Below are 113,756 nucleotides of genomic sequence, written 5' to 3'. Positions count from 1 at the left end.
CCCGACCACGCGGCGCCGCTTCGTACGGACCGCCTACGAGACGCTGCTGCTGCGGGACGGCTGCTCGGGAGCGTCCGGCGCCGTGCTCGGAGCGTCCGACGCTTGTGCGGTGCGCCCGGCCCTGTTGTGCAACGCCGCGGCCGTCCGGCCGCCCCTGGATTTCGGGGCGGCCGGACGGCCGTTGTCTGCCTGCCCTGCGGGCGGGGTTCCTGCCGGTGGTCAGTCCTCGCTGGAGGCGGTGGGCAGCTGGGCCTGGATGAGGCTCATCACCGAGGAGTCGGCGAGGGTGGTGACGTCACCGATCTCGCGGTTCTCGGCGACGTCGCGGAGCAGGCGGCGCATGATCTTGCCGGAACGGGTCTTCGGGAGCTCGTTGACGACCAGGACGCGCTTGGGCTTGGCGATCGGGCCCAGGGTGCGGCCCACGTGCCCGCGCAGGTCCTCGACCAGGGCGTCCGTGACCTCGGCGGTGCCGCGCAGGATGACGAACGCGACGATGGCCTGCCCGGTGGTGGCGTCGGCGGCGCCGACGACCGCGGACTCGGCCACCGCCGGGTGCGAGACCAGCGCGGACTCGACCTCGGTGGTGGAGATGTTGTGCCCGGAGACGAGCATGACGTCGTCGACCCGGCCGAGCAGCCAGATGTCGCCGTCCTCGTCCTTCTTCGCGCCGTCGCCGGCGAAGTAGCGGCCCTCGAAGCGGGACCAGTAGGTGTCGATGTAGCGCTGGTCGTCGCCCCACACGGTGCGGAGCATGGACGGCCACGGCTCGGTGAGCACCAGGTAGCCGCCGGAGCCGTCCGGGACCTCGTTGGCCTCGTCGTCGACGACGGTCGCCGCGATGCCGGGCAGCGCGCGCTGCGCGGAGCCGGGCTTGGTCTCGGTGACGCCCGGCAGCGGGCTGATCATGATGGCGCCGGTCTCGGTCTGCCACCAGGTGTCCACGATCGGGCAGCGGCCGCCGCCGATGTGATCGCGGTACCAGACCCATGCCTCGGGGTTGATCGGCTCGCCGACGCTGCCCAGCACCCGGAGGCTGGACAGGTCGAACTTGGCGGGGATGTCGTCGCCCCACTTCATGAAGGTGCGGATCGCGGTCGGCGCGGTGTACAGGATGGTGACGCCGTACTTCTGCACGATCTCCCAGAAGCGGCCCTGGTGCGGGGTGTCCGGGGTGCCCTCGTAGATGACCTGGGTGGCGCCGTTGGCGAGCGGCCCGTACACGATGTACGAGTGGCCGGTGACCCAGCCGATGTCGGCGGTGCACCAGTACACGTCCGACTCCGGCTTGAGGTCGAAGACGGCGTGGTGGGTGTAGCTGGCCTGGGTGAGGTAGCCGCCGGTGGTGTGCAGGATGCCCTTGGGCTTACCGGTGGTGCCGGAGGTGTAGAGGATGAACAGAGGGTGCTCGGCGTCGTGCGCCTCGGCGGTGTGCTCGGCGGACTGGCGGTCGACGACGTCGTGCCACCACACGTCGCGGCCCTCGGTGAAGGCGGTGTCCTGGCCGGTGCGGCGGACCACCAGGACGTGCTCGACGCCCGGGCAGCGGGTCAGGGCCTCGTCGATGGCGGGCTTGAGGGCGGACGGCTTGCCGCGGCGGTGGCCGCCGTCGGCGGTGATGACGAGCTTGGCGTCGGCGTCCTGGATACGGGAGGCGACGGCGTCGGCTGAGAAACCGCCGAAGACGACGGAGTGGGTGGCGCCGATCCGGGCGCACGCCAGCATCGAGACCACGGCCTCGGGGATCATCGGCAGGTAGATCGCGACGCGGTCGCCCTTGGCCACGCCGAGCTCGAGGAGGGCGTTCGCCGCCCGGCTGACCTCGTCCTTGAGCTGGGCGTAGGTGATGGTGCGGGTGTCGCCGCCCTCGCCCTCGAAGTGGATGGCGACGCGCTCGCCGCGGCCGGCCTCCACGTGCCGGTCGACGCAGTTGTGGGCGACGTTCAGCCGGCCGTCGGCGAACCACTTCGCGAACGGGGCGTTGCTCCAGTCCAGGGTCTCGGTCGGCTCGACGGCCCAGTCGAGGCGGCGGGCCTGCTCGGCCCAGAACGCGAGCCGGTCCTGCGAGGCCTGCCGGTAGGCGTCCGCGGTCACGTTGGCCGCCGCCGCGAGCCCTGCGGGCGGCGCGAAACGGCGCTCCTCCTTGAGCAGATTGGCCAGGCTCTCGTTGCTCAACGCGCACTCCTCATCGAGTCTCATCTGCCGGGTGATCCCATGCGGTGGGATTGTCCCGTGTGTCCCATGACACAGCTCACCAGGCGAACGGGTGTGTTGACAAGAGCCTCCCGAGAATTGGTGTAGACCTTTGCTCGGCTTCCTGTGCCTGACCGCCGGAGCCCGGCCACCGGAACCCGACCGCCGGAGCCCGTTGCCGGCGCCCGCTCCCGGTCGGCACTTCCGGTCGGCACTCCCGTGGTCGTGCCGTCGCCTGTCCGCCCTGAGGTGTCTGCGAGGGTGGCTGCAGGGGGCGCGCGCAGACATCCGCACACCTGTCCGAGGTGAGAGAAGTGTGCGGAGATGGGTGGAATTGCGCCACGTGGGGCACACCCACTTGGCAGGGCCGTCGTAGTGCGTCGGGCAAGGTCCTGCGGGGTTCCGCGCGATGCCGGCAGCCGTGTGCGAACCGGAGGACTCCTGGTGCAGGAGTACTTGACGACCCGACGCATCGGTACTCCACTGACCAGGCGGGCCTGCGGCGCAGCCGCAGGCCCGACCAACGGCGCATCTCGTGCGGCGGAGGTTCGAGTCATGCAGACACCTCCCTCTTCCTCTTCGTCCCACCCCTCGGCTCCGCGCCTTCCCGGGGATTTCGCAGTCGTCCGGATGGACGGCCACGTCGGCCGGCTCATCCGGGTCGGCCAGTGGCTCAACGGCGACGGATTCGCCGACTACGAGCACGCCTTCGTCTATGTCGGCGGCGGTGAGCTGGTCGAGGCGCAGCCCGGCGGAGCCGAACTGCGCCCCCTCTCCGTGTACGACAGGAGGTCCGCGCTCTGGTCCTCCGGCAGGTACGACCTGACGGACGCCCAGCGGGCGGCCATCGTCGCGGCCGCCCGCGGATACGTGGGCGTCGGGTACAGCGTGGCCGACTACTTCGCGCTGGCGGCGCACCGCTTCCGTCTGCCGGTCGGCCCGCTCATCAAGAACTATGTGGCCAGCAGCCGCCACATGATCTGCTCCCAGCTCGTCGACCAGTGCTATCTGGATGCCGGCGTCCACCTGTTCTCGGACGGCCGGTGGCCCGGGTACGTGACACCGGCGGACCTCGCAGGTCTGCTGCTGTCCTGACGGCGGGTCGGCCGGCTCCCCCGGGCTCCTGGTGCTTCTGGGCCCTCCGGCGGGTCGGCCTTGCCCGGGCGGCCCGAGGAAGCTGGTCGGCCCGGGGCCGCCTTCCGTCGTCGGCGCGGGTGGCCCCGGGCCGGGATGTCAGGCCGTCACCGGTGTCCGTTCCGGGAGCGGTTCGCGGTGCACCTCGGCACCCACCGGGGTGAAGCGGCCGCTCGGGCCGTCCAGGACGTAGGCCTGTGCGGTGGCGAAGTCGAAGTACATGCCGACCAGTCGCAGGGTCCCGGCGGCGACGCGGCGTTCGACGGCGGGATTGGCGAGCAGTTGGTCCAGTTGCTGCACCACGTTGGTGATGCAGAGCTCCTCCACCGGGTCGGCGGCCGGGCGGTCGCCGAAGCGGGCCGGTGCGCGCATGGACCGGGCCAGTGAGCCGCGGCCGTTGCGCAGCCAGCGGGCGAGCGGCGTCGGTGTCCCGGGTTGCTCGTGGATGCCGTCCAGCAGGGCCTTCATCGCCCCGCACCCGGAGTGACCGCAGACCGTGATGGAGCGGACCTCCAGGACCTCGACGGCGTACTGCACCGCCGCGGCCACCGAGTCGTCGGCAGCCCCCGGCTCGTGGGGGGCCGGCACCAGGTTGCCGACGTTCCGCACGGTGAACAGGTCGCCGGGGCCACTGCTGGTGATCATGCTGGTGACCATCCGGGAGTCGGCGCAGGTCAGGAAGAGCTGTGACGGTGCCTGGCCCTCCCTCGCGAGTCGTGCCAGCTCCTGCCGGACCAGTGGTGCGGTGTGCTCCTGGAAGCCGCGAACCCCGTCGAGCAGGCGCCCGTGCACGTCGTCGCCGTCCGGTTCGATGCTGTGGTGGCCCATCCACGGTGTCCAGGCACGGAACTGCTGGGACCCGGCGCCCGGGTCGGGGTGGAGGGTGCCGTCCGGGTCGAGGACCGCCTCCTGGCTGCGCGCTTCGGTGACCATGGCGACCCGTCCGCCGGCGGCCTGGTACATGGCCCGCCAGGTATGCAGCGCCTCGTAGGCGGCGTGGTCGAGGAACGAGCCGTCGTGGTGGACGGTGACCGCGGCACCCGGCGGGATCTGCGCGAGGGTGCGGCTGAGCCGGGGCACTGTGGCGAAGGTGAGCGGCCCGTGCGTGCGCACGTGGTGGGTGCCGTCGGGGTCGGCGGTCACGTCGACACGGGCGCGGGTCAGCCGGTACAGGGCGAGGAGCGCGGCGACCGTGCCGCCGAGTGCCACTCCGAGCGGGACGCCCAGGGCGACCACGCCGAGGACGGTGCCCAGGTAGACCGGGAACTCCCGGTGCCGGTGGACGCGCCGGATGTGGGCGAAACTGACCATCTGGATGCCCACCACGAGGACCAGTGCGGCCAGTGCGGCGAGGGGGATGCGGCTCAGCCCGCCGGCCAGGGCCAGTGCGGCCAGCACCACCCAGCAGCCGTGCAGGACGGCGGACCAGCGGGAGACGGCGCCGGCCTGCACGTTGGCCGTGCTGCGGACCGCGCCGCCGGCCACCGGCAGCCCGCCGAGCACCCCGGAGAAGAGGTTGGCGAGACCCTGCCCGCGCAGTTCGCGGTCCAGGTCGCTGGTGGTGTGGGTCATCCGGTCGACGGCGACCGAGGACAGCAGGGACTCCACACTCGCCACGGCGGTGACCGTCAGGGCCACGGCGAGCAGGGCCGGCCAGTGGTCGGCGAGCAGACGGCCCGTCGGTGCGGCCGCCAGCGCGTGGTGCTGCCAGCCGGGCAGTTCGACCCGGGCCAGCTGCAGGCCCAGCCCGAGGGAGAGGAGCGTGCCGGCGGCGACGGCGACCAGTGCCGACGGCAGCCGGGAGAGCCGTGCGCCGACCCGGCCGGCGGTGCCGGGCAGCCGGCCGAGGCGCGGCCAGCAGAAGAGCACCGAGACCGCGAGTGCCCCGACGGCCAGCGCCGGGAGGTGCGGGCCCGCGAGCTGGCCGGGCAGCGCGAGCAGATTGGCCAGCGCCGAACTCTGCGGGGAGCCGCCCAGGACCACGTGGAGCTGGGCGAGGGCGATGGTGAGGCCGACACCGGCGAGCATGCCGTGCACGATCGCGGGCGAGACGGCGAGCGCCGCCCGTGCGACCCGCAGCGAGCCGAGCAGCAGTTGCAGCAGGCCCGCGGCGACGGTGACGGCGCAGGCGATCCGCCAGCCGTACTGCGCCACGACGCCCGCGGTGATGACGGTGAGGGCGGCGGACGGGCCGCTCACCTGGAGCGGGGTGCCGCCGAGTAGGCCGGCGACCAGGCCGCCGGCGGCGGCTGCCACGAGGCCCGCGGTCAGCGGCGCGCCGGTGGCGAGGGCGATGCCGAGCGAGAACGGCACCGCGATGAGGAACACGGCCAGCGAGGCCGGCAGGTCGTGGAGGAGAACGGTGCGGCCTCGGCCGCGCGGCTTCCTCGGCGGGAGCGTCCGACCGGACGCCGGCGGCGCGTGGTCGGTGGTGTCGGAGGCGATGGGTGCGGAGGAGATGTCGAGGGTCATGGTGTCCCGTCTTTCCGGGGGAACGTACGCAGTCAGGTCCGGCGGTCGTGCATGTCAGCGGATCGGCTGTCGTTGATCGCGACGGTTTGGCGGGATGGTGTGGGCGCGGCGGCTGTCCCGCGGGGCCCAAGGACCATCAGTCCGGTCTACCAAGACTCGGTAAACCGAGAGTAATGGAATCTTTGCACAGCGTGAATACGAACGACAGGCCGGAGCGTTGGATTCACCTTTACGGGTGGAGGCTGCCCCGGCCGGGAACCCGATCGCCGGAAGGGCCGGCGAACACCCAGGTCAAGGGGGTGTCCGCCGGCCCTTCCGGCGATGTGGCGGCCGCGGTACGCGGCCGGGGCGGCAGGGCTCAGGCGCGGGCGGCGCCCAGGCCCGCACCGGCGCCCCGGAGGCCGAGGACGAAGTCGTGGTCGACCTGGGTCGCGAGGTCGTGGCCGACCTTGGCATTGCCCCAGCTCTCCGCGTTGCGGAGATGGAAGTGGACGGCCTGTGCGGTGTACTTCTCGGCGTCGCGCAGCGCGAAGGAGGCGTCGGCCTCGGCCTCGAGGTCGTCCAGGACGGCACGGTTGGCCGGCTCCAGGGCGCTGAGCGCGGGCTCGGCCCCCTGCTCCAGCTTCCGCACCCAGTCGGAGTGCCCGAAGGAGGTCAGCAGGTCGTCCCCGACCTCCCGGCGGAGGAAGGCGAGGTCGTCCGCGCCCTGCACCTTGTTGCCGACGACCCGGAGGGTGACGCCGAAGTCCCGCGCGTACTCCTTGTACTGGCGGTAGACCGAGATGCCCTTGCGGGTCGGCTCGGCCACCAGGAAGGTCAGGTCGAAGCGGGTGAACAGGCCGGAGGCGAAGGAGTCCGAGCCCGCGGTCATGTCGGTGACGACGTACTCGTCGCGGCCGTCGACCAGGTGGTTGAGCAGCAGTTCGACCGCGCCGACCTTGGAGTGGTAGCACGCGACCCCGAGATCCTCCTCGGTGAAGGCTCCGGTCGCCAGCAGCCGGACGGAGCCCTCGTCGAGCGCGATCGGCCGGGCGCACGCGGCGTACACCGGGTTTTCCTCGACGATCCTCAGCAGTCGCGAACCCCGGCCGGGGGGAGTGGTTTTGATCATCTCGTCGGCAGAGCGGATCAGCGGGTTGTCGCCCCGCAGGTACTCCTTGATCTCGGGCAGGTGGGCGCCGAGGGCAGGCAGGGCGGACGCCTGTTCGTCCGTCAGCCCCAGCGCCGGGCCGAGGTGTTGGTTGATGTCGGCGTCGACGGCGATGACGGGCCGGCCTGCGGCGGCCAGGTGGCGGATGAACAGCGCGGACAGCGTGGTCTTGCCGCTGCCGCCCTTGCCGACGAAGGCGATCTTCATCTGGGACTCCGGCTCTCACTGCGGCGGTCGGTGCCGCCGAAGGATGTTGGAAATCGTTATCGTCACCGATAGCCGTCATGCTAGCGGGGGTTTGGCGTGCGGCACATAAGGGAACTGCGGATTGCCTCGATCGGGTGATGCCGGGGTTGCTGTGAGGGGGGTGAAGGGTGGGTCACTACCCTCGGGTAGGTGAGCACTGGAACTGATTCCCTCGCCTCGCTGGCCGATCTGCCCGGGGTGCCCGAGGCCGTCGCCGAGGTGCGCAAGTCCGTCGACCGCCTCTACGGCCACCGCGTGATGCGCCGGCGTGCCGCCGAGGTGACCTCCGAGGCGGCGCTCCGCGGCGCCCGGGCCTCCGCAGCCCTGGACGGCGCCGACTGGTCCCTCGAGGAGATCCGGCGCCGCACCGACTTCGGCGGTGACGAGCAGGCGCGCACCGTCGGCGGCGCGCTCCGGATCTCGGCCGACGCAGGTCAGCTGCTCGGCATCTGGCGGCATTCGCCGCTGCAGGTCCTGGCCAGGCTGCACCTTCTGGCGGTCGGTGACGCCGATCCTTCGGCCGGGCGGCCGCGCCGCACCGGCGAGGACGCCTCCCCGCTCTTCCCGATCGACCTGGCCGCCTCGGAGGGGCACGAGAAGCCGACCGAGGGCGTACAGCTGCCGCCTGCGCCGGGCGCGGACGAGGCGGCCGCGAGCCTCGACCAGCTGGCGCAGCTGCTGGTGGCCCGGGCCGAGGGTGCCAAGAGCGCCACGCCCGCGCTGGTGGTGGCGGCGGTGGTGCACGGCGAGCTGCTCGCCCTGCGCCCCTTCGCGTCCCACAACGGGGTGATCGCGCGTGCCGCGCAGCGCATCGTCCTGATCTCCGAGGGCCTGGACCCGAAGGCGATCTGCCCCGCCGAGGTCGGGCTCGCCGAACTCGGCACCGCTGCCTACCGGGATGCCCTGGGCGGATACCTGAGCGGCACCGGTGAGGGCATGGCCCGCTGGATCGGCCATTGCGGTGAGGCGCTGCGGCTCGGCGTGCGGGAGAGCACCGCCGTCTGCGAGGCGATGCAGCGCGGCATGGTCTGACCGGCCTGCCGGTCGTGGACGCGGGCGTGCCGCGGACGCGGACACACAGATGCGGCGGCACCTGATCCTGCTCGGTGCCGCCGCTGGCACAGGTGCCGGGTTACCAAGCATGCACCGGAAGTGCCCATCAGGTGGGGATCTGGCCCGTTCACCTGGTGCGGCGGCCCGTCAGCGGGTCGGCTGCATGTGGGTGCCCAGCTATCTGTACGCGGTCCGTGGGCCTGAACTGCGTTGTCGGAACGACCCCTTCAGGGTCCTGACCGGGTCTCGCGGGCCGTAAGTCCTTTCTATCGCGGATCGCTGCAAAGCGGAACCCGAAACAAGAACTTTTTCCCGATTGTCCGATATGGCGCCAGGTGTCCGGGAGGCGGTCAGGCCGCGGGTCGTCGCCGCTTCGCCGAGTACCAGAACAGGCCCGCGGTGATCGCGGCCGTGCCGAGTGCCACGGCGAGCAGGACGGGCCGGCTGGGGGCGGAGAACTCCGGTAGCCGGCTGTGGAGTTCGACCGGCCGGTTGAACACCAGCACCGGCCACTCGCGGGCCGCGGCCTCCTTGCGCAGCGCCCGGTCCGGGTTCACCGCGGAGGGGTGCCCGACCGCCTCCAGGAGCGGGAGGTCGGTGGAGGAGTCGCTGTACGCGTAGCTGGCCGCGAGGTCGTAGCCCTGCTCCGCGGCGAGTTCGCGGATCGCCGCAGCCTTGTTCTCGGCGTAGGCGTAGTAGTCGATCTCGCCCGTGTAGCAGCCGTTCTCGACCTTGAGGCGCGTCGCGATCACATGGTCGGCCCCGAGCAGCCGGCCGATCGGCTCGACCACCTCCGAGCCGGAGCTGCTGACGATCACCACGTCGCGTCCGGCCGCGTGGTGCTGCTCGATCAGCGATGCGGCCTCGTCGTAGATGATCGGGTCGATCAGCTCGTGCAGGGTCTCCGAGACGATCTCGCGGACCTGCTGGACGTTCCAGCCGCGCGTCAGCGCCGAGAGGTACTGGCGCATTTTCTCCATCTGGTCGTGGTCCGCGCCGCCGACCAGGAAGACGAACTGGGCGTAAGCGCTCTTCAGCACGGCCCGACGGTTGATCAGGCCGCCCTGGTAGAAGGGCCGGCTGAACGCCAGCGCGCTCGACTTGGCGATGATCGTCTTGTCCAGGTCGAAGAACGCGGCAGTGCGCGGCGCGCCGTACGCTCGAAGTGGAGCGGGTCGGTCGGCGTCCTCGGCCTCGGCGTCGTCCTCGGCCTCGGCGGCCGTCGGGTCCGCCTCGTCGGCCGGGTCGTTCGGCCGCTCGGCGGGTTCGGTCGGGGCTGCGCCCGGGGTGGCGGCGCGCGCGGAGTCGGGACCGCGGTCGACGGCGTCGGCGTTCTCGGTGGTGTCCACGGGACCGAGGATAGAGGGCGCGGCAAAACCCCCCGCCATTCGGCGTACTAGGTGGCGCGCGGGTTTGTGTTTCTGGCCGCTCGGGTACACCATGGAAGTCACGGATCGTTCGCGACCGTGCTAACCCGGTCCGGCTCCTCCCCCCCGAGTCGGGCCGTGGATAGACGACCCCCGCTCTCCCCCCCGGCGGGGGTCGTCGCACGTCCGGGCCCGTTTCCAGGGCCAGTTGACACGCCCGGTGGCCGTCCGGAACGGCTCGGTGACCACAGCTCCCGGCCGGCTTCCCCGCGTGCACCGCGAGCGCCATTCTGTCACTCAGGGTGACCGATTGATCGGAAATCACGATCCCCTTCCGGCGTGCTCGTGCTTCTCACGCGTCAATTCCGTGATGCATTGCCCCCCGGGCGAGTGAAGAAAGTTATCCACAGCCCCGAGTTCTCCACAGGGAATCGGCCGAGCAGCGGCGGAGCACCTCCGGACGGCCACTGTGGTCCCCGGGCCACCGACCGTCCGGCCGACCGGGCAGGGCGGCGGGCCCGTGAATCGACGCGTGCCGCGCGCCGTGTGCCGCACCGATTCGGACCACTCGGACACCGCCCCGGACCACCGGGCACCGCCCATGGGGGAGACCGCCATGTCGACACCCACCACCGATTCCCACCCGACGGACCACCCGGCGCCGGCCGGCCCGTTGATCGTCACCGCGGACGACGCCCTCGCCGACCACCTGACCCGGATCTGCGCCGCCGCCGGGGCGGAGCCGCACGTCGTCCGGACGGAACCGACACGCGCACGCTGGGAGAGCGCACCGCTCGTCCTCGTCGGCGACGACCTCGCCGAACGGTGCAGCGGCTTCCCCCGGCGCTCCGGAGTCCTCCTGCTCGGGCTGGACCTCGACGACGGCAGCGTCTGGGTACGGGCCGTCCGGCTCGGCGCCGAGCACGTCCTGTTCCTGCCGGACGCCCAGGCCTGGCTGCTCGACCGGATCGCCGACGCGGCCGAGGGCGTCGGGCCGCCCGCACTCACCGTCGGGGTGCTCGGCGGCAGGGGAGGCGCGGGCGCCTCGACACTCGCCTGCGCCCTCGCCGTGACCGCGGCACGGAACGGGCACCGCACCATGCTGGTCGATGCGGACCCGCTCGGCGGCGGGCTCGACGTCCTGCTCGGCGGTGAGACCGCCGAGGGGCTCCGCTGGCCCGACCTGGCCGGTTCCCGAGGGAGGGTCAGCGGAGCCGAACTGGCAAAGGCGCTGCCGGAGCTCCAGGGCCTCAGCGCGCTCTCCTGGGACCGCAGCGACTGCCTGACCATCCCGCCCGAGGCCATGCGCAGCGTTCTTGCCGCGGCCAGGCGCCGCGGCGGGCTGGTCGTCGTCGACCTGCCCCGGCACCTCGACCCCGCAGCGGCCCAGGCCCTCGAACAGATCGACACCGGATTGCTCGTGGTGCCCGCCGAGCTGCGGGCCCTGGCGGCCGCCGACCGGGTGGCCGCAGCAGCCCGGATGCGGCTGACCGACCTGCGGGCGGTGATCCGTGTCCCCGGTCCGGTGGGCCTCCCCGCCGCCGAGATCGCCAGGAATCTCCGGCTCGCCTTCGCCGGCGAGCTTCCGCCGGAGCCCGGCATCGGCCTCGACGTCGAACGGGGCATGCCGCCCGGCCTGCGCGAGCGGGGGCCGCTGGCCCGCTTCTGCAGCGGCTTCCTGCACGAGGTCATGCCGCCGGTGGCGGCCGCAGGCGGAGGTGCACTGTGACGGACCGTCTGCCGCGGCGGCGGCCCTCCGACGCCCTCCGGAACGAACCCGGGGAGATCCGCCGCTCGATCGGTGCCGGGTTCCGATTCGGCGCCCGGGGCGCCGTCCGACCGGCACCCGAGGCCGGGCACGGCGGCCACGGCAGGCGCCGCGCCCTCGTCGGAGGCATCGGTACCGCCGCACACGGCGCGGCCGACGGCGGGGGTACCGGGCCCGGCGCACTGGTCGACGCCGTGCGCCTCCACCTCGCCGAGTCCGGCGCGCTGCCGACCACCGGATCGGTGGCAGCCGCGCTGCGCGCCAACCGCCCCACCCTGGGCGGCGGCGACGTGCTCGACACGGTGCGCGCCATCCAGGCGGAACTCGTCGGGGCGGGCCCGCTCCACGAACTCCTCGACCGCCCCGATGTCACCGACGTCCTCGTCAACGGGCCTGACGAGGTGTGGATCGACTGCGGAAGCGGGCTCCGGCGGGTTCCCGAGGTCCGCTTCCCGGACGTGGAAGCCGTCCGGCGACTGGCCCACCGGCTGGCGACGGCAGCCGGACGCCGCCTCGACGACGCCATGCCCTGGGTCGACGCCCGCCTCCCGGACGGCACCCGACTGCACGCCGTGCTGCCGCCCATCGCCGCCGGCGGCTGCACCCACATCTCGCTGCGGATCTGCCGCGCCCGCCCGTTCACCCTGGACGAGCTCGCCGCCGGCGGAACGCTCAGCGGGGCCGGCGCCGACCTGCTCCGCGGTGTGCTGCGGGCCCGCCTCTCACTGCTGATCAGCGGCGGCACGGGCTCCGGAAAGACCACCCTGCTGGCAGCCCTGCTCGGCCTCGTCGGGCCGGAGGAACGCATCGTCATCGCCGAGGACTCGGCAGAGCTGCGGCCCGACCACGCCCACGTGGTACGCCTGCAGAGCCGACCCCCGAACCAGGAAGGGCTCGGCGAGCTGACCCTGCGGGACCTCGTCCGACAGGCGCTGCGCATGCGGCCCGACCGGCTCGTCGTCGGGGAGGTCCGCGGAGCCGAGGTCGTCGACCTGCTGGCGGCCCTGAACACCGGCCACGACGGCGGCTTCGGCACCGTCCACGCCAACGCGGCCGCCGACGTCCCGGCCCGCCTCGAAGCACTCGGATCGCTTGCCGGGCTGGACCGGCTCTCGCTCCACAGCCAACTGCGTGCCGCCGTCGACCTGGTCGTCCACCTCGCCCGCGACCCCGCGACCGGGCAGCGGAGGGTCACCGAACTGCACACCGTCGAGGGCGACCCGCGTGGCCTGGCCACCACCCGCCCCGCCGTTCTGTTCAGGCCCGGCGACCGCTGCGACACAGGCCCGGGCTGGGCCGGCCTGCAGCGCGCCTGCGCCGAGCGCGGCGTGACCCTCCCCGGGAGGCCGGAATGACGCTCCGCCAGTTGGAAGGGCTTTGGATGCTGGCGCTCTGCGGTGTCGCAGGGCTGGCCTGGTGGCTGCTGGAATCGGCCGTGACCAGAGCCGGGCACCGCCCCGAGCGCGATGCGGAACGTCCTGCGGACCGCACGCCGGAGCGCACCTCGCGGAGGCCGCGATGAACTGGCCGCAGGTGCAGGCTGCAGCAGCGTGCGGCGGCCTGCTGGCCGGCCTGGCGCTCGGCCGCTGCCACCGAGTGCGCGGCACCACCCGCGTCCGCAGGGTGCTCTGCCACCCGCCGAGGGGAGATGCGGCCGCAGCCCTCAGGAATGCGCTTGCCGCGGTACGCCGTGCTGCAGGGCCGGACACCGTATTGCGGCGCCTGCTGGTGCCCGAGCTGGCACTGCTGCCCGTCGGGCTCGCGGCAGGCCGGTCGGTCCATTCGGTGGTGCCCGTCCTTGCCGCTGCGGCCGGAGTCGTCCCGCTGCGCCGGTGGCGTCGCTGGCGCCGTACGGCCGGCGAGGCCGGTCGCCGAGCCGCCGCCGTGATCGAACTGTGTGCCGGCCTGGTCGGAGAGTTGCGCAGCGGAGCCACGCCGGAGCAGGCCCTGCAGGCCGTCGTCGCCCGGAGCAGCGCGCTCCGCCGCGACCTCGGCGCCGAAGCGGCCGCACGGCTCGCGGCGGCCCGCTACGGGGCCGACGTGCCGGCGGCCCTCCACCTGGTTGCCGAGCAACCCGGCGGTGGGGGTGCAGCAGCCGTCGCCGCCTGCTGGCAGGTGAGCTGCGACAGCGGCACCGGACTGGTGGTCGGGCTGGACCAGCTGGCCGACGCCCTGCGGGCCGAGCGGGCCCTGTCCGAGGAGGTCGCCGGCGAGCTGGCCGGATCGCGGACGACCATTGCGCTGCTGGCCGTTCTCCCGGCTTTCGGGCTGCTGCTCGGTGGCGCGCTCGGCGCGCATCCCCTGGCGATGCTGCTGCACACACCCGCCGGGCTTGCCTGCTTCACCGTCGGCGGGCTGCTGGAGGCAGCCGGCCTGATGTGGACGGCGAGGATCGTCCGGACGGCCGAGGACAGGCCCGAGCATCGTCCGCCGATGCCGGTGCACTCCTGCGGGCTGCGCCGCCGCCGGGGCGACCGCGAGGAGCCGATCGCCGAGGCGCGGCATCCGGCCCGCACCCCGCGGTCGGAGGTGGCGACATGATCGCCGTGTTGGCGGCAGTGCCGGTTGCTGCTTTTCTGCTCGTGGCACTGCCTGCCGCAACCGCCCGGCGGGAGGTACGGCGGCGCACGCAGCGGTGCCTGCCGCACCGACGGCCGCCCGGCCGGTCCCGGTCGCCGTACACCCGGCCGTCGCCCGACCCGCAGGCTCGTGGGCCGCACCGCCGGCCAGTACCCCGGGCGACCAGGCGCCGCCCACGGCGGTGCCTGCCCGCCCGGGCCTGGCTCGGCCCGGTGGCAGTCGCCCTTGCGACTGCGGCGGTGATGGGCGGCTCAGCAGGGCTGGTGGCCGGGGCGCTTGCCGGTGCCGCGGCCTACCGGTGGCTGCCGCGACCGGCCGGCGCTGTCGAACGGCGGGCCGCACTCGAGGAGGAGCGCCTGCTGCGGCAACTGCCGCTCGCCGCCGAACTGCTGGCGGCCTGTCTGGGATCGTCGTCCGCCCCCGGCCGGGCGGCCGCCGCGGTGGCTGCCGGGATCGACCCGCCGATGCGGGACCGGCTCGGCGCGGCCGCCGCGCAGCTCTCCCTCGGCGCTCCGCCGGAGCTCTGCTGGGAACGCCTCGGGGCGGACAGCCCCGCGCTGGCCCCGCTGGCGCGCTGCCTCGTCCGAACCAGCCTGAGCGGGGCGCCGCCGGCCGCCGCACTGAGCGGGCTGGCCCAGGCACAGCGGGCGGCGGCCGCGCGTGCCGCGCACGCCAGGGTGCGCCGGGTCCTGGCGACGGCCCCGCTCGGCGTGCTTCCTCCCGGCAGGGTGCGCCTGGCGACGGCCCCGCTCGGCCTGTGCTTCCTCCCGGCATTCGTCCTGATCGGCGTGGTGCCCGTGGTCATGGGCCTCGCCTCCCTGTACGCCCACCGGATCTGATCACTCGCCACATCGGGAGGGGGCCGTCCCCCGCCCGAGCTGTGTCCGAACCCGAAACCCCATGGAGTCCGACATGTGCCTGCCTGTTCTCCGCACTGCCCGCATCTCGTCCGCTTCCGCCGCTTCCGACCGGCCGGCCTCGGCCGGGGCATCCGGCACTGGTGATACCGGCATCCGTCCGGTGTTGCTCCCGGCCCGTCTTCCGGGCGCCGTTGTGTCGACCCGCTGCACGCTCGGGTTGCGTCGTCTTGCCGCCGCGCGCCGACGCCTCGCCCGAGAGCTCGCCGACCGGGTGCGCAGGGCCGCTGTCGGGCCGCCGGACGCGGGCATGACGACGGCCGAGTATGCGATCGGCACGGTCGCCGCCTGTGCGTTTGCGGCGATCCTCTACCGCGTGGTCACCAGCGGGGCGGTCTCCGGGGCGCTCGGCGAAATCCTCGATCGGGCTCTCCATGCGGTCTGAGCGCCGCCGCCGCACTGCCCGCCCGCCGGACGCGGGCATGGCCACCGCGGAAACGGCGGTGGCGCTGCCGGCCATGGTGGTGCTCGCGGCGATGCTTGTCTGGGCCGTCCTTGCCGCGGCCGGAGAGGTCCGCTGTGTGGACGCCGCACGGGTGGGCGCCCGTGCGGCGGCCCGCGGCGACACCGATGCCGAAGCCCTGGCCCGTGCGGCTGCACCGCCGGGAGCCCGCGTCGAGGTGGCGCAGGGCACCGAGACCGTCCGGGTCACGGTCGAGGCGCCACTCCCTGCCCCCGGCAAGCTGGGAGCAGCGGTGGCTGTTCGCCTGAGAGCCTCTGCGGTGGCCGCCCGCGAGGACGTGGCTGGTCCTGGGGATAGTGGGGCGCCGTGGCCCTCATGAGCCGGTGGATGCGCCACCACCACCGCCACCGCCGCGCGGCGGCGGCGCGGAGACCGACAACGGCAGCCACGGGAACGGTTGTCGGGAGGGACAGCGGATCGGCCACCGTGTGGTTGCTCTCGCTCGGCATGCTGGGCTGTGCGGTCTTCGCGGCCGCCGTCGCGGTGGGCTCCGCCGTGGCTGTACGGCACCGCGCCGAGTCCGCCGCCGACCTTGCGGCCCTTGCCGCGGCGGAACGCCTGCTGATCGATGCCGACGGCGGCTGCGGCCGGGCGGGGCTGATTGCGGGGGAGAACCACGCGGCACTGGTCGCCTGTACACCCCGACCGGACGAGGACGCCGTCGAGGTGGTCGTCGAAGTGGCGACAGGTCACCTTCCGCTGCCGGTCGGCCCGGCGCGCGCCAGGGCCCGCGCCGGCCCGGTCTGGGCAGAGGGCGACGACTCGGGCGAGGACTCGGGCCCGGACTTGGGCCGGGCGGACGACCTGGCCGCACGGACAGGCGGCGACGCGGCGGACCGCCCGGCAGGGCCGCCCCTACTCCGGCGACGCCCGGTGCCGCCCGTCCTCGGCCGGGGCCTCGGCAGCCGCCTCGGGCGGAGCGCCGCCGACCGGACCACTGCCAGCCGGAGCGCCGCCGACCGGACCACCCCCGGCCGGAACGCCGTCCACCGGAGCCCCGGCCAGCAGCACGTCCAACAGCCGGACGGCGGCCGCCTTGTCCAACGGGTCGTTGCCGTTTCCGCACTTGGGGGACTGCACGCACGAGGGGCAGCCGCGCTCGCACTCGCAGGCGGCGATGGCATCCCGGGTGGCGGTGAGCCACTGCACGGCCCGGCGGAAGCCCCGTTCCGCGAAGCCCGCACCGCCCGGATGGCCGTCGTACACGAAGACGGTGGGCAGGCCGGTGTCGGGGTGCAACGGCACCGACACGCCGCCGATGTCCCACCGGTCGCAGGTCGCGAACAGCGGCAGCAGGCCGATCGAGGCATGCTCCGCAGCGTGCGCGGCACCGGGCAACTGGTCGAACGGGATCTCCGCGTCGAACAGCTGGTCCTCCGTCACCGACCACCACACGGCACGGGTGCGCAGCGTCCGCGGCGGCAGGTCGAGCTTGGTCTCACCGAGCACCTCGCCCGTGGAGATGCGCTTGCGCAGGAAGCCGACCACCTGGTTGACCACCTCGACCGAGCCGAAGCTCAGCCGGGCCTCGCCCCACCCCTGCGAGGTGTCCGTCGAGAGCACGGAGATGGAGGTGATGTCGCGGGCAGCCGTGGTGTAGGACGGGTCGGCAGCCTCGACCAGGGCGACCGAGGTCTCCAGGTCGAGGTCCTGCACCAGATAGGTGCGGCCCTGGTGCAGGTGGACGGCGCCCGTGTGCACGGTGGTGTGGGCGGCGGCCGCGTCCACCGTCCCCAGCAGCCGCCCCGTGGAGGCCTCCACGATCTGGACGGGGTTGCCCCCGCTGCCGCGGAGGTCGACCCGGTCGGCGGCCCGCTCCCGGCGCGTCCAGTACCAGGAGCCGTCGCCGCGCCGGCGCAGCAGGCCGCGGCGTTCGAGGATCGGCAGCAGCTGCGCCGTGGACGGCCCGAAGAGCTCCGTGTCGGACTCGGTGATCGGGAGTTCCGCCGCCGCGGCGCACAGGTGCGGCGCCAGCACGTGCGGGTTGTCGGGGTCGAGCACGGTCGCCTCGACCGGGTTGGCGAAGAGCGCCTCGGGGTGGTGCACCAGATAGGTGTCCAGCGGGTCGTCCCGGGCGATCAGGACGGCGAGCGCGCCCTGTGCCTCCCGCCCGGCCCGGCCCGCCTGCTGCCAGAGCGAGGCGCGCGTGCCCGGGTAGCCGGCCATGAGGACGGCGTCCAGCCCGGAGACGTCGACGCCGAGCTCCAGTGCCGAGGTGGAGGCGAGGCCGAGCAGCCGGCCGGAGTGCAGGTCGCGTTCCAGCTCCCGGCGCTCCTCGGCCAGGTACCCGCCGCGGTAGGCCGCGACCCGCCCGGCCAGCGGCTTGCCCAGCAGGTCCTGTGCCTGCAGGGCGACCAGCTCGGCCGCCCGTCGGGACCGGACGAAGGCGACCGTGCGCGTCCCGGACTCGACCAGGTCGGTGAGCAGGTAGCCGGTCTCGGCGGTCGCCGTCCGGCGGACGGGCGCCCCCTGCTCGCCGACGTGCTCGGTGAGCGGCGGCTCCCAGAGCGCGAAGACCAGCGGCCCGCGCGGCGAGGCGTCCTCGGTGACGGCGACCGCCGGCAGGCCGGTCAGCCGTTCCGCGGTCACGCCGGGCTCCGCGGTGGTGGCCGAGGCGAGCAGGAAGGTCGGCTGCGCCCCGTACCGCGCGCAGAGCCGCCGCAGCCGCCGCAGTACCTGGGCGACGTGCGAGCCGAACACCCCGCGGTAGCTGTGGCACTCGTCGACGACCACGTACCGCAGTGCCTTGAGGAAGGAGGACCAGCGCGCGTGCCCCGGCAGGATGCCGCGGTGGAGCATGTCCGGGTTGGTGAGCACGTAGGACGCGTACTGGCGGACCCACTCGCGTTCCTCGGGCGGGGTGTCGCCGTCGTACATGGCCACGCGGACCCGTGGCGGGACGAGCTCGGCGGCCCGCCGGCGTTGGTCGGCCGCCAGCGCCTTGGTCGGGGCGAGGTACAGGGCGGTGGCGCCGCGGCCGTTGCGGGCCTCGGTGCCGTCGAGCAGGTCGCTCAGCACCGGGGCCAGGTACCCGAGGGACTTGCCCGAGGCGGTGCCGGTGGCGATCACCACGGTCCGCCCCGCCTTCGCCAACTCCATCGCCTCGGCCTGGTGGGCCCAGGGTTCGGCCACGCCGAGCTCGCGCGCGGCCTCCCGGATTTCCGGACGGATTCCTTCCGGCCAGGAGGAGTGGCGCGCGGGACGGGAGGGAAGATGCTCCGTATGGGTGAGGCGGTCCGACCGGCCCCGGTTGGTGGACAGGGTCTTGAGCAGAGCCTCGGGCGAGGTGTGACGGGGCGGCATGAAGACCCAGTGTGTCACCGGCGTGACGGAGAATCGCCGCAAGCCATCGTGCGGGCATGGTCACAGGTGGTTCAATGAGGCCGTGACGGCCGCACGGCCGAGGGACGCACGCCGAACTGGTCAGGAGCGGCATGCCTCGCCCGGCCTGCGACCACGCGGTGGCGGCCGCCCGGCCGAGGATCGCAATGACGTAGCAAGGCAAGGTGCTGGAGGTTCCGTGGACCTGTCCCTGTCGACCCGTACGGTCGGCGATCGCACGGTCGTCGAAGTCGGCGGCGAGATCGATGTGTACACCGCCCCCAAGCTGCGTGAGCAGCTTGTCGAGCTCGTCAACGACGGCAACTACCACCTCGTCGTCGACATGGAGGGCGTGGACTTCCTCGACTCCACCGGACTCGGCGTGCTGGTGGGCGGGCTCAAGCGGGTCCGTGCACACGAGGGCTCGCTCCGCCTGGTCTGCAACCAGGAGCGCATTCTGAAGATCTTCCGGATCACCGGTCTGACCAAGGTCTTCCCGATCCACAACTCGGTGGACGACGCAGTCGCCTCCACCGACTGACCGTCTTTCCCGCACCGGCGGGGCCGTGCCGCGGCCCCGCCGGTCCGGCGGCGTCTGTCACGGGCGCCGCGCCGGGGCGCGTAAAGCGGCCCCGGCCGACCAGGGAGCAACCCCGGAGGGGCGAGGAATGGCAACCGTCGAACTTCGATTCAGCGCGCTTCCCGAGCACGTTCGCACGGCCCGGCTGGTCGCCGCCGCCGTGGCCAGACGGGCCGGGGTCGACGAGTCGGTGCTCGACGAGGTCCGCCTCGCCGTCGGCGAGGCCTGCTCCCGCGCCGTCGGCCTGCACCAGCGCGGGGACGCCCACGGGGCGATCCGGGTCGCGCTGATCGAGCAGGAGAAGCGTTTCCTCATCGAGGTCGCGGACGAGGCCGGCGACAACGGCACTTCTTCCTCGGCGGCCGACGACAGCTCCGACCCGGGCGAGGACGCCCTCGGCCTGGCCGTGATCACCGGTCTCGTGGAGGACGTCGAGGTGAGCAACGGCGGCGAGGGCGGTCTGATCCGCATGAGCTGGCCGGTTTCCACCGCACCCGTCGCGGTCTGATCGTTCCGCTCGTTCCACTCGTCCCGCCCGTCCTGCGGCGCTGCTGCCGCAGGCGTTCCCGGCGCACTCTTTCAGCCTGTTGCCTTCGGCCCGTCGCCGACGTGCCCTGCCCCGGGGCCGGCACGGCCGCTTCGGCGTGCCCCGACGCCTGCCCGCTACCCGCCCCGGCGTTGACAAACTGTTGAAGGTGGCGGTTTCCTGCTCCCGGCGCGACCGGTTCGGTTCGAGAACGACGGGACGAGTGACACCCATGCGGATACGCATCCTCTGGCCGGCCGGGCAGGCGACGGCCGAACTCCGGTCGACGCCCACCACCGAGAAGCTCTGGGCCGCGCTGCCGATCAGCTCCACCGCCCGGACCTGGGGCGACGAGGTCTACTTCGATGCCGGCCTGAGCGTGCCGTGCGAGCTCGATGCGGCCCAAATCGTCGAGCCCGGCACGGTGGCCTTCTGGACGGACGGGGACAGCCTGGCGCTGCCGTTCGGCCCGACACCGATCTCCCGTGACGGCGAGTGCCGGCTGGCGAGTCCGTGCAATCTGCTGGGTGCGCTGGACGGCGACCCGGCAGTGCTGAGGTCCGTCCGCGACGGGGACGCGATCCGGGTCGAGCGGGCGTAGCACCGTCGGCCGCAGGGCGGGGAGCAGGGCTCCGCTCCGGTCCGTGTCTGCGGCCGGAGCGGGCGGCCGTGTAGGTTCGCAGATCGACGTCCGCGACCGAAAGGCACCTGGTGAACAAGCGACTGCTGACCGTCCCCGCGCTCGGCGCGCTGCTCGCGTTCGGCGCCGTCGCGTGCAGCGACGACAACACGAAGCAGCTCGACGGCTGGGCGAAGGGCGTCTGCGATGCCGCCCAGAGCCCGATCGCGCAGTCGCGCAGCGCGCTCGCCGACATAGCGAAGGTGACCCCGGGGGAGGCGCCGCTGGACCTCCAGAAGCGGCTCTCGGCCGACCTGGCGGCCCTCGCCAAGGCCAACCAGGGGCTGGCGGACGCCGTCGACAAGGCCGGTGCACCCAAGTCCGACAACGGCGAGGCGGCCCGCACGGATGCGGTGAACGAGCTCCGCAAGGCGTCCCAGGGCTACGTCGACGCGCAGAAGAAGCTGGACGGCCTGGCCACCACCGATCAGGCGAGGTTCGCGGACGGGCTGCGCAGCGTCGGCGACCAGGTCCAGCAGCTCGCCCAGCTCTCCACCCAGGGGCTCAACCGCCTGCAGACCGGCGAGGCCGGTGACGCGATCAAGCGCCAGTCGGGGTGCAAGGCGAACGCCGCCCCGGCTCCCGAGTCGACCGACGCCCCGTCGGCGGGCGCGGGCCAGACCGGCTCCGGCCAGCCGGGTGTGGGCCAGTCCGGCACGAAGTCGTCGGCGCCGTCCGGGGCCGCCTCCGGGTCGCCCGCGGCGGGTGCGTCGGGTGCGGCGAAGTCGCCGTCCGCAGACGCGTCGGCGAACGGGTCCGAAGCGGCCTCGCCGAGCGCCTCCGCGAACTGAGAGCCTCCGCCGACTGAGCACCCCCCTCGAACCGGGCACCTTCTCGAACCGGGCACTCTCTCGACCCGGGCGCCTCCGCGAACCGGGCTGCGCGCCGCCCGGCCGAACTGCCCGCGAGGCCGTCGGCGCGCGGGGCCGCTCCGCCGCGGCCACGACCGTCACGGGGCGCGGCCGCGCGACAATGGCGGGGTGACCAACAGCCCTACCCCCGATCCCGCCCGCCTCGCCCGGTTCCGCGAGGCGCTGCTCGCCGCCCAGTACACCGCGGACGGCTGCCTCGACCTGCTCGGTCCCACCGCCTATGCCGCCCTCGCGCGCAGCGAGACGGTGCCCGCCCTGCGGGCGACCCGGGGCGGCAGCCCGCTGGAGACCCTGGTGCGGCTCTTCCTGCTCCAGCAGCCGGTCACCCGGGCGGCCGCCGCTGCCGCCCTGCCGGTCGACGACTGCCTCGCCGACGGCTGGCTCGCCCAGGAGGGCGACGAGGTGCGGGCGACGGTCGACGTGCGGCCGTACGCCAACGAGGTCGCCGGGCTGCCCAGTGCGGACGCCTGGGTGGTCTCCGACCTCGGCTGCGCGGTCGGCGGCGCCGGCGGCATCGGCGCCGGGGGCGAGTCCGGCGGTGTGCCGCGCCGCGACCTGGTGCTCGGTGTCGGCGGCGCCTCGACCACGCTGGCCAACCTGGCGGTCCGCCGTCCGGTGCGCTCGGCCCTGGACCTCGGCACCGGCTCGGGCGTGCAGGCGCTGCACGCCGCACGGCACGCCCAGCACGTGACCGCCACCGACCTCAACCCGCGGGCCCTGGACTTCGCCCGGCTCACCCTGGCGCTCTCCGGTTTCGACAACACCGAGACGGCCGAGGGCAGCCTGTTCGAGCCGGTGGGGGAGCGCAGGTTCGACCTGATCGTCTCCAACCCGCCGTTCGTCATCTCGCCGGGCAGCCGGTTCGTCTACCGGGACGGCGGGATGGCCGGCGACGACCTGTGCCGGAGCATCGTCCGGGGTGCGGCGGCCCGGCTGGAGCCGGGCGGCTACTGCCAGCTCCTCGCGAACTGGCAGCACGTCAAGGGCGAGGACTGGCACGAGCGGCTGGCCGGCTGGGTGGCGGGCACCGGCCTGGACGCATGGGTCGTCCAGCGCCAGGTCCAGGACATCGCCGAGTACGCCGAGCTGTGGCTGCGCGACGGCGGTGACCACCTCGGCCGGGGCGCCGACTACCGCGCCCGCTACGGGGAGTGGCTGGACGCCTTCGAGGCTGCGGGCGTCGAGGGCATCGGCTTCGGCTGGATCACCCTGCGGGCCGGCGGTGCGGCCGAGCAGACCGTTCGGATCGAGGAGTGGCCGCACCCGGTGGAGCAGCCGCTCGGCCCGCACATCGAGGAGTGGTTCGCCCGGCAGGACTTCCTGCGCGCGCACGACGACGCGGCGTTGCTGGCCGCCCGCTACGTGCTTGCCGACGAGGTGGTTCAGGAGCAGGTCGGTGCCCCGGGGGCGGAGGACCCGGAGCACGTGATCCTGCGTCACAACCGCGGCATGCGGCGGGCGACGAAGGTCGACACCGTCGGTGCGGGCTTCGTCGGCGCCTGCGACGGGAGTCTGGCGGCGGGCGACATCGTTGACGCCATCGCGCACCTGCTCGGGGAGGAGCGAGTGATGCTGCGGGACCGGGTGCCGGAGTCGCTGCGCCTGCTGACCGAGCAGGGCTTCGTCGCGCCGGTGGCTCCCTGACCGCCCACCCTGCCCCGCAGCCGCAGCCGCAGCCGCAGCCGCAGCCGCAGCCGCAGCCGCAGCCGGCCTGGCAGGCCCTCACACGGGCCGACGCCGGGCCGGGCCGGGTCACGGGTGGAACAGCTCGCTGATCTTGGTGATGCGGCCGGCCGAGTCCACCGTGATGTCGTAGTTGCCGCCGAAGCACCCGTAGGGCTCGGGGACCTCGCGGTGGTGGGCGCAGTCCTCGGCGTGGGTGGCGAACTCCGCCAGGCCGACGGCCTTGGGGGCCATGGTGCTGCTCATGGCGAAGAGTTCGGCGGTCGCGCCGGGGGCGAAGGTGTGGGCGGCGGCGGCGCCGGTGGCCTCGTAGTAGCCGTCGTTCTCGACCTCGGGTCCGCAGACGAAGCGGGTCGCCGTGGCGGTGACCTTGCTCGCGGTGGCGGCCGTGACGTTGACGACCTTGTGGCCGGGCCGCTGGGCGGCCGTCGTGCAGTCGGCGGCCGGGGTGCCCTTGCCGCTCGGCCTGGCGGTGGCGCTGCGGGAGGCGGACGGCTTGGCCGTGGGCTTGGCAGTCGGGGTGGCGCTTTGGCTCGCGGTGGCGCCGGTGGCGCCGGTGGCGGCCGTGCCGGACGGGCTGCTGCTCGCGGCCGGTGCCGCGGTGTCCGCACCGCCGGAGGCCTCCGGGTCGCAGGCGGTGAGCGCCAGCGTGGCGGCGCCGAGCAGGGCTGCGGTGGCGATGAGACGGCGTGCGGACATGGCGGTTCTCCCCCCGAGTGCGGCCGACGGGCTCCGGCCGGTGTGGTGTCGGCGCTGTACCGCCCGCGGCCTGGTCCGCAGGGCGGCTGCGCCCGGTGTGCTGCTGGTACCGGTGTACCCGCTTCCGGAGGGGTGCGAGGCCTCCCGTAGCGGGGCTGTGACAGCGCACGCGGACTCGTTACCGGAGGGGCGGCGCCGTGACAGTCCGTACGGCTTCCGGGCGCCGGCGCAGACGGCCGGCGGGCCGTCGTTCACCTGTCCGTCCCCCGGACGTCTCCCTCCGTACGTCGAACGTCAGTCCGGGGTTGTCCGCAGACTGCCACGCTCCGTCCACAGGCCTGTGGACGGAGCGCGCGCAGGGGCGGGCGCGGCGGGCCGGGGGCCAGTCGCCAAGGGAGGGCGGGGACGGTGGAGACGCCGACGGCGGTTGCGGCAGGGACGGTTCTGACGCTCTTCGGCAGCGCACTGCTGCTCTGGTGCGCCGCAGAGTTGCGCCTTCGCCACCATCTGCGCCGCCACGGCATACCGGCGACGGCCCGCGTCGTCGCCGACGGCGACCCGTACGGCGAGCCCTACGGCGACACCTACGGCGAACTCGACAGCGCACCCCTGCTCTCGTACACGGCGCTGCCCTCGGTGGAGGTCGTCGCGGTGCGCGGCGCGGCCGAGGCCGGCCGGGCACGGCCGGTGCGGGCGGGCGAGACGGTGCTGGCGCGGCCGCGCGGGAGCACCCCGCTGCGCCGGCCGTCCCGCATGGTGCCGGGCGCGCTGGTGCAGGTCATGTACGACGCCCGGCGGCCCAGCCGGGTGGTCCTGGCCGGCAGCGAGGTGCTGCCGACGCTGGCGAGCGACGTGTTCTGGGCGCTGCTCGGCACCGGGGCGCTGGCCGGCGGGCTGAGCCTGTTCGCCTCCCTGCTGGCGCACTGACCGCTCCGGCCGCGACCGTGTGCACCGACGTCGGCCGCTTCCGGCCCTGACCGCTGCCACCGCAGTTCGTCCACCGGCTTCCTCGCCCTGGCCGCCGAGCTCGGCCGCATCGCTGCGCGGTCCTTCGTCCACAGCAGGTCCGGGCGCGTGAGTACCGGCCGAGATCCGTCCTGATCCGGCCTCGCCGAGGGCCGGCCACCCCCTCCGCGGGGCGCGCGGCCCTCCCGTCGGGTTACCGTTCGAGTGGCGTCGGTCGGCCTTGCCGGTGAAAAAGCGGGAACCGTCCGTTTGACAAGGGTGGCCAGGGTACGGTCACACTCCGCTGGTGGGGTCGTCGCGCAGCGACAGCCCAGGACGGCGGTAAGGACGGGCGGAGCGCCTCCCCCGCCGCCCGCGCCGCCAGCAGAACGTAACGACCGGGAGAGAAGAGCGAAGGTGTCCCCGAGCAGCGAGACCGCGCACGGCAAGCGACTCGTCATTGTCGAGTCGCCGGCCAAGGCGAAGACGATCAAGGGCTACCTGGGCCCCGGCTACATCGTCGAGGCCAGCGTCGGGCACATCCGGGACCTGCCCGGCACGGCAGCCGAGGTACCGGACCGCTACACCGGCGAGGTCCGCCGGCTCGGTGTCGACGTCGACCACGACTTCGCCCCCATCTACGTGGTCAACCCCGACAAGAAGTCGCAGGTGACCAAGCTCAAGTCGCTGCTCGCGGAGTCCGACGAGCTCTACCTCGCCACCGATGAGGACCGCGAGGGCGAGGCGATCGCCTGGCACCTGCAGCAGGTGCTGAAGCCCAAGGTGCCGGTGCACCGCATGGTCTTCCACGAGATCACCAAGGACGCCATCCAGGAGGCGGTGCGCAACCCGCGCGACCTCAACCAGCGCCTGGTCGACGCCCAGGAGACCCGCCGCATCCTCGACCGCCTCTACGGCTACGAGGTCTCCCCGGTGCTGTGGAAGAAGGTCATGCCGAAGCTGTCGGCGGGCCGCGTGCAGTCCGTCGCCACCCGGCTGATCGTCGAGCGCGAGCGCGAGCGGATGGCGTTCCGCTCCGCCTCCTACTGGGACCTGGTGGGCACCTTCTCCACCGGCCGTACCGCGGCCGACGCCGCGAACCCGGAGAACTTCGGCGCCCGACTGGTCTCGGTCGACGGCAGGCGCATCGCCACCGGCCGCGACTTCGGTCCCGACGGGAAGCTGCGCGACACCGCCCTGGCCGCCAACACGCTGCACCTCGACGAACAGGCCGCCCGCGCGCTGGCCGCCGCCCTGGAGCAGAGCGCGTTCTCCGTCCGCAGCGTCGAGTCCAAGCCCTACCGCCGGTCGCCGTACGCGCCGTTCCGCACCACCACCCTCCAGCAGGAGGCCAGCCGCAAGCTGGGCTTCGGTGCCAAGCGGACGATGCAGGTCGCGCAGAAGCTGTACGAGAACGGCTTCATCACCTACATGCGCACCGACTCGACGACGCTGTCGGAGACCGCGGTCACCGCCGCCCGCGCCCAGGTCACCCAGCTGTACGGCGCCGACTACCTGCCGGACGCGCCGCGCGTCTACGCGAGCAAGGTGAAGAACGCGCAGGAGGCGCACGAGGCGATCCGCCCCTCCGGCGACCGCTTCCGCACCCCCGCCGAGACCGGCCTGTCGGGCGACGACTTCCGGCTGTACGAGCTGATCTGGATGCGCACCGTCGCCTCCCAGATGAAGGACGCGGTCGGCCAGTCGGTGACCGTCCGGGTCGGCGGCCGCTCCGCCGACGGCCGGGACGCCGAGTTCTCCGCCTCCGGCAAGATCATCACCTTCCACGGCTTCCTCAAGGCCTACGTGGAGGGCGCCGACGACCCCAACGCCGAGCTCGACGACCGCGAGCGCCGGCTGCCGCGCGTCACCGAGGGCGACCCGCTGGCCGCCGACCGGCTCAACCCGGAGGGCCACGCGACCAAGCCCCCGGCGCGCTACACCGAGGCCTCGCTGGTCAAGGAGCTGGAGGACCGCGAGATCGGCCGCCCCTCCACCTACGCCTCGATCATCGACACGATCATCAACCGCAAGTACGTCTTCAAGAAGGGCACGGCGCTCGTCCCGTCCTTCCTCTCCTTCGCCGTGGTGAACCTGCTGGAGAAGCACTTCGGCCGGCTCGTCGACTACGACTTCACCGCCAAGATGGAGGACGACCTCGACCGCATCGCGGCCGGCCAGGCCGAGTCCGTGCCGTGGCTGAAGCGCTTCTACTTCGGCGAGGGCGAGGGTGCGGCCGCCGGCAGCGCCGCGGAGGCCGGCAACGGCGACGGCGACCACCTCGGCGGCCTCAAGGAACTCGTCACCGACCTCGGCGCGATCGACGCCCGGGAGATCAGCTCCTTCCCGCTGAGCGAGGAGATCACCCTGCGGGTCGGCCGCTACGGCCCGTACGTCGAGAAGGCCGCCGCCGTCGAGGGCGAGCAGGGCCAGCGCGCCGACGTCCCCGACGACCTGCCGCCGGACGAGCTCACCGTCGAGCTCGCCGAGGAACTGCTGGCCAAGCCCAGCGGCGAGCGCGTGCTCGGCACCGACCCGGAGAGCGGCCACCCGCTGGTCGCCAAGGACGGGCGCTACGGCCCGTACGTCACCGAGGTGCTGCCCGAGGGCACCCCGAAGACCGGCAAGAACGCGGTCAAGCCGCGCACCGCCTCGCTCTTCAAGGCGATGTCGCTGGACACCGTCACCCTCGAGGACGCGCTTCGCCTGCTCTCGCTGCCCCGGGTGGTCGGCACCGACCCCGACGGCAACGAGATCACCGCGCAGAACGGCCGCTACGGCCCGTACCTCAAGCGCGGCACCGACTCCCGGTCGCTGACCAGCGAGGACCAGCTGCTCACCATCACGCTCGACGAGGCGCTGGCCATCTACGCCCAGCCCAAGCAGCGCGGGCGCGCGGCCGCCGCCGCCCCGCTCAAGGAGCTCGGCACCGACCCGGTCAGCGAGCGCCCGGTGGTCGTCAAGGACGGCCGCTTCGGCCCGTACGTCACCGACGGCGAGACCAATGCGACGCTCCGCAAGGACGACGAGGTCGAGACGATCACGCCGGAGCGCGGCTACGAGCTGCTCGCCGAGAAGCGCGCCCGCGGCCCGGTGAAGAAGACGGCCAAGAAGGCGCCCGCGAAGAAGGCGGCGGCCAAGAAGACGGTGGCGAAGAAGACCACCGCCAAGAAGACCGTCGCCAAGGCCACCGCCTCGAAGACGGCCACGGCCAGGACCACCGCGGCGAAGAAGACGACCGCGAAGAAGACGGTCGCCGAGAAGGCCGCCGCACCGACGCCCGAGGAGGGCTGAGCCGGACGCGCCGACGGGCCCGCACCCACCGGGTGCGGGCCCGTCGGCGCGTCACATGCGTCACAACCGTGTCATGACCGCCTTCCGGAACCCCTTCTCCCCGTTGGGCCCTAGCGCCCGACCGCTACGCTGACCGTATGACGAGTGAGGAGCAGACCACCGGTTCCAGCACCGCCCCGCCCGACCGCCCCGCGGTCTCGCCGGCCGGGACAACCGGTGAACGGGTCCGGGCCCTGCTCAGGCTCCGTCCCTACCGCAGGCTTTGGACCGCCCAGCTGGTCGGCGGCACCGCGGACCGCCTGGCCCTGCTGGTCCTCGTCCCGCTGACGGTGGTCGGCGCGGTGCTCGGCGGCCAGTTCGGCGACGGGTACCGGGCGTGGGCGCTCGCCGTCGCCGCGGTCTTCACCGCCCGGATGCTCGCCACCGTGCTGTTCGGGGCGGCCCTGCTCGGCCCGGTGCACACCCTGGTCGGCGAGAAGCTGGACCGCCGCTGGGCCCTGTTCGGCTCCGACGTGCTCCGCGCCCTGCTGATCGGCATCGCCCCCTGGTGGACGACCTGGACGCCCGGTGCGGCGACCTGGGTGCTGCTCGGCACCGTCTTCGCGGCGGGCGCCGCCGAACGCGTCTGGGCGATCGCCAAGGCCGCGGCCGTCCCCGGCCTGCTGCCCTCCGCCGACCCGTACGCGCCGGCCGACCGGCAGAAGCCCTCCCCGGCCTCGCTGGACGCCGTCCGCACCCTGGACGACCGCACCGGCTGGGGCACCGTGCCGCTCGCGGCCACCGCGCTGGTCGTCCTCACCCTGCTCAACAACGTCATCGCCGCGCTCGGCTCGGACTGGCTGAGGGCCCATCAGGTGACCTCCGCCGCGGTCGGCGCCGCGCTGCTGTTCGCCGCCTCCGCCGTCCTGGTCTTCCTCCAGGAACTGCCCGTCGTCCCCGCCACCGCCCCGCACTCCCCGCTGCAGGGCCTGCGCGCGCCGGTCGACGCGACCCCCGGCAAGGCGCTCAGCAAGGGCCGCACCGGCTCCGCCCCGTACTTCACCTTCGCCGTCGCCGCCGCCTACGCCTCGATGGCCGGTGTCGCCTCGCTCGGCCTACTGACCGCACTGGAGCACCGGGCCGGGCCGATCGGCTACGGCCTGGTCGTCCTCGCCGCGACCCTCGCCCCGGCCGCCGGCGTCCGGCTCACCCGGGCCACCCTCCCCGCCCTCTCCCGCCGCCGGCTCCTCGCGCTCGCCCTGCTCGTCCAGGGCGTCGCGCTGATCCTCGCCGGCCTGGTGCTGGACTTCGTCCTCGTGCTGCTGCTGACCGTGCTGGCCGGCGTCGCCGCCGGGCTCACCGTCTCGGTCGGCCGCGCCCTGCTCGCGCAGGAGGTCGAGGAGGCCCGGCTGCCCAAGGTCACCGAGCACCTGTACGCGGTGCTGCGGGCCGTGGTCGGCAGCGCGCTGATCGCCGTCCCGCTGATCGCCGCCGCCTACGGCGAGGTCACCCTGGGCCGGGTCGAGCCCGGCAGCTTCACCTTCATCCACGACGGCGCCGCACTCGCCGTGTCCACGGCCGGCCTGCTCACCCTGGTGCTGGCCGCGGTCGTCCTGCTGCGCACCGACGACCGCCGCGGTGTGACGCCGTTCGGCAAGGACTTCGTGAGGGCGCTGCGCGGCGGCGCCGAGCCCGCTCCGCACCGCGTCGCCGGCACCGGCTTCTTCATCGCCCTGGAGGGCGGCGACGGCGCCGGCAAGTCCACCCAGGCCCAGGCGCTGGCCGAGTGGATCCGCGCCAAGGGCCACGAGGTGGTGCTCACCCGCGAGCCCGGCGGCAGCCCGGTCGGCCAGCGGCTCCGCGGCCTGGTGCTGGACGTCGGCAACACCGGGCTGTCCCACCGCGCCGAGGCGCTGATCTACGCCGCCGACCGCGCCGAGCACGTCGAGAACGTCATCCGGCCCGCGCTGGCCCGCGGCGCCGTGGTGATCACCGACCGCTACATGGACTCCTCCATCGCCTACCAGGGCGCCGGCCGCGACCTGGCCGCGACCGAGATCGCCCGGATCTCGCGCTGGGCGACGGGCGGCCTCCTGCCCGACCTCACCGTGGTGCTGGACGTCGACCCGGCAGCCGCCCGGGAGCGCTTCACCGAGGCCCTGGACCGGCTGGAGTCCGAGCCGACCGAGTTCCACGCCCGGGTCCGGTCCGGCTTCCTGGCCCTCGCCGCCGCCGACCCGGCCCGCTACCTGGTCGTCGACGCCGCCCAGCAGCCCGCCCAGGTGACCACCGCGATCCGCCACCGGCTCGACCGCGAACTGCCGCTCTCCGAGCAGGAGAAGGCCGCCCGCGCCGAGCAGGAGCGGCTCGCCCGGGAGGCCGCCGAGCGCCGCGCCGCCGAGGAGGCCCGGGTCAAGGCCGAGGCCGAGGAGGCCGAGCGCAAGCGCCAGGCCCTGCTGGAGGAACTGCGCGCCGAGCAGGCCGAGAAGGAGCGCCTCGCCAAGCTGGAGGCCGAGCGGATCGCCGCCGAGGAGGCCCGCAAGGCCGCCGAGGAGGCCCGGCTCCGGGCCGAGGCGGACGCGAAGGAGCGCGCCGAGCAGGAGGCCAAGGCCCGCGCCGCGGAGGAGGCCCGGCTGAAGGCCGAGGCCGCCGAGCGCGAGCGCCGGGAGGCGGAGGCCGCGGCCCAGGCCGAGATCCAGCGCCAGCGCGAACTGCAGCGCGCCGAGCAGCGCCGCCGCGCCGAGGAGGCCCTGCAGCGCGCCGAGGAGGCCCGGCTGCAGGCCGAGGCGGAGGCCGCCGCGGCCGCCACCGCCACCGCCACCGCCTCCGCGGCCGCGGCGACCGCGGAGCTGCCGCAGGTCGCGCCGGCGACCGACGGGGAGACCACCATGGAGATCTCCGAGCGGGAGCGCCGGGACGCGGTGCGCGAGGCCGAGGCCGCCGACTCGACGGCCGTCCTGCCCACCGTTCCTGCGGCGGACGAGACGGCGGTGCTGCCGAAGGCCGAACCGGCCGACTTCAGCAAGCCGCCGCTGGCGGACGAGACCGCGGTGCTCCCGAAGGCCGAGCCCGCCAAGTTCACCAAGCGGCCGCTCGGCGACGAGACCGCCGTGCTGCCCAAGGCGGACGAGACGGCGGTGCTGCCGAAGGCGGACGACACCGCGGTGCTGCCCAGGGCCGAGGAGCCGTCCGGGGCCGACCGCGTGCCGCCGGGCCTCTGGCGGGAGGAGCCGCCCGCCGAGACGACCCGCGAGCTGACCCCGGTCGACCGCCCGCGGCCGTCCTGGGCGGAGGAGACTCCGCTGGACGACCTGCCGAGCCTGACCGACAGCCTGCTGGGCTCCCGCGACGAGTGGGCGCGCTGGGAGACCGATGAGGACGAGGGCGGCGCAGACGAAGGCCCGGACCGCGGCCCCCGCTGGGGCCGGCGCCGCCGCCGGGACTGACCCGCCGGACTGACCCGCCGGGCAGTCCGTCCGGGGCCGGATTCGTTCGGGGTCTGACGATCCTTGTCCTGGCCGTTCGGCAGTCGGTGCAGCGGGAGCTGGCGCCACGAAGGGGCACCGCAGTCTGAAAGACTGCGGTGCCCCTTCCGCCGTATGCAGCCCCCGAGGAAAGCCCGTTCCCGTGACCGTCGCCGCTGCCGTCCCGTCCGCCGCCACCGAGGCCGCCGCTCCGGGGGCGGCCCCGATACCGGGCGGCGGCCGGCTGCTGGTCCTGGACGGGCTGCGCTTCGTCGCCGTGCTGCTGGTCGTCGTCTACCACTACGTGGCGTTCGGCTCCGACTGGGGCCGGCCGCGTGCCGAGCTGTTCCCCGTCCTGTACCGGCCTGCCGCGTACGGCTGGATGGGGGTGCAGCTGTTCTTCCTGATCAGCGGCTTCGTGATCTGCCTCAGCTGCTGGGGCCGGTCGGTCGGCGACTTCCTGAGCTCGCGGGTGGTACGGCTGTTCCCCGCGTACTGGTTCGGGGTGCTGCTCACCACGGCCGTGGTCGCCGCCGTGCCCGGCGGCACGCACCCGCGGGCGATGCGGGACGTGCTGACCAACCTGACGATGATGGAGTACCCGTTCGGTGCGCCGTACGTCGACGGCGTGTACTGGAGCCTCTGGGTCGAGGGCCGGTTCTACCTGATCTTCGCGGTGGTGGTGGCGCTGGGCCTCACCTACCGCCGGGTGCTCGCCTTCTGCCTGCTGTGGTCGGCGGCCGGGGTGCTCGCCATGGCCGCGCCGGGGGAGCAGTTGCTGCAGGTGCTGGCCATGCCCGAGTACTGCTGGTTCTTCATCGGCGGTCTGGCCTTCTACCTGATCCGGCGGTTCGGCCCGGACCTGCTGCTCTGGCTGCTGGTCGGCTTCACCTTCCTCGCGGGCTGCCGGGCCGTCCTGCCCACCTACCGGTTCGTCGCGGCGCAGGCCGGTTACCCGGTGCCCGAGTGGGGCGTCGTGGCTCTGCTCGCGGTGTTCTACCTGCTGATGGCCGGCGTCGCCCTCGACTGGTTCCGCGCGGTGGACTGGCGCTGGCTCGCCACCGCCGGCGCGGTCACCTACCCGCTGTACCTGCTGCACGAGTACATCGGCTGGGAGGTGATCAGCACCCTCGGCTCGCGGGTGAACCCCTGGCTGCTGGTCGGCGCCCTGCTCGCCGTGATGACCGGCGCCTCATGGCTGGTGCACCGCTACGTGGAACGGCCCGCCGCCCGCTGGCTCAAGCCGCGGCTCCGGGCCTCCTTCGCCAAGGTCCGCGGGGTGCCGCTGCCCGCCCAGCGCTCCGGCCCCGGCTCCGGGGCGCGCACCGGGGCCGCCGGAACGGCGCGTGCGCCGGAGGCCGGGGCAGTCCGCGAACCGGTGGCCGGCCGCGGTGTCGGCAACGGGCGTTAGGCTCGAAGCGGACCCCGGCGGGCAGGCGGTGGGGCGGACGGTGGCCACGGCAGGGAGTGCGGCGTGAGCGTGTGGGACGACCTGGTCGGCCAGGATCGGGTGGTCGAGCAGCTGTCCGCGGCCGCCCGCGCGGCGCGGGCCACCGTCGCGGCCGGACGGGCCGGCGGCACCGCGGCGGCCGAGCCCGGTGCCAACGCCTCGCTGATGACGCACGCCTGGCTGTTCACCGGCCCGCCCGGCGCCGGCCAGACCACCGCGGCCCGCGCCTTCGCCGCCGCCCTCCAGTGCACCAGCCCCGACCTCGAACTCGGCGGCACACCCGGCTGCGGCTTCTGCGAGGGCTGCCACACCGTGCTCTCCGGCAGCCACGCCGACGTGAAGTACGTCCGCACCGACGGCCTGTCCATCGGCGTCGGCGACATGCGCGACCTGGTGCTGCGCGCCGCCAGCTACCCGACCGGCGGCCGCTGGTCGGTGATCCTCGTCGACGCCGCGCACCGGCTCACCGAGGCCGCCGCCAACGCCCTCCTCAAGGGCGTCGAGGAGCCGTCGCCGCGCACCGTCTGGCTGCTGTGCGCCCCCTCCGTCCAGGACGTGCTGCCGACCATCCGCTCGCGCTGCCGGCTGCTCGTGCTGCGCACCCCCACCGCCGAGGCGGTCGCCGACATGCTGGTCCGCCGGGACGGCGTCGAACCCGGCCCGGCCCACTTTGCCGCCCTCGCCGGCCAGGGCGACATCGACCGCGCCCGCAGGCTCGCCGTCGACGAGCAGGCCCGGGCCCGCCGCGCCGAGGTGCTGCGGATCCCGCTGGAGGTCGCCGACGTCGGCGGCTGCCTGGCCGCCGCCCAGCGGCTGGTCGACACCGCGAAGGCCGACGCCGAGGCCCTCGCCGAGACCCGGGACGCCAAGGAGACCGAGGACCTGAAGGCCGCGTACGGCGCCGCCGAGGGCAGCCGGGCCCCGCGCGGCATGGCCGGAGCGGTCAAGGAGTTGGAGAAGCGGCAGAAGAGCCGTGCCACCAGGACGCGCCGCGAGACCCTGAACGTCGCCCTGCTCGACCTGCTCGGCTTCTACCGGGACGTCCTCGCCCTGCAGTTCGGCTCGACCGGCAGGCTCGCCAACGAGGACCAGCGCCAGGCCCTCGACCGGGTCGCCGCCGCCGGGCCCGCCGAGTCCACGCTCCGCCGGATCGAGGCCGTCCTCGCCTGCCGCAGGGCCCTGGACCGCAACGTCGACCCGCTGCTCGCCGTTGAGGCCATGACCCTCGCCCTCCGCGCGGGCTGAGCCACCCGAGGCGGCCGGGCGCCGCCAGGGGCGCGTGGCGACACCTTCCGCCACGGAACGGCCCTGTACGGCTGCCGGGTGACGGCACGTCACCTCGCTCGTTCGAGTGAACGTCGGACGGCGCCCGCCCGGCCCCCGACACCCCGGACGGCCCGTTGTGCACCCTGTGGACGGTCGGTCCGAAGCCGTGGTCCGGCGACCGTACTCCTCCCGAGGTGGTGCGCCCATGCCCCGTTCGCTCCTCGTCGTACCCCTGCTGGCGGCCGCCGTGGCCGCACTCCGGCTCGGCCGCTCCGCACTCGTCAGCTGGCGCGACGTGCGCGCGGCCCGGACGTACGGGCTCCCCGCCGAGCAGCGGCCGCTGCTGCTGCGGGCCGCCGGGGCCGTGGTCTGCCTGGCGTGCACCGCCGCGCTGGCCGTCGCCGTGGTGCCGGGCCGCGTCCCCGGCGGATGGGGCCGACCGCAGCCCGTCCGCGCGGAGGCCGCCCCCTCGTCGGCCCCGGCACCGGTCGCCGCCGCACCGGCCGCCGCGGTGTCCGCGCCGCCGTCCTCCGTCTCCGCCCAGCCACTGCCGCCGGTGGTCACCGCCTTCACCCCGATCGGGCACCCCGCCGAGGGCGACCTGATGGAGGCCCAGGTCGCCGGACCGGACGGCCGGCCCCGCACGGTACGGGTCTGGCTGCCCTCCCAGTACCGCACCGACCAGCAGACCCGCTTCCCCGTGATCGTCCTGCACTCCGGCACCCCCCGGAAGACCGCCGACGCCGAACTGCCCGACGTCTTCGACGGCGTCGCCTCCGCCGTGAAGCTCGGCCGTGCCCGCCCGTTCGTCGTGGTGGCCCCCGAGGCCCCGAGCGGCACCGAGCACCCCTGCGACCTCGTGGCCGCCGCACCGCAGGCCGTCGCCGACGACAACGCCCTGCGCTCCGCCGTCAACGGCGCCTTCCGTACCCTGCCCGCCGGGCCCGGCGGCTGGGGTGTGCTCGGCATCGAGTCCGGTGCGCCGTGTGCCGCCGCGGCCGGCCTCGCCCGGCCCGACCTGTACGGTGCCGCGGCCGCCGTCTCCGGCCGCTACGACACCGCCGCACTCGGCGAGACCGGCGCAGAGGCCCCGGCCGATGCGTCCGCCCGCCTGCTGCTGGCCGCCGCCAAGGCGGACGGTGCGGGGGTCGGCGCCGCCCGCGGACTCCAGGCCGCCCTGCACGGCGGCAAGGGCCCGGCCGCCCGCGCGGAGGTCAAGGTCTCCGACATCGTCCAGGACTACACCCACGAGCGGGAGCGCCTGCGGCTCGTCCGGGTCGCCGTGCAGTACCTCGCCGAGAGCCTTGCCAAGGCCGGCTGAACCGTTACGCCGAGCCGCCGGCCCGAGCTGTGACCCCGAGCCGCCGGACGGGCCGTGCGGCACCGCAGGACGCCCGGGGTGTCGGCGCAGCGGCGGCCGGGGAGCCGACCGATACCCTGGGGGCGGTCCGGCGATCACCCGCCGAGCCCGGGACCGGCCCGCGCACTGCCCCGCCGTTCCGCGCCGTGCCCGCCCGAGGGAGACCCACCATGCGAGCCATCCGGCGGACCGGACCCGCGACCGCCCTGCTCGCCGCCGCGGCCGCCTCGGCCCTGCTGCTGGCCGGCTGCACCTCCGCCGGCTCCCCGGCCCCCGGGACGGGCCCCACCGGCGCCCCCGCGAGCGGCTCCAAGGCGGCCTCAGGTGCCGCCCCGCTGCAGCCGCTGCCCGAGCAGACGCCCGCCGCCCTCGCCCCGTACTACGCGCAGAAGCTCGTGTGGAAGTCCTGCGACGGCGAGTTCGAGTGCACCCAGTTCAAGGTCCCGCTCGACTACGCCAACCCCGGCGGCGGCGACATCACCCTGGCCGCGGTACGCAAGCCCGCCTCCGGCGGGGCCCAGCGGATCGGCTCCCTGCTGCTCAACCCCGGCGGTCCCGGCGGCTCGGCCGTCGAGTACCTGGAGGGCGTCTCCCGCGGCTACGACCCGCAGGTGCGCGCCGCCTACGACCTGGTCGGCCTCGACCCGCGCGGGGTCGGCCGCTCCACCCCGGTGACCTGCCTGTCCGGGGACCGGATGGACGCCTACACCACCGCCGACATCACCCCCGACGACCAGGCCGAGACGGACGCGCTGATCGCCGCCGACAAGGAGTTCGCGGCGGCCTGCAAGGCGAAGTCCGGGGCCGTCCTCGGCCACGTCTCCACCGTCGAGGCCGCCCGCGACATGGACGTCCTGCGGGCCCTGGTCGGCGACGACAAGCTGCACTACCTGGGCAAGTCGTACGGCACCTTCCTCGGCGCCACCTACGCGGGACTCTTCCCGGGCCGGGTCGGCCGGATGGTCCTCGACGGCGCCATGGACCCGTCCCTCGACTCCCGGGCCGGCAACCGCACCCAGGCCGGCGGCTTCGAGACCGCCTGGGCCGCCTTCGCCAAGGACTGCGCCGCCCGCGAGGACTGCCCGCTCGGCCGCAGCGAGAAGGAGGTCGGCGAGCGGCTCACCGCCCTGTTCCGGCAGATCGACGCCAAGCCGCTGCCCACCGGCTCGAACCGGCCGCTGACGGAGTCCCAGGCCACCACCGGCGTCATCCAGGCCATGTACGCCGAGTTCCTCTGGCCGCAGCTGCGCACCGCCCTGACGGACGCGGTGGCCGGTGACGGCACCGCGCTGCTCGCCCTCTCCGACGACTACTACGAGCGCGCCGAGGACGGCAGCTACCCCAACCTGATGGCCGCCAACATGGCGGTGAACTGCCTCGACCTGCCGGCGCCGTTCAACGGGCCCGCGGAGGCGAAGGCCGCGGAGGAGGACTTCGCCGCGGCCTCCCCGCACTTCGGCCGGGACATGGCGTGGATGGCGCTCTCCTGCACCTACTGGCCGGACCGCCCGACCGGGCAGCCGCACACCGTCCGGGCCGCCGGCGCCGCCCCGATCGTCGTCGTCGGCACCACCCGGGACCCGGCCACCCCGTACGCCTGGGCGCAGTCCCTCGCCGACCAGCTGGAGTCCGGACGGCTGCTCACCTACGACGGGGACGGCCACACCGCGTACGGGCGGCGCAACACCTGCGTGGACGGCGCGGTCAACCGCTACCTGCTGCAGGGCGAGGCCCCGGCCGACGGGACGCGCTGCGCCAAGTAGCGCCCCGGGGCGTACGCCTGTCCACCAGGTAAGACCCGTACCTGGCCGACGGTGCTGGCGGATAGCATGAAGCGCCCCCGTGTCCCTCGTCCCGACAGGAGCGCCCCCGTGCTCGGAGTCAACGACCTGGCGACGTACGTGCTCGGCGCCCTGGTCATCGTCCTGCTGCCCGGCCCGAACTCGCTGTACGTCCTGTCCGTCGCCGCCCGCAAGGGCGTCCGCACCGGCTACCGGGCCGCCGCGGGCGTCTTCGTCGGCGACTTCACGCTGATCAGCCTGACCGCCCTCGGCGCCTCCTCGCTGCTGGAGGCCAACCCGGCGGTCTTCGCGGTGGTGAAGTTCGGCGGCGCCGCCTACCTGCTGTGGATCGGGATCGGGATGATCCGCGCCGCCCGGCAGCTCTGGCGGGAGCGGCGTGCCGAGGCCGCCGGGCCGGAGACGGTCGAGGCGCTCCCGGAGAGCACCGAGAACCCGTTCCGCCGGGCGCTGGTGATCAGCCTGCTCAACCCGAAGGCCATCCTCTTCCTGCTGTCCTTCTTCACCCAGTTCGTCGACCCGTCCTACGGACAGCCGGTGCTCTCCTTCGGGCTCCTCGGCGGCGTCCTGCAGACCTTCAGCGTCCTCTACCTCTCCCTGCTGATCTTCGCCGGCACCACGCTCGCCACCGCCTTCCGCCGCCGCAAGCGCCTCTCCGCAGGCCTCACCAGCGGCGTCGCCCTCCTCTTCGCCGGCTTCGCCGCCAAGCTCGCCGTCTCCTCCGCCTGACCGGGGCCCGCGCCCCGCACCCGGGCGCGGTACGGATCACCCCGGGAAACTGTGTAGACTGGCCCGCGTTGCCGATGCGATCCTCGACCCCACGGTCGGGCTCCACCCGGCAACGGTGCCGCCTTAGCTCAGTTGGCCAGAGCAACGCACTCGTAATGCGTAGGTCGCGGGTTCGAATCCCGCAGGCGGCTCAGGACGAACCCCGGATCAGACCTGATCCGGGGTTCTTTCGTTCCCCGGTAGGGTCAGCCGAAGTCGCCCCGGAGCCAGGCGCTGAACGGTGTCAGCGTTGCCACGTCCGAGTCGACGGCGTGGAGCGAGGATGCGAAGTCCTGGGCCAGTGCGGTGCACATCGACATGAGGTCGCGGTGGGGGCAGACCTCGGTCGACGGGGACGGGATCCAGGTTGTCCGCGAGGTGCAGTCGACCAGGACCGTGTCGTCCTGGAACCGGAACACGAGTGATCGCTCGACCCCCTGTGGATAGAGGTCGATCTCGAAGGCCGAGCGCTGCTGCACCGCGTGCAGCAGGCCCTGGAGGCTCTCCAGGAACGCCGATGCGTCGTAGGAGACGTCGAAGGCCCAGTCGTCCCTGCCGAAACCGCCGATGCGGAAGGAGGCGTCCGTCTCGGCCAGGTCGGCACAGCCGCGCACGACCAGGTAGGCGTAGTCCTCCACGTCCTCGAGCGGTTCCCGCTCCTCGAGGTGCTCGCCGGGAAGCCGGTCGGCGGTCGGTCGGGTGAGGGAGAAGTGGAATGCCACGGTGTCGCCTTCCTGACGGTGCGGAGCCCTTGCTCGCCGGGCAGCCACCCTGATGAGGTCGGCATGGGTGCCGGCAGTGACGGGACGATCGTCGCCGAGAAGCCGGCGGCTGTGAGGCGCGATCGCCACGTAGGCCGGACGGACCGTCAGGTGCGGGGCGGGCCGTCGGAGTGACAGTGCGACGAGTCGTGACGGGTTGTCGTCATTTCACTCCTTAGCGTAACCGTATGAATGCAGATCGTTCTTTCGGTGCACTCCGGCGGCCGGGCGCGGCCGACCTGTCGCGGCGGAGCGGGTTCGCGGCGGTGTCCGTGCTCGCCCTCGCCCTGCTCACCCTTGTCGCCACCATCACGCCGGCCGCCGCGGCGCGCCGGGTGGGCGGCGTGGTGACGGTGTCCTTCGTGAACAACAGCGACCGCGACCTGATCGGCGTGGGGATGAGGATCGCCCACGGCTGTCTGAGCGCTCCGGCGCCGGGCCGGATCGCCGCGGGTACCACCGGGACCTGGACCTCCACCCCGTGCAACGACCCGGAGGGCACCGAGGGGACGCTCACCTATCAGATCGAGGGCGAGGGCAGCGCCGCCACCGAGGTGGGGTGGAACGTGCCGGTCATCGGCGCGAACACCTACACCGAGAAGGCGCCCAACGGCTATGTGATCAGCCACACCGGCGGCGGGGAGGCGGCCGTCCAGTTCACCTTCGACTGCAACTCCACGACCTGCGACGGCATCCCCGACGACTGGAAGCGGAACGGCGTCACCATCGACGTGGGCGGCGTCAAGAAGTTCATCGACCTGCCCAAGATGGGCGCCGACGTGAACAAGCCGGACATCTTCCTCCAGGTCGACTGGATGGCCGGTACTGCGCACAGCCACGCGCTCGACCCGGCCGCGATCAAGAAGGTGGTCGACGCCTTCGCGAACTCCCCGTACAACCGGCATTCGCCGACCACCGGCATCAACCTGCACATCGATGCCGGGCCCACCAGCATCATGAACTTCGCGACCAACACGACCTGGGGCGACCTCAGCCGGGCCAAGCAGCTGACCGAGACGGCGAACCTCGGGACGGCGGACGCGAACGGCATGTACCAGTGGGACGCCTTCAACAAGCTGAAGACCGCCACCGACGGCTTCGGCAGCACCGGGCGGGCGACGATCTTCCACTACGCGATCTCGGCGCACAACCTGCAGTCGGGTTCCCACTCCAGCGGCATCTCCGCCGGCACCCCGGGCAGTGACCTCATCGTCAGCATGGGCAGCTTCACCAACCAGGTCGGCACGGTCAACGAGCAGGCCGGCACACTGATGCACGAGCTGGGCCACAACCTGGGCCTGCGTCACGGCGGGGCCTTCGACCTGCCCAACCACAAGCCGCAGTACTTCAGCGTGATGAACTACTCGTACCAGATGGGCCTGGCGGCCGGGACCACGACGGGGCTGATCGACTACTCCCGCCAGGGCGGCGACATCGACGAGAACGCCCTGAACGAGCGCGTCTTCCCGAGCAGCAGCCAGAACTACGACGTCAGCCACTACTGCAAGAACCCGACCGGGGGCGGCTCGTTCGTCACCGTTCTGGCGAGCAAGGGCGCGATCGACTGGAACTGCGACGGCACCGTCAACGAGGCGGATGTCGTCTACGACACCAACAACGACATGCAGAACACCACGCTCAGCGGCACCAACGACTGGAGCGCCCTCCAGCTGCGCGGCGGGTCGATCGGCCACCCCGCGAACGCCTCCGGCGTGCACGCCCCCACCGAGGAGAACGAGCTGACGGTGGAGGAGGCTGCGATGGAGCTCCCGCTGGACATGACCCCGCCGGTCACCACGGCGAAGACGATCAACGGTGGCGACGAGCACTGGGGCCACCAGGACGAGAAGAACGGGGCCCACCACGAGCAGGTCCTGGTCAGGCTGCTCGCGACGGACGACCTGTCCGGCGTGGCCAGCACCCAGTACAACCTCGACGGCGAGGGCTGGACGAACTACACCGGCCTGATCAAGATCAGCGGCGAGGGCGAGCACACGCTGCTGTACCGCTCGATGGACCACGCCCAGAACCTGGAGGAGACCAAGTCGCTGACCGTCACGGTCGAGCCCGCCGAGGAGGAGGAGCGCGCGCCGAGCCGGGTCGGCTGATCCGGTGCCGGCCCGCCCCTGAACCGGGCCGGGCGCGTACCGCAGAGTGACGGAAGAACCCCGGGCCGAGCCTCTCGGCCCGGGGTTCCCGCATGTCCGGGCACACCCCGCAGAAGTTCCGGCTGCAGCACGAGCCCCGGACGGCAGCAGCGCCGCTTCCAGCCGGCCGGCGACGGGGGATCGAGGTGCAGGCCCGGGCTTCGCCGATGTGCAGCCGCGGCTCGGGGGCGGACGGCCCGGTAGAGGCGCGGGTCTGCTCGTCAGGCACGGGGCTGGGATGCGTGGGGGGCTTGACCGTGCGCCAGGATCGTCGATCAGGCCGCAGCCCGCGACCCGGCCGCGCCCCGCGTCCGGCGGGCCAGGAACTTGCCCGTCTCCCACAGCAGCAGCAGGGCCAGCGCCGCCAGCAGGGCCCAGCCGAACTGCTGGATGTTGATGCGGGTGGTGCCCAGGATGCGGCGGAAGCCGTCCATCTGCGTGACCATCACGGCGAGGACGAACTCGCCGAGGGCGGCCCAGTTCATCTGCTTGCTGTCGAAGGTCGTGGTGTTGAAGACCGAGGCGGTTTCGGAACGGCACTCGAAGGCCGCCACGATCAGGCAGAGCGCGAAGGCGGTGAAGGCGATGGAGCTGCCGGTCTGCACGTCGCCGTAGTGGTTCTGGCCGAGCTTGATCAGGGAGAGCAGGGCGAGGGTGATGGCCAGCCCGCTGAGCCCGACGGTCACCATCACCGGCCGGGTGAGCACCGTCTCGCCGCGCGGCCGCGGAATCCGCTGCATCAGCCCCGGACTCTCCTGGTCGAAGCCGAGCGCGAAGCCGAACGGGGCGTTGACCACGAAGTGGATCCACAGTACCTGCGGCGGCGGGAAGGGCTCGCCGCTCGCGATGTTGAAGATCGTGGCGCCGAGGAAGGTCAGCACGAAGGTGACCAGGAGCAGCAGCACGAAGCGGATGTATTTGGTGAGGTTGTCGTAGAGCTTCCGGCCCTCCGCCACCGCGTACACGATGGTGGCGAAGTTGTCGTCGGAGAGGATCATGCGGCTGGCGTTCTTCGCCACGTCGGTGCCGCTGCCCATGGCGATGCCGATGTCCGCGGCCTTGATGGCGGGCGCGTCGTTGACGCCGTCGCCGGTCATCGCGACGACGTCGCCCTTCTTCTTCAGGGTGTTGGCGAGCAGCACCTTGTGCTCGGGGGCGACCCGGCCGACCACACCGATGGTGTCGATCCGGTCCAGCTGCTCCTGCTCGGACATGGCGGCGAAGTCGGCGCCGAGGACGGCCTCGCCGTCGATCCCGAGCTGGCGGGCGATGGCCGCGCCGGTGGTGACGTCGTCGCCGGTCACCATGCGGACCCGGATGTGGGCGGCCTGCGCCTCGGCGACCGCCGCCTTCGACTCCTCGCGCGGCGGGTCCACCATGCCGACCAGGCTGGTCATCTGCAGCCCGTCGACCAGGGCCAGCAGGTCGCCGTCGGGGTCGAAGCCGGCCGGGTCGAGGTCCTTGACGGCGGCGGCCATGACCCGGCGCCCCTCGGCACCCATCCGCTCGGTGGCCTCCTGGGCGCGGCGGCCGAGTTCGGCGTCCCAGGGGACGGCGGCACCGGCCGCCAGCGCGGTCGCGGCCCGGTCCATCACCGCGGGCGCCGCGCCCTTGACGAAGCACCGCACCACCGGGCGCCCCGCGGCGTCGACCGCCGAGTTGAAGGTCGCCATCAGTTTGTAGCCGGGGTCGAAGGGCAGGGTGGCGAGCCGCGGGTGGCGCTCCCGGGTGCCCTCGATGTCCAGCCCGGCCTTGTGGCCCAGCACCAGCAGGGCGCCCTCGGTGGGATCGCCCACCACCTTGCCGTCCACCAGCTTGGCGTCGCTCGCCACCACGTAGGGGAGGATCGCGTCCTCGATGCCGGCGGCGGACCCCGCGGCGTGGTGGATCCGGCCCTCCAGGCCGTAGCCGGTGCCGGAGACCGTGTACCGGTCGGTGGGGCTGATCACCTCGACGGCGGTCATCTGGTTCATCGTCAGGGTGCCGGTCTTGTCGGAGTTGATCGCCGAGGTGAAGCCCAGCGTCTCGACCGACGGCAGCTCCTTCACGATCGCGTGCCGCTTCGCCAGGTTGAGGCTGCCGACCGAGAGGATCACCTGGGAGACCGTGGGCAGCGCCTCGGGGATGGCGGCGATGGCCAGCGAGACGGCGCTGACGAACAGCGCGTCCCAGGCGTCCCCGCGGCTGCGCCCGAGCGCGAACATCACGATCATCGTCAGGCCGGCTGCACTCGCGATCCACAGGGTGAGGGTGTCCAGCTCCTTGGTGAGCGGCGACTGCTCCCTCTCCGTCGCGGAGAGCATCCCGGAGATCTTGCCGAGCTCCGTGCCCGAGCCCGTCCCGGTGATGACCAGCAGCCCGCTGCCGTGCGTCACCGGGGTGTTCATGAACGCCATGTTCGACTGCTCGCCGGGCGCGAGGCGCTCGCCGGTCAGGGTGTCCGCGTCCTTCACCGCCGGGACGCTCTCGCCGGTGAGCGCCGACTCGTCGATCTGCAGCGCGTTGGCCTGGACGATCCGCCCGTCCGCGGGCACCTGGTCGCCGGCCGCGATCAGCACCACGTCGCCGACCACCAGCTGCTCGGCCGGGATCTCCGACTCGGTGCCGTCGCGCCGCACCCGCGCGGTGGCCTTCATCATCGACTTCAGCGCGTTCATCGCGCTCTCGGCCTTGCCCTGCTGGCGCAGGCCGACGACGGCGTTCAGCAGCGTGAGCAGGACCAGCAGGATCGCGGTGCTCCACTCCTTGATGACCATCGAGACCACGGCGGCGGCCACCAGGATGATCTGCATGTAGCTGCGGTACTCGTCGAGGAACCGCAGCCAGGTCGGCTTCGGCTTCTCCTCGGGCAGCGCGTTCGGGCCGTTCGCGGCGAGCAGCTCGGCCGCCCGGGCGGCGCTCAGACCGGCGGCCGGGTCGACGCCCAGCGCCGCCGCGACCTCCTCCGGCGGGCGGGTGTACCAGAGGGGGGTGCCCGACTGCTGGGCCGTCGGCTGCTGGGTCATCGGCCCGACCCCTTCCCGCCGCGCTTCCGCTTCTTCCTGCGCTGCTCGGCCTCGAACGGGTCCGCCGGGGCGCCCTTCGGGGCCTCCGCCTCCAGGGCGAGCCTGGTCGCCCGCAGGTCCTTGCGCGCCTGCTCGCCGACCACGGGGTACTGCGGGTCGATCCCGATCAGGGTGTGGGCGAGCACGGCGGCGGCGCAGATCCGGGCGAACCACTTGCGGTCCGCCGGCACCACGTACCAGGGTGCCCACTCGGTGCTGGTCGCGGACAGCATCCTGGAGAACGCCCGCTGGTAGTCGTCCCAGAAGCGGCGCTCGCGGACGTCGGCCGCGGAGAACTTCCAGTTCTTCTCCGGCAGGTCGATCCGCTTCAGGAAGCGGGTCCGCTGCTCCTCCTGGGAGAGGTTCAGGAAGATCTTGACCACCTTGAAGCCGTTGTCGGTCAGGTGGCGCTCCCAGTCGTTGATCGCCCGGTAGCGGCGCTTCCAGATGCCCGGCCCGCGGGCGGACTCGGGCAGGCGCTGGCGGTCCAGGATCTCCGGGTGCACCCGCACCACGAGGACCTCCTCGTAGTGCGAGCGGTTGAAGATGCCGATCTCCCCGCGGGCCGGCAGCCGGCAGTCGTAGCGCCACAGGTAGTCGTGGCCGATCTCCTCGGCGGAGGGCACCTTGAAGCTGCTGACCTTGACGCCCTGCGGGTTGACGCCGCTCATGACGTGCCGGATCGTGCCGTCCTTGCCGCCGGCGTCCAGCGCCTGCAGGCACATCAGCACGCCGTAGGTGTCCTGGGCGGCGAGCCGGGACTGGTACTCGGCGAGCAGCTCCACGCCGGTGCGCAGCAGCTCGACGCCGTCCTTCTTCTTGAGGCCGGCCTTGTAGGAGGGGTCGAAGTCCTCGGCGAGGTCGACCTTCGAGCCCGGCTCGACGCGCAGCGGTTCGATGAACCGCGCGATGGTCTCGGCCCGTTCGTCCGCCATGGCCGCGGCCCCTCTCCGGCAGGTCCCGCCCCCCGGGAAGGCGGGGGTCACCTGCCACGTTCCGCCGGGGCGGCGGGCCGGGCAAACGCTGTACGGCCGTTCGGAGACCGCCCCGCAGAGCGGTCTCCGAACGGGCTCGATCAGCCGGGGTGCCGGGCGGCGCGGCGCAGCAGGAGGGCGGCGAGCAGGCCGCCGGCGAGGACGGCCGCCGCGCCGGCGAGCTGGGCCGTCCGGGACGCGGCGGTGAAGGCGTCGAGGACGGCGGCGCGTTCGGCCTCGGTGCCGGCCGCGGCGAGCGCGGCGGGTACCGAGGCGGTGGCCGGGAGGAGGGCGGTGATGCGGGCGTTCATGACGGCGCCGAGGGCGGCGACGCCGAGGCTCGCGCCGACCTCGGCCATGGCGCCGTCGATGCCTGCGCCGGCGCCCGCCCGCTCCTGAGGGATGGCGCCGACGACCGCCTCGACGATCGCCGGGTTGGCGATCGCACAGCCGGTACCCATGAGCACCAGGCCGGCGAGCAGCGGGCCGTAGCCGTGGGCGGAGAGGGCGGCGGTGCCGAAGCCGGCCGCGAGGACGGCCATGCCGAGGGCGATGGAGCGGGGGTGGCCGAGCCGGACGATCAGCCGGGCGGTCAGGCCGGAGAAGTTGAGCGCGACCACGGTGAGGGCGAACGGCGCCATCCGCAGCCCGGCCTCCAGCGGCGGGTAGCCGCGGACGAACTGCAGCTGCTGGGTGAGCAGGAAGAGCACGCCGGTGCTGCCGAAGGTGATCAGGACGACGCCGGTGACCGCGCCGACGAACCGCCGGTTGCGGAAGAAGGAGAGGTCCAGCATGGGGTGTGCGGTGCGCCGCTCCCACCGTACGAAGGCGGCGAGCAGCAGCAGGCCGGCCGGGGCGGCCAGCAGGACGTGCGCCGTGCCCCAGCCGTGGTCGGGGCCGGAGACGATCGCGTAGACGAGGGCGGTCATGCCGGCCGTGGAGAGCAGTGCACCGACCAGGTCGGGCGGACCGCCGCCGGGGGCCCGGGACTCGGGGACGAGCGCCCGGGCGGCGACCAGGGCGACCAGCACCACCGGCACGTTCACCAGGAAGAGGGCGCCCCAGGCGAAGTGGGCGAGCAGCAGGCCGCCGACCGGCGGGCCCGCCGCGTAGCCGAGGGCGCTGACGGCGCTCCAGGCGGCGATCGCCCGGGTCCGCTCGCCCTCGTCGAAGATCTGCAGGACGACGGCGAGGGTGGTGGTCATCAGCAGGGCGCCGCCGACGCCCATGCCGGCCCGGGCGGCGACCAGCTGCCCGGTGCCGGCGGAGAGCCCGGCGGCCAGCGAGCCGAGGCCGAACAGCACGAGGCCGGCGAGCAGCAGCCGCCGGCGGCCGTACCGGTCGGCGGCGCTGCCCGCGGCGAGCAGCAGCCCGGCCTGGACGAGCGAGTAGGCGTTGACGATCCACTGGATGTCGGCGGTGTCCGCGCCGAGTTCGCGGCCGAGGGTGGGCACGGCCACGTTCAGCACGGTGTTGTCGAGCACCACCACCAGCTGGGCGAGGCAGATCACCGCGAGGACCAGCCACCGGCCGGGCAGCCGGTCCTCGCGGACGGTCTCCGCCTCCGCGGTGGCGGCGGTCACCGGGAGGCGGGGGCGAAGCGGGCGATCGGGTTCGCCAGGGTGCCGACCAGCTGGAGCGCCCCGGACGGATCGGCCAGGTCGACCATCTGCTGGTTGTTGCGCAGCTGCAGGCGGTTGAGGCAGGACAGCGCGAACTCGGGCGCGAACGGGTCGTGCAGCTCGAACCGCTCGGCGAGGTGCGGCACCGAGTCGCGGTAGTCGGCCACGCACTCGGCAACGGTCCGCCAGAAGGCGTCCTCGTCGAGCACACCGTCCTCGGCGAGGATCGCGGCGAGGTAGCGGAAGAAGCAGTCGAAGACGTCGGTGAAGATCGACAGCAGCTTCATGTGGTCCGGCACGGCCGCGCGGACGCGCTGGACGGCGGGCGGCAGCACCGCGTTCTCGTCCATGACGACGATCTCCTCGGCGATGTCCTTGAAGATCGCGCGCCGCACCGCGCCGCCGTCCAGGACGAGGATGGTGTTCTCGCCGTGCGGCATGAACGCCAGGTCGTAGGCGTAGAAGCTGTGCAGCAGCGGGGTGAGGTACGCGTCCAGGTAGCGGCGCAGCCACACCTCGGCGGGCAGGCTGGACTGCGCGATCAGTGCGGCGGCCAGCGAGCGGCCCTCGCGGTCGGTGTGCAGCAGCGCGGCCATGGTCATCGGCCGCTCGCCCGGGGCGAGGGACGGCACGGGGCTCTCCCGCCAGAGCGCGGCGAGCATCTTGCGGTAGGGCGAGTACCGGTCGGTGGCGGTCTCGTACTGGCGGTGCCGGTAGCCGATGGCGGCGTGCTCGCGGATGATCGTCAGGCCGGTGCCGCGCAGCACCTCGTCGTCGGCGATCAGCCTGGCCAGCCAGTCGTTGATGGCCGGGGTGGCCTCCATGTAGGCGGCCGAGAGGCCGCGCATGAAGCCCATGTTGAGCACCGAGATGGCCGTCTTCACGTAGTGCTTCGACGGGTCGCTGGTGTTGAAGAAGGTGCGGATCGACTGCTGGGCGAGGTACTCGTCGTCGCCCTCGCCGAGGCAGACCAGGCGCTGCTGGGCGACCTCGCCGGCGAAGGTCACCGACAGCTTGTTCCACCACTGCCAGGGGTGCGCCGGGAAGAGGTGGTAGTCGGAGAGGGAGAGGCCGCGGGCGGCCATCGCGGCGGCGAACCGGGCCAGGGTGGCCGGGGCGAGCTCCTGGCGGATCAGCGTGTCGTAGTCGATGTCCGCGCAGGAGGTGAAGACCGAGTGGTCGCGGTGCGCGGCCAGCCAGACCAGCCTGACGGGGGCGGCGGCCTCGGGCGCGTACCGGTGGTACTCGTGCACGCCGAAGCCGATCCGGCCGTTGTTGGCGACGAAGCCGGGGTGGCCCTCGGTCATGCCGGTCTCGACGGTCTGGAAGTCGGCCTTGGCGAGCTCGTCGGCGGCGGGTGCGGGCCGGCCGAGCTTGTAGGCGGTGCCGGCCAGGGTGGCGGAGATCTCCTCCAGGTAGACCGGCAGCACCTGGTCGGCCAGGCCGAGCGTCTCCCGCAGTTCGATGCAGAAGTCGACTGCGTCGAGGGGGAGTTCCTCCTCGCCGCGGTGCCGGGTGATCGACCCGGCGGGGATCTGCCAGTGGTCGAGGGCGCGCAGCCGGGCGGTGAAGCGGTACTCCACGGTGCCGTCGTCGCTGCGCACGGCGTACCGGCCGTCGGGCAGCTGCCCGGGGGTGAGCAGCCGCTCGTGGGAGAACTCGGCGAGCGCCTTGCGGACGAGCAGCCGGTTGGCCTGCGCCCAGGCGTCGGGCGTCAGGTGGGCGACGGCTTCGGCGGGCATCATGCGGCGGCTCCTGCGAGGGCGTGCTGGAACTGGGCGCGGGTGCAGACGCTGAGCAGGGCGTCCTTCTCCGGCTTGGCGACGGTGCGGACGACCTCGAAGCCGACCGCCGCGTTCAGGGCGTGGACGGCGGCGTTGCGCACGTCCGGCTCGACGACGACGCGGCGGGTGGCCGGGTCGTCGAAGAGGAAGGCCATCACGGTGGTGATGACGGCCCGGGTGAAGCCGTGCACCGGGGTGTCGGAGGGCCCGCACAGGAAGTGCATGCCGACGTCGCCGGGCTCCGGGTCGTACAGGCCGACGAGTTCGAGCTCCGCCGGGTCGTAGCGCTCGACGAGGAACGCCGGGGCGCCGTCGACCAGGCCGATGTACGCGTCGTGGTGGGGGTGTCCGGTGATCTGCCGGTACTCGGCGCGGACGTCGGCCACGGAGGCGTCCTGCATCATCCAGAACGCGGCCTTGGGGTGGGTGACCCAGGCGTGCAGCAGGGCGGCGTCGGCGTCCGGGTCGAGCGGGCGGATCGAGAGCTCGCCCACGCGGGCGTCGGTGCGGGTGAAGAGCGTCATGCGAGGACGCCCTCCGGCGCGCCGAACTCCTGGAAGGCGATGGCCTTCTCGATCGGGTAGACCTCGCGGCCGGTCAGCTCCCGGACGATCCACGAGTTGCGGTACGGGCCCATGCCCAGGTCGGGCGAGGTGATGCTGTGGGTGTGGGTGCCGCCGTTCTGCAGGAAGATCCCGCGCCCGGTGGTGTCGATGCTGTAGTTGCGGGCGACGTCGAAGCGGCCGCGGCCGTCCCACCGGATGCGGTCGTGCACCGGCTCCAGGAACGCGGGCACGGTGTACTTGTAGCCGGTGGCCAGCACCAGGCCCTCGGTGCTCAGGGTGAAGTCCCGCTGCTGCTCGGCGTGGTGGAGGCCGAGGGTGTAGGTGCCCAGCGTCTCGTCGTACGAGGCGCTGTGCAGCGCGGTGTTGGTGAGCAGCCGGGTCGGCACGGGGCCCTTGACGCTCTTCTGGTACAGCAGGTCGTAGATGCCGTTGATCAGGTCGGCGTCGATGCCCTTGAAGAGGCCCTTCTGCTCGGCCTCCAGCCGGTAGCGGGTCTCCTCCGGGAGGGCGTGGAAGTAGTCCACGTACTCGGGGGAGGTCATCTCCAGGGTGAGCTTGGTGTACTCCAGCGGGAAGAACCGCGGCGAGCGGGTCACCCAGTCGAGCCGGTAGCCGTGCACGTCGGTCTCGGCGAGCAGGTCGTAGTAGATCTCGGCGGCGCTCTGGCCGCTGCCCACGACGGTGATGCTGCGCTTCTTCTGGAGGCTCTGCTTGGCGTCCAGGTAGCCGGAGTTGTGGATCAGGTCGCCGCCGAGCCCCCGGCAGGCCTCCGGGACGTACGGCGGGGTGCCGGTGCCGAGCACCAGGTGCCGGGCGCGGTGCCGGACGGTCTCGCCGCCGGCCTCGGAGACCACCGTGTACAGGCCGTCGGCCTCGTCGTACTCGACCCGGGTGACGGTGTGCCCGAAGCGGACGTTGCGCAGCCTGGCGGCGGCCCAGCGGCAGTACTCGTTGTACTCGCTGCGCACCGGGTAGAACATCTCGCGGATGTAGAACGGGTACAGCCGGCCGGACTCCTTCAGGTAGTTGAGGAAGGAGTAGGGCGAGGTCGGGTCGGCGAGCGTCACCAGGTCGGCCATGAACGGCGTCTGCAGGGTGGCGAAGTCGAGCAGCATCCCGGGGTGCCAGTCGAAGTCCGGCTTGCTCTCCAGGAACAGGCCGTCGAGGCCGTCGATCGGCTCGGTGAGGCAGGCGAGGCCCAGGTTGTAGGGGCCCAGCCCGATCGCGACGAAGTCGTGGGTGGACATGCTTCTCCCGTGGTGCGGAGGGGCGGGCAGGATCAGCCGGCGACGCGGCAGAGTTCGGGGGCGGCCGTCTTGTCGTTGACGTACCGGCCGGCGTGCTCGGCGAGGAGGTCGAGGACGTGCGCGATGTCGTCCAGCGTGGTCTCCGGGTTGAGCAGGGTGAACTTCAGGTAGTGGTGGCCGTCGACCTTGGTGCCGGCGACGACGGCCTCGCCGGAGGCGGCGAGCGCCTCGCGGGCGTACAGGTTGGCGTCGTCGGCGAGTTCGCGGGCCGGGCCGGAGGGCGGCAGCCAGCGGAAGACGACGGTGGACAGCTGCGACTTGGTGACGACCTCGAAGCGCGGGTCCTCGGTGAGCATCGCCCAGGCTGCGGCGGCGCGGTCGACGACCTCGTCGAAGAGCACGCCGACGGCCTCGGCGCCCATGATGCGCAGCGTCAGCCACAGCTTGAGGGCGTCGAAGCGGCGGGTGGTCTGGATGCTCTTGTCGACCTGGTTGGGGATGCGCTGCTCGGCCATCCGGGCCGGGTTCAGGTAGTCCGCGTAGTAGGTGGCGTGCCGCAGCACGGCGCCGTCGCGGACCAGCACGGCGGAGGAACTCACCGGCTGGAAGAAGGACTTGTGGTAGTCGACGGTGACCGAGTCGGCCCGCTCGATGCCGTCCAGCAGGTGGCGGCGGGTGGGGGAGACGAGCAGTCCGCAGCCGTACGCGGCATCGACGTGCATCCAGGTGCCGGAGGCGGCGCAGAGCGCGGCGATCTCCGGGAGCGGGTCGATGGAGCCGAAGTCGGTGGTGCCGGCGGTGGCGACGACGGCCATCGCGGTGAGGCCCTCGGCCTCGCAGCGGGCGAGCTCGCGGGCGAGCGCCTCGGGCTCCATCCGGCGGCCGCGGTCGGTCTCGACGGAGACCACCGCGTCCATGCCGAGGCCGAGCAGTTTGGCGGACTTCTTGACGCTGAAGTGGCTCGCCTCGGAGGCGATGATGCGCAGCTTCGGCAGCAGCTCGTGCTTGGCCGGCGGGGTGTCGGCGGCGGCCGCGAGGGCGGTGCAGGCCTCCTCGCGGGCGAGCAGCAGGGCCTGGAAGTTGGACTGGGTGCCGCCGCTGGTGAAGACGCCGTCGGCGTCCGGGCCGAGGCCGATCCGCTCGGCCGTCCAGTCGATCAGGCGGCGCTCGATCAGGGTGCCGCCGGCGCTCTGGTCCCAGGTGTCCAGCGAGGAGTTGACGGCGGTGAGGACGGCCTCGCCGAGGAGGGCGGGGATGACCACCGGGCAGTTGAGGTGTGCCAGGTAGCGGGGGTGGTGGAAGTAGACGGCGTCGCGGAGGTAGACGTCCTCCAGCTCGGCGAGGGCCTCGGCGGGGTCGCCGAGCGGGCGGTCGAGGTCGATGCCGGATATCTCCGGCGCGAGCCTGTCGGGTGTTGTCCCGGTGAAGGGGCGGCGGGTGCTCGCGATCTTCGCGGCGACGGTGTCGACGCCGGCCGCAAGGGACTGCCGGTAGCCCTCCACCGTGCGGTCGTTGAAGAGGTGCGATCTGGCGCCCTCCAGGGTGGCGGTGCTGTCGGCCGACGGCTCGACGGTGTGGCCCTGGAAACTCATGGTCAGTCCTCAACGGTTCGCGGACGGGGTGGCGAAACTTAGGTTAGCCTACCCTAAGTTGACCCCATGCGCGAAGGCCCGGCCCCCGGTGGGCGGGGAACGGGCCTTCGAGGCTGTTCGGTTGACGATGTGACAGATCGACGGTGCGGCAGATCACTCGGCGTCAGGGTCGCTGCCGGAGGCCGCCTCCAGGCGGAGCTGCTCCTCCGAGGCGCCGCGGCGCCAGTATCCCGAGAAGGTCACCCGGCTGCGGTCCACGCCGCGCTCGCCGACCAGGTGCCGGCGGAGCGCCCGGACACTGCCGGACTCGCCGGCGATCCAGGCGTACGGGGTGCCCTCGGGCAGTTCGGCGGCCCGGACGGCGTCCGCCAGCGGGGCCGCCCCGCTCTCCCGGACCAGCCAGGTGATCTCCACCTCCGGCCCGGCCGCCAGGTCCTGGACGTCCCCGGCGTGCGGCACCTCGATCCACACCCGGGCCCGGGCGCCGGCCGGCAGCCAGTCCAGGATGCCGCCGGCCGCCGGCAGCGCCGTCTCGTCGGCCGCGACCAGCACCCAGTCGGTGCCGGCCGGGGGCCGGAAACAGACACTGCGGTTGTCCTCGACCGCCGGGCCGAGCAGGATCACCCGGTCACCGGGGCCGGCCTTCGCCGCCCAGGACGCGGCCGGCCCGGCCGCACCCGGGGAGTCCACCCCGTGCAGCACGAAGTCGACGTCCACCTCGTCGGGATCGCGGCGCTGCCCGCGGATCGTGTACGAGCGCATCACGGCCCGCACGTCCTCGTCCAGCGCCCGCCACGCGGCGAACCAGCCCTCGCCCTCCTCGACCGGCAGCACCGGGGCCTCCTGCCCCGGGTGGGGCAGGAAGAGCGAGAAGCTCTGGTCACGGCCGCCGGAGGCGAACCCGGTCAGCTGCTCCCCGCCGAAGGTGACCCGCACCAGCGTCGGCCCGAGGCGCTCGGTCCGGACGACCCGCGCCTCGAAGAAGCCGTACTGCGCCGCGATCTCGGAAGCGGTGGCCATCGGTGCGTCAGCTCACCTTCTTGGCGTTGCGGATGGCCTTGGCGAGGTTCTCCAGCAGCGGCGCGGCACCGGCGTACGAGAAGCGCGGCACGGCGTCCCAGCCGACGACCTGGCCGGCCTTGACGGCGGGCAGCTGGCCCCAGGCCGGCTTGGAGGCCAGGTCCTTGGGCTGCAGCGCGGTCGAGCGGTTGTCCAGCAGGAGCAGGTCGGCGGGGAACTTGTCGGCGTTCTCCCAGCTGAGCGCCTCGAAGTAGTCGCCGGCCTCCAGCTTGGTCGGCACCACGATGTCGACGCCGAGCTCGGCGAAGTACATCAGGTCGGTGGAGACCTTCGGGTTGGAGACGTAGAACACGTCGGCGGCGCCGGAGCAGGCCATCACCTTGATGCCGCCGCTGGCCTTGGCGGCCTGGCGCAGCTCCTCGGCGGCCTTCTCGAAGCGGGCCTTGGCGTCGGTGACCTTCTTGGCCTTCAGGTCCGCGCCGAGCGACTCGGCGAGCGCGGCGTAGCGCTCGATCGGCTTGGTCATCGGGACGCGGGCGGTGGTGATCGCGACGCTCGGGGCGAGCTGCAGGATCTTGTCCTTGCTCTCGTCCGGCACGTACCACAGCGCGTCCGGGTCGTACATGTGCGTCACCAGCAGCTCGGGGCGCAGGGCCGCGTACTTCTCGACGCTGAACTCGCCCCAGACGTTGCCGAGGATCTCGACCTTGTCGACCTCCAGGTCGCCGACGGTCGGGTCGGCCTTGCCGTCCGCGGTCTTGGTCTCGCCGAAGACGCCGACGATCTGCTCGTCCAGGCCGAAGTCGACCAGGGCGGCCGCGGTGCCGGTGTACGCCACGACCCGCTTCGGCGCGGCCTTGGCGGTGACCTCCTTCTTGCGGTCGTCGGTGAACGACCACGGGCCCGCGTCGGCGGGCTTCGCCGAGGAGGAGGCACCGTCCGAGCCCGAACCGCCGCTGCTTCCGCAGGCGGCGAGCACGGCTCCGAGGGCGGTGGCGCCACCGGCGGCGAGCAGGCCGCGACGGGAGAGGTGAGCGGCAGTTCTGGAACGCGGCATGACGGTGTCTCTCTCACTGGCGAAAGGGTGCGACTGCGGATCGGAACTGGCAGCAGACCGGCAGCGGGCATTAGGTTAACCTAACCTAAGTCATTGTCCAGAGAGGGTTCCGGAATCCGGTCCCCGCCAGCGCCGGAGCACCACCCGTGTCTCTCACCAAGCCACCCCGGGCCCACGGGGGTTCGGCCGAGCCCGCCGCGGCCGGTCGGCGCCCGCCCGGTGCCCGCACCGCACTCCGCGCCGCCGGCCTCGCCGCCGCCCTGGCCGTCCTGCTCGCCGTCCTGGCGCTGAGCATCGGCGTCGGCGCCAAGCAGCTCTCGGTCACCGAGGTCTGGCACGGCCTCGTCGACGGCGACTCCGACTCCTGGACGGTCGTCCACGAGATGCGGCTGCCCCGCACCCTGCTCGGACTCCTCACCGGCACCGCCCTCGGCCTCGCCGGCGGCGTCATGCAGGCCCTGACGCGCAATCCGCTCGCCGACCCCGGCCTGCTCGGCATCAACGCCGGCGCCTCCGCGGCCGTCGTCTCGGCCGGCACCTTCCTCGGCATCGCCACCTTCGACGGCTACGTCTGGTTCGCCCTCGCCGGCACCGCCGCCGTCGCCGTCCTCGTCTACGCCGTCGGCGGCGGCCGCGGCGCCACCCCCGCCCGGCTCGCCCTCGCCGGATCGGCCCTCAACGCCACGCTGTTCAGCTACGTCAGTGCCGTCATGCTGCTCGACACCGGCGCCCTGGAGAAGATGCGCTTCTGGACGGTCGGCTCCCTGGCCAGTGCGCAGAGCGGCACCGTCCTCAGGGTGCTGCCGTTCATCGCCACCGGCCTGCTGCTCGCCCTCGCCCTCGCCCGGCCGCTCAACGCCATGGCGCTCGGCGACGACTCCGCCCGCGCGCTGGGCGCCCGGCCCGAACTGATCCGCGCCGCCGCCATCGTCGCCGTCACCCTGCTCTGCGGCGCGGCCACCGCCGCCTGCGGCCCGATCGTCTTCGTCGGCCTGATGGTGCCGCACTTCGTCCGCGCCCTCACCGGCCCCGACCTGCGCTGGCTCTTCCCGTACTGCGCCGTGCTCGCCCCCGTCCTGCTGCTCGGCGCCGACGTCCTCGGCCGCGTCCTCGGCCGGCCCGGCGAACTCCAGGTCGGCATCGTCACCGCCGTCCTCGGCGGCCCCTTCTTCCTCTGGTTCGCACGCCGCGGAAAGGCGGCCCGGGCATGAGCACCCTCCGCATCGGCTCCGCCCTCTCCGTCCGCTACCGGCCCCGCGCCCTCGCCGTCGGCGCCGCCTGCACCCTGCTCGCCCTCGCCATGGGCGTCCTCGCCCTCGGCAGCGGCGACTACCCGATGAGCGCCTCCGACGTGCTGCGCACCCTCACCGGCGGCGGCAGCCCCGCCGAGGACTTCATCGTCAACGAGCTGCGGCTGCCCCGCGTCGTCACCGCCCTGCTCGTCGGCGCCGCCCTCGCCCTGGCCGGCGCCCTCTTCCAGTCCCTCGTCCGCAACCCGCTCGGCAGCCCCGACATCCTCGGCTTCACCCAGGGCGCCGGCGCCGGAGCCCTGCTGGTCGTCCTCGCCGGCGGCAGCAGCCTCGCCCTGGCCGGCGGTGCGGTCGCCGGCGGCACCGCCACCGGCGCCGCGATCTACGCCCTCGCCTGGCGGCAGGGCGTCCAGGGCAGCCGGCTCGTCCTGATCGGCATCGGCAGCGCCGCCATCCTCACCGGCATCAACGGCTACCTGCTGACCCGCACCCAGCTGATGGACGCCGCCCGCGCCATGCTCTGGCTCACCGGCAGCCTCGACGGCCGCGGCTGGCGCGACGCCGTCCCGCTGATGATCGCCCTCGCCGTCCTCGGCCCCGCCGTGCTGCTCGGCGCCGGCCGCGCCCTGCAGATGCTGGAGATGGGCGACGACGCCGCGAGCGGCCTCGGCATCCGCGTCGAACGCGTCCGGCTCGCCCTGCTCGCCACCGCCGTCCTGCTCGCCTCGCTCGCCGCGGCCGCCGCCGGCCCGGTCAACTTCGTCGCCCTCACCGCGCCCCAACTGGCCAAACGACTCACCCGCGCCCCCGGCCCCAACCTGCTCGCCTCCATGTGCACCGGCGCGGCCCTGCTCGTCACCGCCGACTACGCCGCCCAGCGCGCCTTCGCCGACCACCAGCTGCCGGTCGGCGTGGTCACCGGCGTCCTCGGCGGCGGCTACCTGGTCTGGCTGCTCGCCACCGAGCGCAGGGCGGGGCGGCTGTGAGCAGACGGCCCGAACCCCGCACCAGCACCACGCACCCGAACGGAGACCCGACCATGGAAAGCGGCGGATCGCGCCTCGGCGGCGCCGACCTGACCCTCGCCTACGAGAAGCGCACCATCGCCGAGGGCCTGACCGTCGCCGTCCCCGACCGGTCGTTCACCGTCGTCGTCGGCCCCAACGCCTGCGGCAAGTCCACCCTGCTGCGCGCCCTCTCCCGCACCCTCAGGCCGGCCGCCGGCTCCGTCCTGCTCGACGGCCAGGACATCGCCACCGTCCCCGCCCGCAAGGTGGCCCGCACCCTCGGCCTGCTTCCGCAGTCCTCCGTCGCCCCCGACGGCATCACCGTCGCCGAACTCGTCGCCCGCGGCCGCTACCCGCACCAGGGCCTGCTCCGCCAGTGGTCCCCGCGCGACGAGGAGGTCGTCGCCGAGTCGATGGCCGCCACCGGCGTCGACTCCCTCGCCGACCGGCTCGTCGACGAGCTCTCCGGCGGCCAGCGCCAGCGCGTCTGGATCGCCATGGCACTCGCCCAGGAGACCCCGCTGCTCCTCCTCGACGAGCCCACCACCTACCTCGACATCGCCCACCAGATCGAGGTCCTCGACCTGTGCGCCCGGCTGCACGAGGAGCAGGGCCGCACCCTCGTCGCCGTCCTGCACGACCTCAACCACGCCGCCCGGTACGCCACCCACCTGATCGCCATGCGCGACGGCAAGGTCGTCGCCTCCGGCCCGCCCACCGAGATCGTCACCGCCGACCTCGTCGAACAGGTCTTCAAGCTGCCCTGCCGGGTCATCGACTGCCCCGAGACCGGCACCCCGCTGGTCGTCCCCGCCGCCCGCCGCGGCGCCGTCCGCCCCGAGGAGAGCCGGGCATGACCGCACGCACCTACCGCGACGCGTACGGCATACCCCACCTGCGCGCCGCCGGCCCGCTCGAACTCGCCCGCGCCCAGGGCCGCAACGCCGCCGCCGACCGCGCCTGGCAGATCGAGGTCGAGCGGCACCGCGCCCTGGGCACCTCCGCCGCCTTCCTCGGCGCCGACGCCCTCGGCTGGGACGTCTTCGCCCGGCAGGCCCGGCTCGCCGACACCGCCCGCCGCTGCCACGACGCCCTCGCCCCGGCGACCGCCGAATGGGTGCGCGCCTACGTCGACGGCGTCAACGCCGGCCTCGCCGAACACGGCGACCGGGCCCCCGAGTTCGCCGCCGCCGGGATCACCCCAGGCCGCTGGGAGCCGTGGACCCCGCTCGCCGTCTGGCTCTCCCACCACATCCTCTTCGCCGGCTTCCCCACCAAGCTCTGGCGCGACCGCGTCGCCCGCGCCCTCGGCGACGAGCACATCGAGCTCTTCGCCACCGACGGCCCCGGCACCGCCGGCAGCAACGGCTGGCTGGTCGCCGGCGAACGCACCGGCAGCGGCGCCGCACTGATCGCCGGCGACCCGCACCGCTTCATCGAGGACCCGGGCATCTACCAGCAGATCCGGCTGGCCTGCCCGGAGTTCGACGTGATCGGCCTGGCCGTCCCCGGCGTCCCCGGCATCGGCCACTTCGGCCACACCGGCGGCGTCGCCTGGGCCATCACCAACGCCATGGCCGACTACCAGGACCTCTACCGGGAACGGCTGCGCCGCACCGAAGGCCCCGGCGGCCCCGGCATCGAGGCGCTCGGCCCGGACGGCTGGCAGCCCGCCGCCGTGCACACCGAGACGGTCGAGGTCGCCGGCGCCGAAGCGGTGGAGATCGAGATCGTCGAGACCGACCGCGGGCCGGTGATCATCGGCGGTGCGGACGGCGCGGGAGAGGCGATCAGCCTGCGCCACCTGCCGCGGGCCGAGGCCGCCCTCGGCTTCGACACCCTGCCGGCCCTGCTGCACGCCCGTACCGTCGCCGACGTCGACCGCGCCTTCGACCGCTGGGTCGAGCCGGTCAACGTCGTCCAGGCCGCCGACACCGAGGGCGGCCTGCTGCACCGGGTGGCCGGTGCCGTACCGCTGCGCGCCCGCGAGAACAGCCTGCGGCCCGTCCCCGCCTGGGACGCCGAGTACGCCTGGCGCGGCCGACACCCGATGCCGCGCGCCGAGGTGCACGGCACCGCGGTGATGGCCAATCAGCGCGGCCTGGCCGCACCGCTCGGCGTCGAGTTCGCGCCGCCGCACCGCGCCGACCGGATCGCCCGCCTGCTGGACGCGAAGGTCGCCTGGGCACCGAGCGACATGGCCGCCGTCCACATGGACACCCACCTCGCCTCCGCCCGCCCGCTGCTCGACCTGCTCGCCGCCCTCGACGGGCTGAGCCCGGCCGCGGAGAAGCTGCGCGGCCGACTGCTGGACTGGGACCGCCGGATGGAGGCCGGCTCGGTGGAGGCCGCCCGGTTCGCCGCGCTCCGCTCCGCCGTCGTCCGGCGCCTCGCCGCCGACCCGGCACTCGCCGGCCTGGCCGGCCCGTCGCCCCACCCGGACCTCTTCCTGCCCTGGCTCGCCCTGCTGCCGCGGGTCGCCTTCGCGCTGGAGACCCTGCTGACGGACGACCACCTGCCCGGCGTGGACCGGGCGGAGCTGGTGCGGGCCGCCGTGGAGGAGACGGCCGGGGCGGGCGGCGAGGAGACCTGGGGCGCCACCCACCGGCTGGCCCCCTGGCAGGCCCTGCCCGGCGCCGACGGCACGGCCGACGAGGAGTGGCCGGGGTTGGCCGGCGACCACGACTGCGTGCTCGCCACCTCCAGCGTCCCCGGCTTCACCGACCGCAGCGCCCGCGGTTCGGCCGCCCGGTACGTCTGGGACCTCGCCGACCGCGACAACAGCCTCTGGGTGGTGCCCTTCGGCGCCTCCGGGCTGCCCGGCCACCCGCACCGCCGTGACCAGCTGCCGCTCTGGCTGAGCGGCGGCCTCGCCCCTGTCACCACCGATTGGACCCGCCTCACCGAGGAGCCGTGATGACCGCGAACACCCCCTCCCGGGCGGCCGCACCAGCGGACCGCCCGGCACTGCACGAGGAGAAGCTCCCCGCGTTAGGAGCCGTCCGGATCGTCGGGCTCGACCCGGCCACCGACGTCGGCCTGGTCCACCGCTGGGTCACCCAGCCGCGCGCCCGCTACTGGGGCATGCTCGACCACGATCGCGAACAGGTCCGGGAGATCTACGAGTTCGTCGACTCGCTGCCCACCCACCACGCCTTCCTGGCGCTGTGCGAGGGCCGCCCGGCCGCGCTCTTCCAGAGCTACGAGCCCGAGCACGACCCGGTCGGCGAGTGCTACGACGTCCTGCCCGGCGACCACGGGCTGCACCTGCTGATCGGCCCGGCCGACGGCCCGCCGCAGCCCGGGTACAGCCGGGCGCTGCTCGGTGTCTTCCTGCGCTACCTCCTCGCCGGGCCCGACCGCCGCCGGATCGTCGCCGAACCCGACGCCCGCAACGACCGGGCGATCGCCCTGCTGCAGCGCTGCGGCTTCGAACTCGGCCCGGAGATCGACAAGCCGGAGAAGCGCGCCCGGCTGGTCTTCCTCACCCGGGAGGCCGCCGAGCGCGCCTGATCCGGCCGCCTCGGCAGCGGCGGCCGGCTCGGCGTCGTCCCGCTCGACCGGGGTGATCAGGATGCCGCCCCCGGAGGGCTCCCGGTCGTTGACCATCGGGCCGGCCTCGGCCGGCCCCGCCCGCCGTCGATCCACCTGCCGGCCCGGCGCCGGCCGCCACACCGCCCTCGGCTCGGCCGTCGACCGGGTGGGCCACCGCTGCGGGTACGCCTTCGCCAAGGCCTTCAAGCGCGCGTAGGGACTCGCCGACGGCGCGGGCCAACACGCCGAGGCCGGCGGACGGGGCGCGCACGGCCCGTTCGCGGCGGATACTGGCGCCATGCGCCAGAACCCAGAGAACCCGGAGTTCCCCGAGGACTACGACGAGGAGTCGCCGGCCGTCATGGAGGCGGAGGACGAGGAACGGGAGGTGTCCGAGCGCCAGGGCGACGAGTTGGAGCAGCTGCGCGAGCGGCGGGCACTCGGCGCGGACCAGGCCGACGACGGCGACGCCGTGGAGCAGTCCCTGGTCGTCTCCATCGACGAGGACGACTACCGGGACTGACGTCCGCGGCACACGGGGGCGGCCACTCAGGTGCCCCCACGCGCCCCTGGGGCGACCCCCCTACAGCGCCCGGCGGCGTTGGAGCCAGGTGAAGGCGAGCCAGCCGGGGAGGACGGGGAGCAGGAAGACCAGCAGGCGGAAGAGCATCACTGCGGCGAAGGCGCTGCCCTGGTCCATGCCGCCGGTGTGCACCAGGCCCTCGGTCAGCAGTCCTTCGACCACACCCGCGCCGCCCGGGGTGGGTGCGGCGGAGCCGGCTGCGTTGCCGGCCAGGAACACCACGGCGACGGCACTGAAGGACGGCTTCGCGCCGACCGCCAGTGCGCAGCAGTACAGGCAGGCCACGAAGGCCATCGACACCAGCAGCTGGCCGGCCACGCCGACGGCCAGCTTGCGGGGCTGCTGCACCAGGTCCAGCAGGCGGGGCAGCACCTCGGCGCGCAGCGGCCGCAGCAGCCCGGCGATCCGCCGCCGCAGCCACGGCACGGCGAGTGCGGACAGCAGCACCACCGCCACCAGGCCGAGCCCGGCCGCGAGCCAGGCCGGGTCGGGCAGGTCGGCCTGCGGGCCGAGGCCCAGCATCGTGGTGAAGACGGCGAGTTGCAGCAGGTGGAGCACCAGGCCGAGGAGCTGGGCGGCGCCCACACTGGACAGTGCCTGTGCGGTGGGGATGCCGCTGCACTGCAGGAAGCGGGTGTTCAGGGCGACGCCGCCGACCCCGCCGGGGGACACCAGTTTGACGAAGGAGCCCGCGACCTGGGCGGCCAGGGCGCTGCGGGGGTCGAGCCGCTCCGGGACGAAACCGACGAATCCCATGGTGGCGGCGCCGTAGCTGGCCGCGGCCGCGAGCACGGCGGCCGCCAGCCACAGCGGGTCGGCGTCGGAGACCGCCCGGAAGGAATCCAGGCCGGCGCCGAACAGGGCCTGCAGCAGCAGGTATCCGCCCGCCATCCCGGCGGCCACGGTGGCCAGCGTGCGCGGCCGCAGCCGTTCCAGCCGGACCGGTTCCACCGGTGCCTGCGGGCGGCAGCGCAGCACCTCCGCGCGTATGGCGGCGGCCAGTTCGGGCTGTGCCGACAGCGCCTCGCGGGTCGCCCTGGGCAGTGCGATCGGCTGCAGCAGGGGCAGTGCGGCGCCGATCGCGGCGGGTCCGAGGACGGCGACGCCGGTGGCCACCGTGCGTTCCGCCCCGGCACGCAGCGCGAGGACGGTCAGCATTCCGGCCACGTCCAGGCGCAGCAGCAGTTCGCCGGCGGCTATCTCGCCGTGGGCGAGTTCGGCGAGCTGCACCCCGCCGTCGGGGCCGATCCGGACGGCGTCCGGGGTGAGCGCCCGGTGGGCGATGCAGCGCCGCTGCAGCAGCTGCAGCTGCTGCCAGGCGTCGGTGAGGAGTTCGTCGGTGACCTCGGCGGTCGGTACCTCGGCGAGCGGCCGGCCGGGCAGGTGGCGGTACGCCACCAGGGCGGCGTCGGCCCCGAGTTCGGCGGCGGCGAGCGGTTCGGGGGTGCGTACGCCGGCCGCGGCGGCGGCGTGCGCGAGCAGGGTCTGGTGCTCCAGGCCGGCCCGCAGCGAGCGGAGGCCGAGCGGGAGCGGTGCGGTGCGCAGCCGCAGCAGCTGCCACACGTGGTGGGGGAGGCCGAGGGCGCTGGCCCGGCGGTCGAGCAGCCGGACGTCGAGGTCGGGCCGGTCCTGGTGCTGGGTCACCAGGTAGCGGCAGGGCCCGGCGACCCGGACGGTGTTCGGGCGGGCGCCGGCGTTGCGCAGGGTGACCCAGATCTGCAGTTCGGAGGGTTCCCGGGTGGGCTCGCCGAGCCCCCAGGCCACCAGGTGCGCGGAGGTCCAGCCGACCAGCAGCCCCAGCAGCACCGACAGCGGGGTCGCGTACCCGGTGAGCAGCCCGGACAGGCCGGCGGTGGTGAGCGTTGCGGCCACGGCCGTCCGCCAGCGCGGCAGGCCGCCGGTGCCGACCGCCGTCATGAAGGCGAGGACGGGGGCGAGGTGCCCGTAGACCGGGTCCGTCCGGCCGATGCCCTCGGGGGAGGGGTGGGTGAGGGCGGTCAGGCCGCCCGCGGCCAGGTCGAGGGCGAGCGAGAGGGCGTACGCCAGGACGGCGGCGAGCACGCCGTCGGCGATCTGCCGGCCGGCGCGGCGCAGCAGCCGGCCGACGGCGAAGGCGAGCGGCACCACCAGCAGGGCGGCGGCGCTGACGGCGGCCACCAGCCGTACCGGCGGCCGGGGGAGCAGCCCGCTGCCCTCGACGACATCGGCGTCCATGCCGCCGGCGGTGCCCTGGGCGTACTGGGCGATCAGCAGGATCAGCCCGGTCACGGCGAGGCCGATCAGGGCGCGGGTCAGCGCCGCGGGGTGTCGCACCCGCCGGTGACGCGGGGTCGCGGGTGCGGTCCGCAGCTCTTCGGCAGGGGTCAGCGTGGCCACGCGGCATGCTCCCACATCGCGGTGCCGGGCCCGCGGGGGAACGGCGGGCTGCTGCCGTGCGGTGAAGCGTGCACTCAGGTATGAAAGGGCTAAAATCCGGACATAAAACCCCGTGCGGCCGGTGTTCCCCGAGCCCCGCGCCCCCAGCGGGCGGCCCGGCTGCCGAAGGGAGGCAGACCATGGCCAAGCAGACCACCGGAAAGATGACCAAACTCCGCCGCGGCACCCAGGAGCTCCTCGAACGCCGCGGCATGGCCACCAATCCGGGCCCGCTCACACCGCAGCTCCACACCGACACCCCGGCCGCCGCCCGGAGCGGACCGTACTTCGGCGACGCCGTGTTCAGCCACGGCGGACGCCGCACCGATGGGGCTGCCGGCCCGATGGCCGGAGTGGCCCACCACGTCGAACTGCCGGGCCACCGGCACCGCGGCGCGGAGAAGCACTCCGCGCACTGATCCGACCCGCCCGCGAGCCGCGCCCCGCCCGTACCGGCAGGGGCGCGGCCGCCTGCGCGGACGCGGCCGGGCAGGGACGGCCACGGGCGGCGGCGCCGATGCGGAAGAGTGGGGTGCGCGCCGCCGCCGGGCGGCCGACCGACCCGAGGAGCGCCGATGTCCGACAGCCCGCTGCTGCAGTCCCGCGAAGAATGGCTCGCCTCCCTGCCCCGCGTCTACGCCGCCGCGGGCTGCCTGATCACCGACCCGCACGGCCGGGTGCTGATCGTCAAGGCCGGCTACCGCGACCACTGGCAGTTCGTCGGCGGCACCGTCGACCTCGGCGAGAACCCGCAGCAGTGCGCCACCCGCGAACTCGCCGAGGAGACCGGCATCGAGAAGGAGGCCGGCCAACTGCTGGCCGTCGGCTGGACCAACCCCTCTGCCGAACTCGACCACCCGGCCTGCCACTTCCTGTTCGACCTGGGCACGATCCCGGCCGACACCCCGATCACCCTGCCGGCCGGCGAACTCGACGACCACCGCTGGGCCGAGGTCGACGAGGCCCTCGAACTCCTCGGCCCCGCCCGCTCGCTGCGCCTGGCCGCCGGCCTCGCCGCCCGCGCCGACGGCCGCACCAGGATGGTCGGCACCCCGGTCAGCGGCTTCTGACCGGAGCGGCCCCGGCCGGCCGCCTCAGAGCGCCAGCTTGAAGCCGTCGTGGCTGCGCTCGAAGCCCAACGAGGCGTAGAAGCGGTGGGCCTCGCGGCGGCGCTTGTTGCTGGTCAGCTGGACGAGCCCGCAGCCCTGCGCGCGGGCCCGGCCGATCGCCTGCTCCAGCAGCAGGCGGCCGAGCCCGCCGCCGCGCCGGTCCGCCCGCACCCGTACGGCCTCGATCAGTGCCCGCTCCGCGCCGCCCCGGCCGAGCCCGGGGATGCGGGTCAGCTGGAGGCAGCCGAGGACCGTGCCGTCGCCCTCGTCGAGCACCAGCAGTTCGTTGCGCCCGTCCGCCTCGATGGCGGCGAAGGCGGCCTCGTGCGCCGCACCCACCTGCACGGTGGCCGGGTCGGTGACGGCGTTCTCGTCGGCGAGCAGGGCGAGGACGGCAGGCAGGTCGCCGCGGGCGGCGGTACGGACGATCATGGCTGGAGTCTGGCAGAAGGGTCCCCGGAGGCCGGGGTGCCGGGCGGGCCCTCAGCCCAGCAGGCGGGCCCTGACCGCGTCGGCCGCGCCGGCCGGCAGGTACGCGGAGGGGTCGAACTCGGCGATCGTCTCCAGCAGCGCCGCCTCGGCGGTGGTACCGGCGCCGTCCAGCACCGCCTCGATCTCGGCGGTCTCGTCCGGGCGGCCGAGCATCGCCCAGAGCGGGCGCAGGTTGTCCGCGCTCAGCAGGTAGTCGTCGACGATCGCGTCGGCCGTCACGCCCGCGGTGGCGAGCAGGACGAGGGCGGCCAGCCCGGTGCGGTCGCGCCCGGCGCCGCAGTGCACGACCACGCCGCCCGGCCGGGCCCGGCCCACGGCGGCGACCACGTCCGAGACCGCCTGCGGGCAGTGGTCGAGGTAGGGCCGGAAGGACAGCGGGGTGCCGTCCAGGCCGCCGAACCGGGCCCACCACTCGGAGCCGGCCAGCTCGTCCAGCGGCACCCGCACCAGGTCCACCCCGTCCGGGCGCGCCAGCAGCGGCCGGTACTCCTCCTCGTTGCGCAGGTCGACCACGGTGCGTATGCCGTACGCCTCCAGCGCGGCCCAGCCCTCGGCGGTGAGCCGGTCCAGGTTGTCGGCACGGACGACGGCCCTGCGCCGTGTCCGCCGGCCGTCCCGGGTGGGCAGCCCGCCGAGCTCGCGCACGTTGAGGCAGCCGTCCCACACCAGGCGCCGATCGTCCGTCATGTCCCGTTCCCCCCAAGCCGTTGCGGGGGTCCGCGTCGGAGCCCCTCTGATCAGACTCCCGAGCACGGGCGGATGGTTCCCCGGGCGGCCGCCGGTCAGCGCCCGAACGCCCACAGGTCGCGGCCGGCGCGGTCCCGGCAGCGGACGGTGCCGAAGCGGGTGTCGCCCACCGACAGGAAGCCGGTGGCGGCGCCGCGCAGCACCTCGCGGGCGACCGCGTCGGAGGAGGACCAGTCGCCGTACAGCCGCAGGGCGCCGCCGGCCAGCTCGGTGCGGCGGATCGGCGCGACGTCGGCGAGCCGCAGGGCGGCGTTCACGTCGACCAGCTCGTCCGGGGCGAGGTAGCACTCGGCGCCCGCGGAGCCGCCCTCCAGCCGGCGGAGCAGCTCCGGCAGCGCGTAGTGGCGGACGGCGGCGACGGTGTCCTGTACGGCGACCGCCCAGCGCGGGCCCGGCGCGATCTGCCACCAGACGTCGCCGCCGACCGGCAGCAGCGGGCCGATCCTGGACCGCCAGGCCTCCAGGCCGGTGACGGTGTTCGGGTTGGGCCGCAGCGCGCGGCGGCCCCGGCCGGCCGTCCAGTCGGCCTTGCGGGTGAGGCCGAGGTTCACCGTGTAGCGGACGAGACGGTCGTCGGCGCTGCCGAGTTCGATGCCGAGCAGCGCCCAGTGGTGCTCGTCGGGCAGGGCGAACGTGTGCCGCCATCCGGTGAAGCCCATGGCGCGCAGGGCGGGCGCGAGGTGGTCGCGCATGCCCTCCGCGAAGAGCGTCCGGGCAGTGGTCATCACGGTGTCCTGGGGTAGGCGGGCCTGTGAGCGGGGCCGCGAGGGGTGGGGCGGCCCCCACCAACGTATGCCCCGGTCACCTCTGACGGCCTCGGACGAATGACAGCAACTGCCAGGACGTTGGTCCCGTACGGCACCCGGGCCAGACCACCGCTGACCTTGCCCCACCCGCCCCGGAGCGGCCCCCGATGGCCCATGATGTGGCGGGTGCACAGTGCAGACCACCACGGGCCGGGCGTCGGCGACCCGGCGGGCCCGATCACCAGCCCGGACCACCCGCCCGGCCGGGACGCGGACCTCACCGACACCGTACGGGCCGCCCAGGAAGGCGACGAACAGGCCTTCCGACAGCTGTTCAGAGCCGTTCAGCCCGGCCTGCTGCGCTACCTGAGAGTCCTGGTCGGCGGAAGACCCGAGGACGCGGAGGACATCGCCTCCGAGACCTGGCTGCAGATCGCCCGCGACCTCGGCACCTTCAGCGGGGACTGGGACGGCTTCCGCGGCTGGGCCGCCACCGTCGCCCGCAACCGCGCCATGGACCACCTGCGCCGCATGCGCCGCCGCCCCACCGCCGACCTCCCGGTCGACCGGCTGCTGGACCTGGCCGCCGCCGAGGACACCGCCGGCAGCGCCATCGCCACCGTCACCACCGCCGACGCGCTCGCCCTGATCTCCCGGCTGCCCCGGGACCAGGCCGAGGCCGTCCTGCTCCGGGTGCTGCTCGGCCTCGACGCCGAGAGCGCCGCGCGCGTGCTCGGCAAGCGCGCCGGCAGCGTCCGGATGGCCGCCCACCGCGGGCTGAAGCGGCTGGCCAGGATGCTCGAGCAGGCCGGCGGCCCGGCCGCAGGACTGCCCCGGCAGCAGCCCGCCGAAAAAAATTCTGCGCAGGGTGTGACACGCGCGCGGACCGCGACGCTGAAGGACATGAGATGAGCAAGAACCGATCCCGCCGGATCGACCGGGACACGGCCGAGCAACTGCTCGGCGGTGCCGCGGTCGACTCGGAGGCCGGTCCGGCCTCCCTCACCGGTCATGCGGCCCTCGCCGGGCTGCTCGCCGCCGCGGCAGCCCCACCCGCCGACGGCGCACTGCCCGGGGAGGAACAGGCCGTGGCCGCCTTCCGGGAGGCTCGTCGCACACCAGCACCGCAACCCGGGAGAGCAACCATGGCGGACCACGCGCGAAGGAGGGCCTTCACGCTGAAGGCGCTCGCCGCGGCGTTCGCCGTGACCGCCGTCGGAGGCGTGGCCGTCGCCGCCGGCACCGGGAACCTGCCCGAGGCCCTCGGCGGGAGCCCGTCCCGCGAGCACGGCCCCGCCGCCCCCGCGACCGGGCCGTCCGACGCCTCCTCCACCGCCCGGTCCGGCAGCAGCACCCCGGGCGCACCCTCCACCGCCCGGTCCGGCACCGGCAGCGCCGCCCCCTCGGCGACCGGCCCGGCCTCCGCGGCCTCGGCCCTGCCCGACCTCGCCGCGCTCTGCCAGGTGTGGACCGACGGGACGGGCCACGGCGGCAAGCCGCACGACCTGCTCGCCGACCCGCGGATGGCACCGCTGATCGCGGCGGCCGGCGGCGAGGCCAAGGTCGAGTCCTACTGCAAGGCCGCCAAGGGCAAGGGCCCGTCCGCGAGCCCCAGTACGGCCCCGAGCGCGAGCCGCGGCAACGAGGGCCGGCAGCCGACCGCCACCCCGACCAAGGGCGGGACCGGAACCCGGTCCGCACCCCAGGGCCTCGTCGACGACGCAGCCGGGAACGGCACCGCGATGAGGTGACCCCATGCTCCGGGCGGCCGGCGGGCACACACCCCCCCCGGGCTCGTCGGCCGTCCGGTGATGCACCACCCCCGAAGACTCCGGGGGGACGGTGGGCTCCCCCGTGTCCACCGCCCCTCCGGGAACCTCTCCGGACGGTCGCAGGCACTCCCCCGGGTCCTGCGCCCGTCCGGAACCGCCCCCGGCGGGCGTCACAGAGCCCCGGGCGGACGGTGGACCCCCCTGTATCCACCGCCCGCCCGGTCTCCGGCGGGCCACCCGGGGACGACGTTTGGAGCAAGAGCCGTGACCGACGACACGCTGCAGATTCCGCGTGTGGTGGCCGCACGCCCGGCCGACGGCGCCCCGGTGTTCGTCGACACCAGCGGCCGCCGCCTGCGCCGGGTCCGCAGGGCCGGCTGGCTGCTCGCCGTCCCCGCCGCCGGCTACCTCGCACTGCTGGCCAGCAGCCTGGTCGGCGGGCCCGTCCTGAACGCCCCCTTCCTCCCCGCACTCCCGGCGCACACGGCGACCCCGGCGGCCACCGTCCCCGCGGTGCCCGCCCCGGACCGGACGGAGAGCGCCGGAGCGGCGGCCGAACCCGCTCGCGCCGCCCGGACCGCCCCCGCCACCCGGACCCCCGGCACGACCACGGGCACCCGGGCGCCGGCCACCCCCACCGCGGGCCCGACGACCGCCACCCCCGCCCCGACCGGCACCGGCCACGGCAGGTCGACCGCCCAGCCCAGCCGCAAGCCCACCAAGAACCCGTGAGTGCCATCCAGTGACCACCGCCACCCGCTCCCGCCGGGGCTCCCGCCGAGGCCGCCGGGCCGCCGTCCGCCAGGCCCCGCTGCGCACCCACTGGCTGCTGCTGACCACCCTGGTGCTCACCCTGGCGGCCGCGCTGCTGCTGCAGGGCTACACCCGGCACATGTACGGGCACGCCGCGGACGGCGCCGCGCCCGACCGCGGCGGCAGTGCCGCCGTCCCCGAGCAGGTCCGCACCGGCGGGCCGGTCATCGCGACCGCGGACGGTGCCGAACCGCGCACCGCCCGCCCGGCCGCCGGGACGATCGCGCTCACCTTCGACGACGGCCCCGACCCGCGCTGGACCCCGCAGATCCTCGACGTGCTGCGCCGCCACGGCGTGCACGCCACCTTCTTCACCGTCGGCACCCAGGTCGCCGCCGAGCCCGAGCTGGCCCGCCGGATCGTCGCCGAGGGCCACCAGATCGGCGTGCACACCTTCACCCACGCCGACCTCTCCGCCGCCGCTCCGTGGCGCCGCACCCTGGAACTGCGCGAGGCCCAGCTGACCCTGGCCGGCGCCACCGGGAAGACCAGCACGCTGTTCCGCCCGCCGTACTCGGCCGGGAACGACGCGCTCACCGACGCGGGCTGGGAGGCCGTCCGGCAGGCTGGGCGGGACGGCTACCTCACCGTGCTGACCAGCCAGGACAGCGAGGACTGGCGCCGCCCCGGCACCGACGCGATCGTGGCAGCCGCCACCCCGAAGGGCCGCGACGGCCGCATCCTGCTGATGCACGACGCGGGCGGCGACCGCAGCCAGACCGTGGCCGCCCTCGACCGGCTGCTGCCCCGGCTGCAGGCGGACGGCTTCCGCTTCGAGACCGTCTCCGCCGCCGTCGGCCTGGCCGACCCCGTCCGCCCGGCCGGCACCGCCGAGCACTGGCAGGGCCTCGCCCTGATCGCCGTCCTCGGCGCCAGCTCGTGGGTGCTCGACCTGCTGGACTGGCTGCTCTGGGCGGCCGGCGCGATCGGAGTGCTGCGGGCGGTCGCCCTGCTCGCCGCCGCCCGCCGGCACAAGCGGCTGCGCGCCCACGGCTGGGGCCCGCCGGTCACCGAACCGGTGTCGGTGATCGTCCCGGCCTACAACGAGAGCGCCGGCATCGAGGCGGCCGTCCGCTCCCTGCTCGCCTCCGACCACCCGGTCGAGGTGATCGTCGTCGACGACGGCTCCACCGACGGCACCGCCGACCTGGTGGAGTCGCTGAACCTCCCGTACGTCCGGGTGTTCCGGCAGCCGAACTCCGGCAAGCCCGCCGCCCTCAACCTCGGCCTGCGCTACGCCCGCGCCGAGCTCGTCGTCATGGTCGACGGCGACACCGTCTTCGAACCGGACGCCGTCCGGATGCTGGTGCAGCCCTTCGCCGACCGCCGGGTCGGCGCGGTCTCCGGCAACGCCAAGGTGGTCAACCGCGGCGGCCTGCTCGGCCGCTGGCAGCACATCGAGTACGTGGTCGGCTTCAACCTCGACCGCCGGCTCTTCGACCTCGCCGAGTGCATGCCCACCGTGCCCGGAGCGGTCGGCGCCTTCCGCCGATCCGCACTGCTGCGGATCGGCGGCGTCGCCGAGGAGACCCTCGCCGAGGACACCGACCTCACCATGGCGCTCTGCCGGGCCGGCTGGCGGGTCGTCTACGAGGAGCGCGCCAAGGCCTGGACGGAGGCCCCCGCCTCGCTCGGCGCCCTGTGGCGGCAGCGCTACCGCTGGTGCTACGGCACCCTGCAGGCCATGTGGAAGCACCGCGGCGCACTCCGCCAGCGCGGCCAGGCCGGCAAGCTCGGCCGCCGCGGCCTGCTCTACCTGCTGATGTTCCAGGTGCTGCTGCCCCTGCTGGCCCCGGTGGTGGACGTCTTCGCGCTGTACGGCCTGGTCTTCCTCGACCCCGTCCGGATCGTCGGCCTCTGGCTGGCCTTCATGCTGATGCAGGTGGCCATGGGCGCGTATGCGTTCAGGCTGGACGGCGAGAAGCTCGGCCCGCTCTGGACCCTGCCGCTGCAGCAGTTCGTCTACCGCCAGCTGATGTACCTGGTGGTGATCCAGTCGGTGTGCACCGCGTTGGCCGGTTCCCGGCTGCGCTGGCAGCGGATGCAGCGCTACGGCAGCCTCTCCGTCCCGCCGTCCGCCGCCGGCTCCGCGGCGGGCCGCTAGGGTGCACAGGTGCACCAGGCGGGCAGCGAGGCCCGGACGACCGATGCGAGAGGAGCCGGACGGGTGATCGGACGCGCGCTCAACGGGCGCTACGAACTGACCGAGATACTCGGCGTCGGCGGCATGGCCACCGTCTACCGCGCCGTGGACCACCAGCTCGGCCGCCAGGTCGCCGTCAAGGTGCTCAACGGCGGCCTCGCCGACGACCCGCGCTTCGCCGAGCGCTTCGGCCGCGAGGCCCAGCACGCCGCGATGCTGGTGCACCCGCGGATCGTCATGGTCTTCGACTCCGGGCTCGACCAGGGCTCCCCGTACATCGTCATGGAGCTGGTGCAGGGCCGGACCCTGGGCCGCCTCCTCGCCGAGCAGGGCGTCCTGCCGGTGGACCGCGCCGTCGGCATCGCCGCCGCCGTCTGCGAGGCGCTGGAGGTCGCGCACGGCGCAGGCTTGGTGCACCGCGACGTGAAGCCCGGCAACATCATGATCGCCGACGACGGCGGCGTGAAGGTGGTGGACTTCGGCATCGCCCGCGCCAACGCCTCCGCCGGGCAGCAGCTCACCCAGAGCGCCTCGGTGCTGGGCACCGCCTCGTACTTCTCGCCCGAGCAGGCCACCGCAGCACCGCTGGACGGCCGCTCCGACCTCTACGCGGTCGGCTGCGTGCTGATGGAGATGCTCACCGGAGCGCCCCCGTTCGGCGGCGACACCCCCGTCGCGATCGCCTTCAAGCACGTCTCCGAGCAGCCCGCCCCGGCCTCGCTGCGCCGCCCCGAGGTCCCGCCCGCGCTGGACGTCGCGGTCATGCGGCTGCTGTCCAAGAACGCGGACGACCGCCCCGCCACCGCCGCCACCGCCCGCGCGGAGCTGCTGGCCGCCGTCCCGGTCGCCGCCGACCGCACCAGCGAACTGCTCGGCGCCGCCACCCAGATGCTCCCGCCGGTGGCCGGCCCGCCCGGCGGCTTCCCGCCCGCAGCCTTCCCGGCCGCGCCCCAGCAGCCGTACGTCGAGCAGCAGCGCACCTCGATGCTGCCGCCGCTGGAGATGCCGCGACGGGCCCCGGTGGACCACGAGGAGCACCACGAGCCGCCGACCGGTCGCAACCCCCTGGTGCTGGCCGGCGCCGGGGCGGCCGTGCTGGCGGGTGTGGTCGCCGTGGCGGCCTTCGCGTTCAGCGGCGGCCCGTCCGGCGGGGGCGCCGCCGCGGCCGCCACCCCCGCCGTATCGGTCTCCGCCTCCTCGGCGGCGCCGTCCGCCGAGGCGCCCTCGCCCACCGCGTCCCCGACAGGGTCGGCGAGTCCCTCGCGCTCCGCCTCGCCGGGCGGGAAGCTCGACCCGGCGGCCGCCCTCGCCGACCTGCGCTCCGACGTCGCGGGGGCCGAGCTGGCCAAGGACCGCGACCGCAAGGAGGCGCTGCTGCGCACCCTCGACGCGGCCTCCGCCGCGATGGCGGACGGCGACTGGGGCGAGGCCGAGGACAAGCTGAAGTCGGCCCAGCGGACCGTCCGAGACCTCGCCAAGCGGCACGCCCTGCCCGCCGCGACCTTCGCCTCCTGGCAGACCCGGCTGAGCGCGATCACCGCGGGCGCCCACGCCAGGGCGGACTGACCGGGCTCAGCCGCGGTCCGGCCGCCCCTCGGGCGGCTGCTGGCCCAGCCGGCGGCCCACCAGGTTGCGGGTCCGCCGGCTGACCGAGGTGGCGCCGGCGGTCAGGAAGATCAGCGTGTAGAGGATCTGCAGCATCACCACGCCGCGGGCCTCCTGGCTGGCCGGGGTGATGTCGCCGTAGCCGACCGTGGCCATGGTGATCACGGTGAAGTACATCGCGTCGAGCCGGGTGTTCATCGCGCCGTTGAACGCCCCCGGGGTCCGGGCCAGCGACTGGTAGCTGGTGGCGAAGACGATCAGCGCCGCGGCGATCAGCATCACGATCACGAAGGCGGGGTGGCCGGGCCGCTCGGTGAGCTCGGCCCAGATCTCGTGGAGCAGCGCCCCCGCCAGGCCCACCAGGGCCAGCGCGAAGACCGTCCAGCTGACCTCCGGGTGCTGCGGCCCGAAGACGCCGATCGGCACCAGGAACCACGCGGTCAGCATCAGCGTCGGCACGCCGAGCATGAGCACCAGTCCCCACAGGTTCGGACGCGGCCTCACGGCCCCACCTCCTTCGCCGGGCCCGCCGGGGCGCCCGGGTCGTCCAGCAGTTCCACCACCGCGAGGACGGCGAGCAGCGCCACCCCGAGCCAGACGGCGACCAGGGCCGTCGGGTGGCTCCAGAGCAGTAGGACGAGCACCGCCGCGCCCACCGCCACCCAGCACAGCCACGCCTTGAAGCGGTGGACGAACCGGCCGACCGGCCCGAGCCGCAGCCCCATCCGGCCCGCGGCCGTCCGGACGCCGCCCAGGCCCGCCTGCCACAGGCCGCGCACCGCGGTCGCCGAGCGGCCCGCCCCGCTCAGCCAGGCGCCGAGTGCCACCAGCAGGCCGAGCACCAGCACCAGCCGCACCGCGTCGCGCAGGTAGCGGACGAGGGTGTCGTAGACCGCGGCGGCGGCGTCCTGGTCGACGCCCGCGGGCAGCCTGTCCAGGTAGACCGCCCGGAAGGCGGTCAGCCCGAGCCCGAGCAGCCCCGCGGCCGCGGCCACCCCGAGCGCCGCGGCCACCGCGGCCCTGCGCCGCCGCACCGCGGCGAGCACCCCGCCCACCGCGCAGGCCGCCGCCAGCACCGCCGCCCAGTACCCGGCCAGTGACAACAGCCGGACCAGCGTGCGGACGTTGTCCACCTGGTCGGACCTGACCAGCACGTACGAGGTGTGGATCTCCGGGATGCGGTCGGCCGCCGCCACCCCGTCGGCGACCAGCGCCTGTTTGGCCCGGTCGATCACCGGCGCGAGGTCGAGGGTCACCGTGTCGTCTCGGATCTCCACGGCGCCGCCGCCCTTTCCGGTCAGCGCCCGGTCCACGGCGGCGTGGGCGCTGCGGTTCAGTTCGTCCCAGATCGCCGGGAAGGCATCGCTCTGCACCAGGCGCTGCACCCCGTCGTGGACGAGCCCGGTGACGCCGCTGTCCAGGGCGGAGCCGAGGCGCTGCAGGAGGGCGTCCAGCAGCGGGGCGCCACCCGGGACGAGGTCGGAGACCAGGGACTCCACCGGGAGGCGCTCGACGATCGCCGCGGTCACCCGGTCGGTGACGGCGGCCTGCACCGCCGGGTCGTCGGCGAGCGGTGCCATGGTGGCGACGTACCGGTCGGGGTCGGTGATCTCCGACTCCGACCAGGCGGCGACCACGGCCAACGGGGTGAGCAGCACGGCCAGCACGATCAGCACGGCGGCCACGGCGGAGCGCAGCCGGTGCCGCCCGCGCGGGGCCGTGGGTGCCCGCACGGGCGGCGGGGCCGGTACGGGGCCGTCCGGCCCGGCCGGCGTGCTGCTGGCCATCGGTGCCTCCACCCAGGGATGCGATGCGTCCCAGCAGACACCGGCCCGGGCGGGCGGGCCAGTCGGGAGAACGCCGAAGCCGCCGGCCCCTCTGGCGGGGGACCGGCGGCTCCGGGTGGAATCAGGCGCTGGTGGACGACTTGTTCGTCTCGGCAGCGGTGGTGACGCTGGTCGGGCTCACCGCCGGGCGCGGCTGCTCGGCCGCGGTCGACGAGGCGGTGGTGTTCTGCGCGTCGGCCGGGGCGTCGTCCTCGCGGAGCGCCTTCGTCTCGGCCTTCAGGATGCGCATGGACTTGCCGAGCCCGCGGGCCATCTCGGGCAGCTTCTTCGAGCCGAACAGCAGGACGAGCACTGCCACCATCACGAGGATGTGCCAGGGCTCGAGACCGTTACGGAACATCCCTGACCACCGGTCCTTCCGAGGAGTTCTCGTCGCTAGAGGAGCGCCGGACGGATGTGCCCGACTCCGGCCAGTATGCCTGGCCGGAGCGACGGGCGTATACACCGGCCCGGAAACCACGGTCAAAATGCAGGTGATTCCTCGATGGTGGTCTGGACCATTTCCGGCTCCCGGGCGGTCGGCCCGGCCGGCAGGTGCCGCATCAGGCGGTGCGCGGCCAGCGCGGCGCAGACCAGGAAGACCACACCGGCCGCGGCCGCGAGGTGCATGCCGTCCGCGAAGGCCGTCCGTGCGGTGTCGAGCAGGGCCTCGCCCGTCCGCCCGCCGAGCTGCGCCGCCGCGGTGACCGCGCCGCCGAGCGTGTCGTACGCGGCCCGGGCCGCGTCGCCCGTCACGCCGGCCGGCAGCCCGTCCTCCAGCCGGGCCTTGTAGACGGCGGCGCCGGCCGTGCCCAGCACCGCGATGCCCAGTGACCCGCCCAGCTCGGTCGCGGTCTCGGAGGCGGCCGAGGCGGCGCCCGCCTGCTCCGGCGGGGCGGCCGAGACGACCATCTCGGCGGTGAGCGTCATGGTGCCGACGGTGCCGGCCGCGATCACGCCGGCGGCGGTGAGCGGCAGCCAGAGCGGCGAGTCGGGTGCGACCAAGGTCATCAGCCCGTAGCCGGCCGCACCGACCAGGAAGCCCGCGGTCATCAGCGGGGCCGGGCGGACCTTCCCGGCCAGGGCGCCGACCGCGCCGACCGCGGCACCCACGCCGACCGAGGGGAGCAGCGCCCACAGCGAGGCGGTCAGCGGGCTCATGCCCTTCACCAGCTGCAGGTACTGCGAGGTGAAGAGGGTGAAGCCCATCATCGCGAACATCGCCACCGTGTTGACGGTGATCGCACCGGTGAAGGTGCGGATGCGGAACAGCGCCGGGTCGATCAGCGGGTGCTCGGCGGTCCGCAGCCGCCGGACCAGGGCGGCGCAGGCCACCGCCCCGGCGGCGAGTGCGGCGGCCGGCGCCGCGCCCCAGCCGTCGACGGCGAGGGTCTTGATCCCGTACACCGCGGGCAGCACGGCGGCGATCGACAGGGCGGCGCCGGGGAGGTCGAAGCGGCCCTGCCGCGGGGCGCGGTACTCGGGCAGAAGGAAGGGCGCGGAGGCGAGCAGCAGCAGCATCACCGGGACGGCGGCGAGGAAGGCCGAGCCCCACCAGAAGTGGTCCAGCAGCAGTCCGCCGGCGACCGGGCCGAGCGTGGCGCCGCCCATCATGGCGCCGGTCCAGACGCCGATGGCGGCCTGGCGCTGCTTGGGGTCGTGGAACATGTTGCGGATCAGCGCCAGCGTGGAGGGCATGACGGTGGCTCCGGCCACCCCGAGCAGTGCCCGGGCGGCGATCAGCCCGCCGGGCCCGTCGGCCCGTGCGGCGAGCAGCGAGGCCGCCGCGAAGCCGGCCGCACCCAGCACCAGCAGCCGGCGGCGGCCGATCCGGTCGCCCAGGGCGCCCATCGGGATGAGCATCCCGGCCAGCAGGAACGAGTAGATGTCCATGATCCACAGCTGCTGGGTGCCGCTGGGGCGCAGGTCCGTGGAGATGAACGGCACGGCGAAGAAGAGCACGCCCATGTCCATGGTCAGGACGAGCGTCGGCAGGAGGAGGACGGCGAGTCCGGTCCATTCGCGTCGGCCGGCACGGCCGTGGGTTGCGGTCATGACGATGACTGTACGGACGTATGACACGTTCGTCTAGTACAAACGTCTAAATCATTTGTCTCGCTCGCTCGTACAAGACATCCGTCCAGGTGGGGGCTAGCATCGGGAACATGGGAAATCGCGAGGATCTGCTGGCCGGCGCCAAGCGCTGCCTGCTGGAGAAGGGCTACGGGCGGACCACCGCGCGGGACATCGCCTCCGCCGCAGGCGTCAGCCTGGCCGCCATCGGCTACCACTACGGCTCCAAGGACGCCCTGCTCACGCAGGCGATGATGGAGGCCATGGGGGAGTGGGGCGACGAGCTCGGCCGGGTGCTGGCCGAACTCGGGGAGGAGACGGACCCTCAGGAGCGGTTCGTCGCCGCCTGGGACAAGGTGCTGGAGAGCTTCGTCGAGCACCGCGGCCTCTGGTCGGTGCAGATCGAGATCCTCGCCCAGATGGAGCACGCCCCCGAGCTGCGGGCGATGCTCGGCGGCGCGCAGAAGGAGGCCCGCCTCGGGCTGTCCGCGATGTTCCAGGGCGTTCCCGAGGTGCCGGACACCCCGGACGAGCTGGCCCGCGGCGCCTTCTACCAGGCACTGCTCGCCGGGCTGGCCTCCCAGTGGGTGGTCTCGCCCGAACTCGCGCCGAGCGGGCGGGAGTTCCTGCAGGGCCTGCGGCTGGTCGGCGCCTCGGTGCTGCCCGGCGCGGGAGCGGGGCCGGCCGTCAGTTCGTGACCGCGGTCAGCAGCACGACCGAGTCCTCGTGGGCGATCAGGCCGTGCCGCTCCTGCGGGATGCCGTGCAGTTCGCCGGCCGCCGCCTCCTGCCGCCGGCCCGCGATGGTCAGCGACACCCGCCCGCGCAGCACCTGGAGGCTGGCGGCGACCGGCGCGTTGTGCTCGTCCAGCGAACTGCCCGCGGTCAGGGCGATCACGGTCTGCCGCAGCACACCGTCGTGGAGGAGCAGATGGGCGCTGCGGCCGTGCGGGCTGGCGGCGGCGAGCGCGGCGTGCTCGTCGGCGAGCGCGCCGAGGTCGACGCGGACGGGTTCGGTCATCGCGGCCTCCTTGCGGACGGGTCGGCCTGATCCATGAGACACCTGTAGGGCATCCGGCCGCACCCGCACCCGTTCCGGCGTGCGGGTCGCGCGGACCGGCCCGATCGTGGATGCATGGCGACCAACCAGAAGTTCAGCAACCAGTTCCGCGTCAACCGCACCATGCTCGGCACCGGAGTGGTGCTCACCGGCATCGGTGCGGTGCTCTCGCTGGCCGGTACGGCGATCGTGTGCGCGACCCTCGCATCGGCCGGCCGCGACTTCGTCAACCGGATGGAGACTCCGCCGAGCGAGCAGGCACGCCGGGCGATGCAGCAGGCGAAGGCCGCCTCGATGGCCGGGCTGGAGGCCTGGCGCACCGAGGGCACCAAGACCTCGGCCAACTGAGTTCCGGCGCGCGGGCCGGGACGCGAGGTCAGGGCCGGGGCAGCGCCGCCCAGGCCTCCTCGCGCAGCGCCCGCTTGAGGATCTTCCCGGTCGGGTTGCGCGGCAGCGGCTCGGTGCGGAAGACGACGTGCGCGGGCACCTTGAACGCGGCCAGCCGGGCCGCCGCATGCGCACGCAGGGCCTCCGCGTCCGGCTCCGCGCCGGGCCGCGGCACGACCACCGCCGCCACCTCCTCACCCAGCAGCGGGTGCGGCACGCCCACCACCGCGGCGTCCGCGACGCCCGGATGACCGAGCAGGACCCCTTCGACCTCGCCGCAGTAGACGTTCTCGCCGCCGCGGATCACCACGTCCTTCAGCCGGTCCACCACGGACAGCTCGCCGTCCTGCAGGCGGGCGAGGTCGCCGGTGCGGAACCAGCCGTCGGCGGTGAACGCCGCGGCGGTGGCCTGCGGGTCCCCCCGGTAGCCGAGGAACACCGCCTGGCCGCGCAGCTGCAGCTCGCCGACCAGGCCCTCGGGCAGGGCAGCCCCGTCCGGGCCGACGATCCTGGCCTCCACCGCCGGGCAGGGGCGGCCGATCGAATCCGGGCGGGCCAGGTAGCGGGCGCCGACGTTGGCGGTCACCCCGCCGCAGGTCTCGGTCAGCCCGTAGCCGTTGCGGGCCTCCACCCGCTCGCCGAAACGCCGGGCGATCCTGGGTGCGAGGCCCGGCGGGGCCGGGGCGCCACCGGTGCTGATCATGGTGAGGCCGGCCAGCGGGTCGCCGGCGGCGTCGGCCGCGTCGAGCAGGCCCAGCGCGGTGGTGGGCACGCCGACGAAGGTCGAGACGCCGTGCCGGTCGATCAGCCCCCTTGCGGTGTCCGGCTCCCAGCGGTGCATCAGCACGGCCCGCCCGCCCGCGGCCATCACCAGGAGCATCGTGGTGAACGCCGCCACGTGGAAGAACGGGAAGGTCATCAGCACCGTCGGCGGCGGTGCGGCCTGCGGCGAGGCGCCCCGGCAGAGCGCAGCCTGGGCCGCGAAGAAGCGCGGGGTGTGGGCGCCCGCGCACCAGTTGGCATGGGTGGCGACCACGCCCTTGGGCCGGCCGGTGGTGCCCGAGGTGTAGATGACGGTGGCCACGTCCTCGGGGCCCGCGGACGGCTCGGGCGCGGGCGGCCCGGAAGCAGGCAGGTCCTCGAAGCGGTCGTGCGGGCCGTCGACGCCGACCGTGAGCAGCGGGACGCCGTGCGCCGCGGCCCACCCCGCGGTGCGCGCGGTGCGCTCCGGGTCGGCGACGATCAGCCCGGGGGCGCAGTCGTCCAGCGCGTACGCCAGCTCCTCCGCCCCCCACCAGGCGTTCAGCGGAACGGCGACCAGGCCGGCCGACTGGGCCGCCCAGAAGGCGGTCTGCCACTCCGGCAGGTTGCGCATGGCGATCGCCACCCGGTCGCCGGGACGCAGCCCGTACACCGTCCGGCAGCGGTGGGCCAGCGCACGGGCGGCGGCGTGGTGCTCGGCGTAGGTCACCGTGCGGTCGCCGGCCAGCAGGAACGGGAGGTCGCCGTGGGCGAGGGTGGCGTCGAGAAGCTCGCGCAGGGTGCCCGGCCCCCGGACGTACCGGGGGCCGCGCGGCCCGGGCTCCGCCTCGAACGGAGCGCCGGGCGCGCTCAGGGACGCCCGGACGCGGGTGACGACGGCGAGCGAGTCCTCCGGCCCGTCGGCCATGGCGCCCCTCACGCCCTACAGGCCGAGCGACTTGGCGATGATGGTCTTCATGACCTCGCTGGTGCCGCCGTAGATCCGGAACACCCGGTTGTCGGTGTAGAGACGGGCGATGGGGTACTCCAGGATGTAGCCGTAGCCGCCGTGCAGCTGCAGGCACCTGTCGATCACCTGGGAGGCCGACTCGGTGCAGAACAGCTTGGCCGCCGCGGCGTCCGCGACCGTCAGTTCGCCGTTCTGGTAGAGCTCCAGGGCGCGGTCCACCATCGACTGCTGGGCCACCACCTGGGCCTCGCAGTCGGCGAGCGTGAACTTGGTGTTCTGGAACTCGGCGACCGCCTGGCCGAAGACCTTGCGGTCCTTCACGTACTGCACCGCGAAGCGCACCGCGGCGGCCGCGGCGGCGTACGCGCCGACGGCGATCGCCAGGCGCTCCTGCACCAGGTTGTGGGTGAGGTAGGTGAAGGCCTTGCCCTCCTCGCCCAGCAGGTCCTCGACCGGCACCTTGACGTCGGTGAAGGAGAGTTCCGCGGTGTCCGAGGTGCGCAGGCCGATCTTCTGCAGCTTCCGGCCGACCGCGTAGCCCTCGGACGTGGTGTCCACGCACAGGATCGACAGGCCGGCCCGGCGGTTCGCCGGGTCGTACGGGGCGGTGCGGGCCACCACCAGGACGAGGTCCGCGAGGACGCCGCCGGTGATGAAGGTCTTGGCGCCGTTGAGGACGTAGTGGGTGCCGTCCTCGGAGAGCTTCGCCGTGGTGGCGATGCCCGCCAGGTCGGAACCCGCACCCGGCTCGGTCATCGCGATCGCCGTCATGATGTCGCCGGAGACGAAGCCCGGCAGCCAGCGCTGCTTCTGCTCCTCGTTGGCGTACTCCAGCAGGTAGGGCAGCACCAGGCCGGTGTGCACCCCGGAGGAACCGAAGCTGACACCCGCGCGGGCGACCTCCTCGGTGACGACCGCCTGGTACTTGAAGCCGCTCTCGCCGGCGCCGCCGTACTCCTCCGGCACCTCGATGCCGTACACGCCGAGCGCGCCGAGCTTGCGGTAGAAGTCGCGCGGCGGGTGGCCGGCCGCCTCCCAGCTCTCGTAGACCGGGACGACCTCCTTGGTGATGAAGTCCCGGATGGTCGCCCGGAACGCCTCGTGGTCCTCGTTGAACACCGTCCGGCGCACGGCTGAGCTCCCTTCGTTCGGCGCTGATCGCCAGACAAGTTAATCGCCGGTAGCCATGGGTGTCCAGCACTCCCGCGCCTCTGTTTCGCAGGTCACGGACGGATAAGTGAATCCTTGCTACCCTGTCGGCGATCACCGGACGGGCGGAGGAGTGCAGGTGGCAGCGGAGCGCGGGCCGGCCGCGGGCGGGCGTGTGGTGCGCAGGCCGCCCGGACGCAAGGCGCAGATCCTGGCCGCCGCGGCCGGACAGTTCCACCGGCGCGGCTACCACCGGGTCTCCATGGCCGAACTCGCCGCCGAAGTGGGCATCACCGCCCCCGCCCTCTACCGGCACTTCCGCAGCAAGCCGGAACTGCTGCTGTGCGCCGTCACCGCCGACCTGGACGCCCTGCACACCGCCGTACGGGCCGGCTCCGCCGGGCCCGCGGAACTCTGCGCCGCACTCGCCGCGGCCGCCGTCGACCACCGCACCCTCGGCACCCTCTGGCAGCGCGACGCCCGGCTGCTGCCACCCGCCCAACGCGCCGCGCTGCGCCGCCGGCTGCGCTCGGACGTCCGCCGGATGACCCGCACGGTGGCCGCCGCCCACCCCGAACTCGCAGATGGGCAGGCCGAGTTCCTCTGCTGGTCGCTGCTCTCCGGCTACGGCAGCCTCTCGTACCACACCTTCGCGCCGCCCCGGCGGTGGTTCGAGGAGCTGCTGCGGCGGATCGGCGCGGAGCTGCTCGCGGTGGAACCGGATCCCGCACCGCCCGCCCCGGCCCCCGCACTGCCGGATCCCGCACCGCCGCTGCCCGCCGGCGGCGAGTCGCGCCGCGAGGAGCTGCTCCGGGCCGCCGCCCGGCTGTTCCACGAGCGGGGCTTCGACAACGTCTCCACCGACCGGATCGGCGCCGCCGTCGGCATCTCCGGGCCCAGCGTCTACAAACACTTCGCCACCAAGGCCGACCTGCTCGCCGCCGCCATGGTCCGCAGCCGCGAACGGCTCCGGCACGAGGTCGAGGGCGCGCTCGCCGCGGGCGGCGGGCCGGCGCACTGGAGTCCGGCCTGCGCGCCTACCTCGCCTTCGCCCGGCGCCACAGCCACTACCTCGGGGTCATGCTCAGCGAGACCGAGCGGCTCGACCCGCCCGACCGCCGGGCCGCCGTCGACTTCCGCCGGGACTTCCTGCGGGTCTGGGTCGGACTGCTCCAGCAGGTGCGGCCCGACTACGACACCGCCGAGGCCAGGATCCGCATCCATGCGATGTTCGCCCTGGTCAACGACGGGGTCCGGCACCGGCCCGGCGGCACCGGACCGGCCGCCGACGCCCTGCTGGCGCCCGCCGCCCGCGCCGTGCTCGGCCTCCCCGGCCACCGCGCCGTCGAGTCCGCGGCGAGCTGACGAAAAGAGCTGGTCGGCGGATAGTCGTACTGGCAGAATCCGACCTCATGTCCCAAGGTCTGCCGCCCGCCGACAATCTGCGTACGACCGAGGTCGACCTCGGCGGGCTGGTGAGCGTTCTCGCCACCCATCTGTACTCCACCCCGCTGGTCGCCCTGCGCGAACTCGTCCAGAACGCCCACGACTCGCACACCCGCCGCCGCCTCGAGGACCCGGAGTGCGCCGACGCGCCGCTCATCCGCGTCCGCGGTGACGCCGCGCGGCGCACCGTCGTCATCGAGGACACCGGCGCCGGCCTCACCGAGCCCGAGATCCACGCATACCTCGCCACCGTCGGCACCGGCTACACCCGGATGCTGCGCGACCTGACCGGCAACCAGGACCTCATCGGCGCCTTCGGACTCGGCTTCCTCTCCGCCTTCTCCGTCGCCGAAGAGGTCACCGTCACCACGACCTCGCACCGCGAACCCGGACTCGGCCACCGCTACCGCAGCCGCGGCGGCGAGCAGTACGGCGTCGACCCGGTCGATCCGCGGCCCGCCCCCGGCACCGCCGTCGAACTCCGCCTCAAGCCCGAGCACGCCCACCTCGCCGACGAGGACGCCCTGCGCGAGGTCCTCGGCCGCTACTGCGTGCTGCTGCCCATCCCCGTGTACGTCGGCGACGACGAACGCCCCGTCAACGACGTACCGGTGCCATGGCGGCAGAGCGTGGACGGCGACCTGCACACCGCCCGGATGCAGTTCGCCTCCGCCTTCGGCCGCCGCTTCGAACCGCTCACCGCCTTCCCCGTCAGCCCCGCCGCCGACGACACCACCGACGCCGTCGGCCTGCTCTGGGTCCAGGACGGCGGCACCTACGGCTCCACCGACAACCGCGACCTCGCCGTCTACCTGCGCGGCATGCTGCTCGCCGACGACGCCCGCGACCTGCTGCCCAGCTGGGCCGGATTCATCGGCGGCGTCGTCGAGTCCAGCCGGCTCACCCCCACCGCCAGCCGCGAGGACCTCCAGCGCGACGAGCACTACCGCGCCCTCCAGAAGGCCCTCGCCGACGCCGTCGTCGACGGCCTCTACGAGACCGCCCGGCTCCACCCCGCCGCCTGGCGCCGCATCCTCGCCCGGCACGGCCAGGACCTGCTCGGCGCCGCCCTCTGCGACGACCGCCTCTTCACCCTGCTCGCCGACGACGTCCCCGTCCCCACCTCCCAGGGCGACCTCACCGCCGACGCACTGCGCGCCGCCGGCCGCGGCGCCCTGCACGTCGCCCTCGGCAGCAGCGGCGGCTTCGAGGAGATGCTCTACCGCGCCATGCAGGTGCCCATCGCCCGCGGCGACCGCTACGCCGTGCTGCCCTTCCTGCGGCGCTACGCCCAGCTCAAGGACTGCCGGATCGTCGAACTCGGCAGCGAGAGCGGCAACCGCGAACTCTTCCGCGACCCCGCCGAACCGCTGCCCGCCGAGGAGACCGCCTGGCTCACCGCCGCCCTCGCCGACGAGGGCGAACAGCTCGTGCCCGCCCGCTTCGACCCGCCGGGGCTGCCGCTCGTCCTCGTGCCCGACCGCGAGGCCGAACTCAAGGCCCGCATCGAGGACGACCAGGCCGACGCCCGGATACCCTCCGCGGCCCTGCGGCTCGCCCGGGCCTTCACCGCCCGCACCGACGGCACCGTCAAGGCCAGGCTCTACCTCAACCTCGCCTCGCCGGCCGTCCAGGACCTGCTCACCGCCTACCGGGCGGGGCACACGGGCAGCGCCACCGCCGCCGGGCTGCTCCGCTCACTGAAGGTGATCATGGCCGCCGCGGGCGGCTCCGCCAACGGCGACCTCACCGCCGCCCTCACCGGCATCGGCACCGCGGTCGCCGCCCTCACCTGGGCGTAGGGCGAGTACCACTAGCTTTCGTTCGTGGAGGAGTTCACCGTATGACCACCGACATCTGGGCCTGGGTGCGGGACACCCACGAGCAGCTGTCCGAGGCGGGCCACCACCGGCTCGCCACCGCCCTGGTGGAGATCGCCGGGCACGCCGTGGAGGGCCGCAACGAGCAGCTCGACGCCATGTACCCGGAGGCGCTGGCCTCCGCCCGGGCGCTCGGCCTGCCCTGGGTCGAGGTCTTCCTGCGGCACTGGCGGATGCAGAACCTGCTGAACAAGCGCCACCAGGGCGAGGCCGCGATGGCCGAGGCCGTCGACCTGCTGGAGTTCGCGCACCGCGAGGAGACCGCCTCCTGCCCCCAGTCGGTCTGCGCCGTCCAGGACTTCACCATCTGCCACGCCAACATCGACGGCCCCGGCTACGTGCCCGAGCGGCTCGCCGTGCTGGAGGAGACGCTGGACCGGGTCGACCCGGCCCGCGCCTGCTTCGACTGCCTGTCCCGCGAGTACGCCGACACCCTGGAGGACGACGGCCGCGGCGAGGACGCCCTGGCCTACCTCGACCGCGCCCAGGCCCGCATCCAGGCGGCCGGCGAGCAGGTCTCGCTGGCCTTCGGGCACGGCAGGGCGGGCGCCCTCGTCCGGCTCGGCCGCCCCCAGGACGCCCTCGACGCGTACGACACTGCCGAGCGGGCCTACTCCGCCCGCCACGAACTCGACGACGACGACCGCCGCAAGCTGGCCGCCGGCCGGGCCGTGGCGCTCGCCGCCCTCGGCCGCAGCGAGGAGGCGCTGAAGCTGCTGCCGGACGCCGACGAGGCCGACCGCTTCCCCGACATCCGGCACCGCTGGGCGACCGCCGTGGAGACACTGGCCGGGGCGGGCGCGCTGCCGCACGGCGAACTCGCCAACGACGCCGCGCTCGGCGCCCGGCTCGCCCGCTGGGTGGGCTACCTGGACACCGCGGGCTCGCACCGCCCCTGCCTGGACCTGCTGCTGATCGTCGGCCGGCTGGCCGTCGCCCGCGGCGCCCGGACGGTCGCGCTCACCCTCGCCGCGACCGGCGAGCGCAAGCTCGGGCAGCTGCGCCGCACCGATGGTGTCGCCGACCGGCTCGCCGAACTGCGGGCCGCCGCGGAGGCGCTGCCGCTGCCCGAGGTGCCGGTGGCCGCGGCGGACCTGCCGGAGTGGCTCGGCACCCGCCAGGTCACCTTCGAGGAGGCGCTGGACCACTTCGCCGCCGCGAGCGCCGAGTCCCCGGAGGCCGCCGCGGAGCTGGCCCTGCAGACCGCGCGGGCGCTGGACGCCCTCGGCCACCCGCGGGCCGCCGCCGACCTGCTCTGGGCCCGCCTGCAGGAGGACCCGTCCGACGAGCACCTGGCCGGCATGCTCGGCCAGGTGCTGATCGACGCCGAGGACGCGGACGGCATCCGGCGGCTCGCCGAGCGACTGATGCCCGGCAGCCCCTCCGACGCGTACTGGCTCCGGGCCCGCTGGGCCGCGGCCGAGGGCCGCTGGGAGGAGGTCGGCGAGCACTGCGACGCCGTCCTCGCCCACGAGCCGGACGCCCTGAACACCCGCCGCCTCGCGGCCGCCGCCGCCACCCGCCTCGGTGACCACGCGCGCGCCCAGCGGCTCTACCAGGAGCTGCTGGAGCACGCGGTGCCCGCCGACGAGGCCGGCGAGGAGGAGCACCGCGCCGTCCAGGAGCCCGACCTGTGGCACCTGATCACCGCGGCGACCGCCAACCGGGACTGGGCCGCCGTCCGCAGCGCCGGCGCCCTGATCGGCATCGAGTTCGACACCGACGAGGGCCCGGTGGACGAGGAGTGGCAGATGGTCACCGTCCGCGCCACCCGCAGCAACGGGGCGAGCGTCGACCTGCCCGCCGTGCGCACCGGCCCGGCCACCGCGCGGATCCTGCCGGTGCTCGGCGACGACGTCCCGCTCAACCACCGCGACGTGGTGGTGTTCGGCCCGGCCGTGCTCAACGAGCGCCCCGACGAGGACGAGCGGGACGGCTGGCGGCCGGTCTTCGCCCAGCTCGCCCTGCTCGACCCGGCCGGCTACACCACGTACTGGCTGGACGGCGCCCGGCCCGACGGGGACGCCTGGTGGGCGCTGCGCGAGGCCCTGGAGGCCGAGGGGTACGGGCTGTGGGCGTACAGCGGCGAGCAGTACGAGATCACCGACCCGGCCGACGAGGACGGCGTCCTGCCGGGCATCTACGCCGCGCTCGGTGTGCCGCCGACCGCCTCCACCGCCGAGGCGGACGCCCTGCTGCAGCGCCTGACGGCCGACTGGGAGCACCCGCTGAGCTGGCTCGACCTGGCCGCGGCGGCGGGCGCCGACACCGCCCGGCACGAGGACATCGTCCGCCGCTACGGGCTCTGACCGGGGCGCGGCTCCCGGCCCGCGGGCCGGGAGCCGCACTGCGGGCGGTATGTTCGCGAATGTCCGGTCCGGTGTCCCGTCCGGTGTGCGGCGGCCGTCCGGTCCGCCGCTGCGGACATGTGCGTCCGCGCGTTCGATCGGGCAAGGTGGGGCGCAGGATCGGAGCGTGGCCGGCGCGGCCACCAGGGGCGGCGAGGAGTGGCGGACGTGCCGAAGCGGGGTCGGCCGGGCGGCGGCAAGAAGTCCAGGGGCGGCCGGCGGGCCGCGCCCGCGGCCGCGCACCCCGGAGACGCCCGCCGCGGCGCGCAGGACCGCGCCGCCCACCGAGGGGTTGCTCGGCCCCGACGCGCCCGCCCGCCCGCGGAAGACCGCGGTGCCGCTCGCCCCGCCGCCCCCGCCCACCGAGGGCCTGCTGACCCCCGCCACGGCCGGCAAGGGCCCCGAGGACACCCTCACCCCCGACGACTGGCGCGTCGCCGGCTACACCCCGGCCGCCGGCATCGACCTCTCCGAGCTGCAGGAGGGCACCCCCGGGGCGGCGCTCTGGCCGGACCGGATGCGCACCCTGCTGCGCACCCCGATGACCGAGCGGCCCGCGTTCGAGCGGACCCCGCGCGACCTGCACCCCTCCGCCGCCCGGCACGTGCCGCGGGTGCTCGACCTCACACTGCGGATCGGCGAGCTGCTGCTGGCCAGCGGCGAGGCCGCCGAGGACGTCGAGGCCGCCATGCTGGGCATCGCGCACGCCTACCGGCTGGACCGCTGCGAGCCGCAGGTCACCTTCACCCTGATCTCCATCTCGTACCACCCGTCGCTGATCGACCCGCCGGTCAGCGCGGCCCGCACCGTGCGGCGCCGGACCTCCGACTACACCCGGCTCGCGGCCGTCCACCGGCTGGTCGCGGACATCACCGCCGAGAGGATCCCGGTCAACGACGCCTACCGCCGGCTCGCGCTGATCCGCCGCAACCGCCACCCGTACCCGGTCTGGCTGCTGGCCCTGGCCACCGGCCTGCTGGCGGGCGCGGCCACCTTCCTGGTCGGCGGCCGGATCGACGGCAAGGCCTGGCTGGTCTTCGCGGGCGCGTTCCTGGCCGCCGTGGTCGGCGACCGGCTCGCCTCGCTGGTCGCCCGGCGCGGGCTTCCGGAGTTCTACCAGTTCGTGGTCGCCGCGACACCGGCCGCACTGATCGGCATCGTGCTGTCCTTCAACGACCTGCACCTGCGCGGCTCGGTGGTGATCACCGGCGGCCTGTTCGCCCTGCTGCCCGGCCGGGCGATGGTCGCCGCCGTCCAGGACGGCCTCACCGGCTTCTACATCACCGCCGCCGCCCGCCTGCTGGAGGTGCTCTACCTGATCGCCGGCATCGTCATCGGCGTGATGTCGGTGCTCTACCTGGGCGTCAACTACAACGCCAAGCTGCGACCGGACGAATCCATCGGCGGCACCGTCGACCCGCCGATCCAGCTGCTCGCCGCCATGGTGCTCGCCCTGGCGTTCGCGGTGCTGCTGCAGACCGACCGCCGCACCCTGCCGATGGCCGTCGTGATGAGCGGCATCGGCTGGTCCACCTACGGCGTGCTGGTGAACGCCGGGGTCTCGCCGATCGCCGCGACCGGCCTGGCGGCGGGCCTGGTCGGCCTGTTCGGCCAGCTCACGGCCCGCTACCGGCGCACCTCCGCACTGCCGTACGTCACCGCGGCGATCGGCCCGCTGATGCCCGGATCGGCGATGTACCTCGGCATGCTGGCCTTCGCCCAGGGACACGCCAGCGCCGGCCTGGTCTCCGTCACCCGGGCCGCCGCCCTGGCCATGGCCCTCGCGATCGGCGTCAACCTGGGAGGCGAGGTCGCCCGACTCTTCCTCAAGACCCCCGGCGCGACCGACCCGCTCGCGCCCCATCTGCTCGTCCCCCGCCGGGCGGCCAAGCGCACCCGGGGCTTCTGACCGGTCGTTGGCCCGTCGACGCCCCGGAGCACCACCGAGAACGAAGGCACCACCCGTGATCAACGACCTGCTGGACGGCTACCGCGAACACATCGTCGACGCGCACAAGCAGCCGCTCTTCCTGCTGCTCGTCGGGTTCATCGTGGCGTTCGTCGGCATCCGCTTCAGCGTGCGGATGATCCGTGCCCAGGTGCGCTGGTGGCCGGGCAACATCACCCCCGGCGGGCTGCACATCCACCACATGGTGTTCGGCCTGGGCTTCCTGCTGGTCGGCGGGATCGGCGTGTTCGCCACCAACGGCGGCCACCCCTGGATCGACTGGTTCGGCCTCTGCTTCGGCATCGGCTGCGGCCTGGTGCTCGACGAGTTCGCGCTGATCCTGCACCTGGACGACGTCTACTGGAGCGAACAGGGCCGCAAGTCGGTGGACGCCGTCGTCCTGGTCCTGCTCGGCACCGCACTGCTGCTCACCGGCTACGTGCCGCTCGGCGTCGTCCCCGGCCAGGACACTCGCTGGGGCCTGGTCGCGGTGATCTCGGTGAACGCCCTGGTCTCGGTCGTCGCCCTGATCAAGGGCAAGATGTGGACCGGCCTGCTCGGCATCATGGTGCCCGGCCTGGCCTGGGTCGGCGCCGTCCGGCTGGCCCGCCCCGGCAGCCCGTGGGCGCGCTGGCGGTACACCGGGCGGCCGCGCCGCATGCAGCGGGCCGTCCGCCGCGAACGGCTGCTGCACGCCCGCGCCGACCTCGCCCGCACCTGGCTCTTCGACCTGATCGCCGGCGCCCCCGACAAGGTGCCCGCGCACCACACCGCCACCCACCGGGTCGCCGAGCGGATGGCCGCCCGCGCCACCGCCCACCTGGACGCCCAGCACGCCCGCGGGCTCGCCCGCCGCTCGGCCCGGCTCGCCGACCGCCGGGCCGCCGCCCTCGCCGCCCGGCAGGCCGGCGCCACGGCCGCCCACCCCGTGGCCGCCGCACCCGACCCGGAACGGCAGGCCCTGGCGCACGCCCGCCGCCGCACCGTCCGGGCCGGCCGCCAGCGGGTGTACGCCGCCCGTCCGGCCCCGTCGGAGACCCCGGAACAGCACACCCCGTACCGCCACCCCCGCCTCCCGCACCCTCAGCCCCGCCGCCCCAACTGACCCGTGAGTGGCTTGCCTACGCTGCCACCGGCGTGCGTGCGGCGAGTTCGGTGATCCGGTGCGGGGCGTCGGTGGTCGGCTCCCAGCCGAGTTCGTGGCGGGCCCGTTCGGTCGACAGCCGCAGGTTGGTGGCGAGCATGGCGGCCGCCAGCGGCGCCGGCCGGAACAGCCAGCGCGGCACGCTCATCGGCCGCGGAGCACCGAAGGCCTCCGCGACCGCCCGGACGTGGGTGCCGAACCCGAGCGGCAGGCCGTCGGCGATGTTGTACGCCCGGCCGTTGCGGCCGCGCTCCAGCCCGAGGACCAGCGCCCGGGCGGCGTCGTCCACGTCCACCCAGGACAGCTTCCGGCCGTGGTCCGGGGTGACCGGCAGCGCCCGGCGGCGCAGCAGCGGCAGCACGGTGGTCTCGGTGACGCCCGCGCCGTAGAACAGGCCGAAGCGCAGGCTGACCGCCTCCAGGCCGTCGGCGGCGAAGGCGAGGTCCTCCTTGGCGCGCATGGCGTCCACGTGGGCCCGCTCCCGGAGGTCGGGCACCCGCGGGCCGTACGCGTCGCGGTCCTCCTCCAGCGGCCGGTCGCCGTGGTCGCCGTACCCGTAGCCGAACATCATCGTCTCCAGGATGATCCGCCGGGCGCCGACGGCCCGGGCGGCCTTCAGCAGGTTGACGGTGCCGGTGGTGCGCAGCGCATCGGTGCCGTCCATGTCCCGGTGCCGCATCATCGACCTGCCCTGCAGGGCGGTCGCGGCGTGCACCACCGCGTCGAAGGACTGCCCGTCGACCGCGCGCAGCACCGCCTCGCGGTCCAGCAGGTCCGCCCGGAGCGCGTTCGCCGGACCGCGGCCGAGCCCGGCGACCTCGTGCCCGGCCGCGGCCAGCTCCCGGGCCGTCCGCTGCCCGAGCACCCCGCTCGCTCCTGCCAGGAGAACCCTCATCGTCCTGCTCCCTCCGTCGCGGTGGCACCGGCTCCTGCGCGGCGCTCCACCAGGCGGACGGGACAGCGCCCCGGAATGTGACAGCGCCCGGCGCGCTCTGCGCCGCACCGCCCGCGCCGGAGCGGGGGCGCGGGAAATTCGGATGCCGGGCCCGCGGACCGGTCGTACGGTGACCGAATGGGCACCGATGCAGCGGCCGGGGACGGCCGACCCACCGACAGGCACACCGACGGACCGGCAGAGGGGCGGCAGGACGGCATCGAGATCCGCGCCGTCACCGCGGAGGAGCTCCCGCTGTGGGACCGCGCCGTCGCCCGCGGCTTCCTGCGCCCGCACCTCGACGAGGGCACCGAGTTCCGCCGCCTCAGCTTCCGGCCCGGCCGCTTCCTCGGCGCCTTCGACCCGTACGACCCGGGCCGCTGCGTCGCCACCTTCCGCAGCTTCGACACCGAGCTGACGGTGCCCGGTGGCGGCCTGCTGCCGGTGGACGCGATCACCGCCGTCACCGTGAACTCCACGCACCGCCGCCGCGGCCTGCTCTCCCGCATGATGGCCCGGGACCTCGCCGCCGCCCGGGAGCGCGGCGCCGCCGCGGCCATCCTGATCGCCGCCGAGTACCCGATCTACGGCCGGTACGGCTTCGGCCCCGCCACCCGCAACCAGTCCTGGACGGTCGACCTCAACCGCGGCCGGCTCCGCGACGACCTGCCGGCCGGCACCGGCCGCACCGACTTCGTCACCATGGCGGAGGCCCGCAAGTACGGCGCCGAGCTGCACGAGCGCTGGCGGCGCACCCAGCCCGGCGCGATCGGCCGCAACCCGGTCTGGTGGCAGCTGCGCACCGGCGAGGCCACACTGCCGGGCTTCGACTGGCGGGAGCCGTTCACCGCCCTGCACCGCGACGCCGGCGGCACCGTCACCGGCCTGATCAGCTACACCGTCGACGACACCTGGGTGGCCAACAACCCGGACTGCACCCTCACCGTCGTCGACTTCCTCGCCATGGACCGGGAGGCCGCCCTCGCACTGTGGCGGCTCGCCCTCTCGGTCGACTGGGTGCGCACCGTGGCGGTCGGCAACATCGGCCCGGACGACCCGCTGCCGCTGCTGCTCACCGACCCGCGCGCGGCCGTCCCGGCCAAGGACAGCTCCGACTTCCTCTGGCTGCGGCTGCTGGACGTGCCCGCCGCCTTCGCCGCCCGCAGCTACCGGGCGCCCGGCCGGCTCGTCCTGGACGTCACCGACCCGGGCGGCTACGCGGCCGGCCGGTGGGCACTGGAGACCGCGGCCGACGGCACCGGCCGCTGCACCCCGACGGAGGACCCCGCCGACCTCGCCCTGGACGCCCCGGCACTCGCCTCGCTGTACCTCGGGACGGAGTCCGCGGTGCGGCTGTCCGCGGCGGGCCTGGCGGCCGAGCTCACCCCGGGCGCGGCGGACCGCGCCGACCTGCTGCTGCGCACCGCGGTCCAGGCCTGGAACCCGGACATCTTCTGAGCTGTGTTGTCGCCCGCTCGCCTCCGGGCCCTCTGAACCCGACGCCGACGGTCGTCGCTCCGTCGCTGCGCTCCCGCGCTCCTCCCTTTCGGCGCCGGCGGGCCCTTCGGCTCGGGGCGGGGCGCTCCCGCGCGGCTCGGGGCGGGGCGCTCCCGCGCTCGCCCTCCTTGCCCGCCGACGGGCAGGAGGGGCCCACCCTTTCGACGCCGGCGGGCCCTTCGGCTCGGGGCGGGACTGCCGCCGTCAGGTCGCGGTGCGGCCGATGGTCGGCAGGATGAAGTCCTGGATGAGGCCCTTGACGTCCCGCACCAGCGGGCGGAACACCCGGTATCGGGAGAGCACGACCACCTTGGCGACCATGGGGGTGGACCGGCGGACGAACTCGCGGGTCCGCTCCTGGTCAGGGGTGTGGTCGAAGACCCAGTACAGCACGATGATCATCAGGTGCAGCCAGAGCAGGTCTGGCAGCAGCTCGCGGAGCTCCGGGTCGAGCTTGGGCGCGATGTCGGAGCCGGTGAGGACGTCCCGGAAGAGGCCGACGGCGGTGGCCCTGGCCCGGTGCGACTCGTTGGCGAACGGGCTGAGCGAGCTGTTCGGGTCGGCGGCCGTGCGGAAGAACTGGGCGGCGAACTCGTGGTACGGCGCCGCACAGTCCAGCCAGGAGCCCAGCGCGATGTACAGACGGTCGGCGAACTCGGTGTGGCCGTGCAGCTTCTCGGTGGCGTCCCGTGCGTGCTCGACCGTCATGCCGTCGTAGAAACCCTGGATCAGGAATTCCTTCGACGCGAAGTAGTAGTAGGTGTTCCCGACCGAGATCCCGGCCTCGGCGGCGATGGCGCGCATGGTGGTCTTCTCGTAGCCGCGCTCCTGGAAGAGGCGCATCGCGGTCTCGAGGATCAGGGCGCGGGTCTGCTCGCTCTTGCCGGTCTTGGGGCGCGCCCGACCGCCGGGGAGCTCCGCCCCGAGGGCCTGGTCCTGGGCGCTGTCGTCCATGCCGCGGGTGCTGCCCTTCTGCTCGTCCACGGCCCTGAGCCTAGCCGGGCCCGGGCGGCCTCCCGTCCCTGCCGGTGCGGCCGAGGGCCGTGCGGGTCCGTACCGGATCTCCCCTCCGTACCCGGTACGGCCCGCGTTTGGTTTCGAACGCGTTCAAAACCTGTGGAGACTCTAGAGGGGGCGGTGGACATGTTCAAGTGGCGGACGGATCCCCGAGGCGGCCCGGCGGCCCGGCGGCCCGGCGGCCGGTGCGGCTGTGGCAGGCTCGGGCCATGACCGCAGAGATCACCGTCCGGGCCGGGGGCCCCGCCGACGCGGACGCCGTCGCGGCCCTGCACGCCGACAGCTGGCGGACGGCCTATCGGGGGCTCGTCCCGGACGAGGCGCTCGGTGACGGTCTGCCCGCCCAGCGGCGGGAGATCTGGTCCCTGCGGCTCATCGTCGACTACGGCAGCCCCGAGAACACCCCCGACCTGCTGCTCGCCGAAGACCCCGGCGGCGACCTGCTCGGCTTCGCCTACCTCGTGCCCGAGCCGGACGGCCGCGTCCTACTCGACAACCTGCACGTCCGTCCGGGCCGCACCGGGGGAGGCATCGGCAGCCTGCTGCTGCGCGCCGCACTCGAACGGGCCGCACCCGCCGAACTCCGCCTGGAGGTGCTGCGCGCCAACCACCGCGCCGTCGCCTTCTACGAGCGCGAGGGCGGCGTGCGCACCGCCGAGCTGACCGGGATCTTTCCCGGCGGCCACGAACTCGCCGAGTACGAGTACAGCTGGCCGCCTCACCGGTCGTAGACGGTGACCGCCACGCCGCGTTCGGACAGCCGGGCGCGGACCAGCGGCTCGACCCGCTCCCACTTCCCGCCGGCCAGCCCGCAGCCGATCCGCGGCATGTGCACCGACGCGCCCAGCCGCAGGGCGTGCCCGGCCAGCGCCGCCAGCCCGGTGTCGATCGCCTCGTAGCGCACCGGCACACCGGTGGAACGGCCCGTCCGGATGCCGCGCTGGCCGACGATGTTGGCCACCCACAGGTACGGGCCGACCTGCACCAGTTGCACCGCGCCGAGCCCGAAGTCGTTCTTCGCCCGCCCGCGGTGCCAGGCCCGGTACGCGGCCTCCGGCTCCGGCCAGCGCCGGGACAGCGCCAGTACGAAGCCCTTGCCCCAGCCGCCCAGGTCGTTGCAGACGTGCGCGATCACCTTGGTGCCCGCGCCCTGCGGCGCGCTCGCGTCCCCGCGTACGTACGTGATCTCCGCCCCCATGCGCGCGACGTTAGCGCGCGGCACCGACAGCGGGCTCGTCCATTTCGGCGGGCTCCCCGGCGGGGTGTCCTGCAGCGGCGGGTGCCGCGGCCGGCCCGCCGCGCAGCAGCCGGAGACCGGAGGCCGCGATCAGCAGGGCGGTGGCCGCGGCGGCGGCCGGCACCAGGTAGCCGGTGCCCGGGGCGGCCCGCTCGGCGACCGCCCCGCCGAGCGCCGAGCCGGCCGAGATGCCGACCAGGATCGCCGAGACCGCGGCCGCCATCCCCTCGTTCAACCGGCCCGCCGGCACCAGCTGCTGCACCAGCGTCATCCCGCTCACCATGGTCGGCGCGGTGCCCGAACCCGCCAGGAACAGCGCCGGAGCCAGCAGCACCGGCCCGGCGCCCGAGAGGCCCGCGGCCAGGGGGAGCAGCAGCAGTACGGCCATTGCGGCCACCCCGCCCACCAGTCGCGCGACAGGACTGCGCCGTACCGGCAGCAGCCCGAACGCGAGCCCCGAGACGCAGGACCCGGCCGCCACCAGCCCGAGCAGCAGCCCGCCGAGCGGACGCACGCCGTGGGCGTCCGTCCAGGCGATCGTGGTGACCTCCATCGAGCCGAACACCACCCCGGAGCACAGGAACACCGGCACCAGCACCCACAGCCCGGCCGGTACGGCCCTCCCCCGCCGGTCGGCGGGCCCGGTGGGGTCGGCGCGCGGCGACGGCGGCGGCTCGGTGCCGCGCTGCACGGCCAGCAGCAGCACCCCGGTCACGCAGAACAGGCCGGAGGCCAGCAGCCCGGCCTCCGGGAAGAGCGCACCGCAGAGCAGCACCGCCAGCACCGGGCCGGTCATGAAGCACAGCTCGTCCAGCGCCTGCTCCAGGGAGTTGGCGAGGTGCAGGCGCTCGTCGCCGCGCAGCAGGTGGGCCCACCGGGCCCGCACCATGCCGCCCAGGTTGGGCACCACCGAGGACGCGGCCCAGCAGAGGAACAGCGTCCAGTCCGGCGCGCCGAGGCGGACGCACAGCAGCAGGCCGGTGATCGGCACCCCGGCCGCGAGCACGGCCGGCACCGCGACCCTGGCCTGCCCGTACCGGTCCACCAGCCGTCCGAGCAGCGGCATCCCGATCGCCAGGGTGGCCAGGCCGGACGCGGTGACGGCACCGGCCAGCGCGTACGAGCCGCGCCGCTCGGAGATCATCACGACGACGGACACCCCGCCCATCGAGGCGGAGAGGCGGGCGAGCAGCCCGGCCAGGGTGAAGGCGAGCGCCCCGGGCAGGGCGAGCAGGCGTCGGTACGCGGCGAACACGGAACTCCCGGTGGAGGCTTTGGCGGTGGCACCAGCCTGGCCGCCCGCGCGGTGCGTGGTCCAACACCTGTTCGGCCGGATCGACGCACTCTCGTTGTCAATCGCCGCACCGGCGCCTACGCTGCCGGGACCATGCCCCAGGACCTGCACCCCCGCCTGCTGCGCGGCTTCGTCGCGACCGCCGAGACCCTGCACTTCGGCCGCGCCGCCGCCCAGCTGCACGTCGCCCAGCAGGCGCTCAGCCGCGATGTCCGCGCACTGGAGCAGCAGTTGGGCGAGGTGCTGTTCCACCGCACCACGCGCAGCGTGCAGCTCTCCCCGGCCGGGGAGGCGCTGCTGCCGCAGGTCCGCCGCCTGCTCGCACTGCACGACGAGATCGTCTCCTCGAGACGGACCAGGCCGCTGCTGGTCGATCTCGGCAACGAGGTGGACGGCAGCGACCTGACGCAGTACCGGCTGCTCGCCGCAGCCCGCGCCGCCCTGCCGGACGCGGAGCTGCTGGCCCGCTTCCACGGCGGACTCGCCGCCGCGGCGGACGAGTTGCTCACCCACCGGCTGGACGTGTCCTTCGGCCGGTGGGCCGGACTGCCTGCCCCCGTGCAGGCCCAGCTCGTCCAGGTGCCGGTCCGGTTGGAGCCCGTGGCGGTCTTCCTGCCGGAGGACCACCCGCTGGCCGGGCGCCCCGCCGTCCCGATGGCGGCCCTGGCCGGCCACCCCGTGGACGTCCTGGTCGGCAACCCGGCCACCACCGAGTGGGCCGGTCTGGGGCTCGCCCTCCTGCAGGCGCACGGCCTGCGGGCCGCGGACGGGCACGCCCCACCGGTCGGCGCCGCCGAACTCGCCCGCTACCTCGCCCGGCACCGCGAGCCCGTGCTCACCACCGTCGGCGGCCCCGACATCCCCGGCACCGTCACCCGGCCACTGGTCGACCCGGTGCCGCTCTGCCTGGTGAGCCTCGTCCACCGGCCCGGGCTGCGGCACCCCGGGCTCACCGCGCTGCTCGCCGCGGCCGCGCGGCTCGGCGGCCCCGAGGGCTGGCTGCGCCGGCCGCCGGGCAGCTGGCTGCCGGACGAGGACGCCGCCCTGCTGTCCCGGTGAGCCGGTGCGGCCGGGTCGCCGCCGGGAGCCGCGGGTCGGCGGTCCGCGGTGAGGGTGCCGGCGCGGACGGCGCAGGCCGTCCCGGACATGGCGGCGCCCCCGCCGCGGGTGCGGTGGGGGCGTGGCCGGGTGGAGCGAACCGTCGTGCCGTCAGGCGGCCTTGACGGCGGAGATGTCGAAGGTGAGCTTGACCTTCTCGCCGATCAGCACGCCGCCGGTCTCCAGTGCGGCGTTGTAGGTGAGGCCCCACTCGGTGCGGTCGACGGTGGTGCGGCCCTCGAAGCCGACCCGGGCGGCGCCGTACACGTCGGTGGCGTGGCCGGTGTAGTCGAGGTCGAGGACGACCGGCTTGGTGGTGTCCTTGATGGTGAGCTCGCCGGTCATCCGGTACGTGTCCTCGCCGATCCGCTCGGCGGAGGTGGAGCGGAAGCGGATCTCCGGGTACGTCTCGGCGGCGAAGAAGTCCCCGGTGCGCAGGTGCTCGTCGCGCTGGGCCTGGTTGGTGTCGACGCTCGCGACCTTGATCACCAGTTCGGCGGAGGAGTTGGACGGGTCGCTGCCGTCCAGGCTCAGCCTGCCGTCGTACTCGGTGAACTCGCCGCGGACATTGGTCACCATCGCGTGCCGGACGGCGAAGCCGATGCGGCTGTGGGACGGGTCGATGGCCCAGTCGCCGCTGAGGTGGTCCAGGTCCGGGCCGGCCGCGGGGGTGGCGACGGCGGTGGTGGTGGCAGTGGCGGTGTCGTTGCGGCGGCTGAAGATGCCCATGGCTCCTCCTCGATCGCGAAGCCATATTGTTTAGGCTTCAACTTGTTGGCTCCACCATAACCCCATCTGGTTCAAAGTTCAACCATCAATGCGGGGTGGTTCCCGGAATCCCTCCGGGAACCACCCCTCCGGCCGTGCCGGAGCCGCTCAGGCGCCGGCCCGGGCCACCAGCTCGAAGGCCGTCCGGCCGTCGATCGTCTCCCGGATGATGTCCGCGTGGCCGGCGTGCCGGCCCTGCTCCTGGATCAGGTGCAGCAGCACCCAGCGCGCGGTGCGCCGGCTGTTCGGCGGGAACCACGGCGCCTGCGGCAGCGGGAAGTCCACCTCCAGGCTCGGCAGCGAACGGACGATCTCCTCGGTCTCCGCCGCCACCCGCTCGAACTCCTTCAGCCAGTACTCCACCGTCTCGCCCTCGCCCAGGCGGTACTCCTCCGCCCAGTCCTTCGGGCCGTCCTCGGCCCGTCCCATCAGCTGCTCGACGATCCAGTACCGCTCGGTGCGCGCCGCGTGCCGCAGCAGCACCGCCAGCGAAAGGCTGCTCACCGTCGGCGTGGCGGCCGCCTGCTCCTCGGTCAGCCCGAGCACCGCGCGGCGCAGCCCGCCGCGCTGTGCGTCCAGGAAGGACAGCAGGGCGTCGCGCTCGTCGGTCTCCGCGTTCACCAGCGTCGGCATCTCGGCCACCTCTCGTCGTCCCGCTGCCGGGATCTCCGGCTTCGGTACGACCGACGCTATCGAGCCTTGCGGACAACTCCTGTCCTCGACTGCGCTGTCGGCGGCCCCGGTTAAGGTGAACCGTCCGCCCACGGAAGGTGCCCCGATGGACGCGCTGCACGCGCTCTGGCAGGACGGCGGCCGGCTCGCCCTCTGGGCCGAGAGCGCCGCCGCGTACCTCGACCGGCACACCGGCCCCGTCCGGGCCGCCGGGGCTGCCCGGGGCGCCGCGCCCGCCACCCACCCGTTCGCCCTGCCGGCCGCCGGCACCGCCCGGCTGCTCGCCGGACTCGGCCCCGGCCCCGGCTGGCTCGCCGACCGGGCCGCCGAACGCTGGACCACCCTGCATCTGCCCTCGCTCGGCGCCGCCCCCGCCCCCTCCCCCCAACTGCCGGTCGGCACCCGGTCGCAGGGCACCGCACCCACTCCCTGGCGGGTCCCCGTCCTCGTCCTCTCCGGCCCGCACACCGCCCAGTTCCTCGGCGCGCTCTTCGACCCGCACCGGGCGAGCGCGCACTGCCAGCCCGACGACGGCCCGCCCACCGAACTCGCCTACGGAGCCTCGCTGCGCTGGCTCACCGCCGTCCACGACCTCGCCTGGCGGATGGTCGGCCGCGGCCGCGTCCTGCCCGCGCTGCGCGACCAGGACGGCACCCCGTACGCCTGCTGGCGGCCCGCACCCGACGGAGAGGACCGCGCCGAGGCCGCCGCCCTCGCCCGCGGCTGCCCCCGGGTCGTCCTCGCCGCCGACCCGGGGGCAGCCGCAGGCGGCCGCCGCGCCGACACCCTGCTCGCCGACGTCCTCGACACCCTCACCGACCTGGAGGCCAGGGCCGCCCTCGCCGACCTGCCGCCCCCGCCCGGCGGAGACCCCTGGCTGACCGCCCTGCGCGCCCCCGACGGCCGCCTCGACACCGCCCCCGACACCCTCCGCCCCCTCGCCGCAGGACTCGCCGCCTGGCACGCCAAGGCACCGGCCGACCCCGCCGTCCGCCTCGTCCTGCGCCTCGCCGAACCGCTCGGCCCCGCCGACGACGACCCCGACGGCCGCCCCGATGACGACGACTGGCGCCTCGACCTGCTGCTCCAGGCCGCCGACCGGCCGTCGCTGCTCGTCCCCGCCGCCGAGCTGTGGACGGAAGGCCCCGGCCACGCCGCACTCGCCCGCACCACCCGCCGCCCCGAGGCCGCCCTCGCCGCCGAGATCGACCGCGCCGCCCTGCTCTACCCGGCACTGCGCGGCACCGCCCGGGAGATCCGGCCGACCGGCCTCGTCCTCGACCGGGCCGGCGCCCTCGCCTTCCTGCAGGACGCCGCACCCGCCCTCGCCGACGCCGGATTCGGCATCCACCTGCCCAGCTGGTGGCAGCGCCGGCCCGGACTCGGCCTCACCCTCACCGCCCGCACCGGCACCCCCGGCGCCGTCGAACAGCCCGCCCGGATCGACCGCGACGACCTCGTCGCCTTCCGCTGGCAGGCCGCCCTCGGCGACACCGCCCTCACCGAGAACGAACTCGCCGAACTCGCCGCCGCCCAGCAAGGGCTCGTCCGGCTGCGCGGCCGCTGGACGGAGGTCGACCCCGCCCAGATCCGCGCCGCCCACGCCTTCCTCACCCGGCATGCCACCGGCACCATGGACCGCGCCGACCTGCTCCGCCTCGCCCTCGACGACACCGTGAGCATCGCCGGGCTCCCCGTCACCGCCGTGCACGCCGACGGCCCGATCGGCGACCTGCTGGCCGGCCGGGCCGGCACCCGCCCCGCCGACGCCGCCGACACCGACCCGCCCGGATTCCACGGCGACCTCCGCCCCTACCAGCGGCGCGGCACCGCCTGGCTGCACGCCCTCGGCCGGCTCGGCCTCGGCGCCGTCCTCGCCGACGACATGGGCCTCGGCAAGACCGTGCAGACCCTCGCCCTGCTCGCCCGCGAACACGCCGAGGGCGCCACCGGCCCCGTCCTGCTGGTCTGCCCGACCTCCGTGGTCGGCACCTGGCAGAAGGAGGCCGCCCGCTTCACCCCCGGGCTGCGGGTGCACGTCCACCACGGCGCCGAACGCGGCGCCGCCCGCGCCGCCGCGGCCCGCGCCGACCTCGTCGTCACCACCTACGACACCGTCCGGCGCGACGCCGCCGACCTGCGCACCGTGCGCTGGCGGCGGATCGTCGCCGACGAGGCGCAGGCCGTCAAGAACCGCGCCGCCGACCGCTCCCGCGCCCTGCGCGCGCTGCCCTCCGGGCCGCGCATCGCCCTCACCGGCACCCCCGTGGAGAACCGGCTCGCCGAACTCCACGCCGTCCTCGACTTCACCAACCCCGGCCTCTTCGGCACCGCCGAGTCCTTCCGCGAACGCTTCGCCGTCCCCGTCGAGCAGAACGCCAACCCCGCCGCCGCCGAACGGCTGCGCCGCCTCGCCGGGCCGTTCCTGCTGCGCCGGGTCAAGAGCGACCCGGCGATCGCCCTCGACCTGCCCGCCAAGCAGGAGTTCACCGTGCCCTGCGCCCTCACCGCCGAACAGGCCGGGCTCTACCGGGCCGTGGTGGCCGACCTGCTGCAGCGCGTCGAGGGCGCCCGCGGCGTCGAGCGCAAGGGCGCGGTGCTGTCCGCGCTCGGCCGGCTCAAGCAGGTCTGCAACCACCCGGCCCAACTCGTCCACGACCGCGGAGAACTGGCCGGCCGCTCCGGCAAGATCGACCGCCTCGAGGAGATCCTCGCCGCGGCCCTGGCGGGCGGCGACCGCACCCTCGTCTTCAGCCAGTACACGGGCTTCACCGCCCGGCTCCGCCCGTACCTCGCCGAACGGCTCGGCACCGATGTCCTCCACCTGCATGGCGCGGTGCCCCGGACGGAACGCGAGCGGCTCGTCGAGCGCTTCCAACAGTCCGACGGGCCGGGGGTGTTCCTGCTCTCGCTGCGGGCCGGCGGCACCGGGCTCACCCTCACCGCCGCCAACCAGGTCGTCCACCTCGACCGCTGGTGGAACCCGGCCGTCGAGGACCAGGCCACCGACCGCGCCCACCGGATCGGCCAGCGCCGGGGCGTCCAGGTGCGCCGGCTGGTGTGCACCGGCACCGTCGAGGAGCGGATCGGCGAGCTGATCGAGGCCAAGCGCACCCTGGCCGGTACCGTCGTCGGCGAGGGCGAGCAGTGGCTCACCGAACTCTCCACCGACGCCCTGCGCGACCTGCTGACCCTCTCCGCCGACGTGACCGGAGGCTGACGCCGATGACCGCCGAACGCAGCTCCGCCGAGCACTCCACCGAACGCAGCTCCGCCGAGCACTCCACCGAACCCGGTTCCGCCGAGCGCGCCGGCGAGACCCCCGCCGGGCTGCTGCCGCCGAGCGCCGCCGAGCGCGACCGCGCCTTCTGGGCAGGTGAGTTCACCCTCCGCTCCGACGACACCCCCGACCGCCCGCCGGCCCCCGCACTCGACCCGCTCGGCCCGTCCGGCACCACCGTCCGCGGCCGCGACCTCGCCGAGCTGCTCGCCCCCGCGTACCGGAGGTTCACCGGCCGCGGCTGAACCCGCCGGCAGCGCATGTCACGTTTCCGGTGCCTGCGCCGTCCACCCTCCGAAGTCCGCAACGACCCCGGAGGAACCGGTCATGGCCCGCATCGCGCTCACCCCGCCCCGCACCCTGCTCAACCGCATCGGCGCCTGGTACTCCCGGCGGACGTACGGCAAGGTCCTCGAACCGGGCCTCGCCCTCGGCCACAACGGCCGGGTGCTGCTCTCCTACGTCCGCATGGAACGCGGCGTCGCCCGCTGGAACGCCCTCGACCCCGGCCTCAAGCACCTCGCCGTGATGGCCACCGCCGCCAGGATCAACTGCTCCTGGTGCATGGACTTCGGCCACTGGGAGGCCGACGGGCTCGGCCTCCCGCTCGACAAGATCGCCCTGGTGCCGCAGTGGCGCGAGCACACCGAGGAGTTCACCGAGCTCGAACTCCAGGTGATGGAGTACGCCGAGGCCATGACCGAGACCGAGCCCACCGTCCCCGACGAGCTCGCGGCCTCCCTGATCGCCCGCCTCGGCGAGGCCGCCTTCGTCGAACTCACGGCGATGGTCTCGCTGGAGAACTTCCGCTCCCGCATCAACAGCGCCTTCGGACTGACCAGCCAGGGCTTCTCCGAGGCCTGCGCCGTCCCGGCCCGCGGCTGACCGGCCGCACCGATCCGACTGGACGTCATGTCGGCCCGGGGCGGCGGCGGAAAACCCGCTGCGCGGCCGGCCGGGCGGCTGGCAGGGTGGCCGGATGACCGAGCTGCGCCAGATCCGGGCCGACTACGACGACCGCACCATCGTGGTGTACCAGGCGTACGCACCGGCGATCGCCGGCCCGGCAGTGGCGGCCGGCCGCTTCGTGGACCCCTTCTCGCGCGGCCGGATGACCTGGATCAAGCCGTCCTTCCGCTGGCTGATGCACCGCAGCAACTGGGCCCGCAAGCCCGGCCAGGAGCGGGTGCTGGCCGTCCGGATCACCCGCGAGGGCTGGGAGCGGGCGCTCGCCGAGTCCGTCCTCACCACGGGCGACCCGGCCGCCCTGGCCGGTGCCGCCGTGCACGTCCAGTGGGACCCGGAGCGCTCCGCCGCCGGCGCCGCCCTCAACCACTACAGCATCCAGGTCGGCGTGGGCCGGACCCTGATCGGTGCCTTCGTGGACGACTGGACGGTCTCCGTCACCGACCTGACCCCGCAGGTGCACCGGATCGCCGGGCTGATCCGGGCCGGACGGAACGCGCAGGCCGTCCGGATGCTCCCCGCCGAGCGCCCCTACCCGCTGGCGCCCGAACTCGCCCGCCGCCTGGGGGCCATCGCCAGGCGCTGACGGGCGACTGCGCGGCCGGGGTGTGTGGCCGACGCGTGTGCGCGGCCGACGCGTGTGCTGCGGCGGCTCAGGGCTTCGGGCGGTCGGCGGGGCCGGTGACCGCGCCGAAGTCGGCCACGAAGCGGGTCAGCAGGCGGGCGAAGGCGGCGCGGTCGGCGTCGCTCCAGTCGACGGTGGCCTCGGCCACCACGAGGCGGCGGAAGGCGTGCACCCCGTCCAGGACGGCCCGGCCGTCCGCGGTGAGCCGCAGCAGCGAGCGGCGGCCGTCCGCCTGGTCCGCCTCGCGGCGCAGCAGCCCGGCCGCCAGCGCCTGGGAGGCCAGGCGGCTGGCCCGCGGCTGGTCCACGCCCAGGGCGGCGGCCGCCTCGGTGACCGTCGGGGCGCCGGACTCCTCCACGGCGTCCAGCAGGAGCACCACCGCGTCGGAGGGCGGGCCGGTCGGCCCGGCAGCGTCCGGTGCCTGCGGGGCAGCGCGCCGTTCGGCCAGCCGGGCGAGCGCCCGCCGGGACCGGCTGCGGCGGATCGCCACCAGTGCGCGGGCGATGTCGGCGACGTCCGGGGCCGCCGCCGGTGCCTCGTCGGGTTCGTGGTTGCGATCCATCGCCGTCCAGGTTCATAGTGGGAGACAACTGCATGTAACTTTACATGGATCTGGGGGAATCGCCGACATGCCCGGAACCGCCGAGACGACCGCCGACCCGACCGACCGCCCCATCGGGTACTGGCTGAAGCACCTGCACAACCTGCTCGAGGCCCGCTTCGAGGAGGCCCTGGCCGACCTCGGTGTCCGCCGCCGCCAGTGGCAGGCCCTCAACACCCTCGCCGCCGGCCCGTGCACACCTGCCGACCTCGCCCTGGCCCTCGCGCCGTTCCGGCCCGACGCCGCGGCCGGTGTCGACGACCTGCTGCACGGCCCCGACGGACTGCTGCCGCGCGGCTGGGCCGAGCCCGCCGGTGCGGGCACGGTCGCCCTCACCGCCGACGGCCGCGGCCTGCACGGCGAGGTCCACGGCAGGGCCGCCCGACTGCGCGCCGCAAGCCTCACCGGCCTGACCCCCGAGCAGTACGCCGAGACCGTACGGGTGCTCGCAGTGATGGCCGCCAACCTCGATGGCCCCGACGCGGCGGACGCACGACCCGCCGAGGGCTGAACCCGACGGAACCATCGCCCGCGAAGGCTCCCCGGCACGGGTGCAGGCACCCTTCCGCCCCCCTGGTCGAGGAAGCCCACGCCCGCATCGGTACAGCCTTCGGGCCCGACCGCCTGCACAGCGCCTATCTCTACGGGAGCATCCCCCGCGGCCGACCTGGCGGTGCTCGGTCTCCTGGTCGACGACCTCGCCCCGTGGCTGGCCACCGAGTACACCGCCGTCCACGGCCGGAAGGCGCCGCGGCCCTGACGGTCGTGCCCGGTGCGTCCGTCCGTTGCGCTGTGGATGCCCCGGCGTTGTGGAGTGCCCCGGCGCCGAGGGTTGCCCCGGGCGCTGCGGACGGGCTCAGTGCGTACCGATGTCGTGGACGGTGCCCCCGGCGACGGCCCGGAGCTTGTCCGGGTTGGCCACGTTGTGGATGGCGGTGATCCGCCCGTCGGCGCCGAAGTCGAGAGTGACCGTGGCCATGACCCGGTCCGGGCCGCTGAACAGGACACCCGGCCCGCCGTTGAGTTCGACGAGCTCGGCGCGCATGTCGCCCGGCGCGACGCCCTGGTAGCTGACCGTGCCGATCGCGGCGAACCAGGCGGCCACCGTGGAGGCGCCCACCACGGGGCGCATCGCCTGGCGGACCTTGCCGCCGCCGTCCGTCCACAGCGTGACGTCGGGGGACAGCAACTCCATCAGGGCGTTGACGTCGCCGCCGGTCGCGGCGGCGAAGAACCTCTCGGTGGCCTCGCGCTGCTGCGAGCGGACCGCGGTGAAGCGCGGCCGGCGCGCCCGGACGTGCTCGCGCGCCCGGTGCGCGGCCTGCCGGACCGCGGGCTCGGACCGCTCCACCGCCTCCGCGATCTCGGCATGGCTGAAGCCGAAGACCTCCTTCAGCACGAACACCGCACGTTCCAGCGGGCTGAGCGTCTCCAGCACCACCAGCATGGCCATCGACACCGAGTCGGCGTTCGCGACCTGATCCGCCGTGTCGCCGGTGGTGAGGATCGGTTCCGGAAGCCACGGCCCGACATAGGTCTCGCGCTTGTACTGGGTGGAACGCAGCCGTTCCACCGCCAGGTTCGACACGATCCGCGCCAGGTATGCCTTCGGGTCGGCCACCTGCGAGCGGTCGGCGGCCGACCACTTGAGCCAGGCGTCCTGAACCGCGTCCTCCGCGTCGGCCGCGGTGCCGAGAATCCGGTAGGCCACCGAGAACAGGAGATTGCGGTGCAGGTCGAACACCTGCTGGTCGGCCTCGTCGAACACGCCGGTCACTGCGCCTCCCCCCGCCGGGTGAAGCGGCCGCCGCGGGGCCAGAACGCCGCCGAGGCGGGCATCTTTCGCATGCGGCCGTACGTCGGCCAGGGTGAAGCAGTCACGGCCTCTTTGTACCGGGCCGCGAGACGACCCGTCAGGTGGATTCGCCGCGGGCTGTCGTCGGGGCGGGTGAACTGCACCACGGCGTCGTGCCGGCCCAGGCTGACCGGCGTGTGGTAGTAGCCGAACCGGAACGGCTTCGGCTGCCTGCCGTCCAGCGCACGGACGATCTGCACCGCGGCGTGCACACCGGTGGGCATGCCGCTCTGGCAGGTGCCGTGCATCACGCCGTACCGCTGGCGGACGGCGGCGGCGTCGCCCACCGCGTACACCTCGGGGTGGGACACCGAACGCAGGGCGGCGTCGGTGACGACCCGGCCGCGTCCGTCGACCTCCAGCCCGGCTGCGGCTGCCAGCGGTGACACCCGCGTCCCGCTGGTCCACAGCACCGCATCCGCGGCGACCGTCTCGCCGTCGGCCAGCTCGACCCCGCCGGGCAGCACCTTCACCACCTCGACCCCGCTGCGGACCCGGACGCCCAGGCGCTCCAGCGCGGTCCGCAGATAGGCCCTGGCCTTGGGGTTCATGGCCGCACCCGGTTCGGTCCGGCCCAGCAGGACGACGTCCAGTCCGGGGTACTGCTCGGCGATCTCCGCGGCCGACTCGATGCCGGTCAGCCCGCTGCCGCCGACCACCACCGTGCCGTCGCCGAGCCCTGCCAGCCGGTCGGCCAGCAGTCCGGCGTGTCGGGCGCTGTCCAGGGTGTACGCATGTTCCTCGACCCCGGGGACCGCCTCCGTATCGGCCACACTGCCCAGCCCGTACACCAGCGTGTCGTAGGGCAGCACCCGGTCGTCGTCGATCCGCACGGTCCGCGCGTCCGCGTCCACGGCCGTCACCCAGCCGTGCACGAACCGGGCTCCCGTGCCCTCCAGCAGTCCGGGGATGCTCAGCTCGGCGACCTGCTGTCCGGTGGCCGTCATGTGCAGCCGCAGCCGCTCGGTGAACCGCTCCTGCGCATTCACCACGGTGACCTGCACGTCTCCTCGCCGCCCGGTCCGCGCGGCGAGCTGGACCGCCGCGGCCATGCCCGCATACCCCGCCCCCAGGACCAGAACGCGGTGGGCGCCTGCCGTGCCTGCCGTGTGCTGTGTGCTCACTGCTCCGCCCTTCTCCGTCTTCCTCCGTGTCGTGCCGGCGACCACGGGACGGAAGCTGCGGCTTCGTTCGTGACATGCGGTTGATGTGACGCCCGTCACTTTCGACGGGGTGGATCGACGGCGCGATTGCAGGAGTTAGCAGCCTGCTTGCAATTGCAAGCACGGCTGTGCATGCTGGTGGCATGGCCTCACTGAACGTCGGCTCGCTCGGCGAGTACATCCGCGAGCAGCGGCGGAACGCCCAGTACTCGCTGCGGCAGCTGGCCGAGGCCGCCGGGGTTTCCAACCCGTACCTCAGCCAGATCGAGCGCGGGCTGCGCAAGCCGAGCGCGGAGATCCTGCAGCAGATCGCCAAGGCGCTGCGGATCTCCGCCGAGACGCTCTACGTGCAGGCCGGAATTCTCGAGGAGCGGCAGGAGGAGGGCCCGGGGCTGCGGGCCGCGATCCTCGCCGACCCGCTGATCAACGAACGGCAGAAGCAGGCCCTGCTCTCCGTCTACGACGCCTTCCTCAAGGAGAACCGCGAGAGCACCGCCGCTCCCGACGGGGCTCCTGCCGCAGCAGACTGACGCACCGTCGGGGCGCCGCCGAACTGCGGGCGCCGACCGCACGGGACCACCGCACGCACCGAAACTCCCGGGAGGACCGGCCATGCCGATCACCGAAGACCTCAAGAAGACCCTCAGCGACCCGACCCCGCTCTACGCCCTCGCCGGCGCCGGCGACCTCGCCTACGAGAAGCTGCGCGAAGTGCCCGGCCGGGTCGAGGCGCTCGCCGCCGACCGCAAGGGCACCCAGGAGAAGGCCGCTGCCCGGCTGCAGGAGGCGCAGGCCCTGATCGTCGAGGCCCAGGGCAAGGTCAGCGAGGCGGTCACCGCGCTGCCGACCGACCTGAAGGACCTCAAGGAGCTCCAGGAGAAGGCGCAGACCTTCGCCCTGCAGCAGGTCGGCCGCGCCGCCGAGTTCGCGGTGAAGGCCAAGGAGGCCTACGACGAGCTGGCCGTGCGCGGCAAGGCCGTCGTCGACAAGAACCGCGGCGGTGCCGGTGACATCGAGCCCGCCGGCGAGGTGGTGGCCGAGGCCGAGGTGACCGAGGTGGCCCTCGACGCCGAGCCCGCGCAGGACGAGGCCGCCGAGCCGGCCGCCGACGCGGCGGCGGAACAGCCGGCCCCCACCGCCAAGAAGAGCACCCGGGCCCGCAAGAGCTCCGGCAAGTAAGGGCAAGTAAGACCGCCCCCCAATTGCCGGTCGGTCCGAGGCGGTCCGCGGCTGACGGGGCGGCCGGAGCCGCCGTGCCGTCGGCCGTACCGGGCACGCCCGGGCGGTTCGGATCGTTGTCCCCGTCGCGGGCCGCCCGCCGTGCCACCATGGGCGGAGGAGCCGAGGCCGCAGTGAGGAGTCCGCAGTGTTCCACATCCTGCTCTTCGACGTGCTCAACCCCTTCTGGTGGTTGGCCGTCGCGATCATCGGCTTCAAGCTGTTCGCCTTCGTCGACGCAGCCGTGCGCCGTGAGGACGCCTACCGGGCCGCGGACAAGAAGACCAAGGGGTTCTGGCTGATCGTGCTCGGCCTGGCGCTCGGGCTGGACCTGCTGTTCGGCGCCAATGTGCTGGGCAACTTCCTTACCCTGATCGGCCTGGTCGCCGCGATCGTCTACGTGGTGGACGTGCGCCCCGCGATCAAGCAGCTCACGGACGGCCGCGGCGGTGGCCGACGGAACATCGGCCCGTACGGGCCCTGGTGACCGAACGGCCCCCGGCCGGGCCGGCAGTACGCCGAGAGGGCGGCACCCCTGCACAGGGGTGCCGCCCTCTCGGCGTACCGGTCGGTCGGCGGTGAACCGGTCGGGCCGCTCGGCCGCCGGCGTGCTCAGCCCATCAGCACGGGCGCCGGATTGCGCTCCAGTAGCAGGACGGCGACGTCGTCGGTCAGGGCGCCGCCGTTCAGCTCCTCCACCTCGGCGAGTGCGCTGTCGACCAGCCTGCCCCGGGACTGCCCGGCGGCCTGGTGGTCGGCGATCAGCTCGATCAGGCCGTCCTGGCCGAGGCGCCGGGAGCCGGCGCCGACCCGGCCCTCGACCAGGCCGTCGGTGTAGAGCAGCAGGCTCCAGCCGGGGTGCAGCTCCAGCTCCTGGGCGGGCCAGGCCGCCAGGCCGTCGTCGCACGGCAGCAGGCCGAGAGCCGGGCCCGCCTGGTCGGCGGGCAGCAGCCGCGGCGGGCCTTCGGGGCCGAGCAGCAGCGGCGCCGGGTGGCCGGCCAGGAACAGCCTGGCGCGCTCCGCCCGGGGCGCCGCGGCCCCGTCGGCCGGGGCAGGCCCGGCCTCGCCGAGGCCGCCCGGGTCGGCGTGGTCGCCCGGTACGAGGACGAGCATGCACAGGGTGGCGAAGATCTCGTCGCTGCGGCGCTCGTGCTCCAGCACGTGCTGCAGGGTGGTGAGCAGCTCCTGGCCGGTGAGCCCGGCGAAGACCAGAGTCCGCCACGCTATCCGCAGGGCGACGCCGAGGGCGGCCTCGTCCGGGCCGTGCCCGCAGACGTCGCCGATGACGACGTGCACGGTGCCGTCGTCGGTGCGGACGGCGTCGTAGAAGTCGCCGCCGAGCAGGGCCCGGCGGCGGCCCGGGCGGTAGCGGCGGGTGAAGGCGAGCCCGGCGCCGTCGAGCAGCGGGGTGGGCAGCAGGTGCCGCTGGAGGCGGGCGTTCTCCTGCCCGCGCAGCTCGGCCTCGACGAGGCGGCGGTGCGACTCGTCGGCGCGCTTGCGCTCCACCGCGTAGCGCAGGGCGCGGGCCAGCAGCGGGCCGTCCGTCTCGCGCTTGACCAGGAAGTCCTGGGCGCCGGCGGCCACGGCCGCGGCGCCGAGCTCGGCCCCGGCGGCGTCGGTGAGGACGATCAGGGCGACGTGCGGGGCGCGGCGGCGCAGCTCGCGGAGCCCGTCCAGGCCGTCGGACGGGAAGAGTTCGTCGGAGGGGTGCCCGGAGTGCCGGCCGTGCGCCGGGGCGGCGAGGTCGAGCAGCACGCAGTTGAAGTCGACCGGGCGGCTTCGGCCGCGGCGGGCCGCCATGGGCAGCGGGGCGAGCAGCTCGGCCGCCTGCTCGATGCCGTCGGCGCGGTGCAGCTCGACCTGGGCGCCACTGTCGGCGACCAGGGTCTCGATCAGCCCGATGTCCCCGGTGTCGCCGTCCGCGATCACCAGCAGCCGGTAGGGCGCCTCGCCGGAGGGCAGCCCGGCGGCGGGGGAGGTGCTCCGCGGATGCGGTATCGGCGCCGGCTCGCGGGGGCCCTCGGGCTGCGCGGATGCGGCGGAGTCGGCGCGGGTGCCCGCGGTGTCCCTCGCGGTGTCCTTGGCCCGCTGGGCGACCGGGCGGCCGGTGGCGGCGCGGCTGCCTGCGGCGGCGGACGCACTGCTGCCAGTGCCTGCGCGGTGCGCGGTGTCGGCGGCATCGGCGGTACCGAACCTGCCTGCGGCAGCGGATGCCCGCCCGTCTCCCGTTGCGGGCATTGGTCGATCCTTCCTTTCCCCGACTGCCCAACGGCTGACGTCCGTGTGCAGTGCCCGCCTGGCACTGCGGGTCGGGGAGCTTCTCGCGACCATAACGTGATCTCCGGAGATTTCTCTGACTGGCGGCCGCCGCTGTGGTTTTTGCCACGCTGTCGGCGGCGTGCGCGGCTACCGTGATGGCCGTGCGTGCGGGGCTGATGGGAGGTCGTTGGCGGTGACGCAGATCACGCTTGTTCAGGGTGACATCACGGATCAGCAGGTGGACGTGGTGGTGAACGCCGCCAACTCGTCGCTGCTGGGCGGCGGCGGGGTGGACGGCGCGATCCACCGCAGGGGCGGTCCGGAGATCCTTGAGGACTGCCGTCGGTTGCGTGCCTCGCACTACGGCAAGGGCCTTCCGACCGGCCGGGCCGTCGCGACGACCGCCGGGCGGTTGCCGGCCCGGTGGGTGGTGCACACCGTGGGGCCGGTCTTTCTGGCGGAGGACCGGGAGGAACGTGCTGGGCTGCTGGCCTCCTGCTATCGGGAGTCGCTCGCGGTGGCGGCGGAACTGGGTGCTCGTTCGGTGGCGTTCCCGGCGATCTCGGCCGGGATCTTCGGGTGGCCGCTGGAGGACGCCGCCCGGATTGCCCTGACGACCGTGTCGGGCGAGCTGGCGGCGGGGCGGGCCGGTGAGGTGGCGGAGGTGCGGTTCGTGCTCTTCGGTGCCGATGTGTACGGGGTGTTCGAACAGGTGTGGCGCGCGCTGGAGTCGGAGGGCTGAGGCCGCCGGGCCCACGGGCCTTCGGCGTGCGGTGCGGGGTGCGTGCCCGGTGTGCGGTTGGCGTGCAGAGGAGCTGACGGGGCCTCACGTGACGGACGGCAGCTCGTGCGATGTCCCCATGGTGGCGTGACGGGACGTCAACACGCCAGAGGAATTCGATAACTCGTTCGAGTGAATCCGCCTGGCCGTACAGAGGAGCCGCTACGGAGCCAGTGCGGCCCACTCCACGGTGGCCTCCCCGTGCCGCCACCTGCGGGTGTCGACCAGCGGCCAGCTCTGCGACAGCGCCGAGCAGGCGGCCACCCAGCGCTGCCGGGCCCCGAACGCCGCGTACGGCGCGGCCGCCGCCCACGCCCGGTCGAAGTCGGTGAGGAAGCGGTGCACCGGCCGCCCCGGCACGTTGTGGTGGATCAGTGCCTTCGGCAGCCGTTCCGCCAGGTCGGACGGGGTCTGCAGGTCGGCGAGGCGGGCGGCGAAGGTGACCGTGCGGGGGCCCTCGGGGCCGAGCGCGACCCAGACGTGCCGGCGGCCGATCTCGTCGCAGGTGCCCTCGACCAGCAGGCCGTCCGGCGCGAGGCGCCCGCAGAGGCGCTCCCAGACGGCGCCGACCGCCTCCTCCTCGTACTGCCGCAGCACGTTGGCGGCCCGGATGAGCTGGGCCGAGGCGCCGTCCAGCGGCACCTCGAAGCCGCCGCGTCGGAAGGTGAGCAGCGGCGGGTCCGCGTACGGGAGGGCGGCCGCCACCCGGGCGGGTTCGATCTCGATGCCGACGACCCGGATGTCCGGGCGGCCGGCGCGCAGCCGGGCGGCCAGTTCGACGGCCGTCCACGGGGCGGCGCCGTACCCGAGGTCCACGGCGATCGGGGGCCGGTCGGCGGCGCGGAGCGTCCGGGCGAGCGCGTGGGTGATCCAGCGGTCCATCCGCCGCAGCCGGTTGGTGTTGGTCGTGCCCCGGGTCACCGTCCCGACCGGGCGGGTCGAGCGCGGCCCGCGGGCGGGGGAGGGGTCGAAGACGGCCATGCCCGCAGCGTACGCGGGGGCGGGTCGCCCGGCGCCCGCCCGTCCGCCGGCGGGCGCCGCGGTCCGCAGGTCGGGACGTGCGGCGGGACGGGAATACCGGCCGGCGGCCCGCTGGTTGGCACACTGGACGTCTGTCCGCCCGGAACGATCGGTTCCGGGCGGCTGTGCGTCGGACGCGGGCCGCCGCGGCCGGATTCCCGGCCGCAACCGTCCCGCGCCCCCGCCCGCACGACCGGATGCACCATCGACCGGGGAGCACGAGGAGGCTTCAGCCAGGTGACGCAGCACCCCGTACGCACGGCCCGTCGAGAGCGGCTCGCACAGGCGGCAGGGATCGCCCAGGCCGCCGGAATCGCCCAGGCGGCCCGCCGAGGCCGGCTGCAGGCGCTGGTCGGCGGCCGTCCGCGGCGCCCGCGCCGGGTCGCGATGCTGAGCGTGCACACCTCGCCGCTGCACCAGCCGGGCACCGGCGACGCCGGCGGCATGAACGTCTACATCGTGGAGCTGGCCAAGCGCCTCGCCGACCTGAACATCGAGGTCGAGGTGTTCACCCGGGCGATCAGCTCCGACGACGCGCCGACCGTCGAGCTCGCCCCCGGCGTGCTGGTCCGCCACGTCACCGCCGGCCCCTACGAGGGGCTGGTCAAGGAGGACCTCCCGGCCCAGCTCTGCGCCTTCACCCACGGCGTGCTGCGCACCGAGGCGGGCCACCGCCCCGGCCACTACGACCTGGTGCACTCGCACTACTGGCTGTCCGGCCACGTCGGCTGGCTGGCCGCCGAGCGCTGGGGTGTGCCGCTGGTGCACACCATGCACACCATGGCGAAGGTCAAGAACGCGGCGCTCGCCGAGGGCGACACCCCCGAGCCGGCTGCCCGCGTGATCGGCGAGACCCAGGTGGTGGAGGCGGCCGACCGGCTGATCGCCAACACCGCCGAGGAGGCCGCCGAGCTCTCCCAGTACTACGACGCCCGCGGCGACCAGCTCGCGGTCGTCCACCCCGGCGTGAACCTCGACGTCTTCCGGCCCGGCAGCCGCGCCGCGGCGCGGGCCGCCCTCGGCCTGCCGCAGGACGCCGCCGTGCTGCTCTTCGCCGGCCGAATACAGCCGCTGAAGGCACCGGACGTGCTGCTCAGGGCGGTCGCGGTGCTGCTGGCCCGGCGGCCGGAGCTGCGCGAGCAACTGGTCGTCCCGGTGGTCGGCGGCCCCTCCGGCACCGGCCTGGCCAAGCCGGAGAGCCTGCACAAGCTGGCCGCCCAGCTCGGCATCTCGGACGTCGTTCGCTTCCACCCGCCGGTCGGCCAGGCCGCCCTCGCCGAGTGGTACCGCGCCGCGACCGCGCTGGTCATGCCCTCGTACAGCGAGTCCTTCGGCCTGGTGGCGCTGGAGGCGCAGGCCTGCGGCACCCCGGTCGTCGCCGCCGCGGTCGGCGGACTGCCCGTCGCCGTCCGGGACGGCGTCACCGGCACCCTGGTGCACGGCCACGACCCGGCCGACTGGGCGCACGCCCTGGAGCCGTACGCCACCCGCCCCGAGCTGGTGCGGGAGCGCGGCGAGGCCGCGGCCCGCCACGCCTCGGGCTTCGGCTGGGACGCGGCGGCCCGCGCCACCGCCGAGGTGTACGCCCAGGCGATGGGGCGACGGGGCGGGCTGCGGCTCGCCCAGGCGTAGGGGCGCGGCTCCCGGGGGCGCGCCCTCGGAGGCGCACGGGTGCCCGCCGAGGGCGCATCCCCGGGCCCGGTGCGGTGGCGTTCCTCACGTGCCGGGTCCGGCCGCGGCTGCTGCGCGCCCGCCGTACCGCCGAGTAGCGTCACCCCCATGGCAATCCGTACCAAGGACGAGGCGCTGACCCTGCTGCGCACCGCGCTCGACGAGGCCGGGGTGGGCTGGGAGCCGGCCGTCACCGACCCGTACACGCTGGTCGCCACGCTGCCCGGCACCCGCAAGCTCTCCACCACCTGCGCGCTGCGGGTCGGCGACCACACGCTGTCGGTCAACGCCTTCGTGATCCGCCGCCCGGACGAGAACCACGAGGGCGTCTACCGCTGGCTGCTGGAGCGCAACACCCGGCTGTACGGGGTCGCGTACGCGATCGACCGGCTCGGCGACGTCTACCTCGCCGGACGGCTGCCGCTGGAGGCGCTCACCCCGGACGCCGTCGACCGGCTGCTCGGCACCGTGCTGGAGAACGCCGACGAGCCGTTCAACACCCTGCTCGAACTGGGCTTCGCCACCGCCATCCGCCGCGAGTGGGAGTGGCGTACCAAGCGCGGCGAGTCCACCGGCAACCTGGCGGCGTTCGCGCACCTCGCCGGGCCGGCCCCGGACGCGGCACCGGAGCCCGAGCCCGAGGCCGGTACGGCTACGACCGGCTGAGCTCGGCCGCCTCTGCGATCCGGCCCTCCGGCACGGCCACCGGTGCGGGCCGCCGCCCCAGCATCAGGAAGGCGCCGGCCGCGACCGTCCCGAAGACCGCGCAGG

96 protein-coding genes, 1 tRNA gene and 2 pseudogenes (1 of these 99 only partly in view) are annotated in these 113,756 nt (G+C 74.4%); 60 read left to right on the top strand and 39 right to left on the bottom strand.

Annotated elements, in window-relative coordinates; genetic code table 11:
• Positions 1 to 219: 219 nt before the first annotated feature.
• Entirely contained in the window at positions 220 to 2,175 is a 1,956-nt protein-coding gene (acs, locus tag ACQ614_RS16895) for an acetate--CoA ligase (protein WP_363490496.1), read from the bottom strand.
• 648 nt (positions 2,176 to 2,823) lie between these two features.
• On the opposite strand from acs, the gene ACQ614_RS16890 reads away from it, so the two are divergent.
• Positions 2,824 to 3,288 carry a hypothetical protein gene (locus tag ACQ614_RS16890; protein ID WP_431679392.1) on the top strand — a complete coding sequence of 155 codons (465 nt, stop codon included), beginning with the start codon at positions 2,824 to 2,826 and terminating at the stop codon, positions 3,286 to 3,288.
• Between the two features lie 138 nt (positions 3,289 to 3,426).
• On the opposite strand, the gene ACQ614_RS16885 is transcribed toward ACQ614_RS16890, so the two are convergent.
• Both ACQ614_RS16885 and ACQ614_RS16880 read right to left on the bottom strand, forming a co-directional pair.
• Complete coding sequence (locus ACQ614_RS16885) at positions 3,427 to 5,799, bottom strand: SulP family inorganic anion transporter (protein ID WP_431679391.1); 2,373 nt, start codon at positions 5,797 to 5,799, stop codon at positions 3,427 to 3,429.
• Positions 5,800 to 6,157: 358 nt separating this feature from the next.
• Complete coding sequence (locus ACQ614_RS16880) at positions 6,158 to 7,156, bottom strand: ATP-binding protein (protein WP_431679390.1); 999 nt, start codon at positions 7,154 to 7,156, stop codon at positions 6,158 to 6,160.
• A 189-nt stretch (positions 7,157 to 7,345) separates the two neighbouring features.
• Here ACQ614_RS16880 and ACQ614_RS16875 point away from each other — a divergent pair, with 189 nt between their 5' ends.
• Complete coding sequence (locus ACQ614_RS16875) at positions 7,346 to 8,227, top strand: oxidoreductase (RefSeq protein WP_431679389.1); 882 nt, start codon at positions 7,346 to 7,348, stop codon at positions 8,225 to 8,227.
• Positions 8,228 to 8,598: 371 nt separating this feature from the next.
• On the opposite strand, the gene ACQ614_RS16870 is transcribed toward ACQ614_RS16875, so the two are convergent.
• Positions 8,599 to 9,597: an HAD family hydrolase gene (locus ACQ614_RS16870; RefSeq protein WP_431679388.1), complete on the bottom strand. Its 999-nt coding sequence runs from the start codon at positions 9,595 to 9,597 to the stop codon at positions 8,599 to 8,601.
• A gap of 634 nt (positions 9,598 to 10,231) precedes the next feature.
• Here ACQ614_RS16870 and ssd point away from each other — a divergent pair.
• The 7 genes and pseudogenes from ssd to ACQ614_RS16835 all read left to right on the top strand — a co-directional run.
• Positions 10,232 to 11,344 (top strand): septum site-determining protein Ssd, encoded by a 1,113-nt coding sequence (gene ssd / locus ACQ614_RS16865; RefSeq protein ID WP_431679387.1) that lies wholly within the window; start codon positions 10,232 to 10,234, stop codon positions 11,342 to 11,344.
• A 167-nt stretch (positions 11,345 to 11,511) separates the two neighbouring features.
• Entirely contained in the window at positions 11,512 to 12,738 is a 1,227-nt protein-coding gene (locus ACQ614_RS16860) for a TadA family conjugal transfer-associated ATPase (protein WP_431683945.1), read from the top strand.
• A gap of 163 nt (positions 12,739 to 12,901) precedes the next feature.
• A complete protein-coding gene (locus ACQ614_RS16855) occupies positions 12,902 to 13,924 on the top strand; it encodes a type II secretion system F family protein (RefSeq protein WP_431679386.1) in 1,023 nt (340 codons plus the stop codon).
• A gap of 251 nt (positions 13,925 to 14,175) precedes the next feature.
• The gene (locus tag ACQ614_RS16850; protein ID WP_431679385.1) at positions 14,176 to 14,802 is read left to right on the top strand and encodes a type II secretion system F family protein; all 627 of its coding nucleotides are present in this window, start codon (positions 14,176 to 14,178) and stop codon (positions 14,800 to 14,802) included.
• Between the two features lie 61 nt (positions 14,803 to 14,863).
• Positions 14,864 to 15,265, top strand: a complete 402-nt coding sequence (locus ACQ614_RS16845; protein ID WP_431679384.1) for a DUF4244 domain-containing protein — start codon at positions 14,864 to 14,866, stop codon at positions 15,263 to 15,265.
• 37 nt (positions 15,266 to 15,302) lie between these two features.
• The gene (locus ACQ614_RS16840) at positions 15,303 to 15,662 is read left to right on the top strand and encodes a TadE family type IV pilus minor pilin (protein WP_431679383.1); all 360 of its coding nucleotides are present in this window, start codon (positions 15,303 to 15,305) and stop codon (positions 15,660 to 15,662) included.
• Positions 15,659 to 16,072, top strand: a pseudogene (locus tag ACQ614_RS16835) (Rv3654c family TadE-like protein); the annotation flags it as partial. The gene ACQ614_RS16840 and the pseudogene ACQ614_RS16835, both read left to right, overlap by 4 nt.
• 126 nt (positions 16,073 to 16,198) lie before the next feature.
• On the opposite strand, the gene ACQ614_RS16830 reads toward ACQ614_RS16835, so the two are convergent.
• Positions 16,199 to 18,646 carry a DEAD/DEAH box helicase gene (locus ACQ614_RS16830; RefSeq protein WP_431679382.1) on the bottom strand — a complete coding sequence of 816 codons (2,448 nt, stop codon included), beginning with the start codon at positions 18,644 to 18,646 and terminating at the stop codon, positions 16,199 to 16,201.
• Between the two features lie 217 nt (positions 18,647 to 18,863).
• Here ACQ614_RS16830 and bldG point away from each other — a divergent pair, with 217 nt between their 5' ends.
• From bldG to ACQ614_RS16805, 5 genes are all read left to right on the top strand, one after another.
• Positions 18,864 to 19,205, top strand: a complete 342-nt coding sequence (gene bldG, locus ACQ614_RS16825) for an anti-sigma factor antagonist BldG (protein WP_030272780.1) — start codon at positions 18,864 to 18,866, stop codon at positions 19,203 to 19,205.
• Between the two features lie 127 nt (positions 19,206 to 19,332).
• On the top strand, positions 19,333 to 19,752 hold the full coding sequence (locus ACQ614_RS16820) for an ATP-binding protein (RefSeq protein ID WP_431679381.1): 420 nt from the start codon (positions 19,333 to 19,335) through the stop codon (positions 19,750 to 19,752).
• Positions 19,753 to 20,002: 250 nt separating this feature from the next.
• Positions 20,003 to 20,371 (top strand): cyclophilin-like fold protein, encoded by a 369-nt coding sequence (locus ACQ614_RS16815; RefSeq protein ID WP_431679380.1) that lies wholly within the window; start codon positions 20,003 to 20,005, stop codon positions 20,369 to 20,371.
• A 110-nt stretch (positions 20,372 to 20,481) separates the two neighbouring features.
• Positions 20,482 to 21,240, top strand: a complete 759-nt coding sequence (locus ACQ614_RS16810) for a hypothetical protein (RefSeq protein ID WP_431679379.1) — start codon at positions 20,482 to 20,484, stop codon at positions 21,238 to 21,240.
• 189 nt (positions 21,241 to 21,429) lie between these two features.
• Positions 21,430 to 22,965 carry a DUF7059 domain-containing protein gene (locus ACQ614_RS16805; protein ID WP_431679378.1) on the top strand — a complete coding sequence of 512 codons (1,536 nt, stop codon included), beginning with the start codon at positions 21,430 to 21,432 and terminating at the stop codon, positions 22,963 to 22,965.
• A gap of 108 nt (positions 22,966 to 23,073) precedes the next feature.
• On the opposite strand, the gene ACQ614_RS16800 is transcribed toward ACQ614_RS16805, so the two are convergent.
• Positions 23,074 to 23,703: a hypothetical protein gene (locus tag ACQ614_RS16800; protein WP_431679377.1), complete on the bottom strand. Its 630-nt coding sequence runs from the start codon at positions 23,701 to 23,703 to the stop codon at positions 23,074 to 23,076.
• A 408-nt stretch (positions 23,704 to 24,111) separates the two neighbouring features.
• On the opposite strand from ACQ614_RS16800, the gene ACQ614_RS16795 reads away from it, so the two are divergent.
• The 9 genes from ACQ614_RS16795 (at position 24,112) to ACQ614_RS16755 (ending at position 38,180) form a co-directional block, all read left to right on the top strand.
• Positions 24,112 to 24,630 carry a DUF3592 domain-containing protein gene (locus tag ACQ614_RS16795; RefSeq protein ID WP_363490464.1) on the top strand — a complete coding sequence of 173 codons (519 nt, stop codon included), beginning with the start codon at positions 24,112 to 24,114 and terminating at the stop codon, positions 24,628 to 24,630.
• Between the two features lie 435 nt (positions 24,631 to 25,065).
• On the top strand, positions 25,066 to 27,942 hold the full coding sequence (topA, locus tag ACQ614_RS16790; protein ID WP_431679376.1) for a type I DNA topoisomerase: 2,877 nt from the start codon (positions 25,066 to 25,068) through the stop codon (positions 27,940 to 27,942).
• Positions 27,943 to 28,079: 137 nt separating this feature from the next.
• Positions 28,080 to 31,367: a dTMP kinase gene (tmk, locus tag ACQ614_RS16785; protein ID WP_431679375.1), complete on the top strand. Its 3,288-nt coding sequence runs from the start codon at positions 28,080 to 28,082 to the stop codon at positions 31,365 to 31,367.
• A 181-nt stretch (positions 31,368 to 31,548) separates the two neighbouring features.
• Positions 31,549 to 32,796, top strand: coding sequence for an acyltransferase family protein (locus ACQ614_RS16780; protein ID WP_431679374.1), 1,248 nt, complete (start codon positions 31,549 to 31,551; stop codon positions 32,794 to 32,796).
• A 63-nt stretch (positions 32,797 to 32,859) separates the two neighbouring features.
• Positions 32,860 to 34,080 (top strand): DNA polymerase III subunit delta', encoded by a 1,221-nt coding sequence (locus tag ACQ614_RS16775; RefSeq protein WP_431679373.1) that lies wholly within the window; start codon positions 32,860 to 32,862, stop codon positions 34,078 to 34,080.
• Between the two features lie 226 nt (positions 34,081 to 34,306).
• Positions 34,307 to 35,422, top strand: a complete 1,116-nt coding sequence (locus tag ACQ614_RS16770; protein WP_431679372.1) for an alpha/beta hydrolase-fold protein — start codon at positions 34,307 to 34,309, stop codon at positions 35,420 to 35,422.
• A gap of 209 nt (positions 35,423 to 35,631) precedes the next feature.
• Entirely contained in the window at positions 35,632 to 37,224 is a 1,593-nt protein-coding gene (locus ACQ614_RS16765; RefSeq protein WP_431679371.1) for an alpha/beta hydrolase, read from the top strand.
• Positions 37,225 to 37,332: 108 nt separating this feature from the next.
• A complete protein-coding gene (gene leuE, locus ACQ614_RS16760) occupies positions 37,333 to 37,989 on the top strand; it encodes a leucine efflux protein LeuE (RefSeq protein ID WP_431679370.1) in 657 nt (218 codons plus the stop codon).
• A 117-nt stretch (positions 37,990 to 38,106) separates the two neighbouring features.
• Positions 38,107 to 38,180 (top strand) — tRNA-Thr (locus ACQ614_RS16755).
• A 54-nt stretch (positions 38,181 to 38,234) separates the two neighbouring features.
• On the opposite strand, the gene ACQ614_RS16750 is transcribed toward ACQ614_RS16755, so the two are convergent.
• Positions 38,235 to 38,750 (bottom strand): hypothetical protein, encoded by a 516-nt coding sequence (locus ACQ614_RS16750; protein WP_431679369.1) that lies wholly within the window; start codon positions 38,748 to 38,750, stop codon positions 38,235 to 38,237.
• Between the two features lie 227 nt (positions 38,751 to 38,977).
• Here ACQ614_RS16750 and ACQ614_RS16745 point away from each other — a divergent pair, with 227 nt between their 5' ends.
• Positions 38,978 to 40,897 carry an OmpL47-type beta-barrel domain-containing protein gene (locus tag ACQ614_RS16745; protein WP_431679368.1) on the top strand — a complete coding sequence of 640 codons (1,920 nt, stop codon included), beginning with the start codon at positions 38,978 to 38,980 and terminating at the stop codon, positions 40,895 to 40,897.
• Between the two features lie 314 nt (positions 40,898 to 41,211).
• Here the strand turns inward: ACQ614_RS16745 and ACQ614_RS16740 are convergent, their stop codons facing one another.
• From ACQ614_RS16740 to ACQ614_RS16700, 9 genes are all read right to left on the bottom strand, one after another.
• Complete coding sequence (locus ACQ614_RS16740) at positions 41,212 to 43,941, bottom strand: cation-translocating P-type ATPase (RefSeq protein WP_431679367.1); 2,730 nt, start codon at positions 43,939 to 43,941, stop codon at positions 41,212 to 41,214.
• A complete protein-coding gene (locus ACQ614_RS16735; protein WP_431679366.1) occupies positions 43,938 to 44,915 on the bottom strand; it encodes a polyphosphate kinase 2 family protein in 978 nt (325 codons plus the stop codon). The genes ACQ614_RS16740 and ACQ614_RS16735 overlap by 4 nt, the downstream gene beginning before the upstream one ends.
• Positions 44,916 to 45,055: 140 nt before the next feature.
• Entirely contained in the window at positions 45,056 to 46,537 is a 1,482-nt protein-coding gene (locus ACQ614_RS16730; RefSeq protein WP_431679365.1) for an MFS transporter, read from the bottom strand.
• Positions 46,534 to 48,321 (bottom strand): IucA/IucC family protein, encoded by a 1,788-nt coding sequence (locus tag ACQ614_RS16725; protein WP_431679364.1) that lies wholly within the window; start codon positions 48,319 to 48,321, stop codon positions 46,534 to 46,536. The genes ACQ614_RS16730 and ACQ614_RS16725 overlap by 4 nt, the downstream gene beginning before the upstream one ends.
• Entirely contained in the window at positions 48,318 to 48,884 is a 567-nt protein-coding gene (locus tag ACQ614_RS16720; protein ID WP_431679363.1) for a GNAT family N-acetyltransferase, read from the bottom strand. Before ACQ614_RS16720 ends, ACQ614_RS16725 begins: the two co-directional genes overlap by 4 nt.
• On the bottom strand, positions 48,881 to 50,173 hold the full coding sequence (locus tag ACQ614_RS16715) for a lysine N(6)-hydroxylase/L-ornithine N(5)-oxygenase family protein (protein ID WP_431679362.1): 1,293 nt from the start codon (positions 50,171 to 50,173) through the stop codon (positions 48,881 to 48,883). The genes ACQ614_RS16720 and ACQ614_RS16715 overlap by 4 nt, the downstream gene beginning before the upstream one ends.
• A 32-nt stretch (positions 50,174 to 50,205) precedes the next feature.
• A complete protein-coding gene (locus ACQ614_RS16710; protein WP_431679361.1) occupies positions 50,206 to 51,765 on the bottom strand; it encodes a pyridoxal phosphate-dependent decarboxylase family protein in 1,560 nt (519 codons plus the stop codon).
• 153 nt (positions 51,766 to 51,918) lie between these two features.
• Positions 51,919 to 52,785: a siderophore-interacting protein gene (locus ACQ614_RS16705; RefSeq protein WP_431679360.1), complete on the bottom strand. Its 867-nt coding sequence runs from the start codon at positions 52,783 to 52,785 to the stop codon at positions 51,919 to 51,921.
• Positions 52,786 to 52,792: 7 nt separating this feature from the next.
• On the bottom strand, positions 52,793 to 53,842 hold the full coding sequence (locus ACQ614_RS16700) for an ABC transporter substrate-binding protein (RefSeq protein WP_431679359.1): 1,050 nt from the start codon (positions 53,840 to 53,842) through the stop codon (positions 52,793 to 52,795).
• A gap of 146 nt (positions 53,843 to 53,988) precedes the next feature.
• On the opposite strand from ACQ614_RS16700, the gene ACQ614_RS16695 reads away from it, so the two are divergent.
• The 7 genes from ACQ614_RS16695 (at position 53,989) to ACQ614_RS16665 (ending at position 60,156) form a co-directional block, all read left to right on the top strand.
• Entirely contained in the window at positions 53,989 to 55,053 is a 1,065-nt protein-coding gene (locus ACQ614_RS16695) for a FecCD family ABC transporter permease (RefSeq protein ID WP_431679358.1), read from the top strand.
• On the top strand, positions 55,050 to 56,078 hold the full coding sequence (locus ACQ614_RS16690) for a FecCD family ABC transporter permease (protein ID WP_431679357.1): 1,029 nt from the start codon (positions 55,050 to 55,052) through the stop codon (positions 56,076 to 56,078). The genes ACQ614_RS16695 and ACQ614_RS16690 overlap by 4 nt, the downstream gene beginning before the upstream one ends.
• 53 nt (positions 56,079 to 56,131) lie before the next feature.
• A complete protein-coding gene (locus ACQ614_RS16685; protein ID WP_431679356.1) occupies positions 56,132 to 56,956 on the top strand; it encodes an ABC transporter ATP-binding protein in 825 nt (274 codons plus the stop codon).
• Complete coding sequence (locus ACQ614_RS16680; protein WP_431679355.1) at positions 56,953 to 59,016, top strand: penicillin acylase family protein; 2,064 nt, start codon at positions 56,953 to 56,955, stop codon at positions 59,014 to 59,016. Before ACQ614_RS16685 ends, ACQ614_RS16680 begins: the two co-directional genes overlap by 4 nt.
• Positions 59,016 to 59,612: a GNAT family N-acetyltransferase gene (locus ACQ614_RS16675; protein ID WP_431679354.1), complete on the top strand. Its 597-nt coding sequence runs from the start codon at positions 59,016 to 59,018 to the stop codon at positions 59,610 to 59,612. The genes ACQ614_RS16680 and ACQ614_RS16675 overlap by 1 nt, the downstream gene beginning before the upstream one ends.
• A 61-nt stretch (positions 59,613 to 59,673) precedes the next feature.
• A complete protein-coding gene (locus ACQ614_RS16670; RefSeq protein ID WP_431679353.1) occupies positions 59,674 to 59,850 on the top strand; it encodes a hypothetical protein in 177 nt (58 codons plus the stop codon).
• 81 nt (positions 59,851 to 59,931) lie between these two features.
• Positions 59,932 to 60,156, top strand: coding sequence for a hypothetical protein (locus tag ACQ614_RS16665; RefSeq protein WP_363490380.1), 225 nt, complete (start codon positions 59,932 to 59,934; stop codon positions 60,154 to 60,156).
• Between the two features lie 60 nt (positions 60,157 to 60,216).
• On the opposite strand, the gene ACQ614_RS16660 is transcribed toward ACQ614_RS16665, so the two are convergent.
• On the bottom strand, positions 60,217 to 62,592 hold the full coding sequence (locus ACQ614_RS16660; RefSeq protein WP_431679352.1) for a lysylphosphatidylglycerol synthase domain-containing protein: 2,376 nt from the start codon (positions 62,590 to 62,592) through the stop codon (positions 60,217 to 60,219).
• Between the two features lie 179 nt (positions 62,593 to 62,771).
• Here ACQ614_RS16660 and ACQ614_RS16655 point away from each other — a divergent pair, with 179 nt between their 5' ends.
• Positions 62,772 to 63,050 (top strand): hypothetical protein, encoded by a 279-nt coding sequence (locus ACQ614_RS16655; protein WP_431679351.1) that lies wholly within the window; start codon positions 62,772 to 62,774, stop codon positions 63,048 to 63,050.
• A 156-nt stretch (positions 63,051 to 63,206) separates the two neighbouring features.
• Positions 63,207 to 63,701 (top strand): NUDIX domain-containing protein, encoded by a 495-nt coding sequence (locus ACQ614_RS16650; RefSeq protein ID WP_431679350.1) that lies wholly within the window; start codon positions 63,207 to 63,209, stop codon positions 63,699 to 63,701.
• A 24-nt stretch (positions 63,702 to 63,725) separates the two neighbouring features.
• Here ACQ614_RS16650 and ACQ614_RS16645 read toward each other — a convergent pair whose 3' ends face one another.
• From ACQ614_RS16645 to ACQ614_RS16635, 3 genes are all read right to left on the bottom strand, one after another.
• Positions 63,726 to 64,172 carry a GNAT family N-acetyltransferase gene (locus ACQ614_RS16645; RefSeq protein WP_431679349.1) on the bottom strand — a complete coding sequence of 149 codons (447 nt, stop codon included), beginning with the start codon at positions 64,170 to 64,172 and terminating at the stop codon, positions 63,726 to 63,728.
• A gap of 51 nt (positions 64,173 to 64,223) precedes the next feature.
• The gene (locus ACQ614_RS16640; protein WP_431679348.1) at positions 64,224 to 64,919 is read right to left on the bottom strand and encodes a tyrosine-protein phosphatase; all 696 of its coding nucleotides are present in this window, start codon (positions 64,917 to 64,919) and stop codon (positions 64,224 to 64,226) included.
• A 95-nt stretch (positions 64,920 to 65,014) separates the two neighbouring features.
• On the bottom strand, positions 65,015 to 65,704 hold the full coding sequence (locus ACQ614_RS16635; RefSeq protein ID WP_431679347.1) for a DUF4304 domain-containing protein: 690 nt from the start codon (positions 65,702 to 65,704) through the stop codon (positions 65,015 to 65,017).
• 198 nt (positions 65,705 to 65,902) lie between these two features.
• Here ACQ614_RS16635 and ACQ614_RS16630 point away from each other — a divergent pair, with 198 nt between their 5' ends.
• The 5 genes from ACQ614_RS16630 (at position 65,903) to ACQ614_RS16610 (ending at position 72,019) form a co-directional block, all read left to right on the top strand.
• Positions 65,903 to 66,637, top strand: coding sequence for an RNA polymerase sigma factor (locus tag ACQ614_RS16630; protein WP_431679346.1), 735 nt, complete (start codon positions 65,903 to 65,905; stop codon positions 66,635 to 66,637).
• The gene (locus tag ACQ614_RS16625; RefSeq protein WP_431679345.1) at positions 66,634 to 67,476 is read left to right on the top strand and encodes a hypothetical protein; all 843 of its coding nucleotides are present in this window, start codon (positions 66,634 to 66,636) and stop codon (positions 67,474 to 67,476) included. Before ACQ614_RS16630 ends, ACQ614_RS16625 begins: the two co-directional genes overlap by 4 nt.
• A gap of 285 nt (positions 67,477 to 67,761) precedes the next feature.
• Positions 67,762 to 68,229 (top strand): hypothetical protein, encoded by a 468-nt coding sequence (locus ACQ614_RS16620; RefSeq protein ID WP_431679344.1) that lies wholly within the window; start codon positions 67,762 to 67,764, stop codon positions 68,227 to 68,229.
• Positions 68,230 to 68,239: 10 nt separating this feature from the next.
• Complete coding sequence (locus ACQ614_RS16615) at positions 68,240 to 70,414, top strand: bifunctional polysaccharide deacetylase/glycosyltransferase family 2 protein (protein ID WP_431679343.1); 2,175 nt, start codon at positions 68,240 to 68,242, stop codon at positions 70,412 to 70,414.
• 63 nt (positions 70,415 to 70,477) lie between these two features.
• On the top strand, positions 70,478 to 72,019 hold the full coding sequence (locus ACQ614_RS16610) for a protein kinase domain-containing protein (RefSeq protein ID WP_431679342.1): 1,542 nt from the start codon (positions 70,478 to 70,480) through the stop codon (positions 72,017 to 72,019).
• A gap of 6 nt (positions 72,020 to 72,025) precedes the next feature.
• Here ACQ614_RS16610 and ACQ614_RS16605 read toward each other — a convergent pair whose 3' ends face one another.
• From ACQ614_RS16605 to ACQ614_RS16590, 4 genes are all read right to left on the bottom strand, one after another.
• Positions 72,026 to 72,562: a potassium channel family protein gene (locus ACQ614_RS16605; RefSeq protein ID WP_431679341.1), complete on the bottom strand. Its 537-nt coding sequence runs from the start codon at positions 72,560 to 72,562 to the stop codon at positions 72,026 to 72,028.
• The gene (locus tag ACQ614_RS16600) at positions 72,559 to 73,845 is read right to left on the bottom strand and encodes a hypothetical protein (protein ID WP_431679340.1); all 1,287 of its coding nucleotides are present in this window, start codon (positions 73,843 to 73,845) and stop codon (positions 72,559 to 72,561) included. Before ACQ614_RS16600 ends, ACQ614_RS16605 begins: the two co-directional genes overlap by 4 nt.
• Before the next feature lie 121 nt (positions 73,846 to 73,966).
• Positions 73,967 to 74,245, bottom strand: coding sequence for a Sec-independent protein translocase subunit TatA (gene tatA, locus ACQ614_RS16595; RefSeq protein WP_431679339.1), 279 nt, complete (start codon positions 74,243 to 74,245; stop codon positions 73,967 to 73,969).
• Positions 74,246 to 74,367: 122 nt separating this feature from the next.
• A complete protein-coding gene (locus ACQ614_RS16590) occupies positions 74,368 to 75,939 on the bottom strand; it encodes an MFS transporter (RefSeq protein ID WP_431679338.1) in 1,572 nt (523 codons plus the stop codon).
• Positions 75,940 to 76,049: 110 nt separating this feature from the next.
• Here ACQ614_RS16590 and ACQ614_RS16585 point away from each other — a divergent pair, with 110 nt between their 5' ends.
• A complete protein-coding gene (locus ACQ614_RS16585; RefSeq protein ID WP_431679337.1) occupies positions 76,050 to 76,655 on the top strand; it encodes a TetR/AcrR family transcriptional regulator in 606 nt (201 codons plus the stop codon).
• Here the strand turns inward: ACQ614_RS16585 and ACQ614_RS16580 are convergent.
• The gene (locus ACQ614_RS16580; protein ID WP_363490348.1) at positions 76,645 to 76,977 is read right to left on the bottom strand and encodes a cupin; all 333 of its coding nucleotides are present in this window, start codon (positions 76,975 to 76,977) and stop codon (positions 76,645 to 76,647) included. The genes ACQ614_RS16585 and ACQ614_RS16580 overlap by 11 nt on opposite strands.
• A gap of 114 nt (positions 76,978 to 77,091) precedes the next feature.
• Here ACQ614_RS16580 and ACQ614_RS16575 point away from each other — a divergent pair, with 114 nt between their 5' ends.
• Positions 77,092 to 77,364, top strand: coding sequence for a hypothetical protein (locus ACQ614_RS16575; RefSeq protein ID WP_431679336.1), 273 nt, complete (start codon positions 77,092 to 77,094; stop codon positions 77,362 to 77,364).
• A 28-nt stretch (positions 77,365 to 77,392) separates the two neighbouring features.
• Here ACQ614_RS16575 and ACQ614_RS16570 read toward each other — a convergent pair whose 3' ends face one another.
• Together ACQ614_RS16570 and ACQ614_RS16565 are read right to left on the bottom strand one after the other, a co-directional pair.
• Entirely contained in the window at positions 77,393 to 79,072 is a 1,680-nt protein-coding gene (locus ACQ614_RS16570; protein WP_431679335.1) for a class I adenylate-forming enzyme family protein, read from the bottom strand.
• Positions 79,073 to 79,087: 15 nt separating this feature from the next.
• Positions 79,088 to 80,245 (bottom strand): acyl-CoA dehydrogenase family protein, encoded by a 1,158-nt coding sequence (locus ACQ614_RS16565; RefSeq protein WP_431679334.1) that lies wholly within the window; start codon positions 80,243 to 80,245, stop codon positions 79,088 to 79,090.
• Positions 80,246 to 80,351: 106 nt separating this feature from the next.
• Here ACQ614_RS16565 and ACQ614_RS16560 point away from each other — a divergent pair.
• The 6 genes and pseudogenes from ACQ614_RS16560 to ACQ614_RS16535 all read left to right on the top strand — a co-directional run.
• Positions 80,352 to 81,197 (top strand): annotated as a pseudogene (locus ACQ614_RS16560) (TetR/AcrR family transcriptional regulator); the annotation flags it as partial.
• Positions 81,198 to 81,343: 146 nt separating this feature from the next.
• A complete protein-coding gene (locus tag ACQ614_RS16555; RefSeq protein WP_431684130.1) occupies positions 81,344 to 81,628 on the top strand; it encodes a hypothetical protein in 285 nt (94 codons plus the stop codon).
• A 47-nt stretch (positions 81,629 to 81,675) separates the two neighbouring features.
• On the top strand, positions 81,676 to 83,511 hold the full coding sequence (locus ACQ614_RS16550; RefSeq protein WP_431679333.1) for an ATP-binding protein: 1,836 nt from the start codon (positions 81,676 to 81,678) through the stop codon (positions 83,509 to 83,511).
• Positions 83,512 to 83,552: 41 nt separating this feature from the next.
• Positions 83,553 to 85,898 carry a tetratricopeptide repeat protein gene (locus ACQ614_RS16545; RefSeq protein ID WP_431679332.1) on the top strand — a complete coding sequence of 782 codons (2,346 nt, stop codon included), beginning with the start codon at positions 83,553 to 83,555 and terminating at the stop codon, positions 85,896 to 85,898.
• A gap of 166 nt (positions 85,899 to 86,064) precedes the next feature.
• Complete coding sequence (locus ACQ614_RS16540; protein WP_431679331.1) at positions 86,065 to 87,846, top strand: threonine/serine exporter family protein; 1,782 nt, start codon at positions 86,065 to 86,067, stop codon at positions 87,844 to 87,846.
• Between the two features lie 55 nt (positions 87,847 to 87,901).
• Positions 87,902 to 88,990: a hypothetical protein gene (locus ACQ614_RS16535; RefSeq protein WP_431679330.1), complete on the top strand. Its 1,089-nt coding sequence runs from the start codon at positions 87,902 to 87,904 to the stop codon at positions 88,988 to 88,990.
• A gap of 16 nt (positions 88,991 to 89,006) precedes the next feature.
• Here ACQ614_RS16535 and ACQ614_RS16530 read toward each other — a convergent pair whose 3' ends face one another.
• Entirely contained in the window at positions 89,007 to 89,924 is a 918-nt protein-coding gene (locus ACQ614_RS16530; RefSeq protein ID WP_431679329.1) for an NAD-dependent epimerase/dehydratase family protein, read from the bottom strand.
• Between the two features lie 177 nt (positions 89,925 to 90,101).
• Between ACQ614_RS16530 and ACQ614_RS16525 the strand changes: the two genes are divergently transcribed.
• A complete protein-coding gene (locus tag ACQ614_RS16525; RefSeq protein WP_431679328.1) occupies positions 90,102 to 91,421 on the top strand; it encodes a GNAT family N-acetyltransferase in 1,320 nt (439 codons plus the stop codon).
• A gap of 243 nt (positions 91,422 to 91,664) precedes the next feature.
• On the opposite strand, the gene ACQ614_RS16520 is transcribed toward ACQ614_RS16525, so the two are convergent.
• Positions 91,665 to 92,444, bottom strand: a complete 780-nt coding sequence (locus ACQ614_RS16520; RefSeq protein ID WP_363490328.1) for a TetR/AcrR family transcriptional regulator — start codon at positions 92,442 to 92,444, stop codon at positions 91,665 to 91,667.
• Positions 92,445 to 92,686: 242 nt separating this feature from the next.
• Between ACQ614_RS16520 and ACQ614_RS16515 the strand changes: the two genes are divergently transcribed.
• A complete protein-coding gene (locus tag ACQ614_RS16515) occupies positions 92,687 to 93,208 on the top strand; it encodes an N-acetyltransferase family protein (RefSeq protein ID WP_431679327.1) in 522 nt (173 codons plus the stop codon).
• Here the strand turns inward: ACQ614_RS16515 and ACQ614_RS16510 are convergent.
• Complete coding sequence (locus ACQ614_RS16510) at positions 93,196 to 93,675, bottom strand: macro domain-containing protein (protein WP_363490324.1); 480 nt, start codon at positions 93,673 to 93,675, stop codon at positions 93,196 to 93,198. The two genes, ACQ614_RS16515 and ACQ614_RS16510, sit on opposite strands and share 13 nt — an antisense overlap.
• Before the next feature lie 10 nt (positions 93,676 to 93,685).
• Entirely contained in the window at positions 93,686 to 94,969 is a 1,284-nt protein-coding gene (locus ACQ614_RS16505; RefSeq protein WP_431679326.1) for an MFS transporter, read from the bottom strand.
• A 132-nt stretch (positions 94,970 to 95,101) separates the two neighbouring features.
• Between ACQ614_RS16505 and ACQ614_RS16500 the strand changes: the two genes are divergently transcribed.
• A complete protein-coding gene (locus ACQ614_RS16500) occupies positions 95,102 to 96,067 on the top strand; it encodes a LysR family transcriptional regulator (protein WP_431679325.1) in 966 nt (321 codons plus the stop codon).
• Between the two features lie 150 nt (positions 96,068 to 96,217).
• Here the strand turns inward: ACQ614_RS16500 and ACQ614_RS16495 are convergent, their stop codons facing one another.
• Both ACQ614_RS16495 and ACQ614_RS16490 read right to left on the bottom strand, forming a co-directional pair.
• The gene (locus tag ACQ614_RS16495) at positions 96,218 to 96,835 is read right to left on the bottom strand and encodes a YceI family protein (protein WP_431679324.1); all 618 of its coding nucleotides are present in this window, start codon (positions 96,833 to 96,835) and stop codon (positions 96,218 to 96,220) included.
• Positions 96,836 to 96,982: 147 nt separating this feature from the next.
• Positions 96,983 to 97,507: a DinB family protein gene (locus ACQ614_RS16490; protein WP_431679323.1), complete on the bottom strand. Its 525-nt coding sequence runs from the start codon at positions 97,505 to 97,507 to the stop codon at positions 96,983 to 96,985.
• A gap of 145 nt (positions 97,508 to 97,652) precedes the next feature.
• Here ACQ614_RS16490 and ACQ614_RS16485 point away from each other — a divergent pair, with 145 nt between their 5' ends.
• From ACQ614_RS16485 to ACQ614_RS16470, 4 genes are all read left to right on the top strand, one after another.
• Positions 97,653 to 100,766 (top strand): SNF2-related protein, encoded by a 3,114-nt coding sequence (locus ACQ614_RS16485; protein WP_431679322.1) that lies wholly within the window; start codon positions 97,653 to 97,655, stop codon positions 100,764 to 100,766.
• Between the two features lie 5 nt (positions 100,767 to 100,771).
• Entirely contained in the window at positions 100,772 to 101,071 is a 300-nt protein-coding gene (locus ACQ614_RS16480) for a hypothetical protein (RefSeq protein ID WP_431679321.1), read from the top strand.
• Positions 101,072 to 101,153: 82 nt separating this feature from the next.
• Entirely contained in the window at positions 101,154 to 101,711 is a 558-nt protein-coding gene (locus ACQ614_RS16475; RefSeq protein WP_431679320.1) for a carboxymuconolactone decarboxylase family protein, read from the top strand.
• A gap of 94 nt (positions 101,712 to 101,805) precedes the next feature.
• Positions 101,806 to 102,378: a DUF4291 domain-containing protein gene (locus ACQ614_RS16470; protein ID WP_431679319.1), complete on the top strand. Its 573-nt coding sequence runs from the start codon at positions 101,806 to 101,808 to the stop codon at positions 102,376 to 102,378.
• A gap of 67 nt (positions 102,379 to 102,445) precedes the next feature.
• Here the strand turns inward: ACQ614_RS16470 and ACQ614_RS16465 are convergent, their stop codons facing one another.
• The gene (locus tag ACQ614_RS16465; RefSeq protein ID WP_431679318.1) at positions 102,446 to 102,979 is read right to left on the bottom strand and encodes a MarR family winged helix-turn-helix transcriptional regulator; all 534 of its coding nucleotides are present in this window, start codon (positions 102,977 to 102,979) and stop codon (positions 102,446 to 102,448) included.
• 67 nt (positions 102,980 to 103,046) lie between these two features.
• Here ACQ614_RS16465 and ACQ614_RS16460 point away from each other — a divergent pair, with 67 nt between their 5' ends.
• On the top strand, positions 103,047 to 103,529 hold the full coding sequence (locus ACQ614_RS16460) for a MarR family winged helix-turn-helix transcriptional regulator (protein ID WP_431679317.1): 483 nt from the start codon (positions 103,047 to 103,049) through the stop codon (positions 103,527 to 103,529).
• 345 nt (positions 103,530 to 103,874) lie between these two features.
• Here the strand turns inward: ACQ614_RS16460 and ACQ614_RS16455 are convergent, their stop codons facing one another.
• Complete coding sequence (locus ACQ614_RS16455; protein ID WP_431679316.1) at positions 103,875 to 104,795, bottom strand: RNA polymerase sigma-70 factor; 921 nt, start codon at positions 104,793 to 104,795, stop codon at positions 103,875 to 103,877.
• Complete coding sequence (locus ACQ614_RS16450; protein WP_431679315.1) at positions 104,792 to 105,997, bottom strand: NAD(P)/FAD-dependent oxidoreductase; 1,206 nt, start codon at positions 105,995 to 105,997, stop codon at positions 104,792 to 104,794. The genes ACQ614_RS16455 and ACQ614_RS16450 overlap by 4 nt, the downstream gene beginning before the upstream one ends.
• 182 nt (positions 105,998 to 106,179) lie before the next feature.
• On the opposite strand from ACQ614_RS16450, the gene ACQ614_RS16445 reads away from it, so the two are divergent.
• The 3 genes from ACQ614_RS16445 (at position 106,180) to ACQ614_RS16435 (ending at position 107,741) form a co-directional block, all read left to right on the top strand.
• Positions 106,180 to 106,566, top strand: coding sequence for a helix-turn-helix domain-containing protein (locus tag ACQ614_RS16445; RefSeq protein ID WP_431679314.1), 387 nt, complete (start codon positions 106,180 to 106,182; stop codon positions 106,564 to 106,566).
• A gap of 82 nt (positions 106,567 to 106,648) precedes the next feature.
• Positions 106,649 to 107,215: a hypothetical protein gene (locus ACQ614_RS16440; RefSeq protein ID WP_431679313.1), complete on the top strand. Its 567-nt coding sequence runs from the start codon at positions 106,649 to 106,651 to the stop codon at positions 107,213 to 107,215.
• Positions 107,216 to 107,411: 196 nt separating this feature from the next.
• Positions 107,412 to 107,741 (top strand): DUF2516 family protein, encoded by a 330-nt coding sequence (locus tag ACQ614_RS16435; protein ID WP_431683944.1) that lies wholly within the window; start codon positions 107,412 to 107,414, stop codon positions 107,739 to 107,741.
• A 125-nt stretch (positions 107,742 to 107,866) separates the two neighbouring features.
• On the opposite strand, the gene ACQ614_RS16430 is transcribed toward ACQ614_RS16435, so the two are convergent.
• Complete coding sequence (locus ACQ614_RS16430; protein ID WP_431679312.1) at positions 107,867 to 109,492, bottom strand: PP2C family protein-serine/threonine phosphatase; 1,626 nt, start codon at positions 109,490 to 109,492, stop codon at positions 107,867 to 107,869.
• A 214-nt stretch (positions 109,493 to 109,706) separates the two neighbouring features.
• Between ACQ614_RS16430 and ACQ614_RS16425 the strand changes: the two genes are divergently transcribed.
• Complete coding sequence (locus ACQ614_RS16425) at positions 109,707 to 110,255, top strand: O-acetyl-ADP-ribose deacetylase (protein ID WP_431679311.1); 549 nt, start codon at positions 109,707 to 109,709, stop codon at positions 110,253 to 110,255.
• A gap of 201 nt (positions 110,256 to 110,456) precedes the next feature.
• Here the strand turns inward: ACQ614_RS16425 and ACQ614_RS16420 are convergent, their stop codons facing one another.
• Positions 110,457 to 111,275, bottom strand: a complete 819-nt coding sequence (locus ACQ614_RS16420; protein WP_431679310.1) for a class I SAM-dependent methyltransferase — start codon at positions 111,273 to 111,275, stop codon at positions 110,457 to 110,459.
• 351 nt (positions 111,276 to 111,626) lie between these two features.
• Between ACQ614_RS16420 and mshA the strand changes: the two genes are divergently transcribed.
• Together mshA and ACQ614_RS16410 are read left to right on the top strand one after the other, a co-directional pair.
• Complete coding sequence (gene mshA / locus ACQ614_RS16415; RefSeq protein ID WP_431683943.1) at positions 111,627 to 112,946, top strand: D-inositol-3-phosphate glycosyltransferase; 1,320 nt, start codon at positions 111,627 to 111,629, stop codon at positions 112,944 to 112,946.
• A gap of 147 nt (positions 112,947 to 113,093) precedes the next feature.
• Positions 113,094 to 113,651 (top strand): YbjN domain-containing protein, encoded by a 558-nt coding sequence (locus ACQ614_RS16410; RefSeq protein ID WP_431679309.1) that lies wholly within the window; start codon positions 113,094 to 113,096, stop codon positions 113,649 to 113,651.
• Here the strand turns inward: ACQ614_RS16410 and ACQ614_RS16405 are convergent.
• A protein-coding gene (locus ACQ614_RS16405; RefSeq protein WP_431679308.1) for an MDR family MFS transporter crosses the window boundary here: on the bottom strand, positions 113,638 to 113,756 show its end. It continues 1,150 nt past the right edge of the window; the window shows 119 of its 1,269 coding nt (coding positions 1,151-1,269); the start codon falls outside the window, past its right edge; its stop codon occupies positions 113,638 to 113,640. The two genes, ACQ614_RS16410 and ACQ614_RS16405, sit on opposite strands and share 14 nt — an antisense overlap.

It is taken from the genome of Kitasatospora dryopteridis, from assembly GCF_050749075.1.
In the GTDB taxonomy this organism is placed as follows: domain Bacteria; phylum Actinomycetota; class Actinomycetes; order Streptomycetales; family Streptomycetaceae; genus Kitasatospora.
This window is presented reverse-complemented; position numbering and strand designations above follow the sequence as displayed.

Bases quoted from the DNA above. Each gene is read 5' to 3' on its own strand.
- ACQ614_RS16890 (WP_431679392.1), top strand. From the start codon at position 2,824: ATGGACGGCCACGTCGGCCGGCTCATCCGGGTCGGCCAGTGGCTCAAC.
- ACQ614_RS16885 (WP_431679391.1), bottom strand. From the start codon at position 5,799: ATGACCCTCGACATCTCCTCCGCACCCATCGCCTCCGACACCACCGAC.
- ACQ614_RS16880 (WP_431679390.1), bottom strand. From the start codon at position 7,156: ATGAAGATCGCCTTCGTCGGCAAGGGCGGCAGCGGCAAGACCACGCTG.
- ssd (WP_431679387.1), top strand. From the start codon at position 10,232: ATGTCGACACCCACCACCGATTCCCACCCGACGGACCACCCGGCGCCG.
- ACQ614_RS16855 (WP_431679386.1), top strand. From the start codon at position 12,902: ATGAACTGGCCGCAGGTGCAGGCTGCAGCAGCGTGCGGCGGCCTGCTG.
- ACQ614_RS16845 (WP_431679384.1), top strand. From the start codon at position 14,864: ATGGAGTCCGACATGTGCCTGCCTGTTCTCCGCACTGCCCGCATCTCG.
- ACQ614_RS16840 (WP_431679383.1), top strand. From the start codon at position 15,303: ATGGCCACCGCGGAAACGGCGGTGGCGCTGCCGGCCATGGTGGTGCTC.
- ACQ614_RS16830 (WP_431679382.1), bottom strand. From the start codon at position 18,646: ATGCCGCCCCGTCACACCTCGCCCGAGGCTCTGCTCAAGACCCTGTCC.
- ACQ614_RS16820 (WP_431679381.1), top strand. From the start codon at position 19,333: ATGGCAACCGTCGAACTTCGATTCAGCGCGCTTCCCGAGCACGTTCGC.
- ACQ614_RS16815 (WP_431679380.1), top strand. From the start codon at position 20,003: ATGCGGATACGCATCCTCTGGCCGGCCGGGCAGGCGACGGCCGAACTC.
- ACQ614_RS16800 (WP_431679377.1), bottom strand. From the start codon at position 23,703: ATGTCCGCACGCCGTCTCATCGCCACCGCAGCCCTGCTCGGCGCCGCC.
- tmk (WP_431679375.1), top strand. From the start codon at position 28,080: ATGACGAGTGAGGAGCAGACCACCGGTTCCAGCACCGCCCCGCCCGAC.
- ACQ614_RS16770 (WP_431679372.1), top strand. From the start codon at position 34,307: ATGCCCCGTTCGCTCCTCGTCGTACCCCTGCTGGCGGCCGCCGTGGCC.
- ACQ614_RS16765 (WP_431679371.1), top strand. From the start codon at position 35,632: ATGCGAGCCATCCGGCGGACCGGACCCGCGACCGCCCTGCTCGCCGCC.
- ACQ614_RS16745 (WP_431679368.1), top strand. From the start codon at position 38,978: ATGAATGCAGATCGTTCTTTCGGTGCACTCCGGCGGCCGGGCGCGGCC.
- ACQ614_RS16740 (WP_431679367.1), bottom strand. From the start codon at position 43,941: ATGACCCAGCAGCCGACGGCCCAGCAGTCGGGCACCCCCCTCTGGTAC.
- ACQ614_RS16735 (WP_431679366.1), bottom strand. From the start codon at position 44,915: ATGGCGGACGAACGGGCCGAGACCATCGCGCGGTTCATCGAACCGCTG.
- ACQ614_RS16725 (WP_431679364.1), bottom strand. From the start codon at position 48,321: ATGATGCCCGCCGAAGCCGTCGCCCACCTGACGCCCGACGCCTGGGCG.
- ACQ614_RS16720 (WP_431679363.1), bottom strand. From the start codon at position 48,884: ATGACGCTCTTCACCCGCACCGACGCCCGCGTGGGCGAGCTCTCGATC.
- ACQ614_RS16715 (WP_431679362.1), bottom strand. From the start codon at position 50,173: ATGTCCACCCACGACTTCGTCGCGATCGGGCTGGGCCCCTACAACCTG.
- ACQ614_RS16710 (WP_431679361.1), bottom strand. From the start codon at position 51,765: ATGAGTTTCCAGGGCCACACCGTCGAGCCGTCGGCCGACAGCACCGCC.
- ACQ614_RS16705 (WP_431679360.1), bottom strand. From the start codon at position 52,785: ATGGCCACCGCTTCCGAGATCGCGGCGCAGTACGGCTTCTTCGAGGCG.
- ACQ614_RS16700 (WP_431679359.1), bottom strand. From the start codon at position 53,842: ATGCCGCGTTCCAGAACTGCCGCTCACCTCTCCCGTCGCGGCCTGCTC.
- ACQ614_RS16690 (WP_431679357.1), top strand. From the start codon at position 55,050: ATGAGCACCCTCCGCATCGGCTCCGCCCTCTCCGTCCGCTACCGGCCC.
- ACQ614_RS16685 (WP_431679356.1), top strand. From the start codon at position 56,132: ATGGAAAGCGGCGGATCGCGCCTCGGCGGCGCCGACCTGACCCTCGCC.
- ACQ614_RS16680 (WP_431679355.1), top strand. From the start codon at position 56,953: ATGACCGCACGCACCTACCGCGACGCGTACGGCATACCCCACCTGCGC.
- ACQ614_RS16675 (WP_431679354.1), top strand. From the start codon at position 59,016: ATGACCGCGAACACCCCCTCCCGGGCGGCCGCACCAGCGGACCGCCCG.
- ACQ614_RS16670 (WP_431679353.1), top strand. From the start codon at position 59,674: ATGCCGCCCCCGGAGGGCTCCCGGTCGTTGACCATCGGGCCGGCCTCG.
- ACQ614_RS16665 (WP_363490380.1), top strand. From the start codon at position 59,932: ATGCGCCAGAACCCAGAGAACCCGGAGTTCCCCGAGGACTACGACGAG.
- ACQ614_RS16655 (WP_431679351.1), top strand. From the start codon at position 62,772: ATGGCCAAGCAGACCACCGGAAAGATGACCAAACTCCGCCGCGGCACC.
- ACQ614_RS16650 (WP_431679350.1), top strand. From the start codon at position 63,207: ATGTCCGACAGCCCGCTGCTGCAGTCCCGCGAAGAATGGCTCGCCTCC.
- ACQ614_RS16645 (WP_431679349.1), bottom strand. From the start codon at position 64,172: ATGATCGTCCGTACCGCCGCCCGCGGCGACCTGCCTGCCGTCCTCGCC.
- ACQ614_RS16640 (WP_431679348.1), bottom strand. From the start codon at position 64,919: ATGACGGACGATCGGCGCCTGGTGTGGGACGGCTGCCTCAACGTGCGC.
- ACQ614_RS16635 (WP_431679347.1), bottom strand. From the start codon at position 65,704: ATGACCACTGCCCGGACGCTCTTCGCGGAGGGCATGCGCGACCACCTC.
- ACQ614_RS16630 (WP_431679346.1), top strand. From the start codon at position 65,903: ATGTGGCGGGTGCACAGTGCAGACCACCACGGGCCGGGCGTCGGCGAC.
- ACQ614_RS16625 (WP_431679345.1), top strand. From the start codon at position 66,634: ATGAGCAAGAACCGATCCCGCCGGATCGACCGGGACACGGCCGAGCAA.
- ACQ614_RS16600 (WP_431679340.1), bottom strand. From the start codon at position 73,845: ATGGCCAGCAGCACGCCGGCCGGGCCGGACGGCCCCGTACCGGCCCCG.
- tatA (WP_431679339.1), bottom strand. From the start codon at position 74,245: ATGTTCCGTAACGGTCTCGAGCCCTGGCACATCCTCGTGATGGTGGCA.
- ACQ614_RS16590 (WP_431679338.1), bottom strand. From the start codon at position 75,939: ATGACCGCAACCCACGGCCGTGCCGGCCGACGCGAATGGACCGGACTC.
- ACQ614_RS16585 (WP_431679337.1), top strand. From the start codon at position 76,050: ATGGGAAATCGCGAGGATCTGCTGGCCGGCGCCAAGCGCTGCCTGCTG.
- ACQ614_RS16580 (WP_363490348.1), bottom strand. From the start codon at position 76,977: ATGACCGAACCCGTCCGCGTCGACCTCGGCGCGCTCGCCGACGAGCAC.
- ACQ614_RS16575 (WP_431679336.1), top strand. From the start codon at position 77,092: ATGGCGACCAACCAGAAGTTCAGCAACCAGTTCCGCGTCAACCGCACC.
- ACQ614_RS16570 (WP_431679335.1), bottom strand. From the start codon at position 79,072: ATGGCCGACGGGCCGGAGGACTCGCTCGCCGTCGTCACCCGCGTCCGG.
- ACQ614_RS16555 (WP_431684130.1), top strand. From the start codon at position 81,344: ATGCTCAGCGAGACCGAGCGGCTCGACCCGCCCGACCGCCGGGCCGCC.
- ACQ614_RS16550 (WP_431679333.1), top strand. From the start codon at position 81,676: ATGTCCCAAGGTCTGCCGCCCGCCGACAATCTGCGTACGACCGAGGTC.
- ACQ614_RS16545 (WP_431679332.1), top strand. From the start codon at position 83,553: ATGACCACCGACATCTGGGCCTGGGTGCGGGACACCCACGAGCAGCTG.
- ACQ614_RS16530 (WP_431679329.1), bottom strand. From the start codon at position 89,924: ATGAGGGTTCTCCTGGCAGGAGCGAGCGGGGTGCTCGGGCAGCGGACG.
- ACQ614_RS16525 (WP_431679328.1), top strand. From the start codon at position 90,102: ATGGGCACCGATGCAGCGGCCGGGGACGGCCGACCCACCGACAGGCAC.
- ACQ614_RS16515 (WP_431679327.1), top strand. From the start codon at position 92,687: ATGACCGCAGAGATCACCGTCCGGGCCGGGGGCCCCGCCGACGCGGAC.
- ACQ614_RS16510 (WP_363490324.1), bottom strand. From the start codon at position 93,675: ATGGGGGCGGAGATCACGTACGTACGCGGGGACGCGAGCGCGCCGCAG.
- ACQ614_RS16500 (WP_431679325.1), top strand. From the start codon at position 95,102: ATGCCCCAGGACCTGCACCCCCGCCTGCTGCGCGGCTTCGTCGCGACC.
- ACQ614_RS16495 (WP_431679324.1), bottom strand. From the start codon at position 96,835: ATGGGCATCTTCAGCCGCCGCAACGACACCGCCACTGCCACCACCACC.
- ACQ614_RS16490 (WP_431679323.1), bottom strand. From the start codon at position 97,507: ATGCCGACGCTGGTGAACGCGGAGACCGACGAGCGCGACGCCCTGCTG.
- ACQ614_RS16485 (WP_431679322.1), top strand. From the start codon at position 97,653: ATGGACGCGCTGCACGCGCTCTGGCAGGACGGCGGCCGGCTCGCCCTC.
- ACQ614_RS16480 (WP_431679321.1), top strand. From the start codon at position 100,772: ATGACCGCCGAACGCAGCTCCGCCGAGCACTCCACCGAACGCAGCTCC.
- ACQ614_RS16475 (WP_431679320.1), top strand. From the start codon at position 101,154: ATGGCCCGCATCGCGCTCACCCCGCCCCGCACCCTGCTCAACCGCATC.
- ACQ614_RS16470 (WP_431679319.1), top strand. From the start codon at position 101,806: ATGACCGAGCTGCGCCAGATCCGGGCCGACTACGACGACCGCACCATC.
- ACQ614_RS16465 (WP_431679318.1), bottom strand. From the start codon at position 102,979: ATGGATCGCAACCACGAACCCGACGAGGCACCGGCGGCGGCCCCGGAC.
- ACQ614_RS16460 (WP_431679317.1), top strand. From the start codon at position 103,047: ATGCCCGGAACCGCCGAGACGACCGCCGACCCGACCGACCGCCCCATC.
- ACQ614_RS16445 (WP_431679314.1), top strand. From the start codon at position 106,180: ATGGCCTCACTGAACGTCGGCTCGCTCGGCGAGTACATCCGCGAGCAG.
- ACQ614_RS16440 (WP_431679313.1), top strand. From the start codon at position 106,649: ATGCCGATCACCGAAGACCTCAAGAAGACCCTCAGCGACCCGACCCCG.
- ACQ614_RS16430 (WP_431679312.1), bottom strand. From the start codon at position 109,492: ATGCCCGCAACGGGAGACGGGCGGGCATCCGCTGCCGCAGGCAGGTTC.
- ACQ614_RS16420 (WP_431679310.1), bottom strand. From the start codon at position 111,275: ATGGCCGTCTTCGACCCCTCCCCCGCCCGCGGGCCGCGCTCGACCCGC.
- ACQ614_RS16410 (WP_431679309.1), top strand. From the start codon at position 113,094: ATGGCAATCCGTACCAAGGACGAGGCGCTGACCCTGCTGCGCACCGCG.